Genomic DNA, 115343 nt, shown 5'->3' with positions numbered 1-115343 from the left:
CCAATTGATTTGAGCGGATTTTGGTCAATTTTTTGACCAGTGATCCGTGCTCTCAGTTCGAATTCGTGAGTTAACAGGAGTGGTATTGGCGATTGATTTTGAATTTGGCGATTACAGGTAGTTAGAGGCTGCACGCACGATAAGCGAAATATTTGCAAGTTCTTTCAGGACGGTACGCGCAATGAATTCGTTGCTGATCTCAACGGCATCGGGCGAATAATTTTTTCCGACTATAAAATCGAAATACATCCATTGATCTGATTTTGTGAATTCCCAAAGTGCATCTTCGGTTTGCAAACTATCAATATTTTTCCTTTCGCACGCGATCTCTATCCAAGAGCCGGGACCTTGTCCATGCAGTAGCTTTAATAGTTCCTTCCGATATTCAACATCATTCATCCTTGTCCTAAAATATTCTCGTCCGTCTTTATTTTTTAACGGGGTACCGATAACCAGTTGTACCCCGACGTCTTTTTGACCCAGTACAATTTTTATATTGGCACTATTGTCTAAAACGGTGGATTGGTCTCTGGTGGGATTGGATAAGGTACTCCGGTAAGTCAACCACATGCTGCGTAGCTTGTGATCGGGATGATGCGATGGATCAGTACTACTAACGTCAGCATTCGGGTCGGACGTAGATTGAAAGCCCAGCTTTTGAAGATGAACAGTGATCAGTTCATGAAGCGCAATCAATTTGTTTTGTATAGTTAAACGCGCGTCCTGAAGTTCTGGCGTGGTGAACGGAGCATTGTGGCTACTCAGGGTGAGATAGTCTTCTTTTTTAAAGAATTGTTGTTTGAATTTAATGTGATCCCAATGGAACCCTGGTGTTGTCAGATCGAGGAACTGTTCCCGCTCAAGTCGTGCCGCATAGCTTCTTTGCTTCATTATCGGATAACGCCACTCATATTCGGCAATAAGTTCTTCAGTGAGGGGCTGTCCGAACTCATAGTATCCAACGAACCATGATTTAAGATTTTCGATCTCCTTTGGATCATTCACCTTATAGAAGAGCTCTTCGTTGTCTTTTATTCCCTCCAGTGTAAACGCACCGGAACCCACGAATGCAACAGACTTCCTATACGGGAGGTCAAAAATATATAGATTGGCGTTGAATCGGTTGCGCGTGTGGATATGAAGCGTGATGCGTCCCTGGTAATTGCGCCAGATCCGTTGGAGTACAGCCGGTGATGTGGGCAGCTCCAGTCCGGTGATAATCTCTATTTTGGTTTTGGTTGGAATGCGGGTACGAACGAAATCAAACCCTGCTTCAGAAATTGCCGCGGTGGCGATGTAGCAGTGTTCGACTTGTTGAAGAAGCTTCTCATTGATGAATGGGACAGCAAGTTTTTTAATGATCATTGAGATACGGCTTTGAATTAGAAGACAAATGTGATCATCGGAACTGCTTTAAAATAAGAAGAGGAACATTTCAAATTCAGCCCGAAGACGTCCGACGCACCTGCGAAGATAACCGATGGATTGGCAGTTAAAACACCTGGTTCGCTCGATCATGACCGACCAACCAACCACGTTGACCGCCACCGACCGGTGAGTGTTCACTGAGTCTTTGTATCGCCGTTGCAATAGTCAACATCTTTCAGGAAACAAGCCCCCTCTGTTTTCAATCAAAAATATCTCAAAAAGGACTGTCGTAAACTCCAGATGTCGTTACTTGCTTCAACGCAAACAAAGGACATATGAATCATGGATTGCTTATCGACATGGACGGAGTGATTTATAGCGGCGAAAAATTGATTGAAGGCGCAGATAAGTTCATAGACCGACTTTTGAAGGATGGAATTCCGTTTGCCTTCATGACGAACAATAGCCAGCGCACCCAACTCGAAGCAGTAAGAAAGCTCCGAAGTTTGGGTATCAATGTAACGGAAAGCCATATCTATACCAGCGCTATGGCACTGGGCAGGTTTTTGGCAGATCAGGGCGACAATTTAACAGCCTACGTACTGGGGGAAGGAGGTTTGATTACAAGTTTGACTGAGAACGGAATCACGCTCGTTAATTCTGACCCTGAGTTTGTTGTATTAGGTGAGGGAAGAAATTTCACTTTGGAAATGGTCCAGAGAGCGGTAGATATGATCCTGGCTGGCGCTAAGTTTATCACAACCAACAGAGACCCTTCACCCAAAAAGCCAGGATGGAATAATTTGAGCATAGCTGCCACCACTGCGATGATTGAGGAAGCCACCGGACGCAAAGCGTTTGTAATAGGCAAGCCAAATCCAGTTATGATGCGAGGCGCTCGAAAATATCTTGGACTCCAGGCGGCGGAGACGACCATCATTGGTGATACAATGGAAACAGACATCCAGGGCGGAATACAGTTAGGCTACAAAACCATTCTTGTATTGTCTGGTATTGCAAGAAAAGAAAATCTTGGTCACTATGCATTCAGACCGGACATGGTGATTAGTTCGGTAGACCAACTCGAACTTCCGCTCAAGTGGTGGTAACAAATCACCAAGGCGTATTTTTCAATGGTCTTATATATGCAGTGAGACGGCCGGAAAGCTTACATAAATAAATCCGATCTCTATTCGAATACTATTGATCTGAACTTGTCCAACTCATGAAAGTGATTCTTTTATTGTGGGAGTCCAGGACTACTTCATCGTCTTGCCTGCATCATGCGAGCCTGCAAGAATTAGCGTTACAAGGTACCCTGGATTTACCGTAGCAGGCGATCGGACTGCATTATGTCTTAGCTACATAAGTTGAAACTACTGGGGCTGGTAATCTTTACCAGCCCCTTATTTTTTTAGTTCCCGGTGATCGTATTACCCGGATGCATCTGAAACTATCCGGATACTATCCGGATATATCCGGTTGTTTACGGGATCTTAAGATTGCGGAGAGATGGAATTAATCAATTTTGGAGAGGGGACGTTTCCTCAATTTCTACTGGAGAATAATGGTGCTCCGGGTGGCTATTTCGCAACAGACCTGAGGCGACGCTGCTTCAATACTGATCATCAGGGGAATATATTGCGCGGTTAGGTACAATGTTTGGCTGCGGTTTCCTGGTGGAGACGCAGAACCATGGAAACGCATCGTCGAAGATTAACGAGTTTAATGAGCGCATGCTGCGAAGCAGAGGTACTCATAAAAGGATTATATACGCAATGCGTATATTTGAAATGTTGTAGGTAAGCCGCGATCACGGTTCAAATTGAATGTGGTCAAGGACGATTAAAAACACCAGAGAACGCAATGGGAAAATTTGACGAATTCAGACGAAAGGAGAAATTTCTGAAAGAGGAAAATATATTCTATCCTGGCATCGCTGACCCAAAGCTAATACCAATACTTACCGAGAAGATTAATTTATCTGCAGACGAGTTTGAATTGATTGCAAATAAAGGAGCACCAACTTATAAAGAATATCAGGATGCAATAAAGAAAGGGCTTGACCGCTTTCGCGTGCTTTACCTTGAACTCGATACGGAAGACAGAGAAAGAGTTTGTGGCTATTATGAAGAACTCATGGATATTGTGGGACTTGAAAGTTCAGGCGGGCACTTGAACAACTTTATGTACGGATTCGATCCCACAAAGAAGGACTGATAAAAACGCCCCATAACACGGGGGTACGTGCTGATTGATTATTTTGCTTTTCAATTTGCGTGCTGCGTGCTGAACATCCGAGGGCGGTCGGGTTTAGCATTCCGCTACGCTACATTTATAAACCCTCCTAAACCCCGGCACGCCTTGTACATTGGCGTTGGCGCCAATGCTGTCGAGAAAAAGAGAAACAATGAAAAGAATAAAACTTGCGACACTAATTCTAATTTTAGCAACCGGGACAATATTCGGACAGTCGGACTTATGTTTCGACAACGCTGCTGGGACATATTGGCCAATAAAAGTAGGGACAAAGATAAAATACTCTTCTCGTGGAGAATCATACACTTCTTATTTCAATGGAGACAGTTTAAGAGCGGGAGACAAATACTATTTAAAGGAAATTGAGGAGTATGCAAACGGAAAAACTAAAACGAGTTACTGGAGAGAGGAAAACGGAGTTGTTTATTTCTATGACTCAGAAAAAAAAGCAGAATCAATTGAGCTAATAAATAATCTGACTCCTGGAACAACTTGGGAGAAATACGACAGGACATGGAAATACACAATAATTGATACTGCAAGCTCCTTCGCGACACCCTTTTGTGAGTTCAAAAATTTATTGCAAGTCAAAGCCGAACCTCAAAATGAAATTAAAGACAAAATGTATTCATACTATAACCTGTTTTATAAGCGAGGAGTTGGAATGATTGGGATGAATGTAAATGGAGAGGCATTTATATACGCTAAACCTAATAAAGAAATAAATGAAAAGAATTTTATAGCATATGGTTGCGAGAAGCTTGCTTCAATTGACGAGCAACGGAAATGTACATATTCTAAAATTTCGGAATTTTTTAGTAAAGAATTTCAAGCTCCTAAAAAGAAGGACTTTAAGACGGGGACAATTGTGCTCAATGTAGTTATCGGAAAAGATGGTGTCGTGGACGACATAAAAGTAATTGAGACAATCGCGGGAGCAAAGAATCAAGAGGAAGAAGCCATTAGAGTATTGAAGAGGTTGCCGAAAATGATTCCTGCTCAAGTTGACGATGGACAACAAATTAGAAGTTCATTCAAGTTTCCCATAAAGTTTTGAGAGGGGCAAAGCACTGGCGCCAACAAGATGTTTATGCCAGCTTGTGGTGATGTTAGATTTGAAATTTTTGTTTTCTTAATTTAGTTCAGTAACGTGGGACACTGACGCGCTTCGGAAACCCAACCCGTCATAAGCATAAACGTTGTAAGGCATTACTATGGACAGTCATACACCATATGAAGAAAGAATAAAGAGAAAGCCAGATTTTAGAGTCAAATATAGATTCTACTCTATAGACGAGGGTGGGCGATATTCTTTTCCGTATCAAGGGATAAGATCTGATTTTTGGTACGAACATTCAGAGCACAAGACTAATGGACAATCCCTGTTTATTATCTGGCCGGAATTTGAAAATGAAAAGGAAGAGGTTATTATCGACAGATCGATGCCTGTTCCGAAAACCGGGACAGCGCGAATGTGGATTATCAACGACGAATTTATTCCATATCATAAAGGAAAAATAGAACTTGGAACTAAAGGATTTTTCAAAGAGGGAAGCAGGTCGACAGGTGAATGTGAAGTCATTGAACTAATAAATATTGCAGAATAGTAACGGCTGGCAACAAAGCATATAAATCATGCCGGTACAGTTAGATTTTAATTTAATACTCTGGCGTGCCGGCACGCTTTATATGCGTACGTTGGCAGCCATGCTTCAGAAAGAACTCCATCAATGACTATAGTCCTGACAATAATTGCGCTAAGTGTTCATTTGATATTCCTGTTTAAGCGTGAAATACTATTTAACAAGAAGGCATTTAAAGTCTTGTTGATAATAAGTTTAGTCCTGGTTGGGCTTTTCTATGGTATTAGAAGATCAGGAACAAGTATTCGGAATGTTGAAATGTTGACCGTACCATGTTTTGCCCTACTGACATTTCTGTTAATGTCTAGTGCATACAGGAAAGTATTCAATAAAGACGCCGAAGATTCATTTCATACCATGGACCTGAGATTAATGAAAGACGGAATATTCAATTTTTTGTTTTGGGTAACCGGACTATTGTTTCCAATGTATTTAGCTTACAGAGCTATCTGACAAATAAAAGAGAAATGCCGTAAGACACAGCTGTCAACAATGTATCGGCGCGTACTAAGGACGCGACGAATGCAATCGGTTTTAGAATTGCAGCATCATAGCAGCGCCGTGTCATGCTACGCGGTGCACCACTTCAGGAATTCGCCTATTGAACAACGATCGGATGTTGGGTGTTCGGCATTGCCGGACGAATTGCGGCGTTCATTCCCCTTTTGCCATCATTTCGCATATCATCAAGGCCGCCTTTAAAAGAGCTATCATAAGCTTCAATGTGTCGCTGAATCTTACTTCGGTCTTACACCGATCGGCAAATAAATGCTGAATTATCTATCTTTCATGGGCATCAGTCCAAGTTTGCCGTAGACCACGCGTTGGCCGCTAGTCGCGATGTAGTGTAACCTTGATGCCTCAAAAAACAGACCCGTTATCAGTCATTGTTAAATTTCCCCACCATTTCATCCTATGAAAGCGTACCCCAACCCCAACCGTGCAAAATTGCTGAGCACACTGATGTGCCTGTTGTTTTCAGGAATCTCAGTTGCTCAGGATGTCAATTCTTTTGACCGGAAACTGACTTATACATCACCATGGTTCGTCGAATTCGCGGATGTTAATGGCGACAAGATTTTGGACATGGTTGGTGTTAATGGGAACAGCAACACAAACATCGAAATACACCATGGAAGCGCTGACGGTACGTTTACATTAGCGAAGATTCTGGACGGCGGAGCGTCCGGAGAATATTACCGGATATTTTTACCGGAGTTCAACGGCGACGGTGTGCCCGATATTCTGGCCGTCAGCAGCATTTCCGGAAAATTGTACCTGAGCTCGCCGTCGGGATACGTGGAAGCTGTCATTCCAGGCAATGGACTTTTCAATCATTTCAACACGCTCGTCGCCGACTTCAACGAGGATGGCCACGATGATATGTTTATAAAAAACGAATGTTTTATTAATGACGGTACAGGAAAGTTCGCATCAACGGACTGGCTGCAGGGAATAGCAGGCGCTGTCGTTACAGACTTCAATAACGATGGTCATTCCGATATCGTCATGGCGCAGTCTGCAAACGGGACGATCATATTCTTCGCCGGGCATGGTGATGGCACCTTCGACGAAACGATGGTAAAGCCTGTATCCGCGCAGGAAGTTATAGCCTTTGATGTAAATGCGGATGGCTATACAGACATCGTCGCTAAAGGTACAACGCATGGGGAGGTCATTACTATTTTCAATGATGCCACGTTTGCGTTTTCAAAAACATCTACCCTCCAACTGGGGCACAGCTATTACTCCGTGTTGCAAATCTTTGATATCGACCTGGACGGCAAAGCCGATCTTGTTACTTCGAACGATAATGACATCCAGTACCGGCCGATTCAATCCGATGGTAGTTTCGGGCAGCCGCTTACAATTCCAATCGGAATGGGTTCGCTGCGCGGCATGATGTTTAAAGATGCCATTGGCGATGCCTTTGCCGACCTCATTGTCATGAACGGTTTTGGTAAGATGAAGATATTCAGTGATAAGCTGAATGCGTCAGTAGAATTCCTCAGTAAAGTATATGACGGTCTGCCGTTCAATGCCTGTTACAAGACCACTCCCGTTCAGGTGAACGCGACCGTGACGTTCACCAACGGTTCCGTGCCCAAGGATGCTGGTGCTTATGCAGTGAAGGCTGTGGTGAGCGATCCGAACTACGAAGGCGAGGATGTGGGAACTGCTACCATTACCAGGAAAGTTCTCACCGTCGACGTTGCTGATATCGCGATCGGCCCCGGTCAGGATCTGCCACCCTATGTATTGTCGTATTCCGGGTTTGCCGGTAATGAAACTGCTGCTGTATTAAGTCAACCTCCAACAGCAACGTCAGAAGTAACACCGGAGAGCGAGGAAGGCGAGTATATCATTACCATCGCCGGCGGTTCTGATGAAAACTATTCATTCGTCTACGAGAGTGGCATTGTCTCGGTGAACATCGTCAATGGCATTGGAGATGAAAATGAGACCATCAGTGTTTTTCCAAATCCGGCGGTAGGCAGGATTTATGTAAACGCGCCGGGATGGTCAGTTCTGCAATTACTTGATTTAACAGGAAGAAGCCTGATCACGCGGGGTTATACATCGGACGAAATATCGGTTGAGCAGCTTGACGCAGGAATGTACATCCTGCAGGTGCAGTTTGACAATGGTACGACGTGTCGTAAAAGGGTTCAGGTCAAATAGTGCATTATGATTAGAGTTTCTGAGAAATCCATTATGAGCATGGAGAGGAGAGACATATTCAAAGAGTTAGACATGGGCGAGTACATCTGGGGAAATGCTTACGTTTATTCCGTATTCGACCTTGATTTATCAATTGAAACGAATCGTTTTTTAAAGCTTGATGAAATTTGCAAGACTGAAAACTGGAAGCTGCTTGGAGACTCCTGGAACAGTTTAGACTTTTCGGCGTGTTCCGAGATGCTTATGGACTCGATTGAATTTGACATCGCGTATTCTTCAGCCAGGATAACGCCAGAAGAAATAGCCAGGAAATTTCATACTACTTTACTTCAGGATTTTAAAGAAAGTGATTGTCATTGTTATTCAAATTGGTTTAATAATCATTGGCGGTCGAAAGAGTTCGGTTCAAGCTGGAATTCACTAACCGAAAATACGTTTGATTTATCCACCGTGTTTGTGACTCGTAATAAGATATTAATTACATGCTTTAGGAGCGAGGATTGACAGCGAGTTTTAAATTGGATAGCTGGTGGTAACACAGGCTAAGAGTCGTGCGGTACATTTTGATATTGAGTTTAATTATCCCGGGTGCCACCAAGCCTTATGACAACCCATTGAAAAGAAAACGCCAACGAGCATATATTAGTGTTGGGTAAATTTTTACGACATACAGAATAGCGATGACGAGGACATTTTTACAAGCCGAGTGGAAAAAACTAGCTATGGCAAACTACTCTATCGACAGTAAAATACTGGACAAATATTTGCCACGAAAAACGGAGATTGATCTATGGAATGGCACCTGTTATGTGAGTCTGGTTGGATTCATGTTTAAGAACACGAAAATCAAAGGAGTCAAGATCCCGTTTCATACAAATTTTGAAGAAGTAAATCTTAGATTCTACGTCAGGCACAAATGCAATGGAGAATGGAAGCGTGGAGTAGTGTTTGTGAAGGAAATTGTGCCAAGGCCAGCACTGACTTTTGTAGCAAATACAGTTTATAAGGAGAACTATGAAACTATGCCGATGAGCCATTCATGGGAGTCAGCAGCCGATAAGTTAACTGTTGAGTACATGTGGAAGAAAAGGCGATGGAATTCACTAAAGGTAGTAACCGAAAAGACAGCAACTCCGATTTCGAACGACAGCGAAGAAGAATTTATTACAGAGCATTATTGGGGTTACACTAAGATTTCAGATGAAAAGACCTCCGAGTATGAAGTGGAGCATCCAAAATGGGACATCTACAGGACTACTGACTATTTGATTGATGTGGATTTCGAAGACATTTACGGGAGAGAATTTGATTTCTTAAAATCAGAAAAACCAATTTCGGTATTCTTAGCTGAGGGCTCACAAATAAAAGTTAAAGACGGAAGACGGATTTAATACTATACTGAACAATTCGACCCACCCATCATGGACATGCTTAAAGGTCTTGCTTACGGAATAGCCTACGGACTCGTTGCCAGAGGAATTTTCGCACTTGAATTTGGCGACTATTCGATCTTTCATACCCAGGGTTTAATGACCATTTCGTTTCTGTTCCTGGTGCCCTTCGTTATTGGACTCCTTGTAGCCTATCATTATGACAGCCTGACGAGCTCAAGAGCTGTAATGAAAATTTCGATGCCGGTATTTTCAGTTATCGGACTAATCCTTCTGTCAGTTTTCTTTCGGCTCGAGGGAATAATTTGTGCATTCATGGCACTGCCAATTTTTGCATTCATGGCGCTACTCGGCGGACTCATTGGCGTACGCGTTTTTGAGCGCAACAAGAACAAATTCACAATCTCTTTAATTCTATTCATTCCGTTTCTGATCGCTCCCATGGAGAACTACCTCGGGCTAACTGATAAAATCTTCACGGAGAAAACAACTGTTGAAATTACTTCACCCGACAGGCAGGTTTGGGAGAACATAACCAGAGTGAAGGAGATTTCTGAAGAGGAAAATAACGTTACATTATTTCAGTTTATGGGCTTCCCACGACCGATTAAAGCTGAACTCGACACCATTGCTGTTGGAGGAATAAGAAAAGCAATCTTCGGTCGTGGACTGTTTTTCACAGAGACAGTCACCGAAGTGGTAAATGGAAAGGTACTTGCATTTGACATCAAAGCGGATGCTAACTCAATTCCCCCGGCCGCATTGGATGAGCACGTTCTGGTTGGTGGGCAATTTTTTGATGTTCTTGAAGGAAGGTACGAAATTGAAAAGATATCAGACTCGGAAGTTGAACTGCACCTGACTTCGACCTTCAGGCTCTCGACAGGCTTTAACTTCTATAGTGGATTGTGGAGCAAACTCATCATGGCGGACATTCAGGAGAACATTCTGAAAGTAATAAAAGAAAGAAGTGAGCGCGCACAAATGCCTTTCTGAAGTACACCTGGGGGATACCAGCCACTACTCATTTATGAATTTTGCGCCGCTCATACATGACTCGCATTAAAAACTGTAGTACTTATGAAGAGAAAGATGGGAAACCTTGAAGTTTTAGTAACAGAGTCGATACTCATAGAGGCCGATAGATCAGTTGAGATCTGCCTGGGAGATGCTGATGATTTTGTAAGTATCTTTCATTTTGTCACTGACGCCTCTAAACCGGAGTACTCAAATGACTCCTCTTTGACGAATGAAAAAACAATAGTATTTAATCTCTATAACTTTATTAAGGATACTGGAAGCGGAGGATCAAAGTATCCAATGCAAGTAGGTACTTTTCAAAACCGGAAATTATACCTATCCATTTTAGTCAATAATTTCGGGTCTGGAGTTCAGGCTTTATTTAGTTACACTTATTATTTGGGCGAGAAGAAGCAATCCTCCGCAGTGTCTGGAACTATCTCGTTGAATTAAAGGGACGACGGTCGCACAGAATGGGCCGTGGTAGAGCGCGATATATACCAGCGTAATAGCCAATTAGAAATCCTATGAACAACCTGCCGAAATGTACTTCTAATAGCTATTCCAGGGAACCATTCTATTTGCTTCAGGCGGACGATAATTGCAGAAGGTACACTGTTCAGCTAAACGACCAGTTCAGGATTAGAATATTGTTGTCCGGATTTATAGAATCACTAACTGCAATTGTTGAGATAAGGATTAAAAGCTACGAAGATCCCTTTAATCCAATTGTCTACAGTGGAAATCAAGAAAGAAGCAGAATTCAGGCCCTCATGACTGAATTCGAAGAAGTAATATTTCATAATGGATATCACGACTTAATAATTCAGGATCCTGATGCAGGAGAATGTATAATATTTGATCAACACGGCCTGATTTATATGAATACGAATAGAGATTATTCGGATAATTTGGGGAATCTGGGCGCAGAATTTAAACAAAAGGAAAAGCTAATATCGCAAAGTTTTCACTGGCATCATTCTTCAGAGAGTTTGGATGAAAAACTCGTTGAGTTTATTAACGTATTGGGATTAATAAAAGTAGAATAACCGCTATGACACGAAGTTGTTAGTGAATGGCGGTTGTCACGAATTATTTGAAACACTGTCAGTATCCGCGATGCAGACCAGAAGCTGAGTCACTGCCGCGAACTTCCAGCACTAAGTGTGGCCTCATTATTAATGGATGAATGAATGTGGCCGGGAATTTTGACAGTTTGGTAAATAATCAGGCACCGTGCGCATTATTATCAGAGCCCGCACAACCGCACACGATGCCTGAAGTCCTTTCACATTTTTACCTAGTCTCCGAGATTTGGATTTGCCAGCGTCTCAGATATCGGTAGGGGAAACGTATAGTCTTCCCGGGTAATTGCATTTATCGGATTAAGATCGTCAGGATGTTTGTTCGCATTTGCCGCCTCAACCATCTCCAAACGCACAAGGTCAAACCAGCGCGTTCTCTCACCGGCAAATTCCCAGGCACGTTCCTGTACGACTGCTGCTGCAAAAGCATCTGCGCCTAATCCGGTAAGGGGACTAAGTCCGGCGCGGGTACGAATAGCGTTGATGGCATCATACGCCTGCTGATCAGGTCCGCCCGATCTTGCCTTTGCTTCCGCATAGATCGTAAGCACGTGCGCATAACGCATCATCACAAATGGTAAGCTCGACACATAGTTCTTTACATCACCTTTGATCCAGAACTTGCCATAGTAGGGATGCTTGGTTTGTGTTTGTTGCCATTGAAGTGTGCTGCCGTCATCCAAGACAAACTGGGTACGGAATGTTTTTGTCTTCCGTGGACCTTCAGGAAAGTTGAGGTAAAAGTTTATTTCAGGAAAGTAGTCGTCCCATCCGGCGATGTCTCCAGGCATGGCGGAAAATCCATAGTTCGTGTTGCCACCGATGCTCTGGAACGATGAGATCTGAAAGACGTATTCCTCGAGCGTTGCCACTTCAGGGTTGTTGTCGAAGACGGCATCGAATGTTGGCATGAGTCCGAAACCATAAGCAACCCTGTTGTCGATCACTTCTTTTGCCTTAGCTGCGGCCTTTGCATAGGCAGTGGGATCCTTTATAGGCCATCCACCTTTGGTCAGGTACACATCTGCAAGCAATGCCTTTGCGGAACCGATGTTTGGTCTTCCCGGATCGCGCTTTTTGATGGGCAGCATTTGTTCGGCTGCAAGCAGGTCGGACTCAATCAACGCATAAACTTCCGCAGGAGCGGTTTTTCCAATGGTGAGCAGATCATTGCTGTATTCGGCGGTAGTAAGAAACGGTATGCTTCCGTACAACCGGACCAGCCAGTAATACGACAAAGCGCGAATGAAATATGCTTCGCCCGCTATGTTGTTGATCAGTGTTGGATCACCAACAGTAGCCTCATAGTTGGTAATGATATTGTTGGCACCCTGAATTGCCTTATAGCAACCGTTGTACAAATTTCCTGTCCGGCTATTGCCGGCAGATACGGCAAACTGATCGAATTCACGGAACTCCTGCTTATTACTGGCTTTGTGGGTCGTAACGTCTTCACCACCCATGGTAGCACCGATAGCGGTGGGATGCAGGAAACCGGTAGCCCAGGTGTTGCCCAGACCTTTATACGTACCTACCAGGGCAGCATCAAGACCTTCCACAGTACTCAGAGAGGAATTACCTACGATCTGGCCTCTGAATTCTTCATCAAGAAAGCCACTGCAGCCTGTGAGCAGCAGCGTTATCAGGTATATGACTTTTATGTTTTTCATGTTGATAGCTTTTTGATCTTTCTTAGAAGGTTAGGTTCACACCGAAGGTGTATGTCTTTGAATTGGGATATGATCCGTAGTCAATTCCCTGTGCAGTATCGGCACCGTTAACTGATGCTGACTCAGGATCGATCCCCTTATAATCGGTGAACGTTAAGAGATTCGTGCCGCTCACGAACAGGCGTACACCGAAGTCTTTAACTAACCGCTTCGGGAAGTCGTAGGAGAGGCTTACGTTCTTGAGACGTATGAAATCACCTTTCTCCATGAACCTTGTCGACTGCGTGTAGTTACGGTTTGTCGTGCTGAAGGCAGGAATGTTCGAGGTTTCATTTACACCTGGAATATACCTGTCAAGAATCTCTTCAAGGATTGGCTGGCGTGCATCGGCACCACCCACCAGAGCCGCTGCCCGGGTGTAGTTAAGTTTATCCATGCCGAACATTCCCAGGAAAAAGACGTTCAGTGAGAAGCCGTTGTAGGTAAAGGTGTTGTTCCATCCGGCGGTAGTTGTTGGGATTGCGCTGCCGATGATCTGGTAGTCGGCTGCGGTGATGGCATTATCGCCATTGAGATCCTGATATCTTGAGTCTCCGGGCTTTTCGCCTCTAAGGGCTGCCTGGTCCGCTTCATCTGGTTTCCAGGTACCCTCGTAAACCAGACCCCAGTACGCACCCAACGCCTGGCCTGGAGCATAGATGAATTCAGCCTGCGTCGACATGCCCGCACCAACGTTAGAGCTGGTGAAAAACTTGTCGGCGATACCACCCACGCTCTTTACGATATTCTTTACATTCGAAATGTTGAAAGAGCTTGTCCATCCGAAATCACCACTGATCACGGGAACGGTCAGTGACAATTCCCAACCTTTGTTTTGAATCACACCAACATTCTCAGCGATGTTGCCTGCGCCGACATAGCCAGGTAGCGGCCGGTTGAGAAGAAGGTCTTCCGTGTTCTTCACAAAGTAATCTGCTTCCACGAGGAACTTGCCCTGAAGAAACTCAGCTTCGATGCCGACGTTCGTCTGTTCAGTAGTTTCCCATTTCAGATTTGGATTGCCGGGATTGCCAAGCATGATACCGCTTCGTGCCACGCTATTGGTGAATGCCGCCTGAGTCGTCGTGTAAGTTGACTGTGTAGCGTACGGTCCGATCGCCTGGCTACCGGTCAACCCCCAGCTTCCGCGCAACTTCAAATTGCTGACAACATTTTGATTCTGCATAAATGCTTCTTCAGAAATTCTCCAGCCTACAGCAACGGAAGGGAATACACTGTATCGATTGTCGCCACGGAACTTGGAAGAACCGTCGCGTCTCACCGTTGCAGACAACAGATACTTGTCTTTGAAAGAATAGTTCACTCTGCCCATGAGCGACAATAAGGTCCACTTGGAAAATTCAGAGCCGATTTGATAAGAGCCCGCAAGACCAATGTTGTCGTAACCCAATGAAGGGATCAGAAGGGTATTACCGGTGGCGTTAAAGTTGCTTTTCGTGAACTCCTGCGTCTCAAATACTCCGACTGCGTCAATCTTGTGAACGTTAGCAAACGTCTTGCTGTAATTGATGGAGTTGGTGCTTTGCAGTGTTACCTGTTCACTTGAAATTCTCCCAGCGTTCGGATTGTTGTTCGTAACGATCGGACCATTGTAGGATTTGTCCTGTTGGTTCAGATAGTTAACCGCGTATTGAACGTCGACGGATAATCCCGGAATAAATTCATATCGAAGTCCGCCTACCACGTTGGCGATCATAACATCTTTCCGGTATTCGCGGTCGTAAATCAATGCCAGAGGATTGGTAAAAATCGAGCCCGTTGGATCGCGAAGTGTCAGGTTCCCGTTCGCATCGTAAGGAGGAGTGGTAGGTGCCCAGGCGAGCGCCTGAACCAGGGGATTTGCTGTGCCACCACTAATGCCATTATTCAAATTGTTTTGCCTGGTTCCGGATACATTCAGTCGCAATGAAAACTTGTCGGTGATCTGCGAGTTGATGTTCGATCTTAGAGTGAAACGTTTGAAGTTTGAGTTCTTGATGATGCCGTCCTGGTCGAGGTAGTTTCCGGAAACCAGGAAGGTTGTCTTTTCACCACCGCCGGATACACCCAGTTGATACTCTTGTCCAAACGCCTGATTGAAGACCTGGTCCTGCCAGTCGGTTCCTCCTTTCGCTCTGTATTCTTCTACCTGCTGCTGTGTGAAGAAGGGTGATCCGCCAGTTGCAGCAGCACGTTCATTGATCGTTTGCGCATAGTCGCCGGCACTAAGTGTGTTCAGTTTCTTGATGCGGTTTGATGTTGAAAGCTGCGACGAAAAGTTTACATGAATACCTCCCTTGCTGCCTTTCTTTGTGGTAATGATGATGACACCGTTCGCGCCACGGCTTCCGTAGATAGCGGTTGATGACGCATCCTTCAATACTTGTATGGTTTCAATATCATTTGGATTGATCGTGGTAAAGTCTGCGCCGATGTAACCATCGACTACATACAGCGGATTGTTGTCGCCTAAGATCGAGTTGGCACCTCTTACGCGAATTCTTACGGCACCACCCGGAGCTCCGCCTTCATTGGTGACCTGCACGCCCGATGCCCGTCCCTGGAGAATCTGATCCAAACGTGTTACCGGCTGATTGGCAAATTCCTTTGGTGATATTGAAGTGAGGGCGCCGGTGATGTCAGCTTTCTTCTGAACACCATAACCGATGACGACGACTTCTTCAAGTGATTTTGTGTCGGGCTGAAGAGCAATAGCCAATTCAGTCTTGTTGGCTACGGGAATCTCCTGCGTAGTGTAACCGATGAAAGAGAAAGTAAGAATACTGTTCTCGTCCCGTACGTTTAATGCAAAGTTTCCCGAGCCATCGCTGGTTGTTCCGTTTGAAGTTCCTTTCTCGAGTATGCTGACGCCCGGTAATGCTTCGCCATTTTCGTCGACGATGTTACCGGAGATTCTGAGCTCATAAGGAGCTACTATATGAAAGCTTTCGTCGTCGGGGTTTGGTCTCAATACAATTTCCTCTTCGTCATCCATCGCAAGCACGCGAATGTCGGAATCGAAGAGTTCCTTAAGCACGTCAGCAAGGGGAGCATCGGTTACATTCATAGATACCTTGCGCGTGGGCTTGATGAGCTTCGAGCGATAGGTAAATACTACAGAAGCCTGTTTTTCAATTTCTGATAAAACAGCCTTGACGTCTTTGTCGTGAACATCTAGGGAAACCTTTCTGTTCAATATTTCCTGACCCCTTGATGGAGCAGCGGCCACCAGCGTGGTGAACGCTATCATCATAAAGATCTGTGGTAGTGTTATCCTCATAAGGGCATAGAATACCTGTTGGATAGTCCTGGAATAATCCATACATTCAATAAGTTTTTGTTTTGTGAAAAGAGCAGAAACTAATGTTGTCCGGACCCGTCCGAACAACAGCTTAAGGGCCGGTGATGCGTCAACATCATCGGCTTCTTTTTTCAGGGTGTTAAGTAGAATTCTTCATGCATTGATGTTGGTTTGGTTGAAGTAAGAGTCCATTTGCTGTCAGGGGCTATGGGTTCAAGTCAATTGATTTACATTTCACTACTCGCATCCTGGGCCGGTAATTACAATTTCATCGTCATTGATTGTATAGTCTGCGCCAATTGCTTCGCATATAATGTCAAGTCTGTTGTAAATGCCACCGTCGGAAATCGATGTTGTGAGCACGCACGAAGAGAACTTGTTTTTGTCGAAGAGGATGTCAACGCCATAAACTTTCTCAAGTGCCTTGAATATTTCGGAAACCGGAGCTTCCTCGAAACGCATGCGCCTGGTTTTTTCCTCGGCAGGAATAGGCTGTGGTACATCAACGATGCTTCGCTGCATGGTTTTTTCGTCTCTGTTGTAGACGATTTGCTGATTGGGTGTAAGGATCATCTCCGTCTTCTGCGGAGCCTCTCCTTTAATATTCTGATGAGCCTGAACAGCAACTTTTCCTGTCTGCACTGCGACCATGATGTTTTTGTCTTCATCAAATGCCTTAACTCTGAAGCTCGTTCCGAGTACGGTGGTTGTCACCTCTTTTGCGTGAACCAGGAACGGACGGTGTTCATTACGGGTCACTTCGAAATGAGCTTCTCCCTCCAGGAACACCTCACGTACTTCCTGATTGAATGCTGTTCCATATTTCAGCCGGCTATTGGGTTCCAGAGAAATGCGGCTGCCATCAGGGAGGTCAAATAGTTTAACGGCTTTACCTATGTTATCAAGTTGTGTCCATACCGAAGAGGCATACTGCTGGCCGGATGTATCTTTGTTAAGTACAGGTCGCCTGCTATCATTTAAGAAGAAAAAGAAGGTTATTGCTATTGTCAATGAGGCAGCGATGCCAACTGAATACCATCCGATGCGTCTCGTGCGCGTGCCCGAGGGCATCACCTTTGACGGATTGGTAGTTCTTGTTTGCGCAACGTGTTTGGAGATAACAGACCAGTATCGTTGCTCTAACGCGGTTTTCTCAACATCATTAAGTGACGACCGATCGCGTTTGCCCATCGCTTCGTACCACGCGTCGACAATCTTTATCTCTTCCCCGGAGGCCTCACCTGTTAGATAACGCCGCAGCATCTGTTGAAACATCTGTTGATCCATGCTTTGATAACTTTTCTCCTTCTAACTATAGACAGTTCACATCGACAATTGCCTAAACCGTTTGATGAGATTTTTGCTAAAAAATCGATTTCACAATCGTTTCCTAGGTTTTCCGGGCCCACTGCCATAAATTAGTATGAATCGATTCTTCAGGATTTGGAACGTCTCAGTGTTAATGACAAGCGCGTTGAAAGATTGGTGAATGATCATTCTGTTGATCTCCCTAAAGCGGCGACCAATGCCCGGGCCACCAGTGAACATGCGTCGACCGACCATGCGGCAGCATTGTCTTCATATACTGATATCGATTTGCTGGAAGCTATCCGGCATGATAGAGAAGACGCCTTTGCAGAACTTTTCAGACGCTATTGGCAAAAGGTCCATGACATGGCCTTTCCACGAGTGCGTTCAGAAGAAATAACGGCAGAGATAGTGCAAGACCTTTTTATTTCTTTGTGGGACAAGCGCGCATCTCACTCCATCAAGCATCTTCCTTCCTATTTTTACACAGCAGTTAAGAACAAAGCGCTTAACTACATTCAAGCACAGATGGTTCGTAAGAGCTATCGTGACTATTGCCTGAAATACTTTCCGGTCTCGGATGATAATACAGAAAAGACAGTAGAGTTTGATGACCTGATGGACGCTATCGAAGCGGCCATGCAGCAGTTGCCTGAAAAGTCAAGAACTGTGTTTCAATTGAACAGACTGGAGGGGCGATCCATTCCCGAGATCGCCGACACGTTAAACTTGTCCGAGAAGGCTATCGGATATCACCTCACACAATCATTGAAGAAGCTGCGCTATCAGTTGAAGGACTACTTAACTACACTCGCGCTGGCGTTGATCCTGTTCTATTGATGAACTGATATGAAATCTTTAGCGAAGAGATTGCGCCAGAATGTGTCGCGCAATTCACCGCTGGTTTCAGGAGCATGAACCTATTTATAAATTGGGAGAGAAGGTATAGTATTCGAACTCCGGTGACTGAGGAGTGCCGATCCGCAGGATGCTATCATGGAACGACTCACCGCTGATCACCTTGGTTAACTTAATTCCATCAAACCAGAAAGTATCAGGATCAATCATTGGATACTCCGCCAGGACCTCACGCGGCAGGTCACCGATATTGACTGCTACACCGCTGGGCGTGTGTATCGACCAGTTCATGCTTAAAGTAGCCGATTCGTTACTGAAATTGGCTTCATAGTAGGAATAATCTTCAGAGAACTCAAAGGTGAAGTTGCGTAAGCCGGTATTGATCGTTTTGTAAGTGAAGGTTGGCATTGTGAACGAATCAAACGAATCCTCAATGTCGCCCTGCTTAAAGTAAGAAACATAGCCCGAGGGTTGGGCGTTGGCAACGTACATGCTATAGCTGTCAAAACCATCGACGTACCCGATCACCGGTTGATCGGTGGCATCTTTTGTGCCGGCAAGACGATCAGTCTCGATCAAGTCGAAATAGAATTGAGGAAGGTATTTGTTCCCCTCAATGTATGCGCCCTGAACCCACCCGATATTATAATATCCGCCAAAGTCGAGCTTTCTTTGATGTTCGAACGGAGTGAAATTTGTGTCCATGTCAAGATTTAAGACATCGCCACCTTTCACTCCTGGGATTCTCGCATAGACAGGAGTGCCATTTCGATAGGTGGTAAGCAGTACATCGGAAGGCAATTGACACAACTGAAGATTGGCCTCGTAGGTGTCGCCCGCCATAGCCACGTCATAGGAAAAATAGGAACCTTTGTTTGTGATGTTGATTCCGTATTTCGGTCCGTCGTAGCCCGCTATTCTGAAATTCACATTGGCCGGATCCGTTAATACCATGCCGCCGTTACCATACCGGACCTCAAAGGATGACCCAGGCGATACATCGGCGTAGGTCTGTATTTGCAGATAAGTCTTTCCGTTTGTGTCGACTGTGCCAGTTACAATGTTCAGGTTGAATTTATCGACATACCTTGTACTGGTTAGAGTCACTTGCTTACGGCCAACAGTATTTTGAACGTCCAGGACCTCACCGTTAACGTCGGTCGCGTACACCCAATGATTTGTCGAGCTAAAGGAGATTGCCAGCGGATCGAGCGAAACCAGGCTCTGGGAATCGTCGCCGGAATGATCATCGAAGCAGGCCGACAGGAAAAATCCAGTTAAAATCAGGGCAAAGAAATGGCGGGCGTAGAGTGGTGATCGGTTTTTGCGCATAACGTAGGGGTTGGCAGCTCAGATACACGTTTCATTCGTGTAACGTTAGTGCCAGTCGTGTGCAAAAGTATCAAAGAATGCGCCAGTATTGTGTGAATAACAATTTGTTAACACACGAATTTACCAGGTACAGTGCAATCAGGGCTTTCGTTGATTGGCCCCGACCTTCTTCCTGAACAATAACATACTTGTTAGCTCAAGACATACGGGTACTATTTATTTTGTCTATTTACCTTTTTGCTTTTCGTATAGATCAAGCTGCTTCTTAAGCAGGAAGTTGTGAATAGCCTCTACATCAGCTTCACTGAGCGAATTGCTAAAGCTGGCCATTCCATTCTGTGCAAGGATACCTTTCAATAGTATATCGCTGAACAGCTTGTGCTTGGCCTCAGGCAAATTAGACAGATCAGGGTGTTGCGACATGTGGCGATCTCCAAACTTGCCATGACAGATGTCACAATAGAAGTTATAGAGGTAGGCACCGCGTTCAACAAGCTCCTCACGTACTTTCGTCGCCGGAGGTACCTGTCTTACAACAGGATTTTTCTTCGGAGGCAGCGGCACATCAGCGCCGCCCAGTTTAAAAGCAAGGATCCTCGTCTTGTTTTCGTATTGGTAAACAACTCCGTCGGGTAAATATCCGCTGGTCTCGGCTCCACCGTAGCCGGCCATAACAGCCACATACTGCTCGCCGTCTATGCTATACGTTGTGGGTGCAGCCATGATGCCATTGCCTGTAAAAATGGATTTTAGTTTTTCTCCGGTCTTTGCATCATGAACATTGAGATATCCGGTGCGCGTTCCCTGAAACACCAACTCCGGAGTTGACATGATCCCGCCATCTGGTCCGCCATCAGGAAATTTCCATGCGACCTGTTTGGTGACAACATTCCAAGCCAGCAAATTCTCTGAGCGAATGGTGTCTTCAGCCTTCGTCACCTGATCAGCTACGTGCTTACTGAACTTCCACATCTCTGCATAGTCGAGATTTGTGTTATCAACATCGGGCAACCACTCGTATGTATCGAACGTTTTGAAAACCTGTGGCACAGAACGCTCGGGTATGTACATCAGTCCTGTTGTCGGATTGAACGACATCGGCTGCCACACGTGTCCTCCGCCGAGATAAGGAACTACAAGTTTTGGTTTGTCTTTGTACCATTGTCCCTGTTCGGTCAACACCGGGCGTCCCGTTTTCATATCAACGTGACTCGCCCAGTTCACCCGTGTATACTTCTCGGCGGAAATCAGTTCGCCCGTTGCTCTGTCCAGCACATAAAAGAATCCATTCTTCGGTGCCTGCATTAAGACCTTACGCTGCCTGCCTTCGATCTCGATATCTGCTAATACAATATTCTGCGTTGCTGTATAATCCCAGATCTCACCAGGTGTTGTTTGATAGTACCAAACCATTTTGCCATTGTCCGGGTTGATGGCGAGGATAGAAGCGAGAAATAAGTTGTCGCCTCCCGAAGGACTTCTAAACCAGATTGGATATGGAGCTGCGTTGCCGGTCCCTACGTAAAGCAGATTGAGTTCGGCATCATAGGCCGATTCGCCCCATACGGTTCCACCTCCACCGCTTTGCCAGTGAGATTTCGGATCCCACGTTTTGGCGGCCATTTCCATTTCATCACTTTCGTTTCCGTTGGCGGGATCTCCAGGTACGGTAAAGAATCTCCACTTTTGTTCACCTGTTTTCAGATCGTATGCAGTGACATATCCACGAACGCCGAACTCAGATCCTGAATTGCCAATCATCACGATACTACCGGCTACCTGAGGTGGGCTGGTAATCGTATACGCTTTCGTGCGATCCGTAAATGTATCCGCCTGCCAGAGGACTTTGCCATCTTTAGCATCAAGACAAACAAGGAAGCCATCGAGTGTACCTACGTAGACTTTGTCTTCCCAAACAGCCACTCCGCGATTTACCACATCACAGCAAGACCTTCGGACATATGATGGATCGACTTTCGGCTTGAATGCCCAAAGCTCTTTCCCGGTTTTTCCATCGAGTGCATACACCGCGCCCCACGATCCTGATGTGTACATAATGCCATCTGCAACGATAGGGGTAGCCTCCAATCCGCGAGGCACATTGCCAATATGAGTAGTAGCATCATACTCCCATACGAAACCTAACTCCTTAACATTTTCCCGATTGATTTTATCCAGCGGAGAATAATGCTGCATGTTTTTATTACCACCAGTGGTCAACCAGTCTTCAGCTTTCTGGTCGTTTAAGCGGGCCTGATCAATCCAGCCTTTCGGTTTTTCTTTTTGACAGCTGATCATTGCGGCGAGAAGCCAGATGAGATACCAGTTATTCTTCACAGGTTAGGTGTTTGTGAGTGTTTGAAGGTCTTGAAAATAGTAAAAAAGCTGAAGTTAACTTCTCACTAACTTCTAATCTTGTATCATTTTGTATCGTCTCTTAAATTCATTAGATTCAAAAAAATCAATCCCCAGTCATGGCAACTTTCCAACTCAACGTCAATGGTGAATTGCACAAGGTAGAGGCCGCACCCAATACGCCTTTGCTTTGGGTACTTCGAGATAACCTAAGTCTTACAGGGACAAAATATGGTTGTGGTATGGCCCAATGCGGAGCGTGCACCGTGCACCTTGATGGCACTGCTGTGAGATCCTGTTCCACGCCAGTTTCGTCTGTAGAGAACAAGAAGGTAACAACTATTGAAGGTATTTCTTCCGGCGAGGAACTTCACCCGGTTCAACAAGCCTGGATAGCGGAGAATGTTCCGCAGTGCGGCTATTGTCAAACAGGTCAGATCATGTCAGCAGTTTCGTTGTTGTCAAAGAATCCTGCGCCGAATGATAGTGAGATCGAAGCGGGCATGTCGGGTAACATTTGCCGGTGCGGCACTTATGAACGGATCAGAAAAGCAATTAAGAGGGCCTCTAATACTTCTGCAAAATGAAAGTAGAAATCAACGACTCCAAAATATATAAAGTCAACCGTCGCGACTTTCTGAAAGCTACCTCGATAAGCATGTCAGGATTGATGCTGGGCATCAGCTTCAGCTGCACGAACACATCGAAGAAACTTGCAGGCAATCCGGACTTTACCTTTTCGCCCAACCTGTTTATCAGCATTCATGGTAACGGCGATGTTTCACTGGTAGCTCATCGATCTGAAATGGGAACGGGGATCCGGACGAGTCTTCCCCTGGTGATGGCCGATGAAATGGAGGCGGACTGGAACCGGGTGAAAGTGGTGCAGGCAACAGGCGACGAGAAGTATGGCGATCAAAATACTGACGGCTCCTATAGCGTAAGGATGTTTTTCACGCCACTGAGGAAGGCAGGGGCAACGGTGCGCCTATTGCTTGAGCAGGCTGCGGCGAAGGAGTGGGGTGTTGATGCATCCGAGTGCAAAGCACAAAATCATGAAGTTGTTCATAGCTCGGGTAAAACGCTTGGGTTCGGCTATCTCGCAGAGAAGGCAGCGGCATTGCCTGTGCCGGACGAGAGCAGCATTACGCTGAAGTCGCCCAAGGACTTTAAATACATAACGAAGCAGAGCTCGATAGTAGATTTGAAAGATATCGTCACGGGCAAAGCAAAGTTTGGGTTCGACAGCAATCATCTTCCCAATACAAAGATTGCCGTGGTTAAACGCAATCCTGAACCAGGAGCAGGGCTGACTTCTTTTCAGGCTGAGAAGGCGATGGCAGTTCCTGGTGTGATCAAGGTTTTTACGTTGAATGCCCCTGGCTTCCCCACAACATTGAATAAGCCGCTTGGGGGGGTAGTGGTAGTCGCAGAAAATACCTGGGCGGCATTGGAAGGGCGGAAGGCACTCGATGTAAGCTGGAGCAAGGGGGCAAACGCTGATTATGATTCTCACTCCTATAACAACGGCATGCTGCAGCGTGCCAAGACAAAAGGAAAAGTGAGAAGAGAAAACGGTCAGGTTGATAAGGCGCTGGCCGGTGCAAAGAAAGTTATTGAAGTAGATTATATGGTGCCGCTCCTGTCGCATGCGCCGATGGAAACCCCATGTGCTCTCGCACACGTACACGACAATGTATGCGAGGTATGGGCGCCGGTGCAGGATCCGCAGGGTACGAGAAAAGCACTAGCCGAAGCGTTGGGTGTGGACGTCAAGGCGGTTACGGTGAATGTTACGTTGCTCGGAGGAGCATTTGGTCGCAAGTCAAAGCCAGACTTCGTCGTCGAGGCCGCTTTGGCATCCAAAACGATGGGGAGTCCTGTTAAAATATTATGGACGCGCGAAGACGATATCCAGCATGATTTCTACCACTTCCCTGCGGCTCAGCATCTGAAGGTTGGTATTGATGCAAATAATAAAGTTACCTCATGGTTGCACAGGTCCGTGTTTCCGCCCATTGGAGGTACTTCAAACGCGGCGGAAAAGGAGGCCAGCGGTGCGGAGTTGAGCATGGGTATGATCGACCTGCCCTTTGCCATCGATAACGTATGCTGCGAAACGCATGAAGCGCCTGCGAAGACCCGTATCGGATGGCTGAGGTCGGTTGCCAACATTCACCATATGTATGCAGTAGGCTGCACGTTGGATGAGGTTGCGCATGCCCGTGGCGTTGATCCTATTCAAAATGTTCTGGAACTGCTGGGAAGTGATCGCAATATTGATTTCGGTCCGATTACCTCCGAATACTGGAACTATGGTGAGAAGCCCGAGGACTTCCCCTGGAGCACCGCGCGTTTCCGAAATGTGATTGAAACTGTAAAAGATAAATCCGGCTGGGGAAAGAGTCTCCCCAAAGGAAGCGGTCAGGGCTTTGCGGCTCACAGAAGTTTCCTGACGTATGTCGCGTGCGTTGTAGAGGTTACTGTTGATGCCAACAATAAGATCCGCATTCCTAAGGTGGATTATGTGGTGGATTGCGGCATTCCTGTTAACCCCGAGCGTATCAAATCTCAGTTCGAAGGCGGTGCAGCCTTTGCCGCGAGCCTCGCGCTCAAGAGTGAGATCACGGTGACTACCGGCGCCGTTCAGCAATCCAATTTCCACAACTATCAGGTGGCGCGAATGAGCGATGCCCCCTATGAAACGGCAGTTCACATTATCGAAAGCAACGAGAAGCCTACTGGCGTTGGCGAACCGCCGATACCTCCTCTGATTCCTGCTTTGTGCAACGCTATTTTTGCAGCGACAGGAAAACGTGTGAGGCAGTTGCCTGTACGGCTGGCTTAATTTGTTAGGTACTCTTTTGATTTGTCGCCCTCACGACCGATTAGTTGTTCTCACGACGGGTCTGGCTATTGAGCCTGGGCTGGCGTGGTTGAAAGTAAATGCGATGAAACTCATTCCTCTATTTAAGGTGACAGACATGCGCGCTGCTGTTCAGCACTATACCGAAGTGCTGGACTTTGTGATGACCTGTCCTGAAGATACACTGGACTCGGCCGTCGTTGATCTCGGTCATGACGAAATGGAGCTTCAACTCACAACGCACGAAAGCGGCAGGTTGTTTGGATCGGTCGTCAATATCCTTGTAACTGATGTTGATGCACTCTTCTATAAGTATAAGGGCCGCGGTTTGGATACGCTGAGCAGGCCGGAGTCACCGGTACATACGTCGCCAACAGATCAGACCTGGGGCAGAAGAGAATTTTATGTCACAGATGCTGATGGCAACACCCTGCGCTTTGCACAAGTAATCAGGTAGAGGTTACTGCAACCTATTTAGGTACGATAGCGTCTAATTCTTGTTCCATGTTCGGCATGCCCTTATACTGCATATTCCTTAACCATCATTTCCAAATGAATTCATTTCGCGCTTTCCTGGCTACCATTTCCATCACTGTTTTCGCTGGAATCGCCAACGGTCAGGATACTGTGCTGCAGACCGCATATACCGGAAGACTCGATTCCATAAATTCAAAGATTCTTAATCAGAAACGATTGATCCAGGTGTTTACCCCTGTCAATTACAAGCCAGGCGGTAGCGAAAAGTATGATGTTCTTTATGTGCTCGACGGAGGCAACTGGAACACTGGCCTTGTTGAAAGAACTCAGAGGTTTATCGAAGGTGAAGGATACATGCAACCAACCCTGATCGTGAGCGTAATGGGCATCGATCGAAACCGTGAGCTGACACCAACTCACCTTGATGACTGGAAGTATTCAGGTGGCGGCGTAGATTTTCACGAAGACTTCAAATTGCGGATGTCTTATCTGACGCCCGGCACCATGAGTTCGATGAATCCGCAGCCCATACCCGCAGCGTTGCAATATCGCGACGACAGTAAGTAGTCAGGAAACAAGGCAATCATTAAATTGTTGATTTCGAATTGTTGATTTGGAATCCCCGAATTCTTTACTTGGGCCTTCAAATCATTTTTTATGTTGAATGCGATAAAGAGCGCCGCAAGTCTTGTCATTTTACTCCTTTGCAGCACAATATCTTTCGGTCAGCAAGTGAAAGAACCAACCGGTGGCAATCCGGAATGGTCGAAGGCGTATGAGCCTTTCAGGGTTGCCGGAAATCTCTATTGGGTTGGCACGTATGACCTCGGCTGCTATCTGATCACAACACCGAAGGGACACATCCTTATCAATACTGGTTTGGCCAGCTCATTTGATGTTATTAAATCCAACGTAACGTCATTGGGTTTCAAGTTCAATGACATTAAAATACTTCTCACAACGCAGGCACACTTTGATCATACGGGTGCGCTGGCGGCTATTAAGAAAGCAACAGGTGCCAGCATGATGGTTGACGAAAAGGACGTGCCTGTTATGGAAGACGGCGGCCTGTCCGACTATGCATTTGGCGGCAGTGTTATGTTCGAACCTGTAAAGGTCGATAAGAAACTTCATGACAAAGATGTCATTGCTTTGGGGAATGTGAAGCTAACCATGCTCCATCATCCCGGACACACCAAGGGTTCCTGCAGCTATCTACTCGATGTAAAGGATGAAAAGAAAACTTACCGGGTACTGATAGCAAACATGCCGTCGATCGTAACGGACAAGCACTTCGATGCTATAGCTGAATATCCGGAAATCGCGAAAGACTATTCCTATACTTTAAAGGCCCTGAAGTCATTATCATTTGATCTTTGGGTGGCATCACACGCCAGCCAGTTTAATCTTCACAAAAAGAGAAAGGCGGGAGATGCATACAATCCCGAGGCGTTCAAGGACAGAGAAGGTTACGACAAGTCTCTGGCCGAGCTTCAGGCGGCATACGATAAGAAGATGGCCGGAAATTGATCCCGGCGTGAATCTAACAGGGGCGTAGCCAAAAATGGGTCCCCGACGGTAAGGAGGCGTTTATTAGCAGGTGAGGTGAATTTCCTTTCTGATCCTGAAACCTCTCGCTAAATTGTAAGTATCCCTTTACAATTAGCCTGCCCGCCTATGTTCCGGAACTACTTCAAATTCGCGATCCGTCATGCTGCCCGCCAGAAGGGCTTTGCTTTTATCAACATAGCCGGACTGTCGATCGGACTCGTCTGCAGCTTTTTTATTTTGGTTTGGGTTGAAGATGAGCTCAGCTACGATGGATTCCATAAGGACGGCGATCGGATTTATCAGCTATGGCGGCACATGATCACCGACGGCCAGATAGATACCTGGCCATCGCTGGGTCAGCCAGTCGCCGAAACGATTCAGGCAGAATATCCGGAAGTAGAAACAATAACGTGGGCGATGCTTTCGGAGCAGTTCGTCGTAACAACCGGTGATGACAACTTCCGACATAAAGGAGGCTATGTCAGTCCGGCATTCTTTGAAGTATTCTCGTTCCCATTCCTGATGGGTGATCCCCACACCGCATTGAATGATGTGACTTCGGCGGTGATCACTGAGCACATGGCAAGCGCCCTATTCGGAGACGACTGGCAATCGCGCAATGACATAATAGGCAGAGTCATCACGATCGATCACCGAAAGGACTTCACCATCAAAGGTATACTTAGCAACCCACCTGAAAATTCGTCTCTTCAATTTGATGTGCTGTTGCCGGCAAAGGATTTCACCGACCGGCTGGGGATTGCAGATGAATGGTACTTCATGTGCTTCTCCATCTATATGAAACTTCACGAAGGATCATCGATGGAGAACTTTAACGCTAAAGTTTCAGATCACTTTATCAGGCATGATGAGGGCGAAGGAACAAAACTGTTCCTGCAACCATTTGAAGATGTTTATCTGCACTCAACTTACCGCGATGGACACCTTGTTGGAGGCCAGATTGACTACGTAAGAATCTTCTCTGTCGTCGCTGTATTCATCCTGTTACTCGCGTGTATTAACTTCATGAACTTAGCCACGGCACGCTCGGCACGACGCGCGCGGGAAATAGGCGTACGAAAAGTTGTTGGGGCACAACGCAGGATGCTGATCACGCAATTTGTTGCTGAGTCGATCGCAATGACCTCAGCGTCGTTTGTTCTGGCATTAGGAACAATGTTCCTGTTGAAGCCGCTATTCAATGGGCTAACGGGTAAGCACTTCGCCATCGATGACTTCAATGTTGCCGGGATGTTTTTGATTTCATTGATCGTAGGAATCGTCGCAGGCAGCTATCCTGCCTTCTACCTGTCATCCTTCAATCCCGTAGCCGCGCTCAAGTCATTCAGACAACGGCAAGGCTATATTACAATTCGCAAAACACTGGTCGTATTTCAATTTGCAATATCGGTCACAATGATCGTTGCAACTATTGGAGTGTTTCTTCAACTGGATCACATGAGATCAGTAAATCTGGGCTTGCAGAGGGAAGGGCTACTCTATCTGCCACGGGAAGGGGCGTTGCAGGATCGGTATGAAGCGGCTGTGCAGGAACTCATGAAGCGGCCAGGAATAGAAAGCGTAACCTCATCCGGACAGGACCCATTGAAGGTCATGAACAACACGACCGGTGTTGGCTGGCCGGGGAAAACACCAGGCAGTCATCCCATATTCTTTATCATCAATGCGAGCCATGACTATGTAAGGACTATTGGAATGGAACTGGCTGCGGGTCGCGACTTCTCTCAGGCTTTCAATGATTCGGCAAGTTACATTGTAAACGAAGAAGCGGCCGCACTCATGGGTGGTGATATCCTGGGAACAAAGATCAAAGTATATGGAGATGAAGGTCAGGTGGTGGGAGTGGTGAAGAATTTCAGTATGAACTCACTTCGTTCACCTGTTGAACCTACAATCATTCGTTTTCATCCTCCAAGCAGCGGACGAATATTTGTACGAACAAAACAAGGTCAGATTCCAGAGGCGATTGCCAGCTTGAAAGGCGTGTGCGAACAGTTTAATCCTGGCTATCCATTCGAATATACTTTCCTTGATCAGGTGTTTGAGCAGACTTACAAGAGCGAAGAAGTCATGGGAAAGCTGGCAAATATCTTTGCTGCGGTATCCATTTTTATTTCGTGCCTGGGGCTTCTGGGACTTACCGCCTTTACTGTCGAGCAGCGATCAAAAGAAGTTGGCATTCGGAAAGTGCTGGGGGCGTCGGTAACAGGGATTGCTGCATTGCTCTCTGCCGACTTTGTGAAATTAGTACTTCTCGGTGTGCTCATCGCCTTGCCAGTTGCAGGATACTTCATGAGAGAATGGCTTCACGACTTCTCATCGCGTATAAATATGCCGTGGTGGTTGTTCGCAACGGCGGGCATTGCCGCGCTGGTATTCGCTGTCGTTACCATTGGATTTCAGTCAATCAAGGCAGCTTTGATTAATCCGGTGGAAACGTTGCGGAATGATTAGATGGGGTAATCAAAGAAAGTATGGCGATCCTCGTTTTACCCTTCAAGTCGGGAAGTCTGTGAGATAATATCTTCAAAACTCCTCGGATAGTTCTCGGCATACAGATTTCTGTAAACCTTGACAAAAACATCATACGATCTTTTTGCAAGAGAATATTTTCCGCGCTTATTCAGTACGTTGCATTTAATGACCAGCGCTTCCTGGTTTAGAGGATCATGTGAAAAGGTGCAATCGGCAATATCAATCAGGATCTTGTCGTCGGTATCTGGATTAAGCCGTTGTGCGAACTCTATCAGCGTGTCGATAAGCCGGTTGGAGAAGTCAGACTTATAGTTGTCCAGTGCGTTAAACTGCATGTCCTGCAACAGGCTGCCCCGGTGAACCTGCTTTATGATAAGATCAATTCTGTCACGTTCTTTAATCTGTCCGGGATCATTACTGTTAAGAAGTCTTGAAACGACCAGATAATCGCAAAAGATGCTGTCGTCGAGAACCACGCGCAGAAACGAATTATTGTTTTCTATAGTTACTCCTGGCATGCCCGTGAGGAGATCGCGGAGCTTTTTTAGGTTGACGTTTCTATTGTTACGGGCGGCAATGTCGTCTTTGTCGGGCCAAATCAGTTCCTGAACCAACGATCCTGAAATACTGTGATCATTTATAGAATGCAGGAGTATCAGGAGGAATAATTCTTTCAGCGTGGATGTGAACTTCAGCGCAATGTCCTGTCCGCTGGCATCATACATATGGAACCCGCCAAAAAGAATTATGGACGATGCAGGATGTTCTTCTGGCACCCGCACAACATCACCAATGTGCATTTGCTGTTCATGATTGGTATCCTGAAGCAGTGTCTGAGGGACCGCAGGAAGCGGATTGCCATGGCTTGTCTGCGTGTTTACAGCTTTTCTCTTTCTTCTGTACGCAACGTACCCGACACCCGCTACCACGATTCCACCTATTCCAAACAAAAGAACTTTGGATAATGCATTTCCTGGTTCGTCCTGTATCACGGCTTCACCCGGCATTGGAGGATAACCAATAGAGTAGATGTTCACATCAAAAAGTTGTTTGTCTTTATGAGCTGTCACCGCTATCAGCTCATTCGATTTGGCAGAATAGAAAAGATCACAGAATGAGTCTTCGTCATGAAACGTAAATGGTATCGAATCCTGGAACACCGTTGGCTTTGGCTGATCAAAGAAGTAGCGTGTTAGCTGAACGACATTCTGATATTTGCTCTTTGAATAACTGAGTACATAGAAGCATTTTTCACCTTCATCGATCAAAAGAGAATTAGAAAAAACCATGTCCTCACCGGCAACCGGCGGCTCGTAGTCACCCAGTTTTTTAAATTCACGAGTCGCCGGATTATAGGAGTAAAGGTCGTAATACGCCTGTGGTGAAAGCTCCTGCTTGCCGCTATTGCTACCGTATCCGCCGAAAAACAATACCTCATTATTTGACTTGGTTCCTGACGCACCGAGATATCGCGGCGCTATGGACCCCTTCGTCTCCACTTTTGTCCATTGATCTTTGGCTGCGTCGAACTTATAAAGCGCATTCTTATACTTGAAGTGACCGTATCCGCCGAACGTATAAAATGAACTGTCGATTGGACTGAAGAACTTATTGTTGTGCCAGTAATCGACTTCAAAGTGTGTAGTGTCGCGGTTAGCCCACGATGACGTGGTAAAGTTGTATGGATTTAGCCGGTTTGACAGAACGTCGTAGTTAACAAGTGAGCCCGTTTGCTTTACATATAACAACTGGTTCGCCTCGGTATTTACTGGATTACCGTTCTTATTTGGCGTGCGTACTATGGTTTGCGTGTTAAGGTCGTAAACAGTCAGGCTCTTTTCATCAATAGCATACAGAATTGCTGAGTCGCCGTTGAAGGCGATCGATGGATACTTCTGCAGCGTGAAATTCTTGAGGTGAGTCCATTTGATGTGCCGGTCGATGAGCCACCTGGGATTTTTCACGAGCGCCACATCGCGATCAATACTGTCGTATACGCTGTTGACGGCGTGTTCCTTCACTAGCCATTTATTTATAAGCTGGCTTCCGTCCTCAAGGGAAATATTTTTTACGACAATTGGAGGGGCATCAGTGGTGCTGAATTTGCCAAATTCATTGACTCCGAAAAGGAATCGAAATGCTGAAAGTCCTGTGAGATCATGTTTGTATTTTTTCTCACGCTGATTCCATCGCAAAGTGATTTCGCCGCCTGAGGCAGAATACTGGATCGAAACGTTCGTCCATTGAAGTGGCTTCAGGTTCTCGTCCGTGAAATCAAACCGCAATGGAGTTGGCTCATTGTTTATAACAAGATTGAGATCGCCGAAGTCGTCATCTTCAGGCACCGCCATCAGGTCGAGGTTAGTAGAATCATTCGCAATAATTCTAAGGATATATCCGTATGCATTGTGAATGCGCCGGAATGCCAGATCGAATGACACTTTAAAATCTCCGTTGAAATTATAGGCCTCACCTTTTTTAAGGCTTAGCCCTGTTCGATGATCTGTCTTCACTTCATAAGAACTGAATTCGAGGCCGTAGTCTGGCTGACGCGCAATGAGCTGTGCCCTTACGTTGTAAAAGGAAGTGATTGATAATATGAATACAAATGGAAATAACCGTCGCATGGGTGGAAGACGTCAGGCTCCTTTACCGGCCCGCCTAATTTAATGCAAAAAGCGTATTGAGTCATTAGTATTGAGTCGTTAGTATTGAGTCCTTAGTAACCGGGACTCTTATATATAATATATAAAGAGTGTGCCGTTGATGACCTTCGATTTTAAACAGTTCGTTTTTTTGCGGTTGACCAGGACTATCATCGTTGTTAGTTGCGGTGTTGCGGTACGATGTAAGTGATTTCTTTTGCCAGACATCTCTCCTTTACCCATAAGGTCGCTTTCAATCTCATACCTTTTTCAAATACTTAGAGTCAGTCCAGATGTTCGGAACAGACGGACTTATCAGGTTGATTAGCCCAGGACTCCGGGCCTGATACAGATTATTTGTTCAATTTTTGAAAAAAATCTGCCGCACGGACTCTCTTAAGAGGTTTGTTAACACGGAATTAATACCCTCCCGCATAGGTTTGGACGCACCGATAACGATTGTTCGGCATTCGCAATCGGTAACAACACTACTATTCACAATCCTAAATCCATCAACCCTATGCAAAAAATCTACGCGTTTTTGCTGCTTTCTTTGGGGTGGATTCCTTCGATTCAGGCCCAGATGGCCAGCGTCAAAGGAACGTCAGAAGCTACGGTATCCGGACATGCAACTCCTGGATACTCCACCAATCATGTACTTTCCAGTTTACCGGCGTCGCAGCCCTTCGTCGAATTCATGGTGTCTGGTACCATTACTGACGACACAGGCCAGGGCATGCCCGGCGTTAACATCATCGAACGAAGCACTACGACGGGAACAACAACCGATGCGGAAGGCAAGTACAAACTCAATGTGTCAGGTCCTGAAGCAGTTCTGGTTATTTCCTTCATCGGATATGCTACCCAGGAGATCACCGTCAGTAGCCGTTCCGTTATAGACATCAAGCTTGCACCAGAAGTCTCAACACTGAATGAAGTTGTCGTTGTGGGTTACGGTACCAGTACAAAGGCGAACCTCACCGGCTCCGTTGCCACCATATCCGATAAGGATGTGAAGTCAGTGACCACGATGAGCCTCACCGATAACATGGCGGGAAAGATTCCGGGCTTACGCGTGATGCAACGCAGCAGTGAGCCTGGCGAATACAACTCCAGTTTTGACATACGTGGTTGGGGCACTCCTCTTATCATAGTCGATGGTATTCAACGCGACAATTTTGCCAAGCTCGACCCGAATGAGATTGCCAGCGTAACCGTATTGAAAGATGCATCGGCTGCCATCTATGGGGTGAAGGCCGCTAACGGTGTGATCCTCATCACGACAAAAAAAGGATCAGAGGGCAAGACTGAAATTTCCTATACAGGCACATACGGCTGGCAAAATGCTACCAAGTATCTGCGTCCTATGAACGCCGCCGAATTCACGGAGAGCTACAACTGGGCCCAGGTGAATTCTGGTATCGCTCCTTCGTACTCTCAGCAGCAGATTGATGACTACCGGAGCGGTAAACTCCCAAGCGCCGACTGGTATAATGAACTCATTCGTGACAACTCTCCCCAGCAGCATCATAATATAACGATGTCAGGAGGATCCGCGAAAGTAAAATACTTCGGGTCACTGGGGTATTTTGATCAGGAGGGACTCTTTAAGAGCGGCGACCTTAATTACAAAAGGTTTAACATAAGATCAAATGTCACGGTTCAGCTCACGGACAATCTAGAGGCCGAACTTGGTCTGGGTGGTATTTCAGATGTCAAGAAGGCACCTTCCACATCATCGTGGGAGATTTACAAGGAAATCTGGATGCAGGTTCCAACGCTGACGGTATACGCCAACAACAACCCTTTGTATCTGCAGGCGCTTTCAGACGGACGTAACCCTTATGCCGACAGCCACTCCGACATAACGGGATACAGTGACACATTCACAAAGACCTTCCAGGGTAATTTTGCCCTCAACTACAAGATACCCAAAGTAGATGGTTTGAAGGCTCGTTTCCTCTTCGGTCATGACTACAACAACTACACCAATAAGACCTTCAGGAAGCAATATCCTTTGTACACATACGATGCAGCATCGGATAAGTACAATCCCAGCTACATCAATTCGCCCTCTAACATGAGCGAATCGTTCACGGAGAACACGAAGACGACGATGCAGTTGTCGCTGAACTACGAGCACACGTTTAATTCCGTTCACAACGTAAAAGGTCTGCTTCTCTATGAAAACCTTCGCGTGAAGAACAATAACTTCTATGGAAACAGGCAGTTCACCGTAGATGCTGTTGATGAGTTGTATGCCGGTAATTCGGTACAGCAGTTCAGCTCTGACCCGAACGGTATTTATGAGCTGGCCAACCAGGGGATTATTGGTCGCGTTAACTACGACTACAATTCAAAGTACCTTATCGAGGCAAGCTTCCGCTACGATGGTTCATCCAAGTTTCCGGAAGGAAAGAGATGGGGATTCTTTCCGGCGGTGTCTGCCGGCTGGAGAATTTCAGAGGAGAACTTCATTATCGACAATCTTCCATTTGTCTCAAATCTGAAGATCAGAGCGTCGTATGGAAAGATGGGTGATGATGCTGCATCAAGCTTTCAGTTTATTCCTGGCTACACCTATCCAACGTCACAAACTTTTAACGGGCGCCCACTCAGCTATATGTTCAATGGGAACCTCACAACCGGTCTTGGTTTCATCGGTATGGTTAATCCGAACATCACCTGGTATGAAGCGACAACAAGCAACATAGGTGTTGACGCGGCTCTGTGGAATGGTAAGCTGACCGTACAGTATGACATGTTCCATCGTAAACGTAGAGGCTTGCTTGATACGCGTATCCTGAGCCTGCCTAAATCAGTAGGCGCATCGTTGCCCCAGGAGAACCTCAACAGCGACGTGAGTCATGGATTCGAACTGGTGCTGGGAACGAACCAGGAGTTCCAGGGACTTCGCTTTAACATTTCAGGTATGTTCGCTTATACCCAGACGCGCTGGGAACACAAGGAACAGGCCGCCGCCGGCAACTCATATCTGAACTGGCGCAACTCTGTGGCTGGACGAAACAACAACATCATCTGGGGATACGAGCTGAATGGTCAGTTCCAGAACCAGGATGAAATCAATGCTGCTGCCATTGAAGATGGTCAGGGCAATCGCTTCGTGTTACCAGGTGACCTTCGCTACCGCGACGTAAATGGAGATGGCATCATCGACGACCTGGACGTAGTACCTATTGCAAAAGGTACGACCGCAGACAAGGTCGTTAACACCCAAAGCATCCCTCAGATCACTTATGGTATGAACATTGGATTGACGTGGAAACGATTTGATGCAACGATTCTGTTCCAGGGTGCTTCGCAGTATTCTGTGCAGCTGGTGGAACAACTGGCAGGTCCTTACAGCTGGGGCCGAAACGGTCTTGCACAGTTTTATGATGCGTGGCATCGCGCCGATAACTCAGACCTGAACAGTCAGTGGATCTCGGGTGAATATCCTCCGATGAGATTGTCGGGCGTTAACCCTAACGGACTCACTTCGCCATACAACATCAAGGATGCAACCTATCTGCGTCTGAAAAGCGTAGAAGTTGGGTACACAGTATCGGCAAGGTTCCTCACAAGAATTGGTGTTGAGAAGCTGCGTGTCTTCACCAACGGCTTCAACCTTGTTACATGGACGAAGCTGCCTATGATGGATCCCGAACATCCCCAGGATCTGTATGGATACATGTATCCGATCACAAGGAATATGAACCTCGGACTGGATCTCACTTTCTAATCTTTAGAACGATGAAAGCAAAACTTATTCTTACTGCAATATTTACGTTCGCGTTATTGTCGTGCGATGATCAGCTTGATATCAAGCCGAAGAACATCCTTACCAATGATCAGGTGTTCTCGAACGAATCGGCGATCACCGCTTACATGGCAAGCCTCTATACGGCATTGCCCATTGAAGATTTCAACTTCAGCGCCAACAATGGTTTCAATAACTGGTCGTCGGGAGTTACACCGTCTCACGCATCAGGCGAAGCACTGAGCTGCGAGCCGCGTGGTGATGTTGGCGACGGCGCATGGTGGAACTGGTGGATGGGTAACAACAACGCTAACGACGCCTATGCAACTATCAGAAACGTCAACAGCTTTATTGTCAACGTTCCGACTGCCAATCTCACTGAGGAAAAGAAGCTCAGGTATCTGGGAGAAGCAATGTTTCTTCGTGCTTACGATTACTTCGCTATGGTGAAGCGCTATGGAGGGGTGCCGCTGATCACGAAACCACAGAACTTTACGGGTGATAATCTCGACGAGCTTCAGGTAGCGAGAAACACGGAGAAGGAGATCTATGATTTCATAGCGGGTCAGCTCGACAGCGCAGCCCTTTTGCTCCCGGACAACAATGAACGTGGACGCGCGAACAAGAACGTAGCGCTGGCACTCAAGTCAAGGGCTATGTTGTATGCCGGATCGGAGGCGCGCTATGGAAACGTGCAGCTGGGCGGCCTCGTTGGTATAGCTTCCACCGAAGCAGACGGATACTTTCAGAAGGCGTTCGATGCTGCAAAGAAGGTTATCGAATCGAACAAGTATTCACTTTATAACGCTGATGCAGACAAGGCGAAGAACTTTGCCGATCTGTTTCTCAATACATCGTCCAATCCCGAAGTACTTCTGGTGAAGGATTATCGATTCCCTGAGATGGTACATTCGTTCGACATGTGGAACCTGCCATATGGTGTACGCGGAGCGTGGGGTTACAGCTCACGTATGAATCCCACTCTCGAGCTGGTTGAACTGTTTGAATATACTGATGGTTCGTCGGGTAAGCTGAAGATCACCGAGGCAGACGGTACGCCTGCTCATTATACAAATCCGGCAGATATCTATCTGAACAAAGATCCCCGTTGCCTGGCAACTGTTGTGATGCCATTCTCAATTTGGAGAGGAACCGTGATCGATATTCAGGCAGGTGTTATCGATGATGCAACAGCAGAAGGAAATGTTGCTACGGTGTATGGAAGGAAAACGGTGACCACCGGCGACTACAATAAACTGTACAACACGTCAACGCATAAGATAGACGCCAGCGGAACACAGAAGATCATTTCAACGAATGGTATCGGTGGGGGAGAGCGGTCTATCACCGGCTTCTACAACCGGAAGTACATGAACTATAACATGCCTCCGAATCAGGCTATCGGATGGAATTCAACTCAGAGCTGGATCGACATGCGTTACGCCGAGGTGCTGCTTAACTATGCTGAAGCAGCAATTGAGCTGGGTGATGTTGCAAATGCGAAGACGGCCATAAACCTCATCCGCGGTCGCGCCGGCGTTGTCCTGCTGAACGATAGTGATGTGACAAAGGATCGCATACGTCATGAGCGTCAGGCAGAGCTCGCGCTGGAGAACCATAAGTACTGGGACATCCGTCGCTGGCACACGGGCGATCAGCTGATCATGAACACGAAGCTCACGGCCCTTTATCCTTACTACGACCTGCAGTCGAACAGCTATGTGTTTACCAAGGTGCCGGTGGGCAATATTCTCACCTTCTGGCCAAAGCTGTACTATGAAAAGATCGACCCAAGCGAGATACAGAAGAATCCAAAGCTTGTTCAGAATCCACTCTATTAAACTATTAATTCCGAGTATATGAAAATCCTGAATGGTGTGGCGATTGCAGCATGCGTGATGTTGCTTTCGGCCTGCTTCAATACAGATATAGATAATTACGATGGTCCCAACGCGAGTATAGAAGGACAGGTAATTGATAATGTAACCGGCGAAGGGATACAGACGGAACAGCCCAATGGTTTCCGGGTTCGCCTTATCGAAAGTGGATATGTCAACGTGATCCCTATTGATTTCTGGGGAAAGGCCGATGGAAGTTTCAGGAACACTCAGTTGTTTAAGAATGACTACCGCGTGATTCCCATCGAAGGGCCATTTGTGATGCCAGACACGGCTCGCATTACCATCAGCGGCGCAACAGAGGTGAGCTTCACGGTAACACCATTTGCAACGGTGCACGCATCTACTCCGCGCGTGGTTGGGAAGAATGTCGTCGTCGACTATACACTCACCAAACCAGGTTCGGTTTCACAGAAATTAACCCGTTCGGTTACTGTGGTGGCGAAGGTTCCCGCGGTCAGCAATGCTGTGAACGATGCCAATGTCAGCCACGATCTCGGTGGGTTGGATTATGCTGCGATTGCCGCAACAACATTTTCAGACACGTTGAAGAATCTGCCATCGGGCAAACATTTTGTCAGGGTAGGAACACGTACAGACAACTCTCAGGGCAAGTATAACTACAGCAAGGTGTTCGAAGTAAACATTCCCTGATCGGAGTATCAGAATACAACAGCACATGTCCTTTGCATTCTTGGGTTTACGCAATGCGGCAGCTGTGTGTTCGTAATGACAAGGAGTCTCCGTAGCCGGTTCAGTTACGGAGACCCTTTTCATTTTGTGAGCAGCATAATCCTATTCTTTGATGTAATCAGAATATGTCCAGGTTTATTGTAGCAATGCTGGTCTTTGCGTTGACTGGTTGTGATCCCGGTGAGGATACCCGCGTGCAACGGGCTCAATACACGTTCAGTCCTCTGAGCGGGGTGGTGAACAGTGAAGAGCTTCCTTTCAGGAGTGAGCTTTGCCTCAACGGTGAATGGAACTTCATGCCCGTTTATGAAAACGATCTTTCAGGATTTATTTTGCCCAAGCGCTTTGACTGGGATTCTGTTCCTATTAAGATACCATCGCCCTGGAATGTCAACACATTTTCAAAAGGGCACGAGGGCACCTTTATGACCTATCCATCATATCCTGAGGAATGGGAGAAGGCGAACATCGGATGGATGAAGCGTGAGTTCGTTCTGCCTGAGAGTTGGAACAGAAAAATGCTTAGGATTCACTTTGAAGCTATAGCAGGCATAAGCAAGACATATATTAACGGTCAACTCGCCGGAGAGAATCTTGACCTGATTCATCCAACAGAAATTGATGCGACGAACCTTATGCACCGCGGGAAGAATGAGATTATCGTTGGAGTGGCTAAGGAGAGCCTTTCCAATGAAAGTGGCAAGCAAAGCAGGAGTCAGCATGCCACCGGTTCATTGTGGGGCAATTACGTAACGGGAATATGGCAGGACGTCCATGTAGTGGCAACACCGGAGATGATGATTGAAAATGTTTACGTCGACCCCGATCTGAAGACTAAAGAGCTTACAGTGAAAGCGACCATTCATAACTATTCGAATAGTAGTCATAAGATCACGGGGGCAGCGGTAGTGCGGTCCTGGAAGAAAAATGACGCCGACGATGAAAGATTCTCCGGCTGCTGGACGCTGGGAGCAGAGGTCTTAAATTTTTCAGCATCAGAAGTGATCGAACTTGCAGCAGGTTCTTCTGCACAGCTCCTGCTAAGGCAGCGGGTTGAAGATCAGCTCGACCTGTGGACACCGGAGGAACCGCATTTGTATGGCCTTACCGTTGAGCTGGACACAGATGGCAATGTGCCTATCGACAGAAAATTCGTTCGTTTCGCATGGCGTCAATTTATGTAAATTCATGCCTCACTATTTTCTATTGAAATGTTCAGATCTTTAAACTACACTTTCTTTATTGTGTTCATGCTCTTTTGCCTTGGAGCAGAGGCGCAGTCAAATCTCATTTGGTACGAGAAGCCTGCCTTCAACTGGAATGAGGCATTGCCGATTGGCAACGGCCGGCTGGCGGCCATGGTGTTTGGAGGAGTATCGCAGGAGGTGCTTCAGCTCAACGAAGAAACTGTATGGGCAGGCGAACCGGGAAACAACGTAACCAGCAATGGCTTTCGCGAGGCATTGCCGGAGATCAGGAAGCTGATCTTCGAAGGAAAGTATAAAGAGGCGCAAGATGCTGCGTTCAGGGTTGTGCCTCCAAAGACCTCTAACTCGAACAACGGCATGCCCTATCAGCCTGTCGGCAATTTATTGATCGCCTTCCCGGGACACGAACAATATACTTCCTACCGGAGGGAACTTGATATATCTAAGGCGATATCATCCACAACCTACAAAGTGAACGGTACAACATTTCGGCGCGAAACGTTTGTGTCGTTTACGGATCAGCTGATTATTGTTCGCCTTACGGCAGACAAACCTGGAAGTATCAGTTGTTCCCTCACCATGAATAGTCCTCAGAAGATTCATGAGGTTGCAGTGGTAAATTCTGAATTGGTTCTCAAAGGTGTATCGGGCAATGCGGACAGCAAGACAGGGAAGGTAAGTTTTCAGGCGCGTATGCATCCCGTTGTTAAGGGAGGTCAGGTAACATCAGCGGACTCGACGGTACGTATAGAACAAGCAAACGAAGCGATCATCTACGTTTCGATGGCAACAAACTTTGTGAACTACCACGACTTGTCGGGCGACGAGGAGGCGCGCGCATTAAAGTATCTTGATCAGCCGGAGCGGAAGTCGTTCGATAAGCTCAGGGCAGCCCATATTGAACATTACCGCCGGTATTTCGACAGAGTGGTTCTTGATCTCGGTTCGTCGGGCGCGAACCGATCAACGGATGTCATGCTGAAGGAGTTTAAGAACAAGCCAGATCCTGCACTGGTTAGTTTATATTTTCAGTTCGGACGTTATCTGCTGATCAGCTCCTCTCAGCCAGGTTCTCAGACTGCCAATCTCCAGGGCAAATGGAATGATAAAGTAAATCCACCATGGGGAAGCAAGTACACGATAAACATCAACACGGAAATGAACTACTGGCCATCGGAGGTGACGAACCTGAGCGAGATGGGTGAGCCGCTGTTTGCCATGCTGAAAGATCTTGAGGTAAGCGGAAAGGAGAGTGCGCGAACGATGTACAATGCCCGTGGATGGAATGCTCATCACAATACTGATTTATGGAGAATCACCGGTCCTGTCGATGGGGCCTTTTACGGACTCTGGCCAATGGGCGGTGCGTGGTTATCGCAGCATCTCTGGCAACATTATTTGTACACTGGTGATAAAGAATTCTTAAAGGAAAATTATTACATCCTGAAAGGCGCGGCATTATTTCTTTCGGATGTATTGCAACACGAACCGACTCATAACTGGCTTGTCGTAGTCCCTTCAATGTCGCCGGAGAATGCTCATATGACTGATGTATCCATTGCAGGCGGAACTACTATGGATACACAACTCACTAATGATGTGTTTTCGAACTTTATCGCAGCATCGGCAATTCTCTCTCTCGATCGTGAACTATCGGATTCTATTCAGGCGAAGCAACGCGAGCTGATGCCCATGCACATCGGCAAGTGGGGACAGCTGCAGGAATGGTTGCAGGATTGGGACAAAAGCGATGATCATCACCGCCACGTGTCGCATCTTTATGGATTGTATCCATCCAATCAGATCTCTCCTTACAGAAACGCTGCCTTGTTCGCTGCAGCAAGGACGTCATTAGAGCACCGGGGCGACCGCTCTACCGGTTGGTCTATGGGCTGGAAAGTTAACCTTTGGGCGCGCCTGCTCGACGGCGACAGGGCGTATTCTCTCATCCGTGATCAGCTCACGTACGCAGGCGATGGTGCTGAGCAGGGCGGAGGAACCTATTTGAACCTTCTGGATGCGCACCCGCCGTTTCAGATCGATGGCAACTTTGGATGTACATCGGGTATTGCCGAGATGCTCATGCAAAGTCATGACGGTGCAGTTCACTTACTTCCTGCTTTGCCTGTAGACTGGAAGAACGGAAAGATTACCGGCCTTAGAGCGCGTGGGGGATTTACCCTGGACATAACGTGGAAGGCGGGTAAACTCTCTGAAGTAAAAATTAAATCTGCGCTGGGAGGTGTTTGTCGCCTCAGAACTTATGAGGTCGTTAACGACAAATTGTTGAAGGCTGCCAGTGGCAGGAATCCCAATGAGTTTTTCGCTACACCGGCGGGTAATGATCCCGTTGTTGCAGATGGGGTGTCGCCAACCGCGACGACGACACGAACTGTTTACGAGTATGATCTGGCGACGAAGCCAGGTCAGGAATATGTTATAAAGATGAAATAGTCATTGATGCGATAGACTACAACTTCAATATAACATTGGTATTGTAAAATCTTTGTGTTCACTTTTGGTTATCAGACTCACATGAGACTTACTATTCTATTGCTTATTGTTTCCTTTCTTCCTATTGTTTTCGTTCTGATCCCAAATACGCTTGCAGCACAGTCAAAGCATAGCAGAACTTCTTTGCATCCGTCGTATAAGGGCCTTATCATGGCCGGATACCAGGGGTGGCACAATACGCCTGAAGATGGTTCTGGCAGAGGCTGGGGTCATTACGTGCAGCGCGGAACATTCGGACCCGGCAATTGCAAGATCGACATGTGGCCAGAGTCGAAAGAGTATCCCAGGATGTACAAGACGCCGTTCAAACATGCCGATGGAAGTGATGCGTACCTGCCCAGCGATAACGATGCATCCACGACCGACGTGAGGTTCAGATGGATGAAAGAGTACGGCATCGATGGCGTTTTCATGCAGCGGTTTGTTGCCAATGCAAGGAAGAATGGTCTCGTTCGGAATCACTTCAATAAGGTACTGTCGGATGCTCTGGTCGCCTCCAGAAAGTACAGCAGGGCAATTGCTGTGATGTATGATCTCTCGGGCATGCGCGATAGCATAGACGTCCCGTTGATTATAAGAGACTGGAAGAATCTGGTCGACAGTATGAAGATCACCAGCGGTGGTGATAAACAACCCTACCTTTATCACAATGGCAGGCCATTGGTTGTTTTATGGGGTGTTGGCTTTGCCGGGCGTGATTACACATTGAAGAGCATCGGGCAGCTCATTGAATTCCTTAAGAATGACAAACAGTATGGAGGATGTTCTGTGATGCTGGGCGTTCCTACCTATTGGAGAACGCTGACATCCGATACCGAACCGGATCCACGACTTCACGATGTTATACGGAGTGTTGATATTATCCATCCCTGGACTGTGGGACGATACAAGAAAGCCATTGAATTTCAGTCGTACGCCGAGGTACAGACAGGCGATATGGCCTGGTGCCGCGACAATGAAGTAGAGTACGCACCGACAGTGTTCCCTGGATTCTCGTGGTCTAATCTGTATCCCGATTTTCCATTCGACCAGATCCCCAGGGAGCGTGGCACATTTTACTGGCGCCAGCTTTCAACGGCCATCTCAAATGGTGCAGCTATGATTTATGTCGCCATGTTCGATGAGGTTGATGAAGGCACGGCCATCATGAAAGTGTCACAGGATCCGCCTGTGGGTGCGAGCCGGTTTCTCAGGTTCGAAGATGATATTCCTGAGGACTACTATTTATATCTCACAGGCTATGCGGGGCGGATGTTAAGGAAGGAAGTGTCGCTGCGTCGCGACATACCTTTACCGCCGTCGAAGGAGAAGTAGGTGCTAGTCGATAGCCTCAATTCTGGCCCTTCGGTAACTTTTGAAATCTTTGTCAGCTGAGCCCATCCGTCGTACTACTTTAATCTCCTTTCGGTGTATCTTAGTGCATACATCAAAACGTTGTGATCCACAGCATCATTAAAGTTGCGTTAGCTCTTGTTTGCCTGTCAGCTTCTGCACAGGATCTCTACACGATCAGGGGTAAGGTGCTCGGAGGACCGGATAACAAACCTCTTCCCTCGGCAAGTGTTTTTCTTGCCAACACTTCTTATGGAGTAATCTCAAATCCCGAAGGAGCCTTTGCTATTCCAAACGTGGCGAAGGGCAGATACCGGCTGGTTGTCTCTTACGTTGGATATCAAACCTGGATCATCAACATTGAAGCCTCAGATGAACGGCCCTATGTTATTATCCTCAAGCCGGCAGCAACCTTACTTCAGGAGTTAGTGGTTACGGACAAACGTGAAGTTCACAGGCGCTCATTAGCTGACTTCACGACGTTCAAAGAACTCTTTATCGGCCTTAGTAAGAATGCGAACAAGTGCAAAATCGTAAATGATCGCGCTCTCTTTTTCAATAACAAGGGCGGCATCTTGTCTGCTTCAGCTGACAGTCTTTTGGTGATAGAAAATCTCGGACTTGGCTACAGGATCACCTGCCTTCTGGAGAACTTCACCTACAACCGGGCCCTGAACCGTTTGAAGTATCGCGCCCAGATGGTCTATGAACAGCTAACACCCAGTGATGCTCAGGAGGAGAGGCGATTTGCTGCTAACCGGTTAGAGGCATACTACGGATCGGAATTGCATTTTATGCGCGCGCTCTATAATCAAAGATTGAAAGAAGAGGGCTTCTTTGTTACACTCAGCTACGAGCGAAGCAGTTCAGGAGATGACGCGAATTTTACGTATAGTGACACCGTGTTGAGGGTGAAGTCCAGACTATTTCCGGATAAGATACGAGTGCCGACGTTGATCAACTACAATCGCTTTCTCGATTCAGTGAGCTCAACTCCTTCACATCCGGTCATTTTATTCAGTGGTCAGTTGCGCATAACGTACGTTGATGAAAGTGAGCCGCTGGATTATCTGCGAAGGAGAGACCCCAAAAGTGTTGGGCTCACGGTTCCACAACAATCGGGATTGCGATTGATAGAAGGTGAAGTAGCCGTAGAACCAAACGGCATGGTGTTGCAGGAGGGGAATCTTTCGTCGCAGGGATATTGGAGTTGGGAACTGGTCGCGGAGAGTCTTCCCGTTGATTATGATCCTGAGCACGATATAAAGACATTGAAGTTAAGCACGGATCATTGAAGAAACGTTGTTTAATTCGCTCTCGATATCCACCCCGGGGCATCGCCGATCTCATTCCTCAACATCATGTTCATCTGCGCCGCATGATGTTGTACATGACGCATATTCAGCATCACCATTTCAATCATCAACAGGTTCCTTGATCCATCGGGTTCAATCCAGCGTGCCTGAATGTTTTCTTCTGTAAGTCCATCGATGACGGCGTAGCACTTCTTTCGGCATGCATCGGCGTAATCAAGCATCTCTTGTTTTGTGTAAACGCGATCAGGCATGATATCGTCGATCCGATCCTGTGGCATTTCGCTCAGTAGCGTGAACGGTAGAGGTGGATTGAATCCTTCCGGTGGATTCGTGAGGTAATAGTCGAGAAAGAACAATGTATGATAGGCCATGTCGAAGAACTTTCGTGGATGTTCCCACTTCTCGTCGGGCCACATGGTGATGGCATTCCTAAGCATATTGATGCCTGCGCCGAATTGTTGCCAGAGGCTTTCTTTGAATAATGTCAGTATCATAACTCTAATCGTTTAGTTGAGCCCGGACCCTCTGGAATAGTTACTTGTCGTTGTGCGCCTGGAAAGAGATTGCAAGATTAATTCTCCGGGACAGTTAAGATATTTAATTGAAAATCTATTGTGTCTCCCAATGCCACCTTTTCCATGAGGATTCTTGTATTTTCGTCGTTCATGCTTATTACGTTGTAGTCAATGAAATAATTTGTTGGGCTGCCGATGTTGAACTTCCTTGTCACAATGCCTTCAACACGTAAATCCTTGTTTTCGTCAAAGATCCATTCGTTATCGGGACAAGCATGCACAAAAGCGTTTCTGTCATTGTCAGAATTGTCTACCGGAAACAGCAAAATCAAAGTATCTCCGACCTGCAACCTGTTGTTTAATTCTACTGCTGCATTTTGCAGCTGTTCCTCACATTCGACAATGGGTTTCCAATAGGCTTCATGGTCAGCAATCTGTCCTTGCAGATCAATGTCTTTGTTGTTGAGCTTTCGGTGAAGAGAGGTCAGTATCGTAGAGGAAATGTCGTCAGGATGTCTGAAATGTAACGAGTCGAAGAAGCGGATGAGAGGAGGATTTCGGTCGCCAAGAATCCAGTTATTTCTAATCCACATCCCCACGGTCGTATGCAGCCCGGTAACGGCCGTCTCTTCATCTTTCAGCTGGAATTCGCGCAGTTGGCCAGGGCTCCAGTTTTCTTCAAAGTAAGCGATAGATTCGTTCAGATCTTTTGGTGGTTCATCCTTTGAACAGGCTATTGTAAGGACGCTTATTAATAAAAGTAAAATTGATGAAGGTTTCAAGAAATAGAGTCAGCTGGTCTTATGTCAATCAATATACAAAAAGGAGGGGGCCGGCAAGCGCCAGCCCCCTGTTAATAGTCACACCGTTACTTCCAGCTTCACTCTCGTCATCATGCTGTTCAGCAATACAAGCACTTAGCCCTTTGTCATAGCATTTTGTACCGCAGGTCCTGCACCAACGATACATATTGCATGATACATAAGACTGAAATTCGATATCCAATGTTTGGGCATTGATACCAGGTATGCTCATGTATTGTGCGGTTATCGTTGTACATTATCCTACAACTCTGGCCTTGTACTTTATCCCTGAAGCTCATTGCCAACTGAATGCCATCGCAGTTGGATAACAATGGTTCTACAGCATTTTGATTCAGAGTTAAACTGCAATACCTGTGTCAACTTTCACTACCTGCATTACGGAATGCAGGCCCGATTTCAACGCATACTCAATCCCGTTTACAATCTGAATAAAATTGATCCCGAATGTCAGGATCAAAGGTTTCGTTGCGCCTGGAATTAAATGCTGCAATGCTATTCCGCCTGTGGTGCCCGAATCGACAGCGATTGGCGCCGTCTGGGCAGTTACAGCAACATACTTTTGCGTTTCGAAATCGATCTCCGCTGCTGTTGATCGCAATACGAAGTGCGTTGCGCCATCGGGTTTCGATAGATCGTGTAATGGAGAGAATGCGGAAATCTCAACCGATACATTACCCGTCGCACGGTTCACAAGCGGCGTGAACGGCACCTTGTGAGCTTTCGTTAGCGACGAGGCATCGTTGAATTGTAAACCTTCCAGGGCTTTTGTTGTTACCGGAAGTACCTGGCGGGACCCACGGCCATTGACCGCGTCCTGCCGCAGGAGTTTGTGAAACAGCGAAGTAAGCCTACGGGCAAGACCACCGTCGCCGGCGATCTTGACATCATGCGCAAACGCTGCGCGGAATGCCATAGTAGCTTTACTGGCTTGTTCAAACTCCTTCATGTTCTCGCGTGTTCTGACAAAGCGGTCATCATTTTTGACCTTGACGCCATCAACACCCGAGGCCTTTCTGGCCGCGTATCCATCTTTCGTTTTGTAGAAAGATATGTTGCCTACGCGACCCTTTAATTGGATAATCCCATCTTGGGTAGCCATTTAGAAATATTTAAATAATTCATCATGTAAACAGGGCACACGATAATTAAGCCCATGAAACTGCGCGCGTTCATGAGACAAGTATACAACAGTTCAAAAATCCACTTTTTCATTTTTTATCTTTTATTCGTTTTTTTAACCAATTAAGATTAATTGTGTTCCGGCGTTGCCAACATTATTGACTTGTTGAGTAAGCGATCTGGAAGAACGATAGCCAGAGGGCGTTTTACTGAAACAGAACTTGCATTTCTCAGCGTTAGACAGTTTTTTGAGTAGCCAGGAACATGGGGAGTTCACTAAAACATCCAGGATGCATCTTCGATACATGTTGGATACATATTGGATATAAAGCCGATTTAATTGGATATGAAATGGAGCCCCTGGCTCTTTGTCAGAGCGAGACTTCCAGTACAGTTGTGATCCGTGCCATGGCGTTGGAATTCGTCGGATAGTAGCGCAAGGCTGACATTCAAGGCAATCTCAGGCATTGAGAACGAAGTATCTTCAGATTGCAGGACATAAGAGATTTTTTGCCGATATTCCACCTTAACAAGCTAATTGACTGCTAGCGCTTGCTGTTGTCCATCCCAACCGTTGTGCAGCAAACCGTTATGAAGAGAATTATAGCCTTCACATTACTGTTCTTCCTGACTACCATCGCGTGGACGGACGTTGCCCCCAATCCAATCACCCTGAAAGGCATAATCCCCGCCAGGCCTTGCGAAGTGCGCATGCTTTCTGAAGTCGTCGAGATCGACATGCATGCCGATTCATCCTTCCTGCATTGCACCTTTAACATGGTCAATACCGGCGATAGTTTAACGTTGCCGGTAGGCTTCCCGGTAATGACCTTATTTCACTGGAACATGTATCTCTATGACCTTCACGACAGGGAGGCGTTTGAAATATATGTAGATGGTGTGAAGCTTGATCGGGATGATATTCAGGTGCCTGAAGAAATGAAGCCGGCATATGACCGGTTCGTACGCGGTGCCTGGGCCGATGAAGAGTTTAAGCGAAAGTCTGACAGTCTTGACAATCATTACGGTGTGAAGCCGGGTACAGATAAGGTAACCAGGGGAACAGACGCAGCTTATCAAAGTGGATACAATAAGATCCAAAGATGGTTCGATAAGCAGCCTCACCTTGATTTCAAACTATACGATGAACTTGATAGTCTGTTAAAGAATGGAAATTACGCCTGGTATGTGTGGCCGGTGAAGTTCAACAAGGCTGAATCAAAAACGATTACCGTGAACTATACTGTAGAAGCCGGGTCCACGTATGGTGGGCACTCGCGTTTTGTAAAGTATTTGTTAAGCACTGGCGCGGGCTGGTATGATAACATCGGACGCGCAGATATAATAGTTAAGCTGCATGGTATTGAAGTCAGTACTGTTGAAGCGATCAGCCCTGCGAACCATCAGTTTGACAAAGTGAACAAAACAATCAGCTGGACGTTCAGTAATCTCGAGCCAACGATCAACGATGATATCGACATCCAATATTATAATCCGAATGAACGAAAGTCGTTTGAAAAGCACATGAGGAAAAAGGGAAGAATGATCAGAAGGAATCAGTGAAAAGATCTTTATGCAGTTGCTGAACTGATAGGGTTGCTTTAATAATTGATAAGATGTTTTTTGTTGCCTGATAAGTTCTTTATTATTGAAGTCGTTACTGAATAAATCGTTACCTGATAAGTTGCCTTAACTTATTTACTACAATCGTTATGAAAAGCTGCCTTCTACTCTCGTTGTTATTAATAGCATCTGGCATCTCACTCTTCGCACAGTCTTACAATACACTCGTCCGCAGGGCCGACTCATTGTACAGGGCTAAAGATTATAAGGCGTCACACACTACATACAGCCGGGCTTTTAAAATTGAAAAGAAGCTAGCCGGCGATTTGTATAACGCCGCCTGCGCCGCTGCGCTGGCCGGTGACAGTAAAGATGCATTCGCCCTTGTCAACCTGGCAATGACGCACGGTTGGGCCAATGTAAAGCACCTGACAATCGATAGCGACCTGACCAGCCTGCATAGTGATGCTCAATGGAAGCCGCTGGTTGCCAAAATGCAAGTGAAGAACGATTCAATAGAAGCTAACTATGATAAACCACTCCAGGCCGAGTTGTTAAAGATTCTTCAGGAAGACCAGGCTATTCGTCGTTTATATATAGCAGAGTCAAATAAATTGGGCTTTGATCACCCTCGTGTAGACAGCCTCGGCAAGGTGATGCAACACACAGACAGCATTAACCTCGTCAGAGTAAAACCAATACTGGATGAAAAGGGATGGGTTGGCCCTGGCAAGGTAGGAAAGCCTGCCAGCCAGGCGTTATTCCTGGTAATACAACATTCTGATCTTGCCACGCAGGAGAAATATCTGCCGATGATGCGTGAGGCGGTGAAGAAGGGAGACGCTGGTAGCGATGAGCTGGCATTGCTGGAGGATCGTGTGGCATTGAGAAAGGGTAATAAGCAGACATACGGAACGCAGCTTCATACAAACAGCGAGACGAAACAACTGTACGTAGCAGCGATGATAGATCCCGATCACGTAGATGAGAGAAGGGACGCAGTTCGCCTTGGTCCTATGGCCGAATATGTCCGGCGCTGGAACATTGTCTGGAACGTCGAAGAGTATAAGAAACAGCTGCCCGAATATGAGCGACTTCTGAAAGAAAATGCCCAGAAGTGACTTCCGAAAGGGATTGCTTTCTTACTCTCACATTCACTCTCACTCTGATTCTTAATGGCCAGTATACATTGGAACTAATTTGGTTCCACATTTTTTAGCTTAAAAAATCTGAACTTCACGGTGAATCACTTTCAATTCTCAACTTATTTTTCAAAACTTAATTCGCAGTTTTAAGTCCCCGGGTGAGGTGTAATCAGATGTTCAGCAATAGCGTGGTGCCCGTGGCTTCTTTTCCTCAGAAGGACATTTGTCCTTAGTGTACTTACAGATCATTCGACGACAAGTTTTTTCTAAGCAACCTTGCTATCATGTTGGCGTTGCCTGAAGGTCTGTTCATTTGACATTTTGATTTGGGAGATTTTTAAACATTCGTTGAGATGCCCATTTCCGAGAAGCTGAGCGCCAGAATTGGCGATGTGCCGCTCATTATCTGCGGCCCCATAGTACGAAGAGTGGAACCGGAGATCGTTTCCGTTTGGATCGCATTAAAGGAGCCGCGCGATATTGAGTTGGAGCTATACACCGGATACTGCGTGCCTTCCACCCCCGACTTCCCGGAAAAGGTGGTGGTATTCAAATCGGAAAGAAAGCCCTGCCGTGCCATCGGCGCGAACCTTCACATCTCTGTTGCTGTGATTGAATCGGCAGGACTGTTTACGCCCGGTCAGATTTACTCCTACAATCTGATTTTTCACGACACACGGACAAGCCCTACGGACCCAAATCCTCAATCGCTCATATCATTAAAACAGAAGGATGAAACTGGTAATCTTAAGGGCCTGCTTGAAGAACCACATCGGTTGGGATTTAAAATTGGCCAACTTCCTTCCTTCATTGTGCCACCGGCGAAGCTCGATCAGACACGCATTGCTCATGGTTCTTGTCGCAAGCCCCATGGCAGTGGTCGAGACGCGCTGGCCATCATGGCTAAGATTATTGAACCTGATTTCGTTGATCCAGACAGACTGCTTACTCCGGTTGCCCGCCCGCATTACTTCTTTCATACGGGCGACCAGATCTATGCTGATGATTGTTCAGACTTCCTCATTCAACACTATACCGATGTCGGGAACTTCCTGCTGCAAAAGACGGAACAGGTACCTTTTCCTGCCGATCCAACAAAAAGCTTCCTCGCGCAGGGAACTGCCGATAGCGACTTCGTTTGGATGCAGGTAACCTCTGATGCACTTCCCCCGCTGCGGCGCGCCACTAATTTCTATTCGGGCTTTACCGGAGATGAGTCGAACCACTTGTTATCATTTGCTGAGTTTAGTGCCGCGTATCTATTGCAATGGTGTGATGCTCTTTGGCCGAAGGAGTTACCCACCATCGATCAACTCTTCCTCGACAGATTGCAGGTAGAAACGAGTGATGAAACCAGGCCGTACCTCAAATACGAAATCGTCGAAGGCGATGAAGATGCTGATAAAAAAAAGGAGAAGAAGCCAACCTTGTCAAAGGAATGGTACAGTCTCGATGTTGCCGGAAAGAAGATAGCGATTCACGACAATCCGATCGTGAAGGCGGCAAAGGAAAACTATCGCAACAGACGTGAGAAAAAGTCACCTACCGATGAACCACATCAGCGGGAGCTGGTCGAAGAATTCAGAAAAGATCTGAAGGCTGTTCGTCGCGTGCTTGCCAACACGGCAAACATAATGAGCTTCGATGATCATGATATCACGGATGACTGGTACATGAACGGAGGCTGGGCCAAGCAGGCACTTGGAACACGACTTGGTGAAACAATCATACGCAATGGATTAATGGCGTATGCACTTTTCCAGGCTTGGGGAAATGATCCGAAGGGATGGGATGAAACTACTCCTGCGAAGTATGACCGCAAGAAGTTGTTAACGATGATTGAAGATCAGGTCAAGACTTTCGGCACGTTCGATGCAAGTGAAAAGTTAATCTCTCCAAGAAAATTAATTGGTGAAGATCTTACGAAGGCGTTCAACGAAGCGTTAGGCTTTGCCAACTTTGAGAAGCCATTCATTCCCTGGAACTGCACTCTGAAGATCAGCGAGGCCAAAGTATACGTACTGGATACACGCACGCGTCGTGACTTCTCAAAAGGATTGAACTTCCCTCCAAACCTTATCGGGAAGAAAGCACTGGAGGAAATGATACCTGAGCCGGTAATAGCGGAAACCGGAGTGGAGCTGGCCATTGTGGTATCGGGAGCGCCAGTGCTTGGCATTGCAGCAATTGAGTCAATCGGTCAGCCGATCATTCCGAAGGTGCTTGATTTTATGAGTCTCACCGGGCCGGTGAAGACTCAGTTCAACATTGACAGAAGGATTGGCGTTCATACTGGCGACCATAGCCTGGACGTTGAGCACTGGTCGTTGCATAATGAGGGATTCGAAGCGATGCTTAAGCGTTGTGCGGGTTTGAAGAAGGTTTTGTTTCTCGCTGGTGATGTTCACTACGGTATTACAAGTGAGATGGACTATTGGGTGAAAGGCGAGCCTCAGGCATCGAGGTTTGTACAAATGGTTTCCAGTTCACTGAAGAATATTAAACCTTCCGGCGCGCTCATGGGTATCCTTCCTTCCGGTATTGCTGAACTGGCATTGTCCGGTGGCCTTAATAAAGAGTTTATCGATCTTACGGGTATCGGCTGGGAGAAAGAAGACGACATAAAAAAGATTGGTCTCAGGGCCCAGAAGTCACCCGGACAATTTATCGATGCGCGGCCAAGTCACTATCCGCTCCGCATAGGCAAGGCGTTGGCGTCAAAGCCGGTATTGCTCACGTTGCGTGACTGGCCATTGATTGCCTTCAAGCAGAATGATGCACGGGTCGTTTTGAATCGCGTTGTCTTTAAAAAGGAAACACCGGATCCATCGTTCCGTTGGCGAATGAATGTGCTCATGGACTCCCGGCCGGATGCGCAACGATTTGCTTCTTTGACTAACAAGCCCGCTAACCTTGAAGCAGACTTTCTTCTAAACGAGAACAGCGGTGACGCCTTCGGGTCTAAAGTTGACAGGCTGCTCCGGCGTTCGTCATTTTATTCCAGATCACATATCAACCGGTTTGTGAACTGGTATAGTCATGTCGCCATAATTGATTTCAGCCGAAAGGATGGAAAGCTTTCATCGCGTCATTCCATGTTCTTCAGTCCGTTCCTCGAAGCATCAGATCAGGGTGATACGGGCACATTTGAACAGCCATTTGTACAATACAAAGTTTCACTGGAGCGAAAGCCGGCAACAGAAAAGCCTGTATTTCCTCTTGAACCATAGATGAGTTAACGGGCAACGCTCTCGGGTAATAGATGAGTTAATGGGCAACGTTCCTCGAGTAATATTTGAGTTAATTAAATAGACTCCTTGAGTCATAGACGAGTAAATTAAATACACCCTCTTCATGAATCGGGTTACCAAAGCGATCAACGCCGTCGACGAATGGCTGTCTCCGTTATCGAAGTTAGTCGAGGATGAACAATTCAGAGGTGAGTTTTTGAAGGAGTTAGGGGCGAAGCAAAAAGAAGATCCTGCAAGTAAACAAAAGGCCAAGGAGAAGCTGAATTTTGTTCTGAATGCGTTAAACAAACTGCGACTCAAACTTGGACTCGATAAGTCGGACGTACCCAACGTCGGAAACATCATAGCTCTTGGATTGCTGCTGGCAGAATTGTATAAGGTTTGGGAGGCAATCGACGAACTCTTAAAAGAAAGCGATTACCCGGACCCCAACGGAGAACTGATGATTGGGGATGAAGTGAAGGCCGCGCAACTCAACGCCATGCGCGCGTTGGCCAGGTTTCTTACTCACACCTACTTCAGAAAGAGACATCCAACGGTTGCCACACTGTTTGATACCATCGGTATCTTCGCAGAGGAATCTACAGAGGTAAAGCGTGCCCTGGACCTGGTATTGTATCCTTTGGTCAGACTGCTGCAGGTATTGACAGGTAAATCTGAACATACTGACGACATAGGTAAAAGTCTCAATTCTGATTTTTTCAGGCCGCTGGGAGATGAGAAACTTGATGATCCCCTTCGAAGTACAAGAGGATGGTTTCTGATTTTGTCAATCATTGAATTTGTCAGGAGAAGCAAAGGCATGCTTAGCGGCGTAGACAAAGTCGGCTCATTCCTTTTTAATCAGGGTTATGAGCTTGCGCCTGCGTTGGATTCTTTTCCACGCGCGGCCAAACTTGCTAATCGCGTTCTTCAGATGCAGTTTGTTCCCGGCGAGGTTTTCTATAATGATCAGCGCGACCAGGAGACCGGTGAGTTCACCAGACCTGGAACAGGAGATGTTGTCGTTTCCTTTACGAGCATCCCTGTTTTTCCAGCCGGTACGGAAGAGGGCGAACCGGAAGGTTTTCAATATGTATTGAATGCTAACCTTAACCTGGGCGACTTCGGTTCCGACGTTGGTGATTTCGGTATAAGATTCCCGACAGACTTTGCTCAATCATTTATCTGGGGACATAAGACTGACTTCCAGGGGATCGGTAATAACGATTTCCCTGTGGGAACTCTTGTAAGGATTCAACAGCTTGCAAACAGAGATGAAACCCAGAGCACAGAAGAGGGACGAAGCGGTGACTTATTCTTTGATATTGAAGTAAAGAAAGTAACTGTAAATAATCAGCCTGCAGCTGATTTACTACTCAGTCTTACCTTCAAAGACTTCAGTCTGGGATTTACCGGTGAAGGCCGTGACGGGTTTGTTCAAAAGCTGCTGCCCGACAGCGGCGGCATGAAACTAAAGTTCAGCGCAACCATTACCTATTCTTTACAAAGGAAGAAACTAACAGTGGAAGGCATCGATGCGACCGATGGATTGCTCTTCAGTTTCAGGATCGCCGATAAAGATTTCAAGGCATTGCAGGTGCCAACGCTATACCTGGGCGCCAAGCCTTTGACTGATGAAGAGAAGTCGCTCAGCGGTTTGGAAGTGGAAGCATCAGCATTGATCAAATCAAAGTTGGGTCCGTTCCAAATGACTGTCGATCGGCTGGGCCTCGCATTCTCATTGGATTTTGCAAAGAAGGAAAAGGCGAACCTTGGGTTTGCCAACGCTGGAGTCGATCTCAAGCCACCAACTGCTGTTGGCTTCTTAGTGAACGCTTCTGCCGTTACGGGCGGTGGATTCTTATCGTTCGATCCCGCTAATCATCAGTACTATGGTGCCGGCGAGCTTAAGATCAAACTCGAAAAGTATGAGTTAACGCTCAAAGTATTTGCCATCATTCTCACTCAGCTCCCGGATGGAAGCAAAGGCTTCTCGTTCCTCATTCTGGCGACGCTTGAATTCAGTCCGCCCATTGACACTCCACTCGGCTTCAAGGTGAAAGGAATCGGAGTTCTGGTTGCCATTAACCGAAGCATGAACCTCGAAGCTTTTCAAACAGCAATCAGAGACGACCGGATTGATTCAGTTTTGTTTCCTGATAATCCCGTGGGAAATGCGCCAGCAATTGTAAAGGCGCTAAATGCATTCTTTCCCGCGGCGCAGGACCGTTATGTGTTTGCCTTCCTGGCGAGAATAGTATGGGGCGCATCAGATCTGGTGGATCTTAAGGTCGGCTTATTGATAGAAGTGCCGTCGCCGGTGAAGCTTGCTGTTGCAGGTGTGCTGAAGGTATCAGTGAAGAAAGGCGACAAGCAGATCGTGAAGCTGCAGGTAAACTTTATTGTGGCGCTTGATTTCGGTAAGAAGATATTCTCCATGGATGCGGCGATCTATGCGTCGCGCTTCCTGATATTTGATATACGCGGAGAGTTGTATGTGAGATACCGATGGGGAAACGATCCTGTGTTCCTTATCGCCCTGGGGGGATGGCATCCTGACTTCGAAGTGCCTGCTGGTTTGAATCTGCCGGCAAAGCCACAGCGGATAGCGATTCCGCTGATGTCGGGAGAGCACACCAAGATAAACCTTTCATTTTATCTGGCAGTGACATCCAATACGTTCCAGGCCGGGTTTAAGATTGAGCTCAAGGTCAAGGTTTCGAAGTTCAGGCTTGAGAGCAGCCTGTCACTGGATGCACTGTTCCACTTCGATCCGTTCTACTTCGTCGTAGACTTTGAAGGTAAGCTCGGCATCTTCTGGGGCGACAGCAGCCTCGCAGGCGTCAAAGTAAAGGGCAAGTTTTCGGGCACCAACCCCTGGCGTATACGCGGATCGGCTACGTTCGAGATCTGGATCTGGGATTACGATGTCGACTTCGACAAATCTACCGGCGAAGAGGTATCAGAGATCAGTCAGACTGTTGAAGTTGTACCATTGATTCAGAAAGCTGTTACTGACAAGGCAAACTGGACGGCGGCCTTGCCTAACGGACTGGCTACACATACGATTCTGCGAAATACAGACCCGGATGCACAGCAGGAATCAGAAGCAACATCCAAACCCATTGTGGCAGATCCATTATCGCGGATGGAAGTGGTGCAACAGGTAACGCCGTTGGGCGTCAGGATTGACAAGCTTGGATTCCAGAAGGTAAACGGTCCGAAAAAGTTTGACTTGTCAGTGCAGGCGGAAGGCGAGCCATCGCCGTCAGACAATAAGCTCGAGGATTTCTTTGCTCCAGCCATGTTCATTCAGATGGAGGATGCCGAAAAGTTATCACGCAAATCATTTGAACGGATGAATGCCGGTCAGTTCTATGCTGACTCAGCGTCCGTAAGCTGCGGAGCGGTGCGTGTTGCCGACATTAATTATGACGACAAGATCAGGGATCCGTTGTACCCCAGACCGCAGCCGGATCCGGCTACTGGTACCCGACCGCCTATTGTGTTGTCGTCTAATCTGACTCCTGATCATCTCCATGTTTGGGCGAGGAACAACTCGGTTGCTAAGTCCGCTGCCGGCCGACGGGCAGTAGCGCTTAGGGAGTCCGTTAGTCGCGCTCCTCAGATGAAGGCCGACAATTTCGTTTTGACTGATGCCACCACAGGAGCGAGAGTTGCCGAAGTACAGGGACAGACGAGCATGACTGCTGCGCACTATGAACTATGGAAACTTCAGACGATAGATCCGAGACGTAAGCTGAATGTCGTACGCGAGTCTGAACTCATGCAATAAGTGATCATTACTCATGCGAAGACGACTATTACTTATGCGAAGACGATCACTGCTTATACAAAGACGATCACTACAAATGCAACTACGATCATAATCATTGCCACATGTCGAAACAATACATTTTTATTCCATGGCTGCGGCGGGGACTGGCGAAGCAGATTACAGAGCCTGATCCTCTGGTTGAAACTCCGGCCACCGCTCAGCGCGCGGGAGTGAAGTTGAATGTTAGCATTTTGGGTGATGATGTTCAGAGAGCAACGGTTCAGCAGGAGTTAGTGCTGGTCGGTCCGGGCGATATTGTTGGTATCGACAGAGCTGCAATTGTTAAAACCGATCCAGCTCCAGGCATAAGTAATTTTCAACCTAATTTCTTTCCATATATAGAGTTTTATGAAGAGGACTTTCCCTGGCGGTATTCACCCGCTAAGGCAGCAGGTGAGAGGAGATTGAGGCCATGGATCGCACTCATCGTGTTGCAGGAATCTGAATTTCAACGGATGGTTCAGCCTGATGATCGGGGAACGGCGAAGATATTGATCGGCGCTGATGTCGCAGGTCAGGCACTCCCACAACCGGAACAAAGTTGGGCCTGGGCGCATGTACAAATAAACGATGGAACTGCAACAGACAATGATCTATCCGATGCTAATCGCAACCAAACGATAGGGCAGATACTCAATGGTAATCCAAATCTTGGTGTGTCAAGAATTATGTGCCCCCGCAAGCTTGACGCAAACAGAAAGTATTATGCGTTCGTAGTTCCTGCTTTTGAGAAAGGAAGACTGGCAGGACTGGGACACGATCTTTCAAAGATTGAAGCAGCCGGGAGATTCAAACCATCGTGGGGCGGTGCTGACGCAGTTGAACTACCCGTCTATTATGAATGGAGTTTTCGCACAGGAGCCGAAGACTTTGAAGCGCTGGCAGAGAAGATCACACCGTTGGATCTGTCTAAGACTGAAGCGGGACGCTTGTGGATGGATGCCTCTGAGATCAACTACGGAAATTCATTTGACTACAACGGCAACCTTCAGCCTGACATAGAAGGTCGGCAGGGTAAGTTGCCATTTGAAGGTGCGCTTATCGTACCCGTTGACCCCGATGAACCACCACCTCCCAACATCCTGCCATCCATGCCGCTCACCAGGCGGGGAGGCACCACAGAGCAGGACTTTGTCAAGCGCTTCGCAGGGCTGATCAATCTGGGTGTGCAGTATCGCGTGATAAAGAAGTCCAATCTTCAGTGGGCTGCCGAGATACCGGGCAACGATGTTGATGATCCGCTGCTCGTACCACCGATCTATGGAAAGTGGTATGCCAACGTAGAAGGAACTGCGACGGTCGATCCGCTAAAGACAACGGACTGGCTGGAGCAGCTCAACCTCGATCCGGGCTTTCGCGTGGCAGCAGGTCTGGGTGCTGAAATGGTGAGGCAGAACCAGGAGGACTTCGTGAGCCGCGCCTGGGAACAACTTACGGACAAGCGCAAAACACTGAATACTGAGCTTAAGCGGCTGCGATTTGCCCAGGAGGTTACCAACGCCACGTTCAGGAAAAGGTTCAACGCCGCGGCTACTGGTCCCGAAACACAAACCAATCAGTTCCTCGCTCTGACACAGTCTTTTCATTCGATGGTAGTCTCGGATGATCCGGGACTCTCAGTTGCCGGTCAACTCAACGGGTACAAAGCCGATACGGTATTCGTGCAGCCTGCCTTCAGACGCATGACCCGCACCAACGGACCTATCATGAAGAAGACGCGTCCAATTGCAATCGCCAACATATCTATGACGACCGTTGCGCTGCCTTTCTTCTTCGAAGCATTCATCTTCAACCCGGCGCCCCCGTTTCAGAACTTTAACAGTAATGAGAAGCTTGCGAAGTTCGATCTCAATCTCTTCATAATCCGAATCCGCATTCGCCTCAGTCCGAACTTCCAGGTCCCCAACTGGTTTGGAGGATTAGCGACTGAGACGAACATACCCAGGGGCGGCCTGTCCGCCATGGTAAAACAACTTCAGGATACTTTATTGAGGAAACCGTTGATCATCAAACCTGCGCCTGTAAATCTTCAGGCGATATCAGCTAAGGTGATGGCGAGGATCATTCCATCAAACAGTTTTAAAAACAGGTACAAGGCTGTTATGCCTGCCGTTGCACCTGCTGCTGTCGTTGAAAACGAGCAGATATCAGCTAATAGTTTCAATCCATTCTTTACCGATCCCACGTATGAGCTACTGGGCAAGGCACAACCGGAGCTCTTCATTCCGAACCTCGACCTGATCAAGCCAAACTCCTTTGTACTGCTACAATCGAACTCTGCATTTATAGAGGCATACCTCGCGGGTATGAATCATGAAATGGCAAGTGAATTTCTCTGGCGGGGTTACCCCGCGGATATGAATGCCACCTTTTTCAGAAGGTTCTGGGATAAATCTGATACGCCATCGTCAGCGGCGGATAACAGCGACATCGACTTTATCAGAAACTGGAAAGTGAACAACGGGCTGGGTACAAACGGTCCGGTTGGCAGCGTGGTAAATCCATTGGTGTTTGTTATTAAGGCGGAGCTGGTGAAGAACTATCCCAACCTGGTGGTCTATGCGCAGAAGGGCGAAAAGTCTAATGGAGGTAACAGCCGTAGTCCCAGGATGTCGGACCCTCCAAAGCTGCCTATCTTTTTATCGACGATGTCACCAGACTATTTGTTCGCGGGATTCGATCTGTCAAAGGCAGCGGCAATGGGTCTTGACGATAATGATGGTGGTTACTATTTCGTCATTGCTGAGCGCCCCGGTGAGATGCATTTTGGTCTTGATCAGACTGAAAGCAGTACTTACGATAGATGGAATGATCTCAGCTGGCCAAAGCTTTCAAAGGTAACTAGTCACATTGATTTGCAGCGGGACATACCGCCGAGTCCTGTTAACTCAAACGCGTTGGCTTGGGGAAAAGGGGAGAGTCCCATCACAAACTCACCGACCGGAGGTTTGGGTGACTCGGCTCAGATGGCAGCAATACTTAACCAGAAACCGGTACGGATCTTTGTGCACGCTACTCAAATGGTTTCTAAGGCATCAACTCTCAACACGTAGTTATGGCGGACTATAAGGAAACACAGAAGCAATACATGCAGTCGAAACTTGTGTTCAGGCAGGCATCAGCTGCTGATTATCTTGCGCGGCAGGAATATCACTTGTGGGAAACTAAAGTCGAGGAATTTCTGAAGGCTGCTTCGCTTGCTTCTTTACCTGCAGGGCATGTGTTGCTCGGTCAGGAAGTGGAGATAAAAAAGAAAGTGACGAATTTGTCTGCTGCTCTCAATAGTGCAAAGCAGGCATTACAGGTTTCGCGCGAAGCATTTAATGCCCTGGGAACCGTTAACCTTACCGTTGGCAACATTGATGATTCAAGACCAATCTTGTTGATGCCTTTGAAGATTCAGACTCGCTTCCGCACGATCAAGCACATCACCCGAAATCTTAACGCGAATGTATTAGTTGATGTAAACAATCTTCTGCCTAACGCGCAGCAGCAACTGAGAAGAGTTTTTCTTCAGGACCTTCGGCCACCAGGTGAGCCGTTGCGCATGAAGGCATTTCCAGCATTCATACTTTCCAATTCGCGCCAGGTTGGCATTAACCGTGTTATCCATGAACTGAATCAGATTGATCCCAGAGTAAGAGTTCCGGTAGAACGTCTGGTTAGGGTGGAGGATGAATTCGAGTTGTGGGTCCGCATATTTCCGGATGATCTTTTTCTTCAATCTCATGAGCCTGCGCTCACAGAATCGGAAATGGAGGCAGCTAAGGTTTTCTGGCAGTCCATGTGGAATGCAGAAAGAGCAGCGCGCACGGGTGGAAACGAAGCAACAAAGAGAGAGCAGCAATTGAGTGCGTGGAGAGATCTGCGATCCGTGGCATTGCCTCATCGTGCGAGCTGGATCGCCAGGATCATGAAGCCTGCCGAGTTCCCGGATCAGTTGCCAAACAATCTCGTAACCATTCCCGATAACAAGTTTCCAAATCCCGGCCTGAAGTCCGACAGCTGGACGATGCCACCATCAACGGACATGCTACCCGAACACTTCGTGGTAAAGTTGTTCTTTGAAGATGTCAATCTCCCTCCGCGCGAAGTCATTGGCGGACCTGTGCCAGATTATGTTCAGATGGGATTCGATCCCGACGAACAGGATGAACAGGCATTCACAGAGCAGGGTCGGGTACTGCAACTGCCAGCTGCCTTACGATGGTTAACAGATTTGAAAGAGGCCGAGAAAATGGGACTCGCAATCCGCGTACCGCTGTCACGCCAGGAATCGACATCGGGCATCTCAAAATTAGTGGTGGTGGGATTAAAGTCTGGTGCTGATGCATTGCAGGGAAGTCAGAATCTCAGTTCACTTTTTATCAATCATCAGTACAAGTCCGAGGGAATGGCATTACTGCCACATGGAACGTCTACCAATAATTTACCCGGACAAGCTTCGGGATTCAGACCCGGCGGACTTTCTGATGAATCGTCATTTGATGTGGAATTCAAAAAGAAGACTGATGATGTCAACACAGATGGAAAGCGACTGGCTTTGGCGCTTGGTCTTAATGCTGACTTGTTCAGGACAACTCCCAACAGTGATGGCTTCGAAGGGCAGGAAGCGTTGATGCTCAACAGAGCGTTGTGGCCTGCCACACTGGGTTACTATCTTGAGAACCACATGCGTCCGAATGTGACGGACGAAGATCGTGCTCATGTAAAATCGTTCTTTCAGAATTTCGTAACCGGCAGGGGACTTCTTCCATCATTTCGTATAGGCAAGCAGCCATATGGAATTGTTCCTGCTACGAACTGGTCATCATGGAAGGCAGGTGCGACTGCAAGTCAGTCTGAGAACAGGCTCGTCAGATTGTTGAGCAAACTGGATGGCCAGTGGGAGAGACTCTCGGCGCAGGTCAAGACCATCAAGAAAGTATTTGCATATACCGATCCGCAGTTGTTGAAGAATGACTTCCGTGAGATAATGGCGATGCAGGCGAGTTCTACCAGATTTTTTCGCCGGCTCGTTGCAGGTGAATATCTGCTGTGGAACATCAATGCCTTCTCGATGCCGTTGAACACGGACAAGGTCGGCATAAGAACTACGCCCAGTGCATACAAGACAAGGCTTGAAAGTGCTGACGCATGGCAGGAACCACTGGCTCAGATTCCGCGCATGCTTGGAAGATTCTTTGATGATGATAACTACAAGCTAACGGATCTTCCGACGGACATAGCCAAAGATCCGAAGCAGTTCAATGAGCGGGGAAGAAATTATCTTTCATTCTTACTCGATCGCACGGTTGACCAGCTTAGGAACAGAGATCTTGCTCCGGGCTTCAGCGATTTTGTTACCCGCAGGTCCTCTACACTTGTATTTGAGACCGCACGCTTTGCTTTGTTGCAAGCATGGATAGAAGCAGCAACAGCAGTGCTTCGGAAGGAGGATGCATCTATAAGTCCCCTGGCCAAACTTGATTTTGAAACAGAGTATATCAATGCGGGTAATGATCTTTCCACCGAACATCTTGCCTTACTTGCTGCAAGTAATATCAATGGCGGCTTCACTACGCGAAAGAGTAAGTGGACATTCCTGGAGCAGGTGCTTCCCGATCAAACAAGAGTGGACGCCAGGATTCAGCAACTGCTCGCAACGAACCTTCCCAACGACAGTCCGGTTAAGAATTTACAGGATACTATAAAAGCTATCACATCTCTTACAACGTTGCCACCGGAACGTCTGGAAAGAATTTTCAGTGAGCACGTTGACCTGTGCAGTTTTCGTTTAGACAGTTGGATGCAGGGACTTGTTCTCGAGAGGTTATTCAACAATCGAAAGAAGCCGGGCTTTGAAACAGGTCTTACCGTGGGTGCCTTTGGATACCTTGAGTCAGTCAAGCCGGGAACTAATCCATGGGTTGAAGTGAAGGAAATTACTGCGCCACAAATAGAGCGCGTGCAGGAGAGTTTGCCGAACCGATATGTTTTACCACTCGTAGACCTGTCGGGATTTACGGCGGACCAGTTGCCTGCGGTGAGGAAGCAAATCTTTGCGTATCTGGGCAGTGATCCGGATACGAAGCTTGCAGTGGATAGCCGTACCGGTATAATAGTAGTGGTGCCTTCAAACGCTCCGATCAGTGAGGCCGGATTTATGCTAACGCCATCACTGGAGCACGCAGCGACGGCAGCCATTCTACGCGCTGGCTATGAGCACTATGCAGGTTCTCAGGGGGCAGATTCAAAGTCACTCGCTGTGAACCTGAGCGTTCAGCGTACCGATAAGGCTATGCGCCTCCTGAAGGGCATGAAATCCGGGCACTCGTTGAATGAACAATTGGGATACTTCATTGAGCGCAGCATGTACGAAGTGCCGGATCTTCCCCAGTTTATTCCGGCATTAAGAAAGGCTTTCCCCTTGCAGATAGAGCTTAACGAATGGGACGACGATCAGCACATTGGTGAGCAACAGAAAGTTCACAACCTTTCCCTGGTGCTTGACGGGCTTGCGATAACGAAGGCCTCACAGCCGGCAACGCAGAAATTTACAGACACAGTTGCCAGTTTTGGAAATACTACTGCGGCAAATAGCTTTATAAAGATCATTAATGAGTGTGCTGAACAATTTGATGCGGTCAGTGACCTTGTATTGGCGGAGACGTTTTATCAGACGGTCAAGGGAAGTCCTGAAAGAGCTGCCGCTGCATTGCGAATGGTTGGAGAAGGTTCCGACATATCGTTACCGGAAGTAGTTGATGTTCCCGGTGATTCGAGGTTGCTGTCGTTCCGGTTTGGGCTTGTACTTAACACACCGAACAATACGGTCGCAGGTTGGGGCGCTGGTGGTACGCCTTCTGTTTTCACAGAACTCTCACCTGTGCTCAATCGCTGGCTTGCGGATCATCTGCCGTCGCCAGACAGGATTATTATCAGGGTTAATTTTTCGGATGAAGTCGTGATCTCTGTTAACGTCGCCAGCCTGGGAATTCAGCCAATTGATTTTTATTACCTGCTGAGCAAGACAGCCGGACGTGCACAGGATACGTTGCTTACCTGGTGGAGCATTGAAGTCGCAGGAAAACATCCCGATGCGGCGGGTAAGGTTCCCGTTGGGGCATCATTCGAACGCGATGCGGCTTTTAAGGCGGGCGAGTTTTCTATAAGGGAACTGCTTCCACTCATCAACAGTATCAGTGCACTGCTCGAGAGAAGCAGGCCTATGCGCCCGGGAGATTTCATTTTAAATACGGACAATAAGACGGAAAACACTGCTACGCTTTACAACAACAATGCATTGAAGATTGCTTGCACAAAGTACGCCGATAATACTGCCAGCGGTCCGTTGGCTGTTCTCGGGAAGAAACTGAGTGATGCAAAGCAGGCACTCGAGCTGAACATTCCGGCAGATCCTCCATCTGCTGTTTCTGAACAGTCGTTCAGTCAATTGATTCGTGCTATACCTCAGGCTTATTTCTGCGGCCTCTGGGACGCGCTGCCACGTTGTCCAAACATATGCAATAAGGTGAATGCCCTGATCCTGATCGATCAAACAAATCAGCTCATCAACCAGATTAAAAATCGATCCACTCAGAGCAGTGCGGCATTGGCAGGTTTGAATGCAAATACAACTTTGAACGGTGAACAGTTGTTTGATGAACTGACAGCCCTTGCCCGCAGGTTTGCTGGAGAGAGTTTCATCACGCTTCCTGTGTTTGCATTGCCTGAGAAGAACGCGATATCCGGAACGTATAACGACGCGTCGTTGACTGCTTCCATTGGAGAATTTGGAATGGAGGAATGGATCCAGGGTCTTTCGATGGTGAGAGAGAACGTTAGAAAGTATCAGACTTTGAGTAACCTTCGGAGCGTGTATCCGACACCATCAGCCAGTCGAAAGTTACAGGCATTGCAGCTGCCGTTCAAAGCTGGCACTTCAAGTCACTGGATCGGTGTGCCATTCCCACAGAACTTTGAGCCATCATCACAAGTCTTGTCTATGGTATACGAGTTTAGTGGTCCACTCAATCTTAACGAAAGCATTTCCGGTTTGCTGCTGGACGACTGGCGCGAGAAGGTCCCGCTTGAGAACGTGCAAGCCGGCATTTCAATCAAGTACAATCAGTCCAATGCCGAAGCTCCACAGTGCATGCTATTGATGGTGGCACCTGAGATTAAGGGTGCGTGGGACTGGCCATCCATCGTGGATGGCGTGTTGAGTACAATGACACTGGCAAAGAAGCGTGCAGTAGACGGTGAGTTGATTCAAAGCACATGGCTGAGTCAGTTTCTGCCCGCCATCGTTACTCCCATTGACAGCAAGAACAATATTCCGACACTGGACTTCAGGATGGCGGGTCCTATGATCAAACCTGTTGTTACCGATGTGGGCGGCACTGGCGGCGGTGTTCTTCATGGGGGTGTATTTCATGGAGGAGTAATAACAGGTGGTTTTACGAGGATCAATAATTAGCTCGAATTGTAATCCGCATCCTTGTAGGCGTATCTAATTGTAGGTATATCTAATTGTAAGTGTCTTTAATTGTAGTCGTCTCTAATTGTAATCATCTCTAATTGTAATCATCTCTGAATTATGGAAGCATCAGTGATCATGTGGAACCGGCTGGAGAGTTCATTGAGAAATGAGAATCAACTCGACAATGCATTGCGCTTTGAAATCCGCGATGCCTTATGGATGCTTACCAGACAGTGGCAGTTCGGAGAATTTGAAGGTGAGGATGCCGGCACAGCTGCGTTTGCCAATATTACTTCAGAGCAATCGCAGGTTAGTGGGATTGGATCTTCTTCAGGTCAGATGCGAAGCTTTGATGTAACCAGCGTTCCATTTGAAAAGGAGATCGAACATGAGGCGTTCCTTCCTGATGTGGCCACGCGCCTTGAGATGGGCCGTCACTTCGAACGAATACTGATGAAGCGTTTGCCTGCTGCGACGGCATCGACGGTGATCACGCAACTGAGGAACAGTACGCGTTTGCAGTTTACACGCGACTTACCCGCTGACGATGCGCGGATCACTAAGTTTCAACTCGCATCGTATTACAGCGATCAGGAGAACTTGTTGCTTATCGATTCACTGAGTAGCGGAAAGGCTATTGATGGTTACCTGCTGATCAGAGCGATCACTTCCGGCAATGCGGCATCTTCATTTCTCTCGCAGTCAAATGATCAGGTGAATAAGGCGGGTACTGAATTTGTTGAGTGGTACAACCGGGTTTACGGACAGCAGGCAAATGGAAACAGCTGGCACCCGCAGCACATGGAGTATCAGCCACAACTTGCATTCATTGATGAATCGGGACAGCCGAAGGTTGTTGCTCAGGAAGAATACTTTGGAGATGGGTTTGAGTGGCATGGATTTCAGGCGAAGCCAGCATCCAATCCGCCAATGCCAGCGACTAACATCGCTGATAAGAGAACGGCGAATACCAGTACCGTTATTCCGTCGGGCGTGCGTTTCAGGGGCATGCCATCGGTACGGCTATGGGAAATGGAGGATGCTACGGTAGACTTTGGAGATATCAAGTCATCATCGACCGAGTTGAACAAAATGATCTTTGCGGAATTTGGGCTCGTGTATGGTAACGATTGGCTGACAGCTCCGGTGCAATTTCGCGGAGGCAATATGTGCCGCATTAACAGCATCGTTGTGACGGACACTTTTGGCCAGGAGACGCACATGCAGGAGATCACGCCCGACAATGATTTTGCTTTCTTTCAAACACCGCTCACAAAGGTATCGGGTAGTCGGTGGTTGTTTCTCGCCAATACATCCTCGTTTATCAGCGAAGGGCCGCCGGTTGAGAAGGTTACATTTATGCGTGACGAGATGGCCAACATGGTTTGGGGCGTCGAAGAGATAGTGATGAGTCCCTACGGCGGAGGCCGTGACGGTGAAAGTCTGGCAAAGAAAACAACAGAGTTTGTCAAATCGTTGAGTAATCAAACCGTTGTGCCTAATAACGGAGCTCCTGCGGTAGAGGGATGGATCTATAAGGCGGGAACGCTGATGGCGGAAAACAGAATTCCATTCATAGCCATGTCAGTTGCTGACCAGTCGCCGGCGTTCAGTAAGAGAATTGTGGTGCTGCAGCGTGCAGCTATCCCAAGGGTTGGCGATGATTTTGCTCCGGTTAGGATACGTCCACGGACCACACTATTAGGCCATATGGGAAAGAACGATGCGCGCCGACCTGAGCCGTTGTTCCTTTTTGAAGAGGAGGTCCCCCGCAGCGGCATGGCGCTAAGTCTCGTTTGGAAGCGCGTACGCGGCCTTAACGGACAGACGCACACCTGGCTCGCCCGCAAGAAGTCATTGGGTGTGGGAGAGATAGACGGAAACTTCAAGTTTGATTTTGTGACGAAGTAGCTTCTTGTGTCGAAGTTCGTGCCAAAGCAATTGCTCCACATGCTGGTGCTAACGGAAGTTCACGACCAGGCAACTATTGCAACAGTAGGCCGTCTATCGAAAGTCTTCCGCTTCCATTCATGATGATCGCCAGACAAATTCCAATTACCAGTAAATGATACTCGTACCCTTCGCCTGACTGATTGCCAAACCAGTTCATGAAGAAGCCGTTCTTCAAATTGGTCGTGACTATCGCACCAATCATGATCGTTATCAATGCAGCAGCCCAGATCTTACTGGCGAACCCTACCACTAAACCTATTGGTCCGAAGAATTCAATTATTATGATGAGGACTGACACTGTCCATGGAAGCTTCATTGAGTTGATGAAGAAATCCATCGTAGCTTTATAGCCGTAGCCACCGAACCATCCGAACATTTTCTGACAGCCATGAGGCAGCATCACCAGGGCTACCGTTAGCCGTATTACCAGTCCCATCCATTCATTTCCGGTGTAAAACAGGAGTTGTTTCATTGTATTCATGTTTTGTTTTGCAGTTCAAAACAGCGGAATACTTTAACGGATAGGATTAAAGTAGTTTAAGAAATCGCCTTTATCGTTCTTTTCTTCCTTAGCATGCTGAGGAACTCAGGTGTGATGCCGAGGTAGGCCGCAATTTCCTTTTGAGGAATGCGCAGTTCCAGTCCTGGATATTTCTCATTGAAATGCGAGTACTTTTCTTCACCCGTAGCGAAGAGGTTTTGTGTCATACGGCTCTGCAGCTGGATGTATGAGTTCTGAAACATGATGCGCGAGAACTTTTCGAACTTAGGAATGCTCTCGTGAAGTAGGTCGTAGTTGCTGCGACTGATCTGAAAACTCTCAGTCTCTTCAATGGCCTGGATGGAATAGAGTGCTGGCGTTTGTGTCATGAAACTTTGCAGATCGAATGCCCACCAGTCTTCGATGGCAAACTTGGCCACATTCTCAGTACCGTCTTTATCCGTGAACGTGATCTTGAGACAACCTTTAACCACGTAGGTTTGAAAGCGGCAGACCTCGTTGGCGCGCAACGCATATTCCTTTTTCCTGAATGTCTTTTGTTCGAGAATGGAAGTAAACCATTTGATCTCATCGGTAGTTAAATCAATGTGACGTGCAACGTTTTGAACTATGCTTTCAAAATTCATTTGATCGCGGGATATGAATGGATTGCAAATATCGCTCCGGCAGATAAGGGAGGGAAGGTACAAAGAATTAAGAATTCGTTTCCACGACCGAAGGTCGTGCTAGCAAATTCTTAACTCTTAATTCTTAATTCTTAATTCCGTCTGGCCTTCTGCGTTGTCAAGAAGCGGATTAACGATCAGCCCTACAGCAATCAGACACATCGGATACAACAGTCCTACGAAGGGGGCAAATGGAGCGCTGACTGAAAGCGCAGTCCTCAGGAACTCTGTAACCAATGGTGTCGCACCTCCAATTAAACCATTGCCGATGTTATGAGTGAATCCCATCGCAGTATAACGGGTTCGTCCCTGAAAGTATTCGAGAACAAACGCGCCCATCGGTCCATATACTAATGCGCTGGCGAAAGTATTGACAAACACGAGAAGGATGAAAAATACAGTAAGCGAGAGTCCGATATCATGTGGAGTTGTTAGTCCATCAGGGTTACCCAGCTTGAGGAATAAATAAAAGGAAACGGGTATTGATACAAAGGCGAGAACCATCCCATAGACGATGAGCTTCTTTCTTCCAAAGGTGTCGCTCCACTTTCCGGCTAGTTGATACAACGGAGCGCCGCCCAGCAGGGCCGTTGCGAGTATGATGTAAGTCGTGGACTCATGGATATGAACAGTGCGTTGGAGGAAATACAAAGTGACGAACTGAGACGTGTGCATGATAGCACTTTGGGCGGCGTTACCACCGAAGATGATCTTGAGCATCACCTTCAGCTTGGCGCGATCAACTAGTACTTCCTTTACAGGAGACTTCGCAATATTCCCTGACCCTTTTAAATTCAGGAAGTATGGAGTCTCCTCGATCCGTCGCCGGACGAGGTACGCGAACAGCACAAGCAGCGCACTTGAAAGGAAGGGTATCCGCATGCCCCAATCGGCAAATTCTTCCGGACTCATCGAGGACTGAACCAGTATTACCACCAAAAGACACAGCAGTAGTCCTACTGGAACAGTGGCTTGTGTAAAGCCGGTATAGTAGCCTCTTTTATGGGGTGGCGCGTGTTCGCAGGTATAAATGATCGCCCCAGCGTATTCGCCACTTAAAGCGAAGCCCTGAACCAGACGGAGAATAAGTAAAAAGATGGGAGCCAACCAGCCAATAGTGCTATAGTTGGGAATCAGGCCAATAAGAAACGTGGCGGAACCCATCAGCAGCAAGCTGAGGAGGAACGAACGCTTGCGACCGGTTCTATCGCCGATGGAACCGAAGATAAGGGAGCCAATAGGACGAATGAAGAATGATGAGGCGACGATAGCCAGTGTTTCGAGAAAGGCGGTGGCGTCGTTGTCCGGGAAGAAGCTCCTGCTCAGAGTACGTGCGAGAATGACGGCGAGGAACAGGTCGTACCACTCCAGCAGAGTTCCCGTTGCGGATGCGGTTATGATCACGCGCATGCGCGCTTTAAGATCGTTCATTGGCTGGAGGCGCTTTTGGGGTATTGCTAATGTAATCTAAAAAGTAAAATGTTCGCTACTACGGGTGTCAGTATTGACCCGGATTCAAACGGTGGCAAGCGGTTAAAAAACATCACAAGATGCCCGACAACAACTAAGAAATTACAGCGATAATTCTACTTTTGTGTTTGCCCGGAGGGCACACTAAGATGAACATTCGTACTAACAAAATAATGAGTCAGACGCTCGGGGAAAGGGATCATGACTTTAAGCAACAATCAGTGACATTGCCCGATGAGTTGAAAGAGCTTGTCGACTCTGGCATTGCCGAAGAACAGGGCTGCGTACTGGTAAAGGACTTTCAATATTCTGAGCCAGGACAACTCGACTCTGACCTTCGAAGGACTGAATATGAAGAATTTATTAATGCCATCCATATCAGCGACTATATCTCTGAACCCTCGGAGGAATTCGAGTATTTGAAGGTCGGGCTCGAGCTGGGCAAGCAAATCTACAACAGATTAACGCAGCAGTATAGCAGCGACTTTAGGGTTACAGTTTCCTTCAGTGAAACAGTTTACGCCGGACATGAAATTGATACGTATGGTGATTGTGTGGTGAAGTTTCATAAGGTCAGACCTTCCTGCGAAGACAAATTCAAAATGGACAACCTGGAGGAGTTTGAAACCGAAGGTGTTCTGGTGATTGAATAGATGATCGCCTGCCGTTGCAGGACGATTACGAAGTATTACTGCCGTTGTTTGTATGGATATTCAGGAAGAAGCATCCAAATTGAGCCTTGCCGGGGCCGACGGAAAGAGGTTAGTATTCAGAAGGGTTTAATGGCGGACGAAATATTGAAGCTCGCGGGTAAACCGGTAAAACATTCGCATAATAATTGCTGGGCGTCTTTCGTGATTCATTGTATTCAACCATCATTGAAGACTGATGAATCTTAGTAACTAATTTAACTTAGTTGTATGAGAAAGATCATTGTTCTGTCTATGATTACACTGGACGGGGTCATGCAGGCTCCGGGGATGCCGGATGAAGATACATCAGGTAATTTTCGATACGGAGGTTGGGTTGCTCCGTTTTTTGACGACGTTTATGTTGAGGTCCTTCAGAGACAATTGCAACCAGCGGATCTTCTCCTGGGACGAAAGACATTTGAGATCTTTGCTGCGTACTGGCCGCAGCGTGAGAATGAATGGCGCGGTATCAACTCTGTTACCAAGTATGTTTTGTCAAATACAAAGGACAAATCTGATTGGAGGAATACGGTGTTTCTAAAAGACTTGTCTGCTATTATTAAACTCAGAGATACAGAGGGATCTGACATTCAGGTTCACGGTAGTGGTAAACTGATTCAGCTGCTACTTGAGAATGATATCGTGGATGAATTGTGGCTCAAGATCCATCCGGTTACTTTGGGTAGAGGTAAAAAGCTGTTTGAAGCAGGGACAATCCCGGTCGCTTTTAAGCTGATTGAGACCACGGTAACAAAGAGCGGCGTGATACTGGCGAACTACCAAAGAAATGGAGAAGTCAGAACAGGAGTCGTGGGTTCATAGATTCAAAAGAAAGCGCCGCCCATCCAATTAAGTAGTACCTGCTAAGGAAATTGTCAACAAATAAAGATTGTGGAGCAATCTTATACCTGTCGTTGCAAAAATTCTATCAGTCTGTTGGCCATCATTTCGCCTTCATCATAGCTCGAGGGCTTTACAAAATATTCCAGCGCCCCATTCACCAGGCACTTGCGCCTATCCTGCTCGTTGGATGACGTTGAATACATCACCACCGGAATGCGTTTGAATTTCTCTTCGCTTTTGATGTGGAGGAGTGTTGATTGTCCATCCATGATGGGCATTTTGAGATCAAGGACAACCAGCTTCGGCAAGGTGTCGTGTCGCTGAAGATATTCTATAGCCGCGCGCCCATTGGTAACAAAGGTGACATCTTTCCGATCCAGGCCGCCACCCAGAAAATACTCCATGAGCATCTCCTGGTCTTCGACGTCGTCGTCGGCCACAAGGATCATTGGCGAATTAGACTCGTTCATACCTGTGCGCTGGGTTCAACTGGTAAAGTAACTTCAAAGTCTGCATATTCTCCAGGGATGGAGTCAGCTGCAATGGTACCGTTATGCATCTCCACGATCCGCTTGCATATTGCCAGACCTATACCTGTGCCGGGAAACTCGTTACGCGTGTGGAGGCGTTCAAACAGACCAAAGATCTTCTCTTTATACTCTGCATCGAACCCTATGCCATTATCACGCACGCGCACCGACACACTACCGTTTGATGTTTCGGCACTGATGTCGATGACAGGTGCTGTTTCTGTCTTCACATATTTCAGAGAATTGGAGATCAGGTTCGCAAACAGCTGTCTTATCCGGTTAACATTCCCTACGATGAGCGGAAGCTGACCTACATTTATCGTGGCAGACTTATCAGCAATGGTAAGCTCGAAGTCTTTCAATACAGAATCAATGACTTCGTTCAGGTTGACATTCTCCATGATCAGCGTTTGCTGATTGAGCTGTGAATAAGAGAGTAGATCGTTGATCAACTCCTTCATTCTGCCCGCAGCGGCAGTCATGCCATGCAGCATGCGTTGAGCGTTTTGATCAAGAGAGGCTGCGTGCTTCTTCTGTAAGACGTCGGAGTTGAAGAAGATTTTGCGAAGTGGCTCCTGAAGGTCATGAGAAGCAATGTGAGCAAACTGCTCCAGCTCATAGTTACTCCTGTTAAGGTCGATGATCCTTCGCTCAAGGTCTTCCTGATTCCTGTAGAGTTGTTTCTGCGCCTGCTGCAGCTGTTCATTGCGGCGTGCCGTTTCCTCGGCGACTTTCTGATCGTGTACATTGACGATGAATCCAGTCCAGCTTGTAGACTGACCTTTTTCGTTCTTATTAGGAACGATGGAAATCAGGTGCCAAAAATACTGGCCGTTCTTGTGCTTAAATCTAAACTGACCTTCGGTGCCTGCTTTACGCTGTAAGACATTTTCAAACTCCGTGGCAAACCTGTCATAGTCCTTTTCGTGGAGAAACTGTTCCCATGAAATGTAAGAAAGGTCTCTGGGTATCTCGCCCAGAAACTCTTTCAACCAGCGGTTTGTAAAGTTGATAACGCCCCATTCATTGGTGCTGAACATCATCACAGGAAGCGTGTCTGACAGGTTCTTGTATTGATGCTCACTTAGCCGTAATTGTTCTGATAGTTCGTGAAGAAGTAGATTCTTCTTCTTCAACTCATCATAGGCAGACAAAGGCGGCTCGTTCTTAAAGTATTCGACGAAGGATTTTATCCGCAGATCAGTAAACGTTCCTCCGAACGCTAACGGGTACTTGAGGATAACGCGATAAGCGGGCGGCATTTTAATGATCTCCATATCGTGGCTCAGCTTGCGCGCGTAAGCCATGGATTCGGAACTTTTAGAGATGAAGTCGACTGAATCGCGAACAATCGCCTTGAGATATTTTCTGTTTGATTCCTGATCAATGGCAAGTATCAACTCCGCCTGTTTGCCATGTTCGATCGCGCCCCGTGCAACTTCTGATATCGCTGTGGCTATTGTGGTCTGAGGGATGATTGTCATACCTGTTAATTCACACATCTTCATCGCCCGCTTGTTAGCGAGCATCAGATCCATTTCGTTATCCAGTCGTAGGGACACAATTTCTTTCATCTTACAAAATGCTTGCGACCAACACCGAAGTATCGTCAGTTTTACGACTGTAGTCTTTGTGAATTGACGCCGCTATCACTGCGTTGTCGTATCTGAGTATGGCCGGATATTTGGACAAGTCCCAACCCGACCGTATGCCATCTGAACACATGATCAGGCGTTGGTTTTTTTCTGCCGGAACAATTGAGTTGTTTAAACTTTTTGGAATATTCATCCCAACAACGCCGTTGTAGGACATATAGTTCTTATAGGTTATTCCCGAATATATTCGCGACATAATATTTCCAACACCGCAGACCGTCCACTCATTCTTCTTTAAATCAAGACTTGCGATGCTGCAGACGAGGCCGCGGGACTTTCGCAGTTCGCGATGCATCTCCCGAATCATTTCTGCAGGATCGTCAGTGTGCGTATTCCTGAATATCGAACAAGCCTCCGTCACTGCTTCATGTGCCATGGGACCGTGGCCTAGACCGTCGCCAAACAATACCTGGATCGCGGATCCTTTTGCCTTCAACTCGTAGCCGTCGCCGCAAACTGTCTCGCCGTGCTTGGCCACGCAGACAGCTTTAATGTCGACTTTGCGTTTTATGGAGTCGTTCACGCGCGACGAGTGTTTACAGCAATATAATATCGTTCCCCAATCAGGCCTGGAGAGTATCTGAAAGGTATCGCTAAGTCGGGCGATGGATCCCAATCCATGGCCAAGAGTCTGCGTTGTTGAGAATCCATCCCGCATCACTTTGGCAGCATCATCGAAGCCTTTGCCGTTGTCTATGCAGATGATCTCAAAAAGATCAGCGTCCTGATCCTGTTGCATTAGTCGTACCAGAATTTCACCGCCGCCTCCATGCTTGATGAGATTAGTGCACATTTCTGATACGATGATGTCGATTTCTGCTACCTGGTTTTCATTGAATCGTCCTTTCGACGAAAGCAAGTGTATTTCACGTTTGGCATAAGCAACGAAGCTTCGATCCGAAATGGGGTAACTTGTATAACTAACCATTTTTCCATTTGACAATCGTCACCACTGTTCCAACGCCTACTTTCGAATCGATTTGAAAATCACTTACCAGTCTCCGGGTTCCCGGCAAGCCTAATCCAAGACTTTTTCCGGTCGAAAATCCATCTTTCATTGCCTGTTCTATGTTGGCAATGCCAGGCCCTTCATCTTTGAAAGTGAGGCGAATACCGTTTTCGCGTCCCTTGCTCACAACCTCCAGTGTTATCAATCCACCGTTTGCATACCTGAGCATGTTACGTGACAGCTCGCTGGCGGCAGTGATCAACTTCGTTTGATTGACCAGCCCCATGCCGATTTTGGTAGCCATTTCCTTAAGTCGGTTTCGAAATGGAATGACGTCTACCTCCCGCGTTACGGACATCGACTCCTTATTCAGTGTTACCATCATCAGAACCGTTGTATTTGATATCAATCTTGGTTCTGAGCAAGGTCATTCCCTTTTCAACATTCAGGGCTGTTAACACTCCATTAAGGGGCAATCCCAATTCCACGAGGGTAATTGCCACAGCAGGCTGCATCCCGACGACAACAGTTTCGGCGTCGAGTACTTTTGACATAGTCGCGATATTGCCAATGATTCTCCCCATGAAGGAGTCTATGATACTCACTGCCGATATATCGATGAGTACTCCCTGGGCGCCCGTCTTGTTGATCATCTGCACCAGGTCCGCTTCGAGGGCTTCTGCTATCCGATCATATAAATCAACCTGGATAGTGACCAACAGTAAGTCCCCCATCCTGAGAATAGGTATTTTGTCCATACGCTATTGAATGTTAAACACCTACTTCTTTATAACCTGGAGATGAAGGATTGAAAATGCCGTCTTCAATGCACTTGCCAGGGAGGCTTTTGTGATGATTCCAGACAAATCAATTCCAAGGTGAACGACAGTCTGCGCGATCTCCGGACGGATACCACTGATAATACATTCTGCACCCATCAGGCGCGTGGCGCTTACTGTTTTCAGGAGGTGCTGCGCTACCAGTGAGTCAACGGCAGGCACACCTGAAATATCGAGAATAGCGATGGAGCTGGAACTTTCAACGATCTGTTGGAGGAGGCTTTCCATTACAACTTGTGTTCTGGCGCTGTCGAGCGTACCAATGATGGGAAGAGCGACGATTCCATCCCACACCTTTATAACGGGAGTTGAGATTTCTGTAATCTCGTCTGTCTGACGCAGGATAACTTCTTCCCTTCCTTTGATGAACGTCTCAAACGTTGTGACACCGAAGCTATCAATCAGTTTGATGATTTTTAAACTTTGCGTGTACAACTCCTGCGGATCTTTGATGTCCTGCTGGAGGATATGCAAAAGGGCATCCTTGAGACTGAAAACATAGAAACCAGTTTCGCGAGGTGTATAGCCTTGTTTAGCGCGGGAAATAGAAATCGCGGAAAGGATGTCTACGACGGGATCGAAATTCGAGCTTCGGGGATCATCGATATTATTATCATCTAACGCTTCTACAAACGCAGTGAGCAATTCGTCCGATTGGCGTCTTAAGTCTTCGTTGGTCATTAGGTCCTCCCTTAGTGACTCATCGCTCAATTGTAACTTCATCCATGTTTCCTGGATGTTTTTTTTTCTCTTCTGGAAGACCTTGATAGCCTCGTTTTTCATGATAATGTTTGGGTTGATTGCTCTGAATTCTAGCAAATTAGCCATTCCCCTCATTTTGAAACGGCTGACTCTATAATTTATATCTGGCACGCTACTTTACCACATTCAGTGAGGAAATTTTTCTACATCTCCACAGTTTTTCTCAGAGATCATTAACTTTGGAGATCCCAGGATCCATACCCCTCCGTTGGCTCTAAGTTTTGAGTAACTAATGAACAGTTGATAAACAGTCAGTCAATACTATTTAACACTGCACTTCCGAATCTCTTAAGGACAGTAGCACTACTATTTATTGTCACGGCCATTCCTGGATGCTCGAAGCCGCGGGTTGTGTTTGAGGAGCCCCCAGACAACTACCCAAGCCGGGAGCAGAACGTGTATTATGAAAAGAACGTCTACAAGGAGTTTGTTCCCGAAGACACCGCCTTCATCAATAGTCGGAAATACGATTACGTCACCATCAGAAGCCTCAACACAAAGAACCCTTTTAAGAGCACACGTGAGCTGACAAAAACTCGACAGTATTATGATTCTCTTTCGGAGCTCTGTACCAGGTTTGTAAAGAAGGGTGAGGATAGCGATAGTATATCAGATGCTTTGTTCAGGCAATGCATGAATTCAGTGGACAATCTAAGTCGCTCAAAAAAGACGGCTGGCATATTTGATGCTTGGATCCTGCGTTATGATAGCCTTGGCGATCGGAGGATATTGTTCTATCGGAGTCCGGAACTGGAGGAACTAAATACAGGGTATTGGATCGCTATGTCTGAAGACGATGGACAATCATGGAAGCACTATTATACCGGGCTCGCTGCCAACAACTTCTTTTATGTCAAGCCAAATGGAAAGATAAGGCTCATGAAGGATGCTTCAACGGTGCAACTGGAGATCGCAGTGGTCCGTCAATCGAACAACAATCTGTCTCCAGACTATGAATTGATACAAGACAATCTTGTCATGGAGATTAATCTTGATAAAGTAATGAGCGACAATGATGGTGACGGACTTACCGACATCCTTGAACGAAAGTTCTTCACGAATCCACATGACAAGGACACAGATGGAGATGGCATCGACGATTTGACAGATCGAAATCCGAGACACAAGAATGTTAAGGACAAGTATTCGATACTATATAAATACCTTCTTGAGCATACAAAAAGAGATAGTGTCTTTGTTGGATTTGATTATCAGTTTACTGTGCCGCCCGGCCTGAAAGACTTTGCGCCGGAGACAACGCTAATCGTCAGTGACGACGTTAGCCTGCGTAGTCTTGAGGGAACGAGGAACCAATACGTCATCATGACCACCGAAGAATTTGCTGAGTACAGGAAGGAGAATTACATTCCGTTGAAAGATGTCGGAGTGTCGCCGATGTTCAATGTTGACAACAGGTCGGGTTGGAAGAAGATTCACATAAGTTACAGTTTTGGCCGCAATGATTATTTGATTTTCGAGACACCGACGGGTTGGATTGTTAAGTATATTGGAGGTTACATAATTTAGATGAGTTTGTAATATCGCATAGTTTGTTGCCTGGTATAAACGTTTGAGTTGCATTTCAGTGATGGTTCACGTTGAACGAATAGAGTTTAAGATAGTTAAGAATGCCGTTCTGGAAATCTTCCCCATTGCCTCCTTCGAAGGCTGGGAGTTAATTCCGGATTCTATTCACCAGTTGGCGGCAACACAGGGTACAGAGTTGCCATGGAAAGACACTCCGAATCTGACAGCCCATGCCGACGGACTAGTTGATCTGGATGAATCTGAATTTCTTCAGCTGGCGTTTTATAAGCACAAACCACAAGGGAGACTGTATCTCGTCACGCACAACTGTTTTAATAAGAGAGAGGCGTATGGACTTGACTCACGTGACCTGCTGGAATTTGTGAAGAACATTCACGAGCTGGAAAATGAAGTTCCTTTTGTGCAGCCAACGGACTATGTATTTGTCAATCCGGAACAGAATCTGATCACTTTGATTCATCACGAAGGACAGGTTGTGCAGTATAGGAGATGGATTTGAATTGAAATAGAAAACGCATGACACCCCAGGTATTAGTCGTACTCGTGCTCACATTCATCATCAACCTGGTAACGACTTTATCATATTCAGTGAGGATTGTTGGAATCCGGACCGGGCGAATTGCCATTTCATTTGCTCTTTTCAATCTCCTCGTACTGGTCTCGAGAACGGCAAACGGGTTTCAGGCGCCGTTGCTGGCAAAGTCGGTCGAGGATAACATCAAGGCCGGAGTCTTTGACGATGAGATTACGTTCAGGTTAATTATACTTTCCTGTTCCGCAGCTACAATTGTTGGCGCTTTACTGGTGCCGACGTTTCAGAGGGTTCTGTCGAAGGCGGTTCTGAATTTCAGTGTGCACAAGTCGATGTACCGGCTTGCCTTGCATGGCTTTTCGAAGGGAGGAATATTATATTTAAAGGAAAGCATAGCGATTCCAAGTAGGGATAACGTTGCAGGGATTAAATTTGATGATGAGTTTCCCTGGAGAATTTTTATTCTGAACGTAGTTGCCGTTGCTATTCTTACGGTAGGGGTGCTGTCGGCTGTATATGCATCGTACCTGAATCCGGATTATAGAACTACGGCCAGCAATTTATCGGCGTTCATTAACGGCTTTGGAACGATTCTCATGTTCGCTTTTATCGATCCCCATTTGTCTGCGATGACGGATGACGTTATGATTGGAAAGTATTCGGAAGGAATGTTCAGGAAGTATGTTGTGTACATGATCGGTGCCCGGTTCATTGGAACCGTGGTCGCGCAGTTGATCTTCCTGCCAGGAGCAGAACTGTTAGAATGGATAGCGAGGCATATTTGATTTGTTGATCTATGGACGGCACTTTAAACCTAAGGGCCTGGCAGCCGTTTCTTTTACCCGTTGCCATTACGTTGTTGCTCGGCGGATGCTCGGGTTCTTTGAAAACGGTCGTAGCAAGTTTACCGCAGACGAAAGAAAACGATTGCCCGGATTTAAGCTCGTCAGACAAATTTCTAAAGGTGATTACGATGGCGAGATTCAATTTGCATATCCTGAACGGTATTTTCATTTACACGGGATCCTTATCAAAGGACAATAGTATTTTAAGGGAAATCCAACACCAGGCTTCGCTATGAAGGTGGTCATGAAGTATTTATCGAAAATAACGTCAGTGCAATGGGCTATGATCTAATTCAGGAGCTAACTTCGGCAATAAGGGTTGAGCAAACGCTCATAGAGAAACTCGGCTTGTCGCAGCTAAAGGTGGGCATTCAAATTATTAGAGACGAAAGAGGTTGGAGGCAAGACGAAAGATTGATAGAATACATTTGGGTTGTTCATATGTCAAGATCCTTCGTCGGTTGGGGTGGTATAATAGGAGTTAAATTTGGTGTCAATGACTTTAGAGGTAAACATCACAATGCCGAATTGTTGCACGGCGTGTTTAACATAGGTATCGGGAATGTTGTGGAATTATACTCGGAGAGGTTAAAGCATTTTGAAGCGGATCCGGTCTTCACTCGGTTTCCGAAAGATCTCTTTCATGCAAACGAGGGCTTGGCACTAGACGGTACTTCTTATGCAATCCATATCATGGCACCTAATACTGATGTATTTGTGTCTGTGAATAGCCCGATTATCGACGAGTGGAAGGAGTGGACGCAGGAGGTTTGGAGTCTCGGCAGTGAGTTGTCTGTACGTTCGCAGAGCAGGGAGTTAATGGAACTGTTTTCCTGAAGTAAGTTGTAATTGTATTATGTCAAATATTTCAGAAAGATCGTTGGCCCCCACTAACAGACTAAACAAAATGGCTATTCCGGCCGTGATGATCATCGCGCTGACCGTCGTAATTACGCAAGTTGTTACAGAGCCGCTACCGAATGCGCTTTTGTACTTCATCATTGTTATTTATGTCGTTTTGATCTTGCTGATATCTAAGGGCTTTACCAGTCATGATATTTACTACGATACTGCCAACCTCTTATTGAAACACTACCGGGGCGTTGACAGGATTCCATTTCAGGATGTCAAAAGGATCAAGTTGACGTCGGGTAAAATAAGAATATTAGGAATGACCTTTAACCAATACAGGATTGACTACAACGCCAAAGGCGAGATGCGCGAAATCACCTTGTGGTCGTTAATTGGAGGCAAGAGCATTGACGAGTTTGGAGAGGTCGTGCGTCAGGTGAACAAAGGAGTGAAGGTTGAGCACTGGTACTAGTGCCATCATCCTCTCCACATGATGATGCATCTCCCGCGTTTCGCTAGCAGGGGTCAATGGCTATGACCTCAATGGCCGCACCTGTCACAAGGTTATCGTTTATTCTTGACATGTTTAATTGTTTATGTTTCACAGCAACACTGATACCGATTGGCGCTTTTCAGGAGCTTCAGCTGCTTCCTGATGCAAACATACAACACCCCCAAAACACGCTTTCGAGTTCGTTGCAGTTCATTATTGTTCGTTGCAGTTTTGCTCATCGAAAAGTGCTCGCTGCTTAAGCTTTCCGGCCTTTAGGTGGCCTTTGGATGGCCTATAGGTGGCCTGTAGCCGGCCATTCCAAGGCTATACATGACGAGATCTGACTTTAGCCTCCAGTGATCCTGAACAAAGGTTTTTACGTCTCTGGATGTCGTGCCTGAACAACTGCCTTTGATAATTTAATGGCTGATGCCACGAGTCACGTGTTTAGGTGCCATAACTTTTTGAGTAACCTTTTCCGCGCTGGCCAATGCTGCTTCTACTGTACCCCCGGAATTGCCATCGTAAAAGGCTTCGCCTGCAAAGTATATGGTTTCGTCAACCGGCTGAGTGAGAAACGATACCGCACTATTTGTTTCGAGCGTCGGGAAGCTATATGCGCCAAGTGAGAACGGGTCCGTTACCCAATTGACTATATGCCAGTGTCTGAGTTGTGATTTGATTTCTGATCCGGAACACTTCGTAATGTATTCGAGTGATCGGATGGCCTTTTCGAACAATGCGTTTGCATCGTGATTTGTCGTCAGCGTAGAAGGTCCGCCCAGCCATCCCGTGATAAGTGTTGTGGGTTCCGGATGCTGCGTCCACCAGGTTGGTACTTCGGCATCGGAAAAAATGAATGATGCATCCTTCAGTTGACGGGGACTTTTTTCCCAGAACTTCTCCCTGAATTCGAACATGAACTTGATGACTCCGCCATAACCCATTGCATCAATAGCTCTCTTATGCCGCACCAGGGGCGGACTAAAATGAAAGCCGTCCTGACCAGCGACCTGCATACCCCGCTGAAGGACTCCGAGGGGAACGGTGATGATTACCTCGTCGCCATCGATCATCTGGCCGGATGCTACAACGGTAACGCTAAGCGGTTTCCACTTTATGGCCCCAACGGGTGACGATAAGAGTATTGTGCCACCGAGCTCGCGTACCCTTTTTTCGAGATAGTCAGTCAGTATGTGGTATCCGCCTTTTACGTGATGTTGGTCTTCCTCGTCGGTGTGTGACCATTCGTCGCGAAGGGCCATGGCACTAACGCGATGGGTATCCGCAATATCAAACCCTTCTGCAAAATGCTTTACTCCGAGTCTCAGGTCGGCGAATTCAGGAGCACTGAAGTGCTGTTGAAGAAACGATTCCAGCGTAACGTCTTTCTTTAACTCGCCGAGTTTAGCAAAGAAGGAGTTCCATCCTTCATCCATAACATCACCTTCATGCATGACACCATCGGCCAATCGGTAATGATTGCCGGTTCTTTTTATTTCATGACCTCCCGCTTCCTGAAGAAGTTTCATGGTCAGTGGTTGCTGGCCATGAATGAACTCGGCACCGGCTTCTGCTGGTCGTGAGAAGGGGCCCTGTATGGTATGAATACGCCCGCCAATCCTGTCGCGCGCTTCAACAAGCGTTACCCGCCTGCCGACCTCCAATAATTTTCTGGCGATGGCCAGGCCACAAATACCAGCTCCGACGATGATCACGTGATTCATAAAAACCTTCAACAGAATTATTATGCCAGACCCCAAGTTAACAGAGAACCCTTCATTTTGGTCTGGAAAACGGGCTTATTGATCAAAAGACACTATCGGAATCGCGCCGTCGGGGAATTTCCCAGACAACGCCGTTTATTCTCCGCCTGGGTCGTGGCAAAGGCCGAATATTAAATTTTAGTTTCCTGACCGCGGCTTCACTGGTAAAACAAAACCACATTTGTTAAATTTATAGACAGCTCAAATTGGCAAAGGAAAGTTTAACGCTGCCCCTTGTATTGCCGTTATCCCAAAGCCAAATCAGAACTGCACCAGTTTTGTTGAACCGTGTTTGATTGATATGGTCGTCGGCCGAAATTATACCTCCGTTGCCTGCGTCGTTGCATGTGTACTGGCATTTGCGGCCAGCTTAATTCCCATCGTATCCTATTCGCAGAAAATCACCAACGTTGATTTTGAAGTTGTTGGCGATAAGGTAGACATCACCTACGATATTGAAGATTGTTCAGGAGACAAAACCTACGACCTGCGCGTAATGCTGGGTATGGATGGGCAACTGATGGAGATAGAACGTGGCCTGAAAGGAGATGTGGAGAGTGTTGACTGTGGATCTTCGAAGCGAATCACCTGGGACGTTCTATCCGATCGTGAAGAGTTAGCGGGCAAAATATACTTTGCAGTGGAGATTTATCGGACGCACAACGTGATCGTTGAATCTCCTTCATACAATGAACGAACCGAGCGCGATAAACGGAAGGAATGGGCGAGTCGCTCGTGGAAGGCGGATAAGGGATACGTTGGTGGTTCACTGGGAATGTTTTCTTCCATGGAATCTTACTCCAATGCTCCCCGAAGTCTTATGCAGGGCGGAATGTTTGTCAATGCAAGCATCGGATATCTTCCTTCCCTGTTGCTGGGTGTCAGCACAACCGTTTACATTTACAGCGATCCGAAGGAAAATGCCTTTAATGTCAAGACCTGGAAGAACTGGGGCGTGATGATTGGTCCGCTGATCTCATTGCCCCTTGGAAACAGGATCAAATGGGAACTGAAGCCACAGGTTGGCTATTCAGCAATTTCGGTGAAGTCGGATATGTCGCTTCCGGATAGCCTGAGCGTTATGCGTGCCGGCGTGGCGTGTAATATCGGTGCAGGACTTCGCTTGAATCTTGGAAAGCGCACGTGCTACATGTTGAACGTCGAGTATATGTCGGCGCCGATCCGTTTCGATGATTACCCGGTTGACGCGAACCTGGGGACCATCGGAGCAAGTTTTGGAATAGCGTTTCGTTTTTATTAATGAAGACTAAGGTTATGAATCGAATTATACCGGTATGTCTGTTCGTACTCATCAGTTTTGAGCTTGTTGCTCAGGTAGGAGCAAGCCCAACGAAGGACGTATACATATCACGTGCTCCCAAAAGCACGATGAAGGATGTTAGCATCCTGGATGCTTCCAGGCCCACTGCACCGGCCAACCTCACGATCAGTGATGTTACCTTCTCTGACCTGTCGGGCAATGGCAATAGTATTCTCGACGCCAACGAGGATGCAGAGATTCATTTTACACTTACCAATACGGGAAAAGGAAATGCTCATTCGCTCGCGGCAGATGTAGTGCCGATTAATCTCAAGGACCGCATTGAGCTTTTGTTCGACAAGGACCTCGGCGATCTGAGTTCAGGAAAAAGCATCCAGGTGACTCTTCCCATTCGTGGCATAACGGTGCTTGAATCGGGGAAAGCTGAGCTGGAGATTCGCATTGGAGAACTCAACGGTTTCGATGCCGACCCAATAAGACTCGTGTTCAATACTCAGCGGGCGAAAGTTCCGGAGGTAGCCATAGCGGATTTTACCTTCAGCAGCGGCGACGGTGAGGGAATTGCCCTGGGACATCCTATCGTTCTGACAGTAATGCTACAAAACAAAGGTCAGGGTGAGGCGGTTGATATCAAGGCCGAGTTTAAGTCACCGGAGAATGTGTTTCCGGCAGCAGAGTCAACCTTTCACATTGATAAGCTCATGCCGAACGAAACCCGGAGCATACCTTATGAGTTTTTCGGAAACAAAAAGTACAACGGTAGCGATATACCCATTGAACTATCCATTATCGATGGCCATGGCCAGTTCGAACAGACCCACACTCTTCGTATTCCGGTTGATGGAAGTGCGGGCCAAATGCAAACTTTCAATATTAATGCCGGAACCGAAAAGTTAATTCCTATCGATAGGATGTCGCTCAGGTCCGATGTAGATGTCGATGTTCCCTGGACTGACCGCAATGTTCAAAATCGTTTTGCGCTGATCATTGGAAACGAGGATTACAGAAAGTATCAGACGGGACTGCAGGCAGACCAGAACGTGATGTTCGCGCGCAACGATGCCGTTGTGTTTAAAGAATATGTGGTGAAGACGCTGGGCGTTTCCGAAAAACATGCCTTCATGCTTACCGATGCTACACGCGGACAAATGAGTCGCGAGATTGAAAGAATCACCGAACTGGCGAAGCTCACACCGAATGCAGAGATCATCTTTTATTATGCGGGACATGGATTACCGGATCTCGAGACACAGGAAAGCTATCTCGTACCTGTTGATGTAACGGCCTCGAATCTAAGCGATGCCATCAAACTCAGAGACCTTTATTCAAAGCTGGCGTCTTCGAAGGCGAGCAGGATCATGGTGTTCCTTGATGCATGTTTCAGCGGAGGAGGTCGCGGTGAGAACGGACTACTTGCCGCCCGCACAGTGAAGATCAGACCCAAGAGTGAAATCGTCGAGGGTAACATTGTCGCATTCACGGCGACCAGCGGCAAAGAGGTGTCGCTGCCTTTTGAAAAACAATCGCACGGACTGTTCACTTATCACCTGCTGAAGAAGCTTCAGGAAACGCAGGGCAATCTCACACTGGATGAACTGGGTCAGCACCTTGAGCAGGAGATACCAAAGGCGTCATTGCTGGAGAACAGCATTCTGCAGAGACCACAGGTGCTTGTATCGCCGGAGCTGGATGAAAAATGGATGTCATGGAAGTTCTGACGAAAGCAAGAGTGTTTAGTCTAGCCATCGCGTTGAGTGTTGGCGTTCCGTCGTTTGCCCAGTCATCAGGTACAGGGCAGAATGTCCAACAGACAAAGGCGGTACAGGATGTTCAGGGCCAGTGGGTCATCTCCAATGATATTACTCCTGTTCAGGCACGGGAAAGGGCAATCGATCAGGCAAAGGCCGAAGCGCTAAGACTGGCGGGAGTTCCGGAATACGTGGCTGAATCTAATCTCACCTACAAAACGGAGAAGGACCTTGCGCTCAAAGACATTCACGAGTCACTCACGTCCATTGATGTGTCAGGTGAAATTTCATCGTTCAAGGTTGTTCGTGAAGAGAAGCACAAAAATGAATTCGGTAATTTGATGTACGATGTCTGGATCGATGCAACAGTGGTGCTACATACATCGGCCCGCGATCCGGGCTTCACGATGAGCGTTAATGGAATTCGCGACAGTTACCGGTCCCCGGAGGAACTGGTGTTTGATATCCTTCCCTCAAAAGAGGGATTTCTGAATATCTTCATCATTAGCGATCGCGAAAGCACGCATCTGTTTCCAAACAAGATCGAGAAACAGGAGAAGTTTGAGGGAGGTAAATCGTATAAGTTCCCACGATCGCGCGCGCTTGACTATGAAGTGAGCTCCCAGGCGGGCATGGAGGTGAATTATGTCGTTTTGTTGTATACCAAGATGGAAGTGCCTTTTCTACAGGAGGAGACGCCAGAGAACATCCTGAAGTTCATTGCGAATATTGACCCCTCGCAGAAGTGTCTCAAGACTTATTCAATCCTGATCAGGAACGAGACGAAGAATTAGCTATTGGCCCAGTCCGCATTCAAAAAGACTGTAAAGTTAAATCCGGACCTGACAGACTAATGAAGCCTAACGAACGCCTAAGCAGAGGCTAACAAAAGCTTAACGCCAGCCTAAGCAAAGTCTAACGAAAGCCTAAGCAAAGCCTAACGAGAGCCTAAGGAAAGCCTAATGCGAGCCTAAGCAAAGCCTAAACAAAACCTAACTGAAGCCTACGTCTACCGTACGCCTAACGGCCGGACAGCAGCCACGAAGTAGCATCAAAGCAGCCACAAGGCCTAACGAAAGCCTAACGAATAGGCATGCAGACTATAAAATACGACCTTATTATTCAACGGTTTACGCCATTTAACTCCATTTGACTACAGTTAAGTGCATTTGAATGCATTTGGAGGAAACCAGTTCGCCACACTGTTGCATGTTTGTGTAATGCAGTAGCCGGGCCGTTGATGAATCTAACGTTAGTACACTTCAGATTCCAAGTTCGCGCTTTTTCTTGTTGATCAGGTCGCCCATATCGCTCCTGTCCATGACGAAGCCATTGAATGAAACGTAGCGTGGTTCGGTATTGAACCATACCGATCCGTCCCATGACTTTACCTTGAGCTTATACAACGGCGGGAATACGAACTGGATGAGCTTAACCTGTTCCACGTCCATCCAGGAAACCACCTCTTCTTCGCCCTGATGTATAATCTTTATGGTTTGATTTCCCAGTTCAACGATAGCGAACTTGTCTTTGACGAGGAGGAAGAGAAGAAAAACAAAGACTGCGAACAGAGACATGAAGGCCGTGAACATCAGGCTGCGTGTACCAGGTTCGCCATTGATTGTAAATGACTCTGGGGTATACCAGGAAGCAACTGCAGATATTACCATCATGATAGAGATACCCAACAGCAAATACTTAAACAGGTAATGATATAGTTCGTTGCTTTTCATTGCTCTTGATCTTGGTTGTAACAATGTTGAGTGATCGTTTGCGAAAATCATTCTGTGATTTCACAAACGTCCACAATCTCGATGTTGAAGTATTCAGGATTCAACTCGCGAATAATGGTGACCCAATGTCTTTGCAATGGTTCAGGTATTGGTTCGTGAACCGTTACAACGAGCTCCGACTCGAAGGCGTCGGCCTTCAGGTCACGGCGAAACTTCCTGTAACGGAAGACGATTTTATAGGTGTAGGATTGAGACGGGTCCATTGGGTACCACGGCGATTTGAAGATAGAATTTCATTGCGCTAAACTGAGGCAAAGGAATTGTTGGCGGTCGTTGGAATGGCTGGGTGGCTAAAACGCTATATAGATTCTCCGGTATGCAAGAGCTTTTTCGTTTCCCTGAGGCATCGCGGCATCGCCACCGCTGTCAAATCCCCTGGTGCAATTGTTCTCCCTCACTGCCCGCTCAGCCAGCCAATGTTCCTCCATTCAAACATTTACATGATAATTATTGATTAACACGTACCTTACCTTCATAACGACTTTCAAAATGGCCAGCCCCATTCACCACAACGAAAACGGAACGTCACGCAGAGACTTCTTAAAGACGACCATAGTATCAGCAAGCGCAGTCGCTTTTGGTTTTACTATGAAGAAGAAGAAAGCACCGAGGCTGAGCTTTTCGACACTGGGCTGTCCGAAGTGGACATTAGAGCAGGTCATTCAAACGGCGTCGGTTAATGGCTATCAGGGTGTAGAGTTCCGTGGCCTTGAAGGTGAACTGTTTCTTCCCAAGCGGCCGGAATTCAGCTCGGCCGTCAGCGACACCGTTACAAAGTTCGCAGCGAAAGACATCAAGATATGCGGACTCGGCTCGTCGGCTGCACTTCATCATGCCGATGCGGCTACACGTGCAAAGAATCTCGACGAAGGGAAACAATTCATAGACCTTGCTCACAAACTTTCATGCCCCTACGTTCGGATATTTCCCAACAACCTGCCCAAAGATCAGGACAAACAACAAACGCTCAATCTCATCACGGAGGGGCTACTGGAGCTGGCCAGGCATGCCAAAGAATCCAATGTGACAGTTCTGCTGGAAACACATGGTGACCTGGTGTATAAAGACGACCTGGTACAGGTCATGAAGAACGCGGAGCACCCGAACGTCGGATTGATTTGGGACATTTTTAACATGTGGTCCGTGACTGGTGAAACACCTGCTACCGTGTTCCCCGCGCTAAAGAAGTACATCAGACACACGCACATAAAGGACGCGATCAAGAACGGCGACAAGTTTGACTATGTATTCATAGGCAAAGGAATCGTGCCACTAACGGAAGCCATAGGCGCATTGAATTCTTCCGGCTATCAGGGCTTCTATAGTTTTGAGTGGGAGAAGATGTGGCACCCTGAAATCGCCGAGCCAGAACTGGCGTTCCCCGACTATCCTAAGTCGATGAAGAAATATTTCTCCTGAAGATAAAACCGCGTATTACTGGTGAAATGAAAAAGGCCCAAATGGGCCTTCTATAATTATCAATTCTCAATTATCAATTGTCAATTTTCACAGCAGTCCATGGCGCTGACTCATCTCCTTTATCGATTTGAGTCCCTTCTCTGCTATATCCCATGGGCTATCATATTCGCGCCACACGTTAATCGCATTTGCGAAGTCGGGGTCGTTGCGTGAAAACGCTTCAATGGTGAGCCATCCCGAATACTTCACCTTGGCGAGAGCGGCATAGGCTTCGTTCCAGGGTACGTGACCTTCGCCAGGTGTGCCGCGGTCGTTTTCACTGATGTGAACGTGATGTAATACCGGCGCTATGGTTCCGATAGCAGTTCCCAATTTCTTTTCTTCGATGTTTGCGTGATGCGTATCGAACATGGCCTTCACCTGGGGATGATTGGCCTTCGATAATAGATAACGAAGCTGCTCCATCGTATTGCAGAGGTAACACTCGAACCTGTTCAAAGCTTCGAGGGCAAGAGTGATGTCGGCCTGTGCGGCATATTCACCTGCAGCATGAAGAACCTCGGCGGCGCGTTGATATTCTTCTTCCTGCGGTGCCTGTCGTGAGAAGGTAGCATGCGCAGAATGAAATGGTCCGCACAGTACAGTTGCCCGCATATCATGTGCACGATCGATAACCCATTTGATGCGATCTAGCGCTTTTGCACGAACAGATGGAGAACCATCGGCAGGGTTGGTATCCTTGTCCACCACAGTAACAGCTGTTGTTTCAAGTCCCAGACTATGTGCGTGATCGCCGAAGCGCTTATAGGCCTTTTCGTCGGGCGATCCAATAAAACATTCCACGCCATCATAGCCGATCTGTTTCAATCGATCTGTCAGCGGGAAGGATTTTTCGGACACGTCGGCGGTCCAGGCTAAGATGTTGAATCCGATCTTTATCATATGTGCGGTCTGAAAGTGAAATTAAGAATTAAGAATTAAGAATTATGAATTAGCCTCCACGACCTTCGGTCGTGCCATGCAATCAGCCACCAGGCTGGCGGCTAATTCTTAACTCTTAATTCTTAATTATTTTTAAGGTCTTCGCTCTTATAGAACCCCACCTTTCCCTTCGTTTTCTCCCTCACTTTTTTAACCAGGTCTGGTGTGACTACCGAGGCGTTATTGCCGAATGAGTTTCTGACATAAGTAACGACGGCTGCGATTTCTTCATCGTTCAGCAAGCCGCCAAAAGGTGTCATCGGTACCTGGCCGGCGTATTGCTGATTGTTTACTTCAATTGGACCCTGAAGGCCATTCAGAACGATCTTGATCAGACGCTCATCGCTTCCGGTAACCCATGGGGTACCCGCCAGCGGAGGGAAGCCTGATGCGGACAAACCTTTACCGTCGGGTTGGTGGCAGGTGTTGCAATAGCCCTCACGCGCGTAAATTGCTTTGCCCTTCATGTATACATCGAGGTCTTTGCCGGTGAGTCGAGTGACTGTCTTTTCTTCTTTCTTTTCTTCAACGGACCTTCCGTTCAGGTGAGCAACGGCTGCTTCATAAGTTTCCGACATCCAGTCGTCGAGGGGATGATTGCCGGCTTCAGTAAGTATGAGATTGCCGGCGTCGGAAGGCAACCAGGAGGCAGCTACGATGGCTTCGAGCCGAACGCGTCCGTGTTCATCTTTTGCGGCTTGTAGTAACAGATCTGACTGATCCTGTACCTGATGACCATTGTAGCGGACGGCCCTGACGGCTGCTGCCCTTACCCTGTAATCCTTTGCCTGCAGAAGTTGTCGAAGCAACGACTGATCTATCTTGTTCATTCCCCAGGTCACCCACAGTGCTTCGAGCAGGTGATGTTCATAGCGGGCATCGTTTTTATCGAGTTGTGCAATCCACTTAGTTTCATAGTCAATAACCTCTGAAGCGTCCCGTCCCCTCAGCTCGCGACGGGTGCGATACCGTGTCCTGTATTCAGGGAGTTTTAGATTTTCAAACAACACGTCGATGCTTGCGCCCGAAACCTCCGCTGGTTTTACCAGTGGCCTTGACGGGTATGTGACCCGGTAGATCCTTCCATGCGAGTGATCACGTAATGGATCTCTTGCATTGTGTTGCATGTGTCCGATGAGTATGTTGTGCCAGTCGGCGATGTATAACGAACCATCAGGAGCAAACTCCAGGTCTACCGGACGAAAGTTCCTGTCATCAGATTTTACGAGGTCCTGACGATGATGACTCTTGTAACCAGTGCCATCATCGGTAATCGTATGCTGCTTGGTGCCCAGGAACCCAATCGTGTTGTTGAGGAGGAAGTCGCCCTGTACTTCATCCGGGAAGTGACGGCTCGAAATGAACTCTAGCCCTGACGTTGGGCGCACGCGGTGTTTTTCTTCAACGAGGTTTCGTGAATTGGGACTGGATACACCATAGCGTGGTTTAATCGAGCCGGGCATCATCCATCTCATGTTAGGACTTGAAGTTTCCAGGAAGAAGTTCTCGCCCCACTCATCGAAAGCAATACCCCAGGGGTTGGGGATTGGCAATTGCGCTGTTCGCTCGAGTTGTCTTCGTGTTGGATTGTACCGGTAGAAGCCGCCGTTAGTAGCACGTACAGGTCCATAAGAAGTTTCTACATTGGTATGAAGGAAAACACCTTCACCCATGTACAGCGCGCCGGATGGGTCAGCGCAGTATGCATGAATCTCGTGATGTGTATCGTGATCATCGAAGCCACTTAAAAGGATTTCCTTCTCGTCGGCCTTATCGTCGCCGTTCGTATCCTTCAACAATACGAAGTTTGTCCCCTGTGAAACATAGACACCTTCGGGAGCAATCTCGAAACCATTTGGCAAGTGAAGTCCGCTGGCAAATACAGTGACCTTGTCGGCTTTGCCGTCGGCGTTGGTGTCTTCGAGTATGATCAGTTTATCGTCGGGGCGCTTGTCGCCGGGTTTGTAATGCGGATACGTCGGCATGGTCGATACCCAGAGGCGACCTTTGTTGTCGAAGGAAATCTGATTAGGTTTTGCGAGCTCAGGAAACTCGTGTTCAGATGCAAACAATTCTATCTTGTAGCCGGCGGGCACGTGAAGCTGGTTCACAGCATCCTGTCCATAGAGATATTCGAGGCTGCCATTCTTCTCGGGATTGTAGTTTGTCTTGACCTCGGGGAGCTTGCTGGTTCTGCTGTCGGCGGCGGCGAGGTCCATCTTTTCGCCTTTGGCAGCTTTCCAGATGGCCGTATCTCTGATGGCCGTCATCTCTCGTACCTTGATGATCTCGGCAGGATAGTTTTCGGGACCGTATGGATTGAATCTTCTTCCGTATGCATGAACACCGTTGGGTATTTTGATGTCGTTGTGCCACATCCAGTTCTTTTCCATAACCGCGTCGTGGATGAGAGCACGGTTGCTTTCGGCGGCTGGCTTGCCGTGACCGAAGATCTCGTCGGCCAATAGATTCGAAAACTTTACATAACCTTCATTGGTGAGTTGTGAACCATCAATAGTAAGATCACTCTCCGTGGTTTTGTACCACTCTGATGATGGTGTGAAGGCGTCGATGAACGGAACGTTATTCTTTTGAGCGATTTCCCGCATAGCATCGGCGTATAACTTCAGGTTGGCATTTTCCTGCTGGCCGTTTGGAAGATCAAACTTAGACGAGAGGTCTTCAAATGCGATAGGAGAGACGATCACCAGTTTCGGTGTAGCCTTGCCGTTGTATTTCTGTGTGAGCGTGTATTGAATGAATGCTTCGAGCTCATTCTTGTAGTTCTGCAATCCGGCTTCTCCCTGAAACGACTCATTGAATCCGAAGAAGGCGATGATTACGTCGGCCTGCAGGCGCGTGAGCCATTGGTCTTCCGTTTCAAAGTGACCCTGGCTATCGGAATAGTTGGCAAGCTCCGTCTGAAACTTTTCGGCCCCGGGAAATGCCCAGGGCGACACGCGTGAGGCATGTGGTCTGAAACCCGGTGTATTGCCGCCATCACACATGTTTCGGATGAACAATGTGCTATCGGGATATCGAACGTGCATTTCCGTTTCGAAGTGACCGAAGTTCATCATCCGCGACCCAAGGTTGTTACCGATCAGGAGGATGTGCGCATTCTTTCTGACCTTGACTTTCGCTTCTGGTTCTTTGCTGCACTGCGTGAGTAAGAAAACAATTAGCAGGAGGCAACAAGCCCTCATGGAAATGTTTCCTGATGCGATAAGGAGGTTGGGTGTCGGCTTGAACATGAGTAATGAAATATACACCCGTCGATGATGAGAACATCGCCGTTGATCAAAATCATCTCTCTAAGATGAGCGAAGCGAGCGCCTTTTTTTGCGCGTTTTACGCAATGGGAATTGCCGAGTTTTGATTTGCAAATACAGCCGTTAAGGAGCCCTGTAAGGAACATTGATGTTCATCTTGCCTTTCCACTTGTCAGGCACCGGCTTGTTCAATGTCCAGTGAACAGCGTTGATCAGCAGGCGTTGAAACGGTTCTACGGTAAAGTCGGCCGGATGTCCCATCGTCGTGGCGAAGACTTTTGCACCATTAGCAGTTTTCCAGGTCCAGGCTACGGGGTTGTCACTGAAGTCGGCTTTATTCGGATTGATCGCTTTGCCCATCAGCAACCACGTCGATCCCTTTGCCGGGTAATCGGGCAGTACCTTATACAACCATGAGCTCACATGAAAATTCGGATCGACGCCCTTCAGTATGGGATTGTTCTTCTCGGCCTCGATCACGGAAACATCAGTCGTGCAATTGTGACCGCAGTGTGTATGGTCTGCCGGTCCGCCCCAGCCGGGAGGAGCACCAAGGGCAAATTCACCAAAGGCGTTCCATTTCTCCAGCGGATGACCTTTCGGATAGTTGAACGCATGCGTAGTGGTTCGAAATCCGATGATGGGCTTGCCCGTCTTTAAATACTCGTCGATGTGTTTGATCTGCTCTGCGGGAAGTCGTCGCCATCGTAGAAAGAATACTGCAAGGTCGGCATCTTTTAGCGCTTCGAGACCCGGAATATTCTCTTCCGACTTGTAGTCAGGATATGCCGTAAGCACTTTCGTCCGCATACCATAGTTCTGTTCCAGCTCTTTGGCCAGCAGGGGCATCGTTGCTTCGCTGCTGTATTCATGATCGCCCACCACAAACACAACGAGCGGCTTTTTGGAATCAGCTTGCGATATGGTTTTTGTGCTGCTTAGAGTTAACAAGACGAACAGTGATGCCAGTATCAAAGAGCTTGTGCGAATTCTTTTCATGATTATTGAGTGTCGGTCCATTCCAAAGTGCGCGTGAGCTATTGATCTTTTAGTTCGTCGTGTTCACCCTGTAAAGGACATCTGTTTACGAAGTATACGAATTTCGGAATGGAATTACCCACGACATTTGATTTTTAGCACAGCCACGTGAGCAGTGGTCGATAGATTGCAAAAACTGCAAAACTTACTTTTTCCAATTGCTGAAAGCGCGTCTGTTCCCTGCTTAAGTCGGCTGCCCCTGGATGTACCTTTATTCCTGTCATCGCGGAATGATTTGAGGCGATCGGAAGCGATCGCGACGACCCTGCACTTATGCTTTCTAAAGATCGCTATGACCTCTGTTTCTAAAGCCTTCCTGTTGTTCGTTATAGCCCCGCTATTAATAACAGACCCATTCTTAGGACAGGAGAAAGCTAAGCCACAAAAAGTAAAGCTATACGTTGCCATCCTCCATTTGCCGACTCAGTTAAACTCCGGTGTAGGTGTGTTAAAAGAAGTGCAAGACTAACCTCTATAATTATGCGTGCGACAATAAACTCAATGCTCGCGGCGACTGCATTGCTTGTCAGCTCAACCGCGTTTTGTCAGAAGTCAGTTAAGCCACCGAAGGAGAAGATCTACAATGCGCTGGTGAGCGTATCGACACAACAGCGAAAGATAGTTGGTGTATTGAAAGAGGTTGACGACTCCACAATCCATCTTATTTTCCGTGACGGCACTGTCAGAATTCATGCACGCGTTATCAATTCAATCGTGATCAAGAGAAAGGGAAATGTCGGAAGAGGAGCATTGCTTGGTTCCCTGACCACCATGCTTGTCGGCGGATTTGTTGCTTTTGCCAGCAGTGATAACACCTGCGACTCAAATCCATGCATTGGAGAGTCCGGTCCGGAGAGGGTTATAGCTGGCGCGGTGCTGGGCGCAGGAATAGGTGCACTGATAGGAATGGGGATCGGATCGGCCGCCAAGGCAAAGGTTGACATTGGAAGAAGGCCGGAAATGTTCAGGCGCCGCGCTGAGTGGTTAAGCCAGTACGCATTGCCACCGGGGTATGTGGGATATTGAGGGTGCGTCCAATTTGTTTCAAAAAAACTTTCCTCCGATAAACTTCGATACCCCCTTTCCAATGTCTACGATATCTTGTTACTACCGCCAACCTATGCGCATCACAATGAATGTGATGTTTGTGCTCCTGTTAAACGCTGCTGCCTTTGGCCAGGAAGGTCAAAAGCCCGGAAAAATAAAAGTCTACAATGCGATAGTGCGTGTATCAACCGAGGAAAAGAAAATTGTCGGTGTGCTGGCAGCGGTGGATGATTCCACGATTCATCTTAAAGGTTCTAATGGTTCACTGAGAATCAACGCCCGGGCTATTAAATCAATCATAATTAAACGAAAAGGTAACGTCGGAAGAGGTGCACTGGGCGGGGCGTTGAGTGGAATGTTTCTTGGTGGCATAATTGGTTTTGCAAGCGGCGATGATGAGCCCTGTAGCGGATGGTTCTGCTATACTTATACGGCTGAGGAGAAAGCGTTGGCTGGCGCGATCGTGGGTAGTGGATTGGGTGCATTGTTGGGAATGGGACTTGGTGCAGTACGTAAAGAGTTTATTATCATCGACGGAAACCCCGGAGTGTTCAAAGCCCGTTGTGACCTGCTGCGCATGTATGCCTTACCGCCGCACTTTGTCGGATATTGAGTCAATCTAACCCAACCATACTATGTATTCAACACGTCGGCTGCTGCAGCTAGCGGTAGCGTTGATTCTGATTTCATCATCCGCGTTAAGCGGTACATTGGAAAAAAAGAAGAAGGCAAAAGTGTACTATGCCTGGATTACATTAACCACCCACCGAAATAAGATCAAAGGTATTTTCAGAGAGGTGGGCGATTCATCGGTGGTTGTTTACACCAATGAACAATCTATGCGAATACCTGCAGTGTCAATAAAAAAGTTGGTATTCCGACGTAAGGCGAGTGCCGGTCGCGGAGCGTTGATTGGTGCTGTGACCGGATTGGTCGTGGGTGGTGTAGCAGCATATGCCGGAGGAGGCGAGTCTTGTGATGGATGTTATTCGGCCGCAGATAATGCGGGATGGGGTGCCTTTTTCGGCAGCGGCTTCGGTGCGCTGGTGGGCACGATCATTGGGACCATTCCAAAGAAACAGGTCAATATCAACGGCGATCAGCGTGCCTTTGAATCGAATCATGAATTGTTGAGGAAGTATTCGTTGTCGGACACGGATTAATTGCCTGTGTTCACAACCTTGCGTCGCTTATTGACAGGCTTCCCGTTTTAACGGGTTCTTCTTATATAAGCTTCCCACCTTGTGCTTTAGTAACGGTGCGGCTATCTTTGTGAACGAACAGATCGCCGAGCGCCGCGAATGGAGATCGTGAGGCCGGAAACGACGTCTGGTCCGTTTTATGTACGCATCCTCTCAAAGATACCTCTCAGCATCGTCTGGCTGGTTGATTTTATTGTTCCTGATCTGTATACTCAGTTCGCCAGCGCTGTTCGCACAGGAGCTGGTAAACACCACCGACTCAACTTGCGTTCAGCAGGATGTAAGTGACTTAATCCGAACTGCGCTAAAGCTTCCCGTAAAGGTTGATAAAAAGGGATCAATCCTGCTCATTCCAATCATCGGTTCAAACCCTGCAACGGGATTCATGGTGGGGCTCGGGGGACAGTATGCTTTTAAGCTGGGCCAGGATTACACCAAGTACTCGCTGCTATCGGGCAGCGCGCAATTCACTACCAAAAGTCAACAACTGTACCTCCTGAAGAACAGCGTCTATACAAAGAACAACAAGATCTTCTTTACGGGCGACTGGCGGTATCTTGTCTTTTCACAACCAACGTATGGCCTGGGTACCAATGCGCCAAAGGGTGGAATTGTCGACTATCAATTCAACCTTATGGGTATGGAGACGTCGCTCGATTCGCTGGCTCAGCCTATTAACTTTAACTTTGCGAGATTGTATCAATCTGCCTCTTACAAAATTGGAAAGTCATTCTATGCGGGCGTTGGATATTTTCTTGACTACTACTTCAAGATCGACGATGAAAAGTTGAGCCTGGTACCAGGCGATACACTCCTCACCAGTCACTATGCTTATAATACATACTACGGTTTCAGCACGACAAAGTATTTCTCGTCAGCGCTGAACGTGAACGTTATATCTGATACGCGCGACAATATGATCAACCCCTACAGAGGTCACTTCCTGATGGTGAGCTGGCGTGGTTCATTTAAGTTTCTCGGCAACAAGACCAACTCAAATTTCCTTTCTCTCGAATGGAGAAGCTTTCATCCATTGTCCGTCCGCTATCCCAGACACCTGCTGGCGTTTTGGGTGTTGGCGAACTTTTCCCCGAAGGGAGAGTTCCCATACATGATCCTTCCGGCGACAGCGTACGACCAAAGGAGCAGAAGTGCCCGGGGCTACACGCAGGGACGCTTCCGTGGCAACAACATGGTTTATGGAGAGGCAGAGTATCGATTTCCTATTTCACAATGCACCGGCATTCTCGGCGGCGTACTGTTCCTGAATGCTACCACAGCCAGCAACCCTACGCAGTCGCTGGATCTTTTTGAAGCAATCAAGCCTGGTTACGGCATGGGACTTCGTGTAATGGTAGACAAGAAGACGCGGACCAATCTCGCCATCGACTTTGGCTTTGGAGATAAGTCGTCGGGATTTTATCTCGCAGCATCGGAGACATTCTGATCGCCAGTCCAGTCATTCCCACCAGTCCAGCCATTCTCACCGGACCAGCCGGTGTCATCGGTCGAGCCATTCTCTGAACTCATTCACTCTTTCGCGCGCCACGATAACGTCATCATCGTGGGTGACTTTCAGCAATAGCCTGAGACGGCTGTTCGTATAGCTGCTGATGTCGCGAATAGCTGATACGGCGACTATATATTTTCTGTTCACTCTGAAGAACAGTTCCGGATTAAGCAACCCCTGTATCTCATCCAACGGATGGTCTAAAACGTGCTTGCGTCCATCGGATGTTTGAGCGAAGGTTGTCTTATCCTCACTTAGAAATAATTGAACATCGCTGACTTCGATCGACCTCAGCTTGTCGCCCACCTTCACTATGAATCGTTCTTTGAAGCGACGCGTCAGCATACGCATCGCTGCTTGAATGTTGGTGAGTAGATCGGGACTTGTCTGTCCCGATCTTGAAGTTTCGAATTTCTTTAATGCTTGTGCAAGCTCTGTTTTGTCAACAGGTTTAAGAATGTAGTCTATGCTGTTTACCTTGAAAGCCCTGAGCGCGTACTGATCGTAAGCTGTCGTGAATATCACGGGGCATGACACTGTACATTTTTCGAATATATCGAAGCTGATTCCGTCAGCAAGATGAATGTCCATCAGAATGAGATCAGGATGGTCGTTTTGGTTCAGCCATTGGACAGATCTCTTGATCGAGTCGATCGTCTGTAAGACCTCTGCGTTGGGTAACAGCTCATCGATCAGCGATGCGAGCCTTTGTGCGGCAAGTGGTTCATCTTCGATGATCAGTACGTTCATACTATCTGGAGTATTGGGATCGTCACTTTGAATGAGGTGGGTGTTTCCTCGATGAGTATAGTTCTGTTCGATAACATCTCATATCGCTTTGATATATTATCGAGTCCGATTCCTTTAGTGTGTTGTTCAACAATGCCTCTGCGCTGAAGGTTGTTTTCAACTACGATAACGTCGTTTACCTGGGAGACCGTTATGGTCAGAGGATCGTCCTCGGAGATTACGTTGTGCTTGATTGCGTTTTCGACGAGCATTTGAATAACAAGTGGAGGCACGCGGCCATCGGTGTTGCTGACGTTGTTTATAAATCTGAGTTTGTCGCCAAAGCGGATCCTGTTCAGATATACATATGCCTCAACAAATTTAATTTCTTCACCCACTGACACCAATTCCCTGCTACGGATATCAAGTACATAACGATATACCTCCGAGAGTTGTTTGATGAATGCTGCAGATTGATCCGCACTTTGATACACCAGGTTCGTCAACACATTAAGGCTGTTGAAAAGAAAGTGCGGGTCCAGCTGACCTTTCAGCGCTTCGTATCGCGCAGTAAGATTTTCGTTTCGCAGTTTTTCTGCATCCAGTTCAACCTTACTCCAGTTCAGGAAGAAGGCACGACCGTGAAGGAACAGACACACGATCAGCGTAATGACCATCGAATATATCAGTGTATACTGAAGGGCATTCCCGAAGGTAAAATCAAATACCAACCGGAAGATATACATCATCAGTAACACGATGCCGATCGTGTATACCAGTGTAGTGACGATGCCCACTACCAGTCTTTTAACCGGTTCCTTCAGCCACGGAATTCGAGCTTCGATGTAATCCGTCATCCACGCGTTTCCACGCCAGAGCAATACCCAAATGCAAAAGCAAAAGAAACTGATTAGGGCGTACGAGCGCGGATCCGTGTGACATCGCTGGCAGTTGAACCACGTTTGAACGACGCTGATCACCGCGATGCTTGCGAGGAACTTTATTTCGCGACTCAACACTTGCCAACTGAATGCCTGCATGTTAACTAATGGTATGATTGATCGTCTCAGTGCCGATGTACGGCATGGTAATCAATGATTCAACTACCTGTAATGATAATTCGTTCGGGCTGATTGTTTTAAAGCCAGCGGATAATTATTTGCAGGTTGACTTGACCTCTTCGGCCATGACCTGTCCCCAATGTGGTGCGAGGGCACTGGCAGGCCTGTACGAGGCAAACTTCTCGAGTGCTTTTCCCGACGTTGCGCATGCCTCGGATGAGTCGTTGCCAAAGAACCGTGCGGTTCCGAGCTGCATTTGGCCCAGCAGGGCGAGGGCACGTGGGTTCTCTGGATTCAAGGCAACGGCCTTGTTGAATGCTGTGAATGCCTTGCCTGAGTATTCCTGTCCACGCGACTGTGGGTCGACGGTAACGCGGATCATGTGCACGAATCCTTCCAGTGCAATGATCTCCGAATCATTTGGTTTGATCGTCTTTGCTTTATCAACATTGGCAGAGGCGAGATCGAGATAGTTGTCTTTCTTTCCGGGAACAGTTTCGTTAACGGCCATCATGATGTTGCCAAACGCCGCATAGTAGTAAGGTTCAAACTTGTTCTTCTCGGTTGAAGCGATTCGGTCAAATGCGTTCACGGATGACTGATATTCTTCCGACGTTTTGGATTTGTACAGTGCGTCGATGTTCTTCAGCATCGCGCTGGTATACTTGTCCTGTGCCTGCATCAGGCATGCGCATAAGATGAAAGCGGAGGTTAAGATGGTTTTCATAATGTTTGATTGTTATGATGTTGTATATGATCAATTCAGAGATTGGGCAGTTGATTAACGGACTTATTTTTCGAGATCGTCAGAAAAACACCGACTAGCATAAAATGTTTAGCGGGTTGAGTGATGGCACGGGCGGCATACACGCCGTCGGAACCGGGAACGGCGCTGTACTCATAGCCGAAGATGTTGTTGCGTCCCAGCAGATTCGTGCAGGAAGCATAAACGATGATCCAGCTTTTTGGAAGGTAGCTGATGTTGGCGCTCAGGTCGTGGTATGCCGGAGTACGTTCGCTGTTGAAGACTTCCAGGTTTGGATTATTATAAGGTCTGGGAGAGGCGAAGGAATAAGTTGCACCGATCTGTGACCTCAGTTTTGTGATGAAGTGTTTGTAGACAACAGAGAAATTGTGCTGTGATGCAAATGAGGGTGTGGCTTCGATGGGAAAGTTGAGATAGTCGCGTTTGGTATTCAGGAAGGAGTAGGAGATCCAGAAGTCAGCGTTCCTGATTGATTTATTGTCGCGGTAGAAGATCTCTGCACCGGAGGCATATCCCGATCCGTTGTTGTTCATGAGAGAGGGTTCCAGTAGCGAATATTTAATGAGACTTAGATATTTTTTGTAGTAGGCTTCCACGCGGAATGTCCTGTTGTCGGTTGTCAGCTGGTAGTTCAGAATGAAGTGTTCGGCGCGTTCACTGTTGAGGTCGTTGTTGATGCGCAGGTATTCATTTTTTACGCTTTGACGGAAGATGCCGTAAGCGAACGATACCTGTCCTTTGTCGAAGGGCTTATAAGCCAGAGATACACGAGGATCGACGGTCAGGTTACGGTTCAGTGAATTGTATTCTGTCCTCACACCTACACGGGTAACAAGGCGGTCGGAGAGGTATATCTCTGATTCGCCGAAGAGACTGGTGATGATCTCGTCAAATGCTGCCTTTTGAGTTAGGCCGGAGACAGAGTCCTGTCTGGAGGCTGAATAATTTCTCGAGATCGTTTCTGCACCGATACGGACTTCAACCTTTTCATTAAGCGAGCTTTCGGTCACCAGCTTTACGTGTACTCCGTTTTCCTGTTCGTACATGGGAAGCTTCGCGATGCGCATATCGTTTACGTTATGAGTAAAAGATATACCACCCCGAAGACTCCATCGTTCATTTAATGGAGTTTGCATGGCAAGATTGCCGTATGCGTATTCATTGTTGATTTCGTAGAGATACTTTTTGGTTGGATCAGCTATGGATGATTGATTGTATGAGAGACGTGCGTTATTGTACTTTCCGTATGCCTTCAGCATGCCACCTTTTCTTCCCAGTTGTTGTCTATAGGCCGCATTGATATCCAGGGATGAATAGGGCTCTTCCCAGTCGAGGCGTTGTTTTATAAGCTCGTAGTAAGGCGCCAGGGAAGTGTAAGAGATCTTGCCTCCAACCGATGACTTTTCAAACACCTGCGTGTGGGCAACTTCCGCACCTACAGAGAGGATGCCGATATCGGTTTGATTCATTTCGGCTTTGTCTTTTGAGTTGAGGATCAATGCTGATGATAAAGCCTGTCCGTATTCCGCAGAGTAACCACCCGTACTGAAGCTTGTACCCTTGAACATGAAGGGCATGAAGCGTGTGCGTGAAGGCGTGTTGGGAGCGGAGGCATTGTATTCATTCATCACCAGCATGCCATCGATGAAAGTGCGTGCTTCGCTGTCGTCGCCGCCTCGTACGAAGAGACGACCGGTTTCTCCTACTTTGGTTGTGCCGGGAAGGGTATTCAACGCACCGGCTATGTCGGCAGTGGCTCCTGCTGTTGTAGCGATGTCAACTGCGCGCAGTATTGTTCTTCGTTTTTCATCGCCGGCCGTGAATGATCCCGCGGAAATTTCTACGGCTTCCAGTTCGTTGAAAGATTCTTTCATTGTGAGCGATACTTCGATGTTTCTGCTCAGATCAACCGCATGCTCTAAAGGCTCGAATGAGATGGATGTAACAATCAGTATCTGGGCTCCGTGTTCGTCGGTAGTGAAACTGAAATTTCCGTTCGCATCGGTACTTGCTCCATCATAGGTGTCCTTCAATAGTATGTTTGCACCGATCAGTGGCTCGCCTTTATCGTTCACCACTTTGCCTGATATGCGGACCTGTGCGAGGCTCAATGTTGCCAGTGATAAGAGAATTAATGTGATGGTTGGTTTCATGCAGCTCATAGCGATCACACGCCTAAAGTCGCGTCCGTGTTTGGATTTTTTTGGAGAGTGTTACCGAACTGTCGAACGGGCAGGATGGACTGTAAAAAGTCAACTCTTATTGTCAGGATCCGGAAAGGAGAGGTACGGAATGATGTCGTATCTTGCTCCGGCGGAACACCTCGCAGTATTAAATGCCATGAGAACGGGGCTGAAGAAAATAAATGACGTAAGGAAGAAGTTTCAGGGCGTGTACCAGCGCGAAGGGAAGAAGATCAGCTACAAGGGGTATTCCGAGACGACGATCCTGCTGAAAGATATCCGGGATGAAGAGGGCAAGGTCGTTACAGACCATCTTTGGTTTACCATGACGAAAGGATTCGAGGCGCTTGGAACTTTAACTTCGGGCGATATCATTCAATTCGAGGCACGCGTAACAGACTACCGGAAGGGCTATGTGAACAGACGCATCGGTGTGAATCAGCGTTCGGTCGATTATAAGTTATCCAGGCCCACTAAGATGAGGATTGTTGGGAGGGGAAGTTCGATCCAGTAGGGATCGATATCAACCTACCTACCACTCCCGCTGCCGCTCTGGCATTGATTCTTTTTCTTCCCGCTGCTTTCCAATAATCCACCTCCTCAAATGTGACAGCCTCCCTTTGATCTCGTGTGAAGCCTGAGTGGACTGACTGCTATGATATATCTCCTCGTTTGCCTTTGAGATGGCATCCGACCCTTGCTTATCACCCGCACTTTCGAAAGCTTCTGCAAAGCCATTTACTTTTTCATCGTAATAGACGCGGTCCCACCATTCGTACAATCGTATCCAGAACTCTTTGGGCGATGATGACCGGAACACATGGCGAAACCAGTACAGCTCGCTTTTACGGTACTGCGCAAGGCGCTTCCGTTCCTTTTGGATAAACCTCCATACTAGTCGTAAAAGGAAATAAAGAACAGCAAGCGCGGGCAAAGCATAGGCGGCGAACACATACCATTTCATGCCCATGATCGTGAACGGTTTCTTCGCAGTAGCTGTTGTTGCTGGTCGTTGCGTTGCTTCGAGGCTGTCTTTAATTGTTGCCACCATACCCAGGTTGGGATTGGGTTGTACGGTGACCTTGTGTTCACGCAGGCTGCGCTTGTTCATCTTGCGCGCATTCGGATTCCACCAGCTAACCGTCATGGGTGGAATTGAGAACGTGCCTTCTTTCTCCATCAGGTAGATGAAGCTCTGTGTGAGTTCGCCGTTTGCGTCGTACTCGTCGCGCAGATCTTTGAGTTCAGGATCCTGCGGATAGACATTCGCAAAGTTAAGCTCTTGTTCTTTCAAAGCCGGAATAAACTGCGGTAGTGTACCCTTCGCGTTGATGGTAATTGTTCGTTCGATCACGTCACCGACTTTGAGATGCGTTAGCGACTTATTCCATCGTTCATGGATACTGACAGATTTGGCTACAAACCATCCGTCTTTAGCGTCGGCCGGAACCGGTTTGACAACAAATCGCAGCTGAGGTGTTTTAATGGTGATGGCTTTGCTTTCGCTGCTGCCCTCCGGTGGTGTCGTCGCATGCACGGTGATGGGAGGAAGCGTGAAGTCGCCGGCGCGATAGGGGAACACAATAAAATAGAACTGAATGCCGGCGTACTGTTTACCCTTGTGATCAAACATGCCCGGGAAATTTCTGTCGAAGGGCAATACGAAGGCATTGGGCACCTGGAGATTGTCGAACTCAACAGGGGCTGTAAACCAGGTGGCGGTCATTACGGTAATCGTGACCTTGAATGGTTGCTGCACGTATACACTGTGCCTATCAAGCTGCGCCGTCGCGAAGCAACTCTGTGCCTGTACGCGTGAAGTCGTAAGCACAAGCATCAAGATGCCCAGTGTTCTCACCAGCGGAACGATCAGTGTACGTGCTACCATGGATCAGCTGAAGGTTTAACCTGTGGGTAGTCCCGTTTCTTTTGAAGCTCAAAACGTCGGTGCAGGAATTCGCCCGGATCGTTTTCAGACCTTCGAATGATCACGTTCGTTTCGCCTCCCTGCTTTTCCAACTTGAAATCCTTCGGTGGTTCCTTTTGTTCTTTTGCCGAGTGAATGTTGCTCATGGTTTCATCAGTTACCCGGTTGCCAAACTTGGGCAACTTCTTCACCTGTGTATCTGAACTGAGTTTCTCATCTTCACTTCCCGGCTTACGTTCCTTTAGCGGATCGTTCTTCCGTTTCTTTTCGTTCAGATCTTTTGTCTTCTGGCTTGCGGAAGCGGGATCGTATTGAAGTACGCTGTCACTCTTGTGTTGGAGTACCTGTGCCTTAGAGCGGCTTTCATCAACTTTTGATTTCAATGACGGATCGATCATACCTGCGGTGTCGAAGGCGTGCATCGCCTCGTCGTATCTGCCAAGCTTAACAAGTGCGAGGCCCCGGTTGTAATTACCCGTTGCAGTGGTATCGAGGGCAAACAAATCAGCTGCGGCTTCGAAGTTGCCTGCTTTGAAATAAGCGACGGCTTTGTACTTATCTGACTCGAAACGCTCGGCTGCTGAATCATACTGCGTAGCATTCGACAGCAGCTGGCCCTGGTAGTCTTTGCTGTACCACCAGTCGGGATGCTTACTGTCGAGCCCGCATGAACCAAGACAAACAGGAAGCAGTAGCCAGCACCATTGAATTACCCATCCTTTCCTGAACCATATTAAGGTCAACGCGAGGATAGGAATGATGAGTATCCATCCACGGTCATCCCAAACGTCTTCCTTCTTTTCATCTTCGGTTTGGAAGATGAGACTCTTCCTGATTCGGTCAGCGACGCTTTGCACATCTGATGGATCGAGGGTCAGAGGCGTTACAGTGATCTTTTCGTTTTGTGTGAGGTTCTGAATGACAGAATTGTCCTGGGCCGATTGAACGCTGGAGTGGCCTGGAACGGTTGTGCCTTGTGGCGATGAAAACAGTACGATCTCCAAATGATGAGGAACGCGGCTAACCCAATTGGCCAATGTCGTGGCCATGGATTGATCAAGAACATCAGTTAGTAAAAGCACGGTGCTCGGTGCGTCGATGCGTTTCATAACCGTATCAATCTTTTCCACCAGCAGGTCATAGTTGGTACCGGGCACTGGCATGGCCCGGTTGTGTAAACTTGCCGCGTGATGCCTGATGATCTTGTAATCGGATGTGAATGGCAATACAAGATGAGGCGTGCCAGCATAGGCGAGCAGTCCGATGCGTGAGCCGGGATTCGCTTTGAGAAAATCTTCGATCTTCAATTTAGCCCGTTCGAGGCGGCTGGGTTGAATATCTTTGGCCAGCATTGAAACAGAGAGATCCAGCGTGATCAATGTTACGGCATGAACCCGGCGACCCGGAACCTTTTTCTGACTCCACGTCGGCCCGGCAATGGCGATTATTCCGAGTACGGTGGCAAGTGCGAATGACAGTAGCGGCAATGCAATCGACCAGGGATTTCCCTTTGAGAACATGAATGGCCTGAGGTGCGGCGCGATCATTTTTGTCCAGCGCTTGTCAGTTTTGTTGCCGATGAGCAGAAGCACGACGATCACCAGCAACGGTATGGATAGGTAAAGCGCACGGGGGCGAAGGAAGTGAAACTCCTCCCAATTGAAAGACATGACAATATTTTCAAGCTCCTTTATCATTCTTCGCCGGCCATGTTATTATATATCTTTTTCCGGTTGCCGTTTCATCCTATTGCTGTTCGTCGAAACAAGTGAACTACTCCATTGATCAGGTGGAACACCAACCCGAATGCAACAGCAGCGAGCAACGGATAGTAATACAGTAATTCCACCGGCTTATATTGCTCGTCTTCAAATTCGATCGGTTCCAGTTTGTTCAGTTCGGCATAGACGTTCTTCAGTTCGCCCTCATTCATCGCGTTGAAATATTTTCCTCCTGTGATGGAGGCCAGTTCGGTCAGTCCTTTCTCGTCGATGTTGTAGCCGCCGCTACCCTGCGCCTTGCCGATGCCGAGCGTGTAGATAACAATGGAATCTTTTCTTGCCGCCTGGGCCGCATCGAGCGGTGCAATATCATTGCCAGAATCAACGCCATCGGTGAGCAGGAGCATTACTTTCTGTTTGACTGTGTCGTCACGAAATACTTTGATGCTGAAGCCAATTGCTTCGCCAATGCTTGTCATCTGCCCCGCCATGCCTACTTCGGTTTCGTCGAGTAGCCAGTTGATGGTAGTGAGATCGTCTGTTAAAGGTGCCTGCAGATATGCATGAGTAGCAAACATGACGAGACCCATTTGGTCGCTCTTCCGTTCTTTGATGAAGTCTTTCATGATGCTGCGCACTGCTTCCCAGCGTGTGGTGCGTTTGCCATCGACGACCCAATCGCGTTCGGCCATGCTGAATGAAATGTCGGCGGCGATGAGAAAGCTTCTCACCAGTTTGGTTTTCTTTTCCGGCTCGCCCACCAATCTTGGCGAAGAGGCTGCTGCGAGCAATGAGACCCAGCAGAGTATTAGTATGAGCCAGCCTGGAAAATTCCTGCGCGTGATCCATGCGCTTCTTGCCGGAGCCTGGTCCGAAAGATTTGCAGCCCGCAGGAAAGATGGAATGATCAGCCCAAGGCGACGTTTACGAAGCGAAGGCAATAAAGCATACACCAATATTGGAAGCGGAAGAAGGAAGAATACCCATTTGTATGCGATCTCAAAGTGCATAGCGATGGCGTTTGATCCACGTTTTCGTTTTGTCCAGGTAGGATGTTACGTCTTCTTTCCGTATGTCCTGGCCCCCAGCGTATAGTGTTTGCGTTAGCCAGTCACCATCTGCGGTGGAAAACAGCTGAGCTTTACAGGCCTCGTTCAGAAAGGCAATCCACTCATCCTTCCGTGTCGCGGAATGTTCCCTGCCATATCGGGTCATCACGATGCGTTTCACCAGCATGGTTGCATCATATACAATGAGGTCAGGGCGTTGCCCTGTCATCTCACTTTCACGACGGGCAAGCCAGTCAATTGCTTCGCGGCGATACCTGTTCTTTCTGTAATGACGAATGATCATCAGGACGATACCAGCAATGGCCAACAGCAGCGAGGCGGCAAGCACATACCATCCTGGTGCGCCCCAGGTGAACTGTACCGGTTGTGGTTCGATCAATGTGCCGATGTCGTCATTCATCTTTGCGACGTTAACTGACCCATATCACGTCTCACCTGTTTCTCAACCGGGTCAACCGTAGTGTAGAATACAACCGGTACGCCATATCTTCTCAGCTCATCCTTCAAGGTTCGCCTGAAGTCTTCAGATGAGCGTTTATACTTTGTGCCCCAGCTGCGTTTGTCATTTTGCCACTGGATCTGATGCTGCGCATCTGTGAGTATGATCTTCCCATCGGGAAGCTGCTCATCCATTGGATCCGATATGTGAATGCAGATTACATCGTTGTGGTATGATAGCCGTTGTAAGAGTTTTTTCGTTTCAGTGTCATGATTCGAGAGATCCGTTACAACCGTTACAACATAGTCGTGCGTGACACTCTTCAGTGTGCGATCCAGCATCTCATTGAGTCGCGCAGTATTGACGTTTACTCTATTTCGATGGATGAGCTTTTCGTTGGCGGTACATACCAGTTGAAGAAAGTACTGAACGAGTGCCTTGCTTCGTTTTGGAGTGACGATATTATGTTCGTCGTCGGAAAAGACGAGACCGCCCACGCGATCGCCACGCTTGATTGTATAGAAGGCACCTAGCGCTGCGGCCTGTGCAGCAATGACTGACTTTGTGAAGCGCTGAGATCCGAAGAACATGGTACTGGTCTGATCGATAACCATGAACGTTGGACGTTCCTTTTCCTCATTAAATACTTTTGAGTGAGTAGATCCCGTACGGGCAGTGACTTTCCAATCAATGTTACGGATGTCGTCGCCGGGCACATACTGGCGGACCTCCTCGAAGTCGAGACCGCGGCCCCTGAGCTTGGATGCGTGGCGTCCTGCAAGAATGGAATAGACCGGATGGCTAGGCAACAGATTGCCGGCCTGCACGAGATATTCGTAGGCCATGAGGTCTTCCAGCGAAGCGACGATTTCCCCTGATGGTTTCTCTGCACCCATAACGTTCAGGCTACTGCTACATTAGTGAGGATCGCATCGATGACCTTGTTAGCATTCACGCCATCGGCGTTTGCTTCGTAGCTGAGGATGAGACGATGTCTTAGCACGTCATGAACAATGAAGCGTACGTCATCAGCAGTGACAAAGTTACGTCCTGCAAGCCAGGCAACGGTACGGGAACATTTGTCCAGGGCGATCGTTGCGCGCGGACTCACACCCACGTTGATCCATCGTGCCAGATCTTTGTTGATCTTATCAGGGTAACGGGTTGCAGTGACGAGATCAACGATATATTTTTCGGCTGCCTCTTTAACTTCGACGTTATTTATTTCGCTGCGGGCATCGAAGATGGTTTGCTGAGGAGTAGTTTGAATCTGCTGTTGGACGCCTTTGGATTCTTCGCGGTTAAGGCGCATGATCTTTCCTTCGTCTTTAGCATCTGGATACGTGATCTCGATCTTCATGATGAACCGGTCAAGTTGGGCTTCGGGTAGGGGATACGTGCCCTCCTGCTCGATAGGGTTCTGCGTGGCAAGTACCATGAACAGCTTTTCCATCGCGTGTGTTTTGCCAGCGACGGACACCTGGCGTTCTTCCATGGCTTCAAGCAAAGCTGCCTGAACCTTTGCTGGTGCGCGGTTGATTTCATCAGCCAGCACAAGATTGCTAAAGATGGGACCCGGCTGAAAGATGAATTTCTCCTGTGATTCGGGCTGATAGATTTCGGTGCCGGTAATGTCAGAAGGAAGAAGATCGGGAGTGAACTGTATGCGGCTGAGCTTGCAGTCGAGATTCTTTGCCAGGCTTTTTACGGCACGCGTTTTTGCAAGTCCCGGGAAACCTTCGAGCAATACGTTACCATCTGTCAGAAGGCCGATTAGTATCTTTGTGATGATATCTTCCTGGCCAATGATGGAAGATTGTATCCTGGTTTTTAGCTCTTTGATTTGATCGAGTGCTCCCATTTGTCGCTATTTTGAGTGCTTATAAAAACGGTACTCCCTTTTGAATAGCGGTACCGTTGTAAAACGCAAAGACTCCCGAAAACTAATTTCCGGGAGTCTTGTACTAAAGTTGGGGGATTAATTCGGCTTTAAAGACTCTATCTCCTTGAGGCGCTTTAAAGCTTCCTGCTGCCGCAAGGTTCCATAATTGATGCCACCTGGATTGAGTGTGCTTCCGGTTTGATATGGAAACTTTTCAAAGTCAGTGAAGAAGTCGCGAACCTTTCCCTGAATAGGAATAAGGAGCCACATCTGCTGCCCGAAGAATTTCATGGCCTCACCGCCTTCTTTCAAACCACGCTCATAAGGGTCCATACGGAGATTGGTGATCATCGCCCAGTTTGTTGTTTCGCGAGTAGCCGTGGCAATGTTGCCTTCAGAATAGGTTGCAAAGCTAACCTTCCAATCGTTCCAGCGAACGGCATTCAAATTTCCTCCCTGATCAAAGTACATGATATTATCACGTGGGCCTTTAGGCTGCTGTCCTCTTAAGTATGGTGCAAAATTATATCCATCAAGGTGCACTTTGAAGGTTTTACCACCTGAAGCAAAGCCACTGGCCATCTTTGCTTTAATATCACCTGCCCCTGCTGCGTCCGCCAGCGTGGGAAACCAGTCAATTAATGAAATGATCTCGTTGCTTATCTGACCAGGCTTGATGACACCAGGCCAACGAATCATCATTGGGATTCGAAATCCACCCTCCCACGTAGTACCTTTTTCCCCTCTGAACGGAGTCATAGCACCGTCGGGCCACAGGGCGATTTCTGCTCCATTATCAGTGGTATAAATGACGATAGTATTGTCCGCAATCTTCAGATCATCCAGCTGTTTCAGCAATTCGCCAACCATGGCATCATGTTCTACCATGCCGTCGGCGTGTATCCCTACACCAGTCTTGCCCATTGATTCAGGTTTGAGGTGTGTAAAAATGTGCATACGGGTAGAGTTGAACCACATGAAGAATGGCTTGTTGGCCTTTGCTTGCCTGTCGACGAATCCCTTTGCAGCGGTAAGGAACTCTTCATCGACTGTTTCCATGCGTTTAGAAGTCAGCGGGCCAGTGTCCTCGACCTTACCATCGGCGGTTGTCTTCAATACACCCCGTGGGCCATATTTCTTTTTGAAGTCTGGATCCTTTGGATAGAAATATCCTTCCGGTTCTTCTTCAGCGTTGAGGTGATAAAGATTACCAAAGAATTCATCGAAGCCATGTTTGGTTGGCAGGTGATGGTCCTGATCACCCAGGTGATTTTTCCCAAATTGTCCGGTCGCATAACCTTGAGCCTTCATAACGTTGGCAATAGTCGGCATCCAGTCGGTAATTCCATGGGGATCGCCAGGCATACCAATGGTGAGCAGACCGGTGCGGAACGGTTCCATGCCCAGAATAAAAGATGCGCGACCTGCTGTGCAACTCTGCTGGCCATACGCATCCGTGAATAACATTCCTTCTTTGGCAATACGATCGATGTTGGGCGTCTTATATCCCATCATCCCTAACGAGTAAGCACTTATTTGTGGTACGCCAATATCATCGCCGAAGATGACGAGGATATTAGGCTTCTTCTGCTGCGCAATAAGGCTACTGATGCTGAGCACCAGTGCCAGCATCAGGGCAGCGGTTCTTCTGTACATTAATTTCATGATGGGTCGTTTTAAGTTTTCATTTCCCTTTCGATTCAATCAGCCAGAAAGGTGCCGTTCGGCAATTCTTGCCTATATAGACCATAAGGGATGATTCAAGAAGTTAAATACCGTGTTTCACGGTTAAACTTGCGATGCGTGTATGGGATGATTAGTGAATATCACGTTTGGCGAGCCAACCCATGTGAAATTAAATCTTTGTTCCTCAGGAATTAAGAGAAAAGAGAACGCCTGATATGAATGATACTTAAGCAATACGCTACATTACAGAAATGCTGAGTGGCGTCAGTTAACTGTTAGCCGGAAATTGCCATTTCCCCTTTCATGAATCTGCATTAGCTTGCTTCGGGTCTTCAAGTGTGCAATAGATTGTGTAACAAGAATTAATATCGATAAGGCATGTCCTGTGAATACATCCCTTTGCATTTGATGCCATCGATCAACATAAATAATTATAACTATGAAAATAAATCAACTCGCTATTGCTCGATTAGGTTGGGTGATCCTGATTGGTTTGTCTCTTGTTTCATGTACGCCTGGTACGAAGAAAGAGGCAACGGCTGTCGTTGAGCCTGTCACGGAATTCGATCCTCTGCCATCGTGGAATGACGGTGCAACGAAAAGCGCGATCATCGACTATGTGAAGGATGTAACGAATGAGGCCGGTCAGAACTTTATCGACGTTCCCGATCGCATCGCCACGTTCGACAATGATGGTACTTTGTGGTCGGAGCAGCCAATATACTTTCAGTTCTTTTTTGCAATAGATCGGATTAAGGCGATGGCACCTTCACATCCGGAATGGAAAAAAAAGCAACCCTATAAAGCAATTCTTGAAAATGATATGCCTGCCTTGATGAAGCAGGGTGAGAAAGGAATTGTTGAAATTGTGATGACCACGCATGTGGGAATGACAACCGACGAGTTTGAAAAGATCGTTTCTGACTGGATCACTACTGCGCAACATCCCACTAAGAAGAAGTTGTATACTGATCTTGTGTTTCAGCCCATGCTTGAGCTCATTCAATATCTTCAGGAGAATGATTTCAAAGTTTTTATTGTATCTGGTGGTGGCATTGAGTTCATGCGTCCGTGGGCGGAACGCGTTTATAACATTCCGCGTGATCAGGTGGTGGGCAGTAGTGTTAAGCTCAAGTACGACTACAACAATGGTAATCCAGTGTTGAAGCGACTTCCTGAAATCGATCTTATCGATGACAAGGATGGAAAGCCGGTAGGTATTCAGCGATATATCGGTCGCAAGCCGGTGTTTGCCGCCGGCAATTCAGACGGTGACCTGCAGATGATGAGATGGTCGGATGCCAATCCGTTAAAGAATTTTCAACTGTATGTTCATCATACCGATTCAACACGCGAGTGGGCCTACGACAGAAAATCACATATCGGTACGTTTAACGAGGCATTAGACGAAGCCAATCAAAAGGGATGGACGCTCATTGATATGGCGAAGGACTGGAAGAATGTGTATCCTTTTGAAAAATGACCTGGCTTGACGAACAAGCAGGCAATATGATCACTCGTCGCAATATTGATGATTACGGCGACGCTGCATCCCAACAAGACTAGCAGCCGATGGTACCTTCGGATGCAATCAAACCAAAGCAACAATTCGGCAGCAGTATACTTTATTCAAAAAAAGTAACCGATTCTATAAATAACGGGACTGTAGTACGGGCTGTTCTCTTCACGGTTGTAGAGGAAGTTGTACAGCACTTGAATACTGATGCCACCTCTGCCCTTTCTGCCTAACTGACGGACGTATCCGGCGCCAAGGAAGAATGAGTTTAATTCGTCTGATTGAGTTTCAACTGAAGAGTTCGCCAGTTGGACGGCATATTCGGTTCGAAGGTGTTCCCATTCACTCCAAAGATAAATTCTTCGGGTGAGCTGAGCACGTGCAAAAAAATTCGGGCCGTAGCTGTTGAGATTCTTGCCATAAATCCTGTTGCGGGTGTAAATATATCGATAGCCTGGGCCCAGTGTCAGTATCTTCGGGAAGCGGTATGCTAATAGGGCCGTGATTTCAAGGTGCGTCCGGGATGGCTGGATCCAGAAACCGGTGGACCCCCCCAGGCTGATTCGCTTCACCACCGGGCGCTGGTCTTTCGGCTGTGAACGAACTATTGTATCTGGTCTGATTACGTTTGCTGAATCGGCCGCCGCTGGTGTAATCTGCGCATGAGTTAGATGTACTATTAACAGTGCTGCGCATGTAACAACGATATTCTTCATAAAGTGAGGGTAGTATTTATGTTGTGTTGCGTAACTTGCTGCGTGATTTGCGACCTCGCGTGCGTCGTAAGACACCTCAAATTAAAGCAATTGATTGCGAAAACCGTTGCACGCCTTTGGAAAGACAGCGTTCACCTGCAAGTACCACTGCTCCCCTCAGGTACCTTTTTGCGGACGCCGGTCTTTTGATCTGGCAATTCTGTAAACTGGAATGAATCGATCGTTTTCAAACGTTTGGAGTAAACTTTTGAATATCGGGGGGTCTCCGATGATGAGTCACCTGCAGCAAATGCGTCTGCATGTGATTAACGGACTTGTCATCATTGGAGCCGCCGCGACACTTCTTTACGTTGGCATTTTCACGGCCATCGGTGCGTCGGGAGCGATCGAGGGTCTTGCCGTAATGCCAGTGCTCGCTGTCGTACTCTTCTTAAACTACGAGCGACACTATAGTGCCGCCCGGCTTGTCACGATACACGTTACTCAATTGGTGGTATTTGCACTTGCCGTGTCGGACCGAAGAACGGGCACCGAATATGTACTGCTCGTTCTGGCAATCAGCAGCATCATCGTTTTTGAAAGATGGATAACGATGATCATTGGGTTCGTTTCCTGCTGCTTGTACTACCTCCTATACGTAGTACTGGATAACAGCATGCCATTTGAGCCAACGGCCGATACACCTTACCTTCTCGTGAATAATGCGTTGATTTTTCTATGTGGGATATGGGTGGCTTCATTGCTATTGTTGTTCAGATCAACAACGTTCAAATATGCTGGTGACCTTCGGGAGGCTGTAGGAGAAATTGCCGCGATGAACCAGGTCTTGCAAAGTTCAAATCAACAATTGTATGCCCGTACTGAGGACCTTGATCTTGCCGTTCGACGAAAGACCATCGATCTGCAGGTTCATAAACGCGCTATCGATGAGCATCTGATGTCGATCACTACGGATAAGAGAGGTCGAATATTGTCAGTCAATAAGAAATGCCTTGACGTTCTCGGGTATCGCATGGACGAAATTGTGGGCAAGGACATTCAGGATCTTCATACCGAATTTAATGAAGCGCTGATCGCGGAAATGGTGTTGGCCCTGAATGCTGGTGCACCATATCGTTCAGAAGTAAAGACGAAGACGGCCGGGAAGTCTGATGTTTGGGTTGATATGCTGGCTATACCCGTCGAGAGTCCTGATGGTTCTCATGAATATTTTCTTTATCTCTCCATTCCCATCTCAGCAAGGAAAGCATTGGAGATCGTTCACGCGCGGGCCCTGGTGGGACTTGAGGCGATTGCGCACAGAACATCACACGAGATTCGCGGACCACTCGCCAGGATCCTGGGGTTGTCACAATTGCTGGAGCGTGGATTGATCAGTAGCGATGAGCTTCCTGATATTGCTCAGAAAATGGTGATCAGCGCGAACGAACTTAACGCTGCCACGAGCGCACTCACGGAGTTCATCCATGAGCACGAGAGAGAACTGGGTGATGCGTTGAATTGATGATTGACGAAGGTGCGTGCGTGACGTGCGATGAGCATTTTGTGTTTCATTGGTGATTTGTGCGTCGCACGTGTGCTTCATCGAACGCTTTTTTGCTACAGACGGATGATCCCTTCTATGTTAAAAAACAACTTCCTTAGAGAGTATATTTTCTTTTTTGGCAGTTTAAAGGGTTGCAACTTTAAGT

The 115343-nt window shown here is 47.4% G+C and carries 86 protein-coding genes; 49 read left to right on the top strand and 37 right to left on the bottom strand.

From position 1 onward, the window contains the following. Positions 1-111: 111 nt before the first annotated feature. On the bottom strand, positions 112-1365 hold the full coding sequence (locus WBG78_RS19415; protein ID WP_337328136.1) for a hypothetical protein: 1254 nt from the start codon (positions 1363-1365) through the stop codon (positions 112-114). A gap of 338 nt (positions 1366-1703) precedes the next feature. Between WBG78_RS19415 and WBG78_RS19410 the strand changes: the two genes are divergently transcribed. The 10 genes from WBG78_RS19410 to WBG78_RS19365 all read left to right on the top strand — a co-directional run bounded on the left by WBG78_RS19410 (position 1704) and on the right by WBG78_RS19365 (position 11412). Beyond that, positions 1704-2477: an HAD-IIA family hydrolase gene (locus tag WBG78_RS19410; protein ID WP_337328135.1), complete on the top strand. Its 774-nt coding sequence runs from the start codon at positions 1704-1706 to the stop codon at positions 2475-2477. A 757-nt stretch (positions 2478-3234) separates the two neighbouring features. Beyond that, on the top strand, positions 3235-3588 hold the full coding sequence (locus tag WBG78_RS19405; RefSeq protein ID WP_337328134.1) for a DUF4844 domain-containing protein: 354 nt from the start codon (positions 3235-3237) through the stop codon (positions 3586-3588). A 190-nt stretch (positions 3589-3778) separates the two neighbouring features. Then, complete coding sequence (locus WBG78_RS19400) at positions 3779-4684, top strand: energy transducer TonB (protein ID WP_337328133.1); 906 nt, start codon at positions 3779-3781, stop codon at positions 4682-4684. A gap of 157 nt (positions 4685-4841) precedes the next feature. After that, entirely contained in the window at positions 4842-5234 is a 393-nt protein-coding gene (locus tag WBG78_RS19395) for a hypothetical protein (protein ID WP_337328132.1), read from the top strand. A 951-nt stretch (positions 5235-6185) separates the two neighbouring features. Beyond that, positions 6186-7952, top strand: coding sequence for an FG-GAP-like repeat-containing protein (locus tag WBG78_RS19390; RefSeq protein WP_337328131.1), 1767 nt, complete (start codon positions 6186-6188; stop codon positions 7950-7952). A 6-nt stretch (positions 7953-7958) separates the two neighbouring features. Then, complete coding sequence (locus WBG78_RS19385; RefSeq protein WP_337328130.1) at positions 7959-8456, top strand: hypothetical protein; 498 nt, start codon at positions 7959-7961, stop codon at positions 8454-8456. Between the two features lie 176 nt (positions 8457-8632). Further along, positions 8633-9343: a YqjF family protein gene (locus tag WBG78_RS19380; RefSeq protein WP_337328129.1), complete on the top strand. Its 711-nt coding sequence runs from the start codon at positions 8633-8635 to the stop codon at positions 9341-9343. A 30-nt stretch (positions 9344-9373) separates the two neighbouring features. Further along, positions 9374-10339, top strand: coding sequence for a hypothetical protein (locus WBG78_RS19375; RefSeq protein WP_337328128.1), 966 nt, complete (start codon positions 9374-9376; stop codon positions 10337-10339). A gap of 84 nt (positions 10340-10423) precedes the next feature. Further along, the gene (locus WBG78_RS19370) at positions 10424-10816 is read left to right on the top strand and encodes a DUF6864 domain-containing function (RefSeq protein ID WP_337328127.1); all 393 of its coding nucleotides are present in this window, start codon (positions 10424-10426) and stop codon (positions 10814-10816) included. 74 nt (positions 10817-10890) lie between these two features. Then, on the top strand, positions 10891-11412 hold the full coding sequence (locus WBG78_RS19365) for a hypothetical protein (protein ID WP_337328126.1): 522 nt from the start codon (positions 10891-10893) through the stop codon (positions 11410-11412). A gap of 251 nt (positions 11413-11663) precedes the next feature. Here the strand turns inward: WBG78_RS19365 and WBG78_RS19360 are convergent, their stop codons facing one another. From WBG78_RS19360 to WBG78_RS19350, 3 genes are all read right to left on the bottom strand, one after another. Then, positions 11664-13118, bottom strand: a complete 1455-nt coding sequence (locus tag WBG78_RS19360; protein ID WP_337328125.1) for a RagB/SusD family nutrient uptake outer membrane protein — start codon at positions 13116-13118, stop codon at positions 11664-11666. Positions 13119-13140: 22 nt separating this feature from the next. Then, complete coding sequence (locus WBG78_RS19355) at positions 13141-16479, bottom strand: SusC/RagA family TonB-linked outer membrane protein (RefSeq protein ID WP_337328124.1); 3339 nt, start codon at positions 16477-16479, stop codon at positions 13141-13143. Positions 16480-16695: 216 nt separating this feature from the next. Next, positions 16696-17745, bottom strand: coding sequence for a FecR family protein (locus tag WBG78_RS19350; protein ID WP_337328123.1), 1050 nt, complete (start codon positions 17743-17745; stop codon positions 16696-16698). A gap of 156 nt (positions 17746-17901) precedes the next feature. Here WBG78_RS19350 and WBG78_RS19345 point away from each other — a divergent pair, with 156 nt between their 5' ends. Beyond that, complete coding sequence (locus WBG78_RS19345) at positions 17902-18606, top strand: RNA polymerase sigma-70 factor (RefSeq protein WP_337328122.1); 705 nt, start codon at positions 17902-17904, stop codon at positions 18604-18606. A gap of 84 nt (positions 18607-18690) precedes the next feature. Here WBG78_RS19345 and WBG78_RS19340 read toward each other — a convergent pair whose 3' ends face one another. Both WBG78_RS19340 and WBG78_RS19335 read right to left on the bottom strand, forming a co-directional pair. Next, positions 18691-19956, bottom strand: coding sequence for a hypothetical protein (locus WBG78_RS19340; protein WP_337328121.1), 1266 nt, complete (start codon positions 19954-19956; stop codon positions 18691-18693). A 225-nt stretch (positions 19957-20181) separates the two neighbouring features. After that, positions 20182-22293 carry a PQQ-dependent dehydrogenase, methanol/ethanol family gene (locus WBG78_RS19335; protein ID WP_337328120.1) on the bottom strand — a complete coding sequence of 704 codons (2112 nt, stop codon included), beginning with the start codon at positions 22291-22293 and terminating at the stop codon, positions 20182-20184. A gap of 137 nt (positions 22294-22430) precedes the next feature. Here WBG78_RS19335 and WBG78_RS19330 point away from each other — a divergent pair, with 137 nt between their 5' ends. The 6 genes from WBG78_RS19330 to WBG78_RS19305 all read left to right on the top strand — a co-directional run bounded on the left by WBG78_RS19330 (position 22431) and on the right by WBG78_RS19305 (position 29680). Continuing rightward, complete coding sequence (locus tag WBG78_RS19330; protein ID WP_337328119.1) at positions 22431-22898, top strand: (2Fe-2S)-binding protein; 468 nt, start codon at positions 22431-22433, stop codon at positions 22896-22898. Next, positions 22895-25159, top strand: a complete 2265-nt coding sequence (locus tag WBG78_RS19325; protein WP_337328118.1) for a xanthine dehydrogenase family protein molybdopterin-binding subunit — start codon at positions 22895-22897, stop codon at positions 25157-25159. The genes WBG78_RS19330 and WBG78_RS19325 overlap by 4 nt, the downstream gene beginning before the upstream one ends. A gap of 103 nt (positions 25160-25262) precedes the next feature. Further along, entirely contained in the window at positions 25263-25634 is a 372-nt protein-coding gene (locus WBG78_RS19320; RefSeq protein ID WP_337328117.1) for a VOC family protein, read from the top strand. 95 nt (positions 25635-25729) lie between these two features. After that, positions 25730-26221 (top strand): hypothetical protein, encoded by a 492-nt coding sequence (locus WBG78_RS19315; RefSeq protein ID WP_337328116.1) that lies wholly within the window; start codon positions 25730-25732, stop codon positions 26219-26221. A 102-nt stretch (positions 26222-26323) separates the two neighbouring features. Further along, a complete protein-coding gene (gene bla / locus WBG78_RS19310; RefSeq protein ID WP_443092791.1) occupies positions 26324-27184 on the top strand; it encodes a subclass B3 metallo-beta-lactamase in 861 nt (286 codons plus the stop codon). A 147-nt stretch (positions 27185-27331) separates the two neighbouring features. Next, a complete protein-coding gene (locus WBG78_RS19305) occupies positions 27332-29680 on the top strand; it encodes an ABC transporter permease (protein ID WP_337328114.1) in 2349 nt (782 codons plus the stop codon). A 35-nt stretch (positions 29681-29715) separates the two neighbouring features. On the opposite strand, the gene WBG78_RS19300 is transcribed toward WBG78_RS19305, so the two are convergent. Then, positions 29716-32328, bottom strand: coding sequence for a kelch repeat-containing protein (locus WBG78_RS19300; protein ID WP_337328113.1), 2613 nt, complete (start codon positions 32326-32328; stop codon positions 29716-29718). 538 nt (positions 32329-32866) lie between these two features. Here WBG78_RS19300 and WBG78_RS19295 point away from each other — a divergent pair. From WBG78_RS19295 to WBG78_RS19265, 7 genes are all read left to right on the top strand, one after another. After that, a complete protein-coding gene (locus tag WBG78_RS19295; protein WP_337328112.1) occupies positions 32867-36088 on the top strand; it encodes a SusC/RagA family TonB-linked outer membrane protein in 3222 nt (1073 codons plus the stop codon). An 11-nt stretch (positions 36089-36099) separates the two neighbouring features. Continuing rightward, complete coding sequence (locus WBG78_RS19290) at positions 36100-37947, top strand: RagB/SusD family nutrient uptake outer membrane protein (RefSeq protein WP_337328111.1); 1848 nt, start codon at positions 36100-36102, stop codon at positions 37945-37947. Between the two features lie 18 nt (positions 37948-37965). After that, complete coding sequence (locus WBG78_RS19285) at positions 37966-38658, top strand: DUF3823 domain-containing protein (RefSeq protein ID WP_337328110.1); 693 nt, start codon at positions 37966-37968, stop codon at positions 38656-38658. Between the two features lie 164 nt (positions 38659-38822). Further along, entirely contained in the window at positions 38823-39881 is a 1059-nt protein-coding gene (locus WBG78_RS19280; RefSeq protein WP_337328109.1) for a sugar-binding domain-containing protein, read from the top strand. 27 nt (positions 39882-39908) lie between these two features. Further along, positions 39909-42359, top strand: coding sequence for a glycoside hydrolase family 95 protein (locus tag WBG78_RS19275; RefSeq protein WP_337328108.1), 2451 nt, complete (start codon positions 39909-39911; stop codon positions 42357-42359). An 81-nt stretch (positions 42360-42440) separates the two neighbouring features. Further along, positions 42441-43733 carry a glycoside hydrolase family 71/99-like protein gene (locus WBG78_RS19270; protein ID WP_337328107.1) on the top strand — a complete coding sequence of 431 codons (1293 nt, stop codon included), beginning with the start codon at positions 42441-42443 and terminating at the stop codon, positions 43731-43733. A gap of 122 nt (positions 43734-43855) precedes the next feature. Continuing rightward, on the top strand, positions 43856-45046 hold the full coding sequence (locus WBG78_RS19265) for a carboxypeptidase-like regulatory domain-containing protein (RefSeq protein ID WP_337328106.1): 1191 nt from the start codon (positions 43856-43858) through the stop codon (positions 45044-45046). An 11-nt stretch (positions 45047-45057) separates the two neighbouring features. Here the strand turns inward: WBG78_RS19265 and WBG78_RS19260 are convergent, their stop codons facing one another. The 3 genes from WBG78_RS19260 to WBG78_RS19250 form a co-directional block, all read right to left on the bottom strand. Continuing rightward, positions 45058-45561, bottom strand: a complete 504-nt coding sequence (locus tag WBG78_RS19260; RefSeq protein ID WP_337328105.1) for a DinB family protein — start codon at positions 45559-45561, stop codon at positions 45058-45060. Positions 45562-45638: 77 nt separating this feature from the next. Beyond that, a complete protein-coding gene (locus WBG78_RS19255) occupies positions 45639-46364 on the bottom strand; it encodes a DUF6794 domain-containing protein (protein WP_337328104.1) in 726 nt (241 codons plus the stop codon). A gap of 379 nt (positions 46365-46743) precedes the next feature. Next, positions 46744-47505 carry a hypothetical protein gene (locus WBG78_RS19250; protein ID WP_337328103.1) on the bottom strand — a complete coding sequence of 254 codons (762 nt, stop codon included), beginning with the start codon at positions 47503-47505 and terminating at the stop codon, positions 46744-46746. Between the two features lie 611 nt (positions 47506-48116). Here WBG78_RS19250 and WBG78_RS19245 point away from each other — a divergent pair. The 7 genes from WBG78_RS19245 to WBG78_RS19215 all read left to right on the top strand — a co-directional run bounded on the left by WBG78_RS19245 (position 48117) and on the right by WBG78_RS19215 (position 67679). Then, on the top strand, positions 48117-49088 hold the full coding sequence (locus WBG78_RS19245) for a hypothetical protein (RefSeq protein WP_337328102.1): 972 nt from the start codon (positions 48117-48119) through the stop codon (positions 49086-49088). A gap of 149 nt (positions 49089-49237) precedes the next feature. Beyond that, a complete protein-coding gene (locus WBG78_RS19240) occupies positions 49238-50209 on the top strand; it encodes a DUF6624 domain-containing protein (protein WP_337328101.1) in 972 nt (323 codons plus the stop codon). A gap of 377 nt (positions 50210-50586) precedes the next feature. After that, positions 50587-53463, top strand: a complete 2877-nt coding sequence (locus tag WBG78_RS19235; protein ID WP_337328100.1) for a hypothetical protein — start codon at positions 50587-50589, stop codon at positions 53461-53463. A gap of 124 nt (positions 53464-53587) precedes the next feature. After that, positions 53588-57262: a DUF6603 domain-containing protein gene (locus WBG78_RS19230; protein ID WP_337328099.1), complete on the top strand. Its 3675-nt coding sequence runs from the start codon at positions 53588-53590 to the stop codon at positions 57260-57262. Between the two features lie 104 nt (positions 57263-57366). Further along, positions 57367-60357 carry a hypothetical protein gene (locus tag WBG78_RS19225; protein WP_337328098.1) on the top strand — a complete coding sequence of 997 codons (2991 nt, stop codon included), beginning with the start codon at positions 57367-57369 and terminating at the stop codon, positions 60355-60357. 2 nt (positions 60358-60359) lie between these two features. Further along, the gene (locus tag WBG78_RS19220) at positions 60360-65765 is read left to right on the top strand and encodes a hypothetical protein (protein ID WP_337328097.1); all 5406 of its coding nucleotides are present in this window, start codon (positions 60360-60362) and stop codon (positions 65763-65765) included. Between the two features lie 120 nt (positions 65766-65885). Next, positions 65886-67679: a hypothetical protein gene (locus WBG78_RS19215; RefSeq protein ID WP_337328096.1), complete on the top strand. Its 1794-nt coding sequence runs from the start codon at positions 65886-65888 to the stop codon at positions 67677-67679. Between the two features lie 73 nt (positions 67680-67752). Here the strand turns inward: WBG78_RS19215 and WBG78_RS19210 are convergent, their stop codons facing one another. The 3 genes from WBG78_RS19210 to WBG78_RS19200 all read right to left on the bottom strand — a co-directional run bounded on the left by WBG78_RS19210 (position 67753) and on the right by WBG78_RS19200 (position 70319). Then, entirely contained in the window at positions 67753-68193 is a 441-nt protein-coding gene (locus tag WBG78_RS19210) for a DoxX family protein (RefSeq protein WP_337328095.1), read from the bottom strand. A 65-nt stretch (positions 68194-68258) separates the two neighbouring features. Next, positions 68259-68849: a Crp/Fnr family transcriptional regulator gene (locus WBG78_RS19205; RefSeq protein WP_337328094.1), complete on the bottom strand. Its 591-nt coding sequence runs from the start codon at positions 68847-68849 to the stop codon at positions 68259-68261. Between the two features lie 117 nt (positions 68850-68966). Continuing rightward, positions 68967-70319: an MFS transporter gene (locus WBG78_RS19200; RefSeq protein WP_337328093.1), complete on the bottom strand. Its 1353-nt coding sequence runs from the start codon at positions 70317-70319 to the stop codon at positions 68967-68969. A gap of 212 nt (positions 70320-70531) precedes the next feature. On the opposite strand from WBG78_RS19200, the gene WBG78_RS19195 reads away from it, so the two are divergent. After that, entirely contained in the window at positions 70532-71011 is a 480-nt protein-coding gene (locus WBG78_RS19195) for a hypothetical protein (protein ID WP_337328092.1), read from the top strand. Positions 71012-71278: 267 nt separating this feature from the next. Further along, complete coding sequence (locus tag WBG78_RS19190) at positions 71279-71872, top strand: dihydrofolate reductase family protein (protein ID WP_337328091.1); 594 nt, start codon at positions 71279-71281, stop codon at positions 71870-71872. Positions 71873-71952: 80 nt separating this feature from the next. On the opposite strand, the gene WBG78_RS19185 is transcribed toward WBG78_RS19190, so the two are convergent. From WBG78_RS19185 to WBG78_RS19160, 6 genes are read right to left on the bottom strand one after another with little or no spacing between them, the layout of a single operon-like run. Next, the gene (locus tag WBG78_RS19185; RefSeq protein WP_337328090.1) at positions 71953-72363 is read right to left on the bottom strand and encodes a response regulator; all 411 of its coding nucleotides are present in this window, start codon (positions 72361-72363) and stop codon (positions 71953-71955) included. Beyond that, a complete protein-coding gene (locus WBG78_RS19180; protein WP_337328089.1) occupies positions 72360-73997 on the bottom strand; it encodes an ATP-binding protein in 1638 nt (545 codons plus the stop codon). The genes WBG78_RS19185 and WBG78_RS19180 overlap by 4 nt, the downstream gene beginning before the upstream one ends. A 1-nt stretch (position 73998) precedes the next feature. Then, entirely contained in the window at positions 73999-75006 is a 1008-nt protein-coding gene (locus tag WBG78_RS19175; protein WP_337328088.1) for an ATP-binding protein, read from the bottom strand. Continuing rightward, positions 74999-75412 (bottom strand): anti-sigma regulatory factor, encoded by a 414-nt coding sequence (locus tag WBG78_RS19170; protein WP_337328087.1) that lies wholly within the window; start codon positions 75410-75412, stop codon positions 74999-75001. Before WBG78_RS19170 ends, WBG78_RS19175 begins: the two co-directional genes overlap by 8 nt. Continuing rightward, positions 75393-75785: an STAS domain-containing protein gene (locus WBG78_RS19165; protein WP_337328086.1), complete on the bottom strand. Its 393-nt coding sequence runs from the start codon at positions 75783-75785 to the stop codon at positions 75393-75395. Before WBG78_RS19165 ends, WBG78_RS19170 begins: the two co-directional genes overlap by 20 nt. A gap of 21 nt (positions 75786-75806) precedes the next feature. Beyond that, entirely contained in the window at positions 75807-76649 is an 843-nt protein-coding gene (locus WBG78_RS19160) for an STAS domain-containing protein (protein WP_337328474.1), read from the bottom strand. Positions 76650-76979: 330 nt separating this feature from the next. Here WBG78_RS19160 and WBG78_RS19155 point away from each other — a divergent pair, with 330 nt between their 5' ends. The 5 genes from WBG78_RS19155 to WBG78_RS19135 all read left to right on the top strand — a co-directional run bounded on the left by WBG78_RS19155 (position 76980) and on the right by WBG78_RS19135 (position 80877). Further along, on the top strand, positions 76980-78155 hold the full coding sequence (locus tag WBG78_RS19155) for a hypothetical protein (RefSeq protein ID WP_337328085.1): 1176 nt from the start codon (positions 76980-76982) through the stop codon (positions 78153-78155). Between the two features lie 43 nt (positions 78156-78198). Beyond that, on the top strand, positions 78199-78675 hold the full coding sequence (locus tag WBG78_RS19150) for a hypothetical protein (protein ID WP_337328084.1): 477 nt from the start codon (positions 78199-78201) through the stop codon (positions 78673-78675). Positions 78676-78692: 17 nt separating this feature from the next. Beyond that, entirely contained in the window at positions 78693-79493 is an 801-nt protein-coding gene (locus tag WBG78_RS19145; protein ID WP_337328083.1) for a lipid II flippase Amj family protein, read from the top strand. Positions 79494-79829: 336 nt separating this feature from the next. Then, complete coding sequence (locus tag WBG78_RS19140; RefSeq protein WP_337328082.1) at positions 79830-80390, top strand: hypothetical protein; 561 nt, start codon at positions 79830-79832, stop codon at positions 80388-80390. Positions 80391-80460: 70 nt separating this feature from the next. Continuing rightward, complete coding sequence (locus tag WBG78_RS19135; RefSeq protein WP_337328081.1) at positions 80461-80877, top strand: hypothetical protein; 417 nt, start codon at positions 80461-80463, stop codon at positions 80875-80877. Positions 80878-81317: 440 nt separating this feature from the next. Here WBG78_RS19135 and WBG78_RS19130 read toward each other — a convergent pair whose 3' ends face one another. Further along, the gene (locus WBG78_RS19130; protein WP_337328080.1) at positions 81318-82625 is read right to left on the bottom strand and encodes a flavin monoamine oxidase family protein; all 1308 of its coding nucleotides are present in this window, start codon (positions 82623-82625) and stop codon (positions 81318-81320) included. 340 nt (positions 82626-82965) lie between these two features. Between WBG78_RS19130 and WBG78_RS19125 the strand changes: the two genes are divergently transcribed. Genes WBG78_RS19125 through WBG78_RS19115 form a run of 3 tightly spaced genes read left to right on the top strand, consistent with a single transcriptional unit; the run spans position 82966 to position 86488 of the window. After that, complete coding sequence (locus WBG78_RS19125) at positions 82966-83925, top strand: hypothetical protein (protein WP_337328079.1); 960 nt, start codon at positions 82966-82968, stop codon at positions 83923-83925. Between the two features lie 14 nt (positions 83926-83939). Then, positions 83940-85664 carry a caspase family protein gene (locus WBG78_RS19120; protein WP_337328078.1) on the top strand — a complete coding sequence of 575 codons (1725 nt, stop codon included), beginning with the start codon at positions 83940-83942 and terminating at the stop codon, positions 85662-85664. Continuing rightward, entirely contained in the window at positions 85652-86488 is an 837-nt protein-coding gene (locus tag WBG78_RS19115; RefSeq protein ID WP_337328077.1) for a DUF4384 domain-containing protein, read from the top strand. Before WBG78_RS19120 ends, WBG78_RS19115 begins: the two co-directional genes overlap by 13 nt. Positions 86489-86956: 468 nt before the next feature. Here the strand turns inward: WBG78_RS19115 and WBG78_RS19110 are convergent, their stop codons facing one another. Together WBG78_RS19110 and WBG78_RS19105 are read right to left on the bottom strand one after the other, a co-directional pair. Further along, positions 86957-87427, bottom strand: coding sequence for a hypothetical protein (locus WBG78_RS19110; protein WP_337328076.1), 471 nt, complete (start codon positions 87425-87427; stop codon positions 86957-86959). A 47-nt stretch (positions 87428-87474) separates the two neighbouring features. Further along, entirely contained in the window at positions 87475-87690 is a 216-nt protein-coding gene (locus WBG78_RS19105; RefSeq protein ID WP_337328075.1) for a hypothetical protein, read from the bottom strand. A 286-nt stretch (positions 87691-87976) separates the two neighbouring features. Between WBG78_RS19105 and WBG78_RS19100 the strand changes: the two genes are divergently transcribed. After that, a complete protein-coding gene (locus WBG78_RS19100) occupies positions 87977-88906 on the top strand; it encodes a sugar phosphate isomerase/epimerase family protein (protein WP_337328074.1) in 930 nt (309 codons plus the stop codon). Positions 88907-88993: 87 nt separating this feature from the next. Here WBG78_RS19100 and WBG78_RS19095 read toward each other — a convergent pair whose 3' ends face one another. From WBG78_RS19095 to WBG78_RS19085, 3 genes are all read right to left on the bottom strand, one after another. After that, positions 88994-89848: a sugar phosphate isomerase/epimerase family protein gene (locus tag WBG78_RS19095; RefSeq protein WP_337328073.1), complete on the bottom strand. Its 855-nt coding sequence runs from the start codon at positions 89846-89848 to the stop codon at positions 88994-88996. Between the two features lie 122 nt (positions 89849-89970). Then, complete coding sequence (locus WBG78_RS19090; RefSeq protein ID WP_443092790.1) at positions 89971-93141, bottom strand: PVC-type heme-binding CxxCH protein; 3171 nt, start codon at positions 93139-93141, stop codon at positions 89971-89973. 141 nt (positions 93142-93282) lie between these two features. Continuing rightward, on the bottom strand, positions 93283-94158 hold the full coding sequence (locus tag WBG78_RS19085) for a ThuA domain-containing protein (protein WP_337328072.1): 876 nt from the start codon (positions 94156-94158) through the stop codon (positions 93283-93285). Between the two features lie 519 nt (positions 94159-94677). Between WBG78_RS19085 and WBG78_RS19080 the strand changes: the two genes are divergently transcribed. The 4 genes from WBG78_RS19080 to WBG78_RS19065 all read left to right on the top strand — a co-directional run bounded on the left by WBG78_RS19080 (position 94678) and on the right by WBG78_RS19065 (position 97893). Beyond that, positions 94678-95223 (top strand): hypothetical protein, encoded by a 546-nt coding sequence (locus WBG78_RS19080; protein WP_337328071.1) that lies wholly within the window; start codon positions 94678-94680, stop codon positions 95221-95223. Between the two features lie 94 nt (positions 95224-95317). Continuing rightward, a complete protein-coding gene (locus WBG78_RS19075; RefSeq protein WP_337328070.1) occupies positions 95318-95857 on the top strand; it encodes a hypothetical protein in 540 nt (179 codons plus the stop codon). 22 nt (positions 95858-95879) lie between these two features. Next, positions 95880-96407, top strand: a complete 528-nt coding sequence (locus WBG78_RS19070) for a hypothetical protein (protein ID WP_337328069.1) — start codon at positions 95880-95882, stop codon at positions 96405-96407. 178 nt (positions 96408-96585) lie between these two features. Continuing rightward, positions 96586-97893 (top strand): BamA/TamA family outer membrane protein, encoded by a 1308-nt coding sequence (locus WBG78_RS19065; protein WP_337328068.1) that lies wholly within the window; start codon positions 96586-96588, stop codon positions 97891-97893. A 54-nt stretch (positions 97894-97947) separates the two neighbouring features. Here the strand turns inward: WBG78_RS19065 and WBG78_RS19060 are convergent, their stop codons facing one another. The 4 genes from WBG78_RS19060 to WBG78_RS19045 all read right to left on the bottom strand — a co-directional run bounded on the left by WBG78_RS19060 (position 97948) and on the right by WBG78_RS19045 (position 102665). Next, a complete protein-coding gene (locus WBG78_RS19060) occupies positions 97948-98706 on the bottom strand; it encodes a LytR/AlgR family response regulator transcription factor (RefSeq protein WP_337328067.1) in 759 nt (252 codons plus the stop codon). Continuing rightward, on the bottom strand, positions 98703-99725 hold the full coding sequence (locus tag WBG78_RS19055; protein WP_337328066.1) for a sensor histidine kinase: 1023 nt from the start codon (positions 99723-99725) through the stop codon (positions 98703-98705). The genes WBG78_RS19060 and WBG78_RS19055 overlap by 4 nt, the downstream gene beginning before the upstream one ends. 115 nt (positions 99726-99840) lie before the next feature. Then, entirely contained in the window at positions 99841-100473 is a 633-nt protein-coding gene (locus WBG78_RS19050) for a hypothetical protein (protein ID WP_337328065.1), read from the bottom strand. A gap of 35 nt (positions 100474-100508) precedes the next feature. Continuing rightward, positions 100509-102665, bottom strand: a complete 2157-nt coding sequence (locus WBG78_RS19045; RefSeq protein ID WP_337328064.1) for a TonB-dependent receptor — start codon at positions 102663-102665, stop codon at positions 100509-100511. Between the two features lie 139 nt (positions 102666-102804). Here WBG78_RS19045 and WBG78_RS19040 point away from each other — a divergent pair, with 139 nt between their 5' ends. Then, positions 102805-103209 carry a hypothetical protein gene (locus WBG78_RS19040; RefSeq protein WP_337328063.1) on the top strand — a complete coding sequence of 135 codons (405 nt, stop codon included), beginning with the start codon at positions 102805-102807 and terminating at the stop codon, positions 103207-103209. A gap of 18 nt (positions 103210-103227) precedes the next feature. On the opposite strand, the gene WBG78_RS19035 is transcribed toward WBG78_RS19040, so the two are convergent. The 7 genes from WBG78_RS19035 to WBG78_RS19005 all read right to left on the bottom strand — a co-directional run bounded on the left by WBG78_RS19035 (position 103228) and on the right by WBG78_RS19005 (position 111399). Then, complete coding sequence (locus WBG78_RS19035) at positions 103228-104583, bottom strand: hypothetical protein (RefSeq protein WP_337328062.1); 1356 nt, start codon at positions 104581-104583, stop codon at positions 103228-103230. Further along, complete coding sequence (locus tag WBG78_RS19030; protein WP_337328061.1) at positions 104577-106319, bottom strand: VWA domain-containing protein; 1743 nt, start codon at positions 106317-106319, stop codon at positions 104577-104579. The genes WBG78_RS19035 and WBG78_RS19030 overlap by 7 nt, the downstream gene beginning before the upstream one ends. A 44-nt stretch (positions 106320-106363) precedes the next feature. Then, on the bottom strand, positions 106364-107353 hold the full coding sequence (locus WBG78_RS19025; protein WP_337328060.1) for a VWA domain-containing protein: 990 nt from the start codon (positions 107351-107353) through the stop codon (positions 106364-106366). Next, positions 107343-107813 carry a DUF4381 domain-containing protein gene (locus WBG78_RS19020; protein ID WP_337328059.1) on the bottom strand — a complete coding sequence of 157 codons (471 nt, stop codon included), beginning with the start codon at positions 107811-107813 and terminating at the stop codon, positions 107343-107345. Before WBG78_RS19020 ends, WBG78_RS19025 begins: the two co-directional genes overlap by 11 nt. Next, complete coding sequence (locus WBG78_RS19015; protein WP_337328058.1) at positions 107810-108748, bottom strand: DUF58 domain-containing protein; 939 nt, start codon at positions 108746-108748, stop codon at positions 107810-107812. The genes WBG78_RS19020 and WBG78_RS19015 overlap by 4 nt, the downstream gene beginning before the upstream one ends. A 5-nt stretch (positions 108749-108753) precedes the next feature. Continuing rightward, positions 108754-109713 (bottom strand): AAA family ATPase, encoded by a 960-nt coding sequence (locus WBG78_RS19010; protein ID WP_337328057.1) that lies wholly within the window; start codon positions 109711-109713, stop codon positions 108754-108756. Between the two features lie 117 nt (positions 109714-109830). Beyond that, positions 109831-111399, bottom strand: a complete 1569-nt coding sequence (locus WBG78_RS19005; RefSeq protein WP_337328056.1) for an arylsulfatase — start codon at positions 111397-111399, stop codon at positions 109831-109833. A gap of 460 nt (positions 111400-111859) precedes the next feature. Here WBG78_RS19005 and WBG78_RS19000 point away from each other — a divergent pair, with 460 nt between their 5' ends. Beyond that, complete coding sequence (locus tag WBG78_RS19000; protein ID WP_337328055.1) at positions 111860-112903, top strand: HAD family hydrolase; 1044 nt, start codon at positions 111860-111862, stop codon at positions 112901-112903. Positions 112904-113049: 146 nt separating this feature from the next. Here WBG78_RS19000 and WBG78_RS18995 read toward each other — a convergent pair whose 3' ends face one another. After that, the gene (locus WBG78_RS18995; protein WP_337328054.1) at positions 113050-113652 is read right to left on the bottom strand and encodes a hypothetical protein; all 603 of its coding nucleotides are present in this window, start codon (positions 113650-113652) and stop codon (positions 113050-113052) included. Between the two features lie 211 nt (positions 113653-113863). Here WBG78_RS18995 and WBG78_RS18990 point away from each other — a divergent pair, with 211 nt between their 5' ends. Continuing rightward, positions 113864-115156, top strand: a complete 1293-nt coding sequence (locus WBG78_RS18990) for a PAS domain S-box protein (protein ID WP_337328053.1) — start codon at positions 113864-113866, stop codon at positions 115154-115156. Positions 115157-115343 lie beyond the last annotated feature (187 nt).

Source organism: Chryseolinea sp. T2 (assembly GCF_037203685.1).
Classification (GTDB): Bacteria; Bacteroidota; Bacteroidia; order Cytophagales; family Cyclobacteriaceae; genus Chryseolinea.
Note: the sequence above shows the minus strand (reverse complement) of the source record. Positions and strands in the feature narration are given on the sequence as shown.

What these genes read in the sequence shown, in the direction of transcription:
- WBG78_RS19275 (WP_337328108.1), top strand. Translation starts at nt 39,909, where the DNA reads ATGTTCAGATCTTTAAACTACACTTTCTTTATTGTGTTCATGCTCTTT.
- WBG78_RS19090 (WP_443092790.1), bottom strand. Translation starts at nt 93,141, where the DNA reads ATGTTCAAGCCGACACCCAACCTCCTTATCGCATCAGGAAACATTTCC.
- WBG78_RS19015 (WP_337328058.1), bottom strand. Translation starts at nt 108,748, where the DNA reads ATGGGTGCAGAGAAACCATCAGGGGAAATCGTCGCTTCGCTGGAAGAC.
- WBG78_RS19070 (WP_337328069.1), top strand. Translation starts at nt 95,880, where the DNA reads ATGTATTCAACACGTCGGCTGCTGCAGCTAGCGGTAGCGTTGATTCTG.
- WBG78_RS19260 (WP_337328105.1), bottom strand. Translation starts at nt 45,561, where the DNA reads ATGATACTGACATTATTCAAAGAAAGCCTCTGGCAACAATTCGGCGCA.
- WBG78_RS19055 (WP_337328066.1), bottom strand. Translation starts at nt 99,725, where the DNA reads ATGCAGGCATTCAGTTGGCAAGTGTTGAGTCGCGAAATAAAGTTCCTC.
- WBG78_RS19305 (WP_337328114.1), top strand. Translation starts at nt 27,332, where the DNA reads ATGTTCCGGAACTACTTCAAATTCGCGATCCGTCATGCTGCCCGCCAG.
- WBG78_RS19380 (WP_337328129.1), top strand. Translation starts at nt 8,633, where the DNA reads ATGACGAGGACATTTTTACAAGCCGAGTGGAAAAAACTAGCTATGGCA.
- WBG78_RS19315 (WP_337328116.1), top strand. Translation starts at nt 25,730, where the DNA reads ATGAATTCATTTCGCGCTTTCCTGGCTACCATTTCCATCACTGTTTTC.
- WBG78_RS19410 (WP_337328135.1), top strand. Translation starts at nt 1,704, where the DNA reads ATGAATCATGGATTGCTTATCGACATGGACGGAGTGATTTATAGCGGC.
- WBG78_RS19320 (WP_337328117.1), top strand. Translation starts at nt 25,263, where the DNA reads ATGAAACTCATTCCTCTATTTAAGGTGACAGACATGCGCGCTGCTGTT.
- WBG78_RS19105 (WP_337328075.1), bottom strand. Translation starts at nt 87,690, where the DNA reads ATGGACCCGTCTCAATCCTACACCTATAAAATCGTCTTCCGTTACAGG.
- WBG78_RS19005 (WP_337328056.1), bottom strand. Translation starts at nt 111,399, where the DNA reads ATGAAATTAATGTACAGAAGAACCGCTGCCCTGATGCTGGCACTGGTG.
- WBG78_RS19200 (WP_337328093.1), bottom strand. Translation starts at nt 70,319, where the DNA reads ATGAACGATCTTAAAGCGCGCATGCGCGTGATCATAACCGCATCCGCA.
- WBG78_RS19180 (WP_337328089.1), bottom strand. Translation starts at nt 73,997, where the DNA reads ATGAAAGAAATTGTGTCCCTACGACTGGATAACGAAATGGATCTGATG.
- WBG78_RS19130 (WP_337328080.1), bottom strand. Translation starts at nt 82,625, where the DNA reads ATGAATCACGTGATCATCGTCGGAGCTGGTATTTGTGGCCTGGCCATC.
- WBG78_RS19010 (WP_337328057.1), bottom strand. Translation starts at nt 109,713, where the DNA reads ATGGGAGCACTCGATCAAATCAAAGAGCTAAAAACCAGGATACAATCT.
- WBG78_RS19220 (WP_337328097.1), top strand. Translation starts at nt 60,360, where the DNA reads ATGGCGGACTATAAGGAAACACAGAAGCAATACATGCAGTCGAAACTT.
- WBG78_RS19230 (WP_337328099.1), top strand. Translation starts at nt 53,588, where the DNA reads ATGAATCGGGTTACCAAAGCGATCAACGCCGTCGACGAATGGCTGTCT.
- WBG78_RS19360 (WP_337328125.1), bottom strand. Translation starts at nt 13,118, where the DNA reads ATGAAAAACATAAAAGTCATATACCTGATAACGCTGCTGCTCACAGGC.
- WBG78_RS19145 (WP_337328083.1), top strand. Translation starts at nt 78,693, where the DNA reads ATGACACCCCAGGTATTAGTCGTACTCGTGCTCACATTCATCATCAAC.
- WBG78_RS19350 (WP_337328123.1), bottom strand. Translation starts at nt 17,745, where the DNA reads ATGGATCAACAGATGTTTCAACAGATGCTGCGGCGTTATCTAACAGGT.
- WBG78_RS19020 (WP_337328059.1), bottom strand. Translation starts at nt 107,813, where the DNA reads ATGAATGACGACATCGGCACATTGATCGAACCACAACCGGTACAGTTC.
- WBG78_RS19270 (WP_337328107.1), top strand. Translation starts at nt 42,441, where the DNA reads ATGAGACTTACTATTCTATTGCTTATTGTTTCCTTTCTTCCTATTGTT.
- WBG78_RS19060 (WP_337328067.1), bottom strand. Translation starts at nt 98,706, where the DNA reads ATGAACGTACTGATCATCGAAGATGAACCACTTGCCGCACAAAGGCTC.
- WBG78_RS19385 (WP_337328130.1), top strand. Translation starts at nt 7,959, where the DNA reads ATGATTAGAGTTTCTGAGAAATCCATTATGAGCATGGAGAGGAGAGAC.
- WBG78_RS19030 (WP_337328061.1), bottom strand. Translation starts at nt 106,319, where the DNA reads ATGATAAAGGAGCTTGAAAATATTGTCATGTCTTTCAATTGGGAGGAG.
- WBG78_RS19285 (WP_337328110.1), top strand. Translation starts at nt 37,966, where the DNA reads ATGAAAATCCTGAATGGTGTGGCGATTGCAGCATGCGTGATGTTGCTT.
- WBG78_RS19370 (WP_337328127.1), top strand. Translation starts at nt 10,424, where the DNA reads ATGAAGAGAAAGATGGGAAACCTTGAAGTTTTAGTAACAGAGTCGATA.
- WBG78_RS19035 (WP_337328062.1), bottom strand. Translation starts at nt 104,583, where the DNA reads ATGGTAGCACGTACACTGATCGTTCCGCTGGTGAGAACACTGGGCATC.
- WBG78_RS19040 (WP_337328063.1), top strand. Translation starts at nt 102,805, where the DNA reads ATGATGTCGTATCTTGCTCCGGCGGAACACCTCGCAGTATTAAATGCC.
- WBG78_RS19340 (WP_337328121.1), bottom strand. Translation starts at nt 19,956, where the DNA reads ATGCGCAAAAACCGATCACCACTCTACGCCCGCCATTTCTTTGCCCTG.
- WBG78_RS19160 (WP_337328474.1), bottom strand. Translation starts at nt 76,649, where the DNA reads ATGAAAAACGAGGCTATCAAGGTCTTCCAGAAGAGAAAAAAAAACATC.
- WBG78_RS19240 (WP_337328101.1), top strand. Translation starts at nt 49,238, where the DNA reads ATGAAAAGCTGCCTTCTACTCTCGTTGTTATTAATAGCATCTGGCATC.
- WBG78_RS19395 (WP_337328132.1), top strand. Translation starts at nt 4,842, where the DNA reads ATGGACAGTCATACACCATATGAAGAAAGAATAAAGAGAAAGCCAGAT.
- WBG78_RS18990 (WP_337328053.1), top strand. Translation starts at nt 113,864, where the DNA reads ATGAATCGATCGTTTTCAAACGTTTGGAGTAAACTTTTGAATATCGGG.
- WBG78_RS19110 (WP_337328076.1), bottom strand. Translation starts at nt 87,427, where the DNA reads ATGAAAAGCAACGAACTATATCATTACCTGTTTAAGTATTTGCTGTTG.
- WBG78_RS19400 (WP_337328133.1), top strand. Translation starts at nt 3,779, where the DNA reads ATGAAAAGAATAAAACTTGCGACACTAATTCTAATTTTAGCAACCGGG.
- WBG78_RS19390 (WP_337328131.1), top strand. Translation starts at nt 6,186, where the DNA reads ATGAAAGCGTACCCCAACCCCAACCGTGCAAAATTGCTGAGCACACTG.
- WBG78_RS19165 (WP_337328086.1), bottom strand. Translation starts at nt 75,785, where the DNA reads ATGGACAAAATACCTATTCTCAGGATGGGGGACTTACTGTTGGTCACT.
- WBG78_RS19095 (WP_337328073.1), bottom strand. Translation starts at nt 89,848, where the DNA reads ATGATAAAGATCGGATTCAACATCTTAGCCTGGACCGCCGACGTGTCC.
- WBG78_RS19415 (WP_337328136.1), bottom strand. Translation starts at nt 1,365, where the DNA reads ATGATCATTAAAAAACTTGCTGTCCCATTCATCAATGAGAAGCTTCTT.
- WBG78_RS19280 (WP_337328109.1), top strand. Translation starts at nt 38,823, where the DNA reads ATGTCCAGGTTTATTGTAGCAATGCTGGTCTTTGCGTTGACTGGTTGT.
- WBG78_RS19365 (WP_337328126.1), top strand. Translation starts at nt 10,891, where the DNA reads ATGAACAACCTGCCGAAATGTACTTCTAATAGCTATTCCAGGGAACCA.
- WBG78_RS19250 (WP_337328103.1), bottom strand. Translation starts at nt 47,505, where the DNA reads ATGGCTACCCAAGATGGGATTATCCAATTAAAGGGTCGCGTAGGCAAC.
- WBG78_RS19115 (WP_337328077.1), top strand. Translation starts at nt 85,652, where the DNA reads ATGGAAGTTCTGACGAAAGCAAGAGTGTTTAGTCTAGCCATCGCGTTG.
- WBG78_RS19080 (WP_337328071.1), top strand. Translation starts at nt 94,678, where the DNA reads ATGCGTGCGACAATAAACTCAATGCTCGCGGCGACTGCATTGCTTGTC.
- WBG78_RS19000 (WP_337328055.1), top strand. Translation starts at nt 111,860, where the DNA reads ATGAAAATAAATCAACTCGCTATTGCTCGATTAGGTTGGGTGATCCTG.
- WBG78_RS19295 (WP_337328112.1), top strand. Translation starts at nt 32,867, where the DNA reads ATGCAAAAAATCTACGCGTTTTTGCTGCTTTCTTTGGGGTGGATTCCT.
- WBG78_RS19195 (WP_337328092.1), top strand. Translation starts at nt 70,532, where the DNA reads ATGAGTCAGACGCTCGGGGAAAGGGATCATGACTTTAAGCAACAATCA.
- WBG78_RS19375 (WP_337328128.1), top strand. Translation starts at nt 9,374, where the DNA reads ATGGACATGCTTAAAGGTCTTGCTTACGGAATAGCCTACGGACTCGTT.
- WBG78_RS19135 (WP_337328081.1), top strand. Translation starts at nt 80,461, where the DNA reads ATGGCTATTCCGGCCGTGATGATCATCGCGCTGACCGTCGTAATTACG.
- WBG78_RS19325 (WP_337328118.1), top strand. Translation starts at nt 22,895, where the DNA reads ATGAAAGTAGAAATCAACGACTCCAAAATATATAAAGTCAACCGTCGC.
- WBG78_RS19190 (WP_337328091.1), top strand. Translation starts at nt 71,279, where the DNA reads ATGAGAAAGATCATTGTTCTGTCTATGATTACACTGGACGGGGTCATG.
- WBG78_RS18995 (WP_337328054.1), bottom strand. Translation starts at nt 113,652, where the DNA reads ATGAAGAATATCGTTGTTACATGCGCAGCACTGTTAATAGTACATCTA.
- WBG78_RS19140 (WP_337328082.1), top strand. Translation starts at nt 79,830, where the DNA reads ATGGGCTATGATCTAATTCAGGAGCTAACTTCGGCAATAAGGGTTGAG.
- WBG78_RS19210 (WP_337328095.1), bottom strand. Translation starts at nt 68,193, where the DNA reads ATGAAACAACTCCTGTTTTACACCGGAAATGAATGGATGGGACTGGTA.
- WBG78_RS19300 (WP_337328113.1), bottom strand. Translation starts at nt 32,328, where the DNA reads ATGCGACGGTTATTTCCATTTGTATTCATATTATCAATCACTTCCTTT.
- WBG78_RS19170 (WP_337328087.1), bottom strand. Translation starts at nt 75,412, where the DNA reads ATGATGGTAACACTGAATAAGGAGTCGATGTCCGTAACGCGGGAGGTA.
- WBG78_RS19225 (WP_337328098.1), top strand. Translation starts at nt 57,367, where the DNA reads ATGTCGAAACAATACATTTTTATTCCATGGCTGCGGCGGGGACTGGCG.
- WBG78_RS19025 (WP_337328060.1), bottom strand. Translation starts at nt 107,353, where the DNA reads ATGCACTTTGAGATCGCATACAAATGGGTATTCTTCCTTCTTCCGCTT.
- WBG78_RS19175 (WP_337328088.1), bottom strand. Translation starts at nt 75,006, where the DNA reads ATGGTTAGTTATACAAGTTACCCCATTTCGGATCGAAGCTTCGTTGCT.
- WBG78_RS19215 (WP_337328096.1), top strand. Translation starts at nt 65,886, where the DNA reads ATGGAAGCATCAGTGATCATGTGGAACCGGCTGGAGAGTTCATTGAGA.
- WBG78_RS19245 (WP_337328102.1), top strand. Translation starts at nt 48,117, where the DNA reads ATGAAGAGAATTATAGCCTTCACATTACTGTTCTTCCTGACTACCATC.
- WBG78_RS19085 (WP_337328072.1), bottom strand. Translation starts at nt 94,158, where the DNA reads ATGAAAAGAATTCGCACAAGCTCTTTGATACTGGCATCACTGTTCGTC.
- WBG78_RS19290 (WP_337328111.1), top strand. Translation starts at nt 36,100, where the DNA reads ATGAAAGCAAAACTTATTCTTACTGCAATATTTACGTTCGCGTTATTG.
- WBG78_RS19355 (WP_337328124.1), bottom strand. Translation starts at nt 16,479, where the DNA reads ATGGATTATTCCAGGACTATCCAACAGGTATTCTATGCCCTTATGAGG.
- WBG78_RS19100 (WP_337328074.1), top strand. Translation starts at nt 87,977, where the DNA reads ATGGCCAGCCCCATTCACCACAACGAAAACGGAACGTCACGCAGAGAC.
- WBG78_RS19125 (WP_337328079.1), top strand. Translation starts at nt 82,966, where the DNA reads ATGGTCGTCGGCCGAAATTATACCTCCGTTGCCTGCGTCGTTGCATGT.
- WBG78_RS19050 (WP_337328065.1), bottom strand. Translation starts at nt 100,473, where the DNA reads ATGAAAACCATCTTAACCTCCGCTTTCATCTTATGCGCATGCCTGATG.
- WBG78_RS19120 (WP_337328078.1), top strand. Translation starts at nt 83,940, where the DNA reads ATGAATCGAATTATACCGGTATGTCTGTTCGTACTCATCAGTTTTGAG.
- WBG78_RS19205 (WP_337328094.1), bottom strand. Translation starts at nt 68,849, where the DNA reads ATGAATTTTGAAAGCATAGTTCAAAACGTTGCACGTCACATTGATTTA.
- WBG78_RS19235 (WP_337328100.1), top strand. Translation starts at nt 50,587, where the DNA reads ATGCCCATTTCCGAGAAGCTGAGCGCCAGAATTGGCGATGTGCCGCTC.
- WBG78_RS19405 (WP_337328134.1), top strand. Translation starts at nt 3,235, where the DNA reads ATGGGAAAATTTGACGAATTCAGACGAAAGGAGAAATTTCTGAAAGAG.
- WBG78_RS19075 (WP_337328070.1), top strand. Translation starts at nt 95,318, where the DNA reads ATGCGCATCACAATGAATGTGATGTTTGTGCTCCTGTTAAACGCTGCT.
- WBG78_RS19045 (WP_337328064.1), bottom strand. Translation starts at nt 102,665, where the DNA reads ATGAAACCAACCATCACATTAATTCTCTTATCACTGGCAACATTGAGC.
- WBG78_RS19065 (WP_337328068.1), top strand. Translation starts at nt 96,586, where the DNA reads ATGTACGCATCCTCTCAAAGATACCTCTCAGCATCGTCTGGCTGGTTG.
- WBG78_RS19185 (WP_337328090.1), bottom strand. Translation starts at nt 72,363, where the DNA reads ATGAACGAGTCTAATTCGCCAATGATCCTTGTGGCCGACGACGACGTC.
- WBG78_RS19330 (WP_337328119.1), top strand. Translation starts at nt 22,431, where the DNA reads ATGGCAACTTTCCAACTCAACGTCAATGGTGAATTGCACAAGGTAGAG.